Here is a 113437-nt window from a genome sequence, read left to right on the forward strand (position 1 = left end):
TATCTCCAAAACCAACTCCTTCGCGCCATGCCCACCCGCGGAGAATGGACCGATCAGATCAGCAGCGGCAGGAGGAGAGCGCCGTGGCGCTTACAGATGAAGTTGTGCTTCTATTTGATCAACTGTGCGGCGCTCGTCTGCATGAGCACTCTCGCATGGGAAGGATAATTGGCGCAACCTCCTCATTCAACGTGAAGATAGATTTGGCCACTGAAGCAGCAGAGTCGTTCTTGGAAAATGAGCGGCAGAGAGCAGCTGTTATTGGCTGGATACGGCTCTGTAAGAAAGCAGCGGAGATCAGGAACAAGATCGCCCATGGCACGCCGACAAACCTACATCATGTTTCAGATGGCACAAGTAGACAGGGCTTTTTCCTTGCGCCGTCCATCTATGATACAAAGAAGAATCAGTTTCTCAGGACTGGTGAGTTTGGCGGCGACTCTCGGTATTGCTGGAATTCCTACCAGCTTCATGATTACGTGAGAGCATTTTTCATCCTCCGCTCAATGCTGCAGACCTTGCGAGAGGAACTGGCAGGCGCGAGCGAAGAACCCATGCCTCAAGTTCTTGACCCTGATGCCATGATCCGACGCAGGTAGGGCGATTACGTCATGGCCAGCTTAGCAGATCAGCTTTTTATGTCATTAATAATTCAGTTATTTTCGCCTGAGGCAAGATCGTTATGATCCGCTTTAATTTGGGCTGCCACTTCCTTAAGATTTAGTGTTTCTGAAAAGAATCGATCAAACGATCTATTAAGTTCGTTTACCCACCTTTCACTAGCCGGAGCGGTGATAAAATCCATCAGCTTGGGACTGAGGGGCTCCTCTTGAAAATGAAAGACCGCGTTTCTAAATCGACGAAAAGAACCAATCATATCATCGCTGGCAAGTAGCTCATCTATCTTTTTATCAGTCAGCTTTAGCTCTCTATATCCTTCGACGACAACCCAAAGCAGCCCATACCAGACACTCAGAACATGCATAGCAGAAATTGTTTGCGCCAACGCATTCAGATCATCCGTCATTCCTGATTCTACTTTGGGCCCGAGCCGCAGAGATCGTCGCAGATGGTAGTTAATGCTGTCTGCCTTTATCCAGTGATTATGGAGCACAGCCACTCCTAGAGAGCTGGCGCGTGGTGCATCAGTATTCTGCGTCATTGATTTTTCCATCAGCGTAGCTTGGGATAATATTATATTTTTTTCTTCCAGACAAGCGCCGCCCCCAAACACTATTGCCTAGCTAATGCCAGTTCTTTTGCGCTGACCGAGCAGGAATTGATGGTAGCTATCGACGAAGTCGCGAAGGGTCAGCCCTCCACCAATCCCAGGTCCGAGGATCGAGCTCGGGGGCTGCTAACTTCAAGAGAAACAAATGGCTTCGTGTGGGCACATGAAGGGTGCTGGGCTGGTCGGTCTCAGCTGTGACAGCGTTTGCTTCCCGTGATTGGGCAGGCCGTCATCATTTCTATCGGTCGGGGCCACCGGGGGAAGGTGCCCGTTTCCTCTATCTGATGTGGGCTTGCGAATTCGTGGCGGAAACATCCGGGGTGCATTGCAGGGATTGAGAACAAGCGCCCCAAAGTCATTTCGGCCACTCATACCGGGGCAGCTTGCAGATTTCCCGATACTTGGCGTTCACCTTCCGGTCACCGTAGCGCTCCGCTGCCCTCGGGTTCGCATGGCCTTGCAGGGCATCGGCCCACTCCTGTGCGATGTCGTGATCGTGGCAAAGCGTCTTGAACCTGTGCCGCCATGCGTGGTTCGGCTGCAAGTCCTCGTCGGAAACCTTCGCGTGTTCCTTGACCCACGTTCCAAGTCGTCCGCTGATACCTTGGGGGCCTGTGCCTGGCGCGTAGAAGATGGGGCCGGTGGGCAGGCCCTCGACCATTTCAAGCAGTCCTTCTTGGACAAGCTGGGGATGAAGGGGCACGGTGCGGAACTGCTTTGTCTTGACCGATCCGGCCTCAGGTGTGATCCGGATGCATGGGACGCCTTCAATGGTCTGGAAGTCCTCCCGTCTCAACTGGACGATCTCCGTCACCCTCGCCCCGGAATGGGCACATACCCATGGCACCCAGCGGATAGCCCGCTTGGTGTGGTCGGCCATCTTGTCCGAAATGCCTACACCCGCCTTGGCTGCTGCCAGAACCTGCTTGGCCTCTTGGTCGGAATAGCCCTTCTCCCGGTTCACCACGCGCTTGGCGGTCTCTATCACAATGCCCTCGGTCGGGTCGCTTAGGCCCATGGCGCGGGATTTGGCATAGCTGAACATGCGTTTGACTGCCGCCAGATACTTTTGCCCTATGGTCTTGCTGTTCAGCCCCCGCCCATCCCGCAGGTGGTCGGTCCATTTCACGATGGCCTCCGGGGTTATGTCCCCGATCCGGTCATGCTCGATGAAAGCGATCAGGTCATTCACCTTCTGCCGGAAGTCCCGAATGGTGCTGGCTGTAACGCCCTTGGTCTTGGCGTCCTTCTCCCACGCCTCGAACAGCCCTGTCAGGGTCGGCCCCGTGGCCTTGTCTGCGCTGGGCTTCTTGCTGGACTTGGTGCTGTCGCTGGTCGCCCCATTCTCGAAGGTCGGGAAACGGTCTGCCCGCAGATCGGGCCTGTAATCGCCGCCACCCCTGCGCTGCTGATACTTCCCGTGCTGTACAAGTGCCTCGTGCATCGCTGTGAGCAGGGCCGTGCGTGAAACCACGTCGATGTTCAGGCCACGGGATTGAAGGATGTGATCGGCTGACCTTCCGTGCAGCCCTTCCCGGCCCTCTGCCGTCTCGCCCAAATCATGAAGGGCAGACAGTTGATTTTCCCAGTCATCAGGATCGCCGGGGTTCTCGTGGGTATCACTGCACAGGTCGCGGTAGTATTCCCCTGCAAGGGCTTCCGTCTGCCTTTGGGTAAGCCGCACAGGTCCATCTTCGGCTGCTTGCTGGATCAGCCGCAGATGCTCTTGCAGGGCTGCTGTAGCCTCCCTGAAGCGTTCCTTTGCCGTGGCAATGTCCTTGGTCCGCAAGGATGCCTTGGCCCAAGCCCCCAGCTTAACCGTGGCGGTCAGGCCATTGAAGCTGAGCGTCACGACCCGGCCCTTCGCCTTGGTGACGAGTGCAGCCGGTACGCGTTCTCGCAGGTAGAACACGCCAGTGTCGGGATGCTTCCAAGGAGTCGCCATTCGTAAGCCCATGTGTACCCGCCCTGTGTACCAGTAAGGCAGGCCACAACCCTGATAAATCAGGAAGTTCTTGAAGATCAACGGGGAATCATGGTGCTGTGAGAGAGGATTGAACTCTCGACCTCTCCCTTACCAAGGGAGTGCTCTACCACTGAGCTACCACAGCGCCGGCCGGGCCGCTGGCCCGTGTGGGGGGCGATGTAGACAAAGGCGCAACGGGGCGCAAGGGGGAATTGGGCGCTTGCGGCGAAAGCTTTCGTTGTCCCGGCAGGGACTGCCGCCCCGGCGGGGTGCGGGCCGCGGATCGCGCCTTCATTCCCGCCCGAAAGCCGGGCTGCCGCAACAGCTTGCCAGGCTGCGCCGCCGGTGTCACAAACGGGCTGGACAACCGGGGACTGCGCATGAGCGACCTTTCGACCAGCGAACGCCGCCTGATTTCGGCTCTGGACCGGCTGGATTTCACCGTCGAGCGGGCAGGGGATGACCTGCAGCGGCTGCGGAGCCGTCCGGCGCCTGCCGCCCCGACCGTGACGACGGCGGGCGCTCAAGCGAGCCTTGCCGCGATGCAGGCCGAGAACCGCAAGCTTTCCGACGATCTTGCGGCGCTGCACGACCGGCAGGCGGCGACGCTCGACGCCATGCGGGCGCGGCTGGCCGAGACGCAGGAGCGGCTGGCGGGCGCGGGCGAACATGCGGCGCGGCTCGCGGCGGCCAATGACGGGCTCACGGCGGCCAACCGGGCGCTGATGGATGCCGCCGGCGACTGGCCGGGCAAGGGCGAGGCCGCCTTCCGCGCCGCGCTTGAGGCGGAGGTGGAATCGCTCCGCGGGGCGCGGGCGGCCGAGATCGCGCAGATGGGCGAGATCCTCGACGCGCTGGACCGGATGCTCGGCACACCCGCGCCGAAGCCGCGCAAGCCCGTCCGGGAAGGCGCGCAAGCGGCCGTCCCGGCGGCTGCTGCTGCCCGCGACGGCGCGGAGGGTGCGGCGGCGACCGATGCCCCCAGCCTCGCCACCGCCACGGAAGTTTCCGAGCCCGATGCCGTGATCGGCGACGCTGATCCCGCAGAAAAGGCCGGGGACCACGAGCTGACCGTCGAGCGCGAGGACATTCCCGATGACGACGTCTCGCTGTTCGGCGGGGTCTATGACGACGACGACGGCGACCCGGAGACGCAAGACGACGACCTGGAAGGAGAGCTGCGCTGATGCCCAATGTTGATTTCAGGATCGGCCACAAGGAATACACCCTCTCCTGCCAGGAGGGCGAGGAAAAGCTGCTGCGCCGCGCCGCCGGGATGCTGGATGCAGAAGCGCGGCAGATCCTCGATCAGACCGGCCGGATGCCCGAGCCGCGGCTGCTGCTGCTCGCGGGGCTGATGCTGGCCGACCGCACCTCTGCGCTGGAGGACCGGGCGGCGAGCGCCGAACGAGAGCTGGCGCGGCTGAAGTCCAACCCGCCGCGGGTCGAGGTCCCGGTGATCCCGGTCGAGATCGGCGAGGTCATGGCCGAGCTTGCCGCCCGCGCCGAGTCGCTGGCCGACAAGGCCGAGGAACTGCTTCAGGACGACGAAGCCACCGGAACCGCCCGTTAACACGCAGATTTCCTGCCCCGTCCCGCAACCCCGGCCCGTTCCCGCGCGTTCCCTGCCCAGCAGGGGGATAATGCGATGGCGTCTCGGGCGATCTGGAAAGGGCAGTTGCGGCTGTCGCTGGTGGCGATACCGGTCGAAATTCACAGCGCGACCAAGACCGCGCGCCGCGTCAGCTTCCGCCAGATCCACGGCCCCTCGGGCAAGCCGGTCCGCTATGAAAAGACCGTCGCCGGGATCGGGCCGGTGGACAAGGACGAGATCATGAAGGGCTATGCCCTTGGTGACAACGAATACCTGCTGATCGAGCCGGAAGAGATCGAGGCGATCAAGCTGGAGACTAAGAAGACCTTCGAACTGGTGCAGTTCGTCGGTCAGGACGAGATCTCCCCGCTCTATTACGACCAGCCCTATTACATCGTGCCCACGGATGAGCTGGCCGAGGATGCTTACCGCGTGCTGCGCGATGCGATGCGGCAATCGGGCAAGGTCGGGCTGGGGCAACTGACGATCTATGGCAGCGAGAAGCTGTGCGCCGTGCGCCCCTGCGGCGACGGGCTGCTGATGGAGACGCTGTTCTACGCCGACGAGATCAAGGACGCCGAGCCGCTGTTCGCGTCCATCGAGGACGAGGAGGCCGACGAGGACCTGCTGGCCGTCGCCGAGCAACTGATCGAGAAGAAGACCGCCCCCTTCGACGCTGCCGTCTTCACCGACCACTACGACAAGGCCTTGCGCTCGCTGATCGAGGACAAGCGCAAGGGCCGCGCGCCCCGCGTGACGACCGAGGGCGAGTCGCGCCCGTCCGGCGACAACGTGGTGGACCTGATGCAGGCGCTGCGGGAAAGCCTCAAAGCCTCGGGCGGCGGGGGCAAGACCGCGGCGAAGGCGACGAAATCCCGCTCCGGCACGCGCAAGACCGCCGCCAAGGCCGAGGAGGGGGAGGAGCCCGCGGAAAAGCCCGCACCGAAGCGCGGCACGGCGAGCCGTCGCGGGACGACCCGCAAGGCGGGCTGATTGGCGCGGCTCGACACCTACCGCGCCAAGCGCGACCCCGGCCGCACCGCCGAGCCGTTCGACGCGGGCACCCCCTCGGCCGGGGCGCTGCGCTATTCGATGCAGAACCACGACGCGACGCGGCTGCACTGGGATCTGCGGCTGGAATGGGATGGCGTGCTGCTGAGCTGGGCCGTAACGCGCGGCCCGTCCTTCGATCCGGCGGACAAGCGCCTCGCCGTCAGGACCGAGGATCACCCGCTGCCCTATCTGACCTTCGAGGGCACGATCCCCAGGGGCGAATACGGCGCGGGCACGGTGATGCTGTGGGATATCGGCGCGTGGCGGCCCGATGCGGATGTGGAGCATGGGCTATCCAAGGGCCATCTGCGCTTGCAGCTTTACGGGCGACGGCTGACCGGCGCGTGGGATCTGGTGCGGATCAAGGGCAAGCCGGGCGAAAAGCGCGAGAACTGGCTGCTCATCAAGCAGGAAGATGGCGCGGCCCATCAGCCGGATCCCGTGGAACGTTACCGCACCAGCATTTCCACCAACCGGGATTTCGCGGCGATCGCCTCGGATGGCCCGCCCGTGCCGTTCGGCCCGGATCGCCTGGCGCGGCCGAAGCCGGTGGAACCGATGCTCGCGAAGCTCGTGGACGGCCCGCCGGTGGGCGAAGGCTGGCAGCACGAGATCAAGATCGACGGCTATCGCGGCCTCGTCGAGATCGGCAAGGGCGGCGCGATCATCCGCACCCGCAACGGGCTGGACTGGTCGGACCGCTTCGCCCCGCTGCTGCCCGCCTTCGAGGAGCTGCCCGTCCGCTCCGCCCTGATCGACGGAGAGATCACCGCAGGCGCAGGGCAGGTGGGGTTCACGGCGCTTCAGCAGGCGATCAAGGCGGGCGGGCCCTTCGCCTTCGTCGCCTTCGATCTGCTGCATCTGGACGGCACGGATCTGAAGCGCCAGCCGCTGAAGGACCGGCAGGCGGCGCTCGCGAAGCTGCTGGCCGATGTCCCTCCGATGGGGCTGATCGAGCAGTCGCTGGCCGTTCAGGGCGACGGGCTCGCTGCGCTTCAGGCGATCTGCGATGCGCGGGGCGAGGGGATCGTGTCCAAGCGGATCGATTCGCATTACCGTTCCGGGCGCGGGGACAGCTGGCGCAAGGCCAAGTGCGAAAAGCGCGACGACTACCTGATCGTCGGCTGGCTGCCCTCGGACTCGCCGGGGCGGCCCTTTTCCTCGCTGCTGCTGGCCGACCGTGCCGAGGATGGTACGCTGTTCTATCGCGGCAAGGTGGGGACCGGATTCGATGCCTCGGCGCTGGACGAGGTGGCGGCCGCGCTCGCCCCCCACGCACGCCCCAAACCCGCGCTGGAGGTGCCCAAGCCCGAGGCGCGCGGCGCGAAATGGGTCGAGCCGGTGGTCAGCGCCGAGATCCGCTATGCCGACATCACTGGCGACGGGCGGCTGCGTCATGCAAGCTTTCAGGGATTGCGCGAGGACAAGATGCCGGAACCTGCCCGAAAACCCACCCCGGTCGTCCGCGTGGCCCCAAGCAAGGGCGACACGCTGCGCATCGCCGGTATCGCCATCTCGAACCCCGCGCGGCTGGTCTATCCGAAGAACAAGGTGAGCAAGGCCGACGTCGCCGCCTATTACGAGGCCGCCGCGCCGTTGATGCTGCCGCATGTGAAGGATCGCCCGCTCTCGCTGGTGCGGCTGCCAGAGGGGCTGGAGGGCGAGTCATTCTTTCAGAAACACGCGGGCAAGGGCTTTCCGGCTCAGATCCGGCAGACCGAGATCGAGGGCGAGGACGAGCCCGCGCTTTATATCCGCGATGCCGCCGGGCTGGTCGCCGGGGCGCAGATGGGCGTGATCGAATACCACATGCGCGGCGTCCACCGCGACCGGCCCGACCGCCCCGACCGGCTGGTCTTCGATCTCGACCCCGACGAGGGGCTGGGCTGGGCCGAGGTGAAGCGGGCGGCGTTCGATCTGCGCGACCGGCTGGAGACTCTGGGCCTTCCGAGTTGGGCGATGGTGACGGGGGGCAAGGGCGTCCACATCGTCTGCGACATCAAGCGCACCGTGCCGTGGGAAACCGCGACGCTGTTCGCCCGGACCCTGACCACCGTGCTGGCCGACGAGGAGCCCGAGCGGTTCGTCGCCGTCATGTCCAAGGCAAAGCGGCGCGGCCGGATCTTCATAGACTGGCTGAGGAATCAGCCGCAATCGACTGCCGTATCTCCGTTTTCCCTGCGCGCGCGTCCGGGCGCCACGGTCGCGGTGCCGGTGTCGTGGGACGTGCTGGAAGGGTTGAAATCGGCGGGCGCGTTCGACATCCGCTCGGCCCTGGATCGGGCGGAGGAGGTTGCGCCCGACTACCCGGACCCCGTTCCGCTCACCCCCGCGATCCGGGCGCTGACCGCATGAGCGATCCGCTGCTCTCGCGCCGCCCGCTGCGGCTGCGGCTCTATCTCGATGACAAGCGCTGGATGGGGCCGGGCAAGGCCGACCTGCTGGCGCTGATCGCCGCAACCGGCTCGATCTCGGCCGCTGGGCGGCGCATGGGGATGAGCTACAAGCGCGCCTGGACGCTGGTCGAGGCCCTGAACGCCATGTTCCGCGAGCCGCTGGTGGAAAGCGCGCGGGGCGGGGCGCAGGGCGGCGGCGCGGCGCTGACGCCGCTGGGGCAGGAGGTGCTGGCCCGGTTCCGCGCCATTCAGGACGCGGCGGAGCGGGCCGGTGCGGGTGATATCGCGGCGCTTGCCGCTGCCGATATGTCCGAACGGAAATAGCGCTTGCCGCAGAAGGCGCGGTCTGTCTAACTGCCTGCGACCGCCACTCCAGAGGTTCCCGATGCGCCTTCCCGCCGCCGCCCTGACGGCCGCCATCCTCGCCGCAACGCCGGCCGCCGCCGGGGAGATCACGATTTTCGCCGCCGCCAGCCTCCAGACCGCGCTGGACGCGATCGTCGCGGACTGGCAGGCGGGCACGGGCAACACTGCCGTGGTGTCCTATGCCGGCAGCCCGCAACTCGCCCGCCAGATCGAGCAGGGCGCCCCCGCCGACATCTTCATCTCCGCTTCGGTCGAGTGGATGGACAGGCTGGAAGAGAGTGCCGCGATCGATCCGGCGACCCGGCTGGACCTGCTGGGCAACAGGCTGGTGCTGGTCGCGCCGGGCGAGGGCGCGGGCGAGGCTGGGGAAATCGGCCCTGATCATGACTTCGGCAGCGGCCTGAACGGCGGCAAGCTGGCGATCGCGCTGGTCGATTCCGTGCCGGCGGGCGTCTATGGCAAGCAGGCGCTGACCTCGCTGGACCTGTGGGACGATGTGGAGGGTGATGTCGCGCAGGCCGACAACGTCCGCGCGGCGTTGGCGCTGGTCGCCGCGCAGGAAGCGCCGCTCGGGATCGTTTACGCCACCGACGCCAAAGCCGAGCCGGGCGTCCATGTCGTCGGCGTCTTTCCGGGTGGCAGCCACGACCCGATCACCTATCCCGCCGCCCTCGTCGCAGACTCGGAAAGCGCCGCCGCCCGCGAGTTTCTGGACCTGCTGCAAGGCGAGGCGGCGACCGCCATCTTCGCCGCCGAAGGCTTCAGCCAGCCGCCAGCACGGCAATGACGGGCATTGCTTGAAGCGGCGGCAGACTGGCTGGGGCCGAACGGGGCGACGGCGCTTGCGCTGTCGCTGAAGGTGTCGTTCTGGGCGACCTTGTGCAGCCTGCCGCCGGGCATCCTCTGCGCGGTCGCGCTCGCGCGCGGACGGTTTCCGGGGCGGGGGCTGCTGAACGGGCTGGTTCACATGCCGCTGATCCTGCCGCCGGTGGTGACGGGCTACCTGCTGCTCATCATCTTCGGGCGGCGCGGCTGGGCCGGGGCGTGGCTGGAGGAAAACCTCGGCATCGTCTTCGCCTTCGACTGGACCGGCGCGGCGCTGGCGGCCGCCGTCATGGGGTTTCCGCTGATGGTCCGGGCGATCCGGCTGGCGGTCGAGGCGGTGGACCCGCGGCTGGAAGCGGCGGCGGCGACGCTGGGCGCCTCGCGGCTGGCGGTCTTCGCCACGGTCACGCTGCCGCTGATCCTGCCCGGCATCATCGCGGGCGCGGTGCTGGCCTTCGCCAAGGCGATGGGAGAGTTCGGCGCGACGATCACCTTCGTCTCGAACATCCCCGGCCAGACCCAGACCCTGCCCACGGCCATCTATACCGCTCTTCAGGTGCCGGGGCGCGAGGGGGCGGTGGCGCGGCTCGTCCTCGTGTCCTTCGCCGTCGCCATGCTGGCGCTCGCGCTGTCGGAATGGCTGTCGCGGCTAGTCGCGCGCCGGATCGCGGGGCGCTGATGCTGTCGGTCTCGCTGCGGCACGGCTTTCCCGGCTTCACGCTCGATGCCGCGTTCGAGGCGCCGGGCGGCGTCACGGCGCTGTTCGGACGCTCTGGGTCGGGCAAGACGACGATCGTCAACGCCGTCGCCGGGCTGCTCAGGCCCGACCGGGGTCGGATCGTTATCGGGGGGCGGGTGCTGATGGACAGCGCCACGGGCGCGTTCCTGCCGCCCCACAAGCGCCGGATCGGCTATGTCTTTCAGGAGGCGCGGCTGTTCCCGCATCTGACGGTGCGGCAGAACCTGACCTACGGCGCCCGTTTCGCGCCGCGCGGCGCGCAGGGCCCGACGCTGGACCATGTCGTCGATCTGCTTGGCATCGGCAGGCTGCTCGACCGCCGCCCGGCGCTGCTGTCCGGCGGCGAGAAGGCCCGCGTCGCCATCGGCCGGGCGCTGCTGTCGCGGCCCGAACTGCTGATCCTCGACGAGCCGCTGGCGGCGCTCGACGACCGCCGCCGCGCGGCGATCCTGCCCTATCTGGAGCGGTTGCAGGGCGAGACGGCGATCCCGATCCTCTATATCAGCCACGTCATCGCCGAGGTCGCGCGGCTCGCCAACACGCTGGTCCTGATCGACGCGGGCCGCGTCACCCGCACCGGACCGCTGGAGGACCTGCTGTCCGATCCCGCCACCGCCGCGCTGCTGGACAGCGACGAGGTGGGCGCGGTCCTGCCGGGCCGCGTCGCGGGCCATGAGGGCGACGGGCTGACGCGCATCGCCTCACCGGCGGGCGACCTGCTGGTGCCGGGTCTTGCCGCGCCCGTCGGCTACCCGGTGCGGGTGCGCATCCGCGCGGCGGAGGTGATCGTCTCGCTGGTGCCGCCGCAGGACAGCTCGGCCCTGAACGTGCTGCCAGCGACCGTTTCCCGGATCGAGGGCGATGGGCCGATGGTGCTGGTGCAGCTGCGCCTGCCGGGCGGGGCGGCGCTGCTGGCGCGGATCACCCGCCGCTCGGTCGCGGCGCTGGGGCTTGCGCCGGGAACGGCCTGCCACGCCACGATCAAGAGCGCGGGGCTGGTTCAGGGCGGCACAGAAGGGCAGGGCGAGAGCCCCTGACGCCGGATGCGGCCGCATCCGGCCTTCTTACGCCGCGCGGTGGGACCGCACGATGCCGAGGATCTCTCGCGCCGCCACGGGGATGTTGGTTCCCGGCCCGAAGATCGCGGCCACCCCGGCCTGCTTCAGGAAATCGTAATCCTGCTGCGGGATCACGCCGCCGCAGATCACGATGATGTCCCCGGCGCCGCGCGTCTTCAGCGCCTCGATCAGTTGCGGAGCCAGCGTCTTGTGCCCGGCCGCCTGCGACGAAATGCCGACCACATGAACGTCGTTGTCCACGGCGTCCTGCGCGGCCTCGTCCGGGGTCTGGAACAGCGGCCCCACGTCCACGTCGAAGCCGATATCGGCGAAGGCCGTGGCGATCACCTTGGCGCCGCGATCATGGCCGTCCTGCCCCATCTTGACGACCAGCATCCGCGGGCGGCGGCCTTCCTCCTCGGCGAAGCTTTCCACGTCCTTCTGGATGCGCGCGAAGTCCTCGTCGCCCTCGTAGGCCGCGCCATAGACGCCGGCCAAGGTCTTCACTTCGGCGCGGTGGCGGCCGAACTCGTCCTCCATCGCCATGCTGATCTCCCCCACGGTTGCACGGGCGCGGGCGGCCTCGACCGCCGCTTCCAGCAGGTTGCCACCCTCGCGGGCGCGGCGCGAGACCTCGGCCAGCGCGGCATCGCAGGCCCCCTGATCGCGGGTGGCGCGGATGCGCTCGAGCCGGGCGATCTGGCTTGCGCGCACCGCCACGTTGTCGATGTCGAGGATGTCGATCGGGTCTTCCTTGTCCTTACGATACTTGTTGACGCCGACGATCACCTCCTCGCTGCGGTCGATCATGGCCTGACGCCGCGCCGCCGTTTCCTCGATCCGCAGCTTGGGCTGTCCGGTCGCGACGGCCTTGGTCATGCCGCCCATTTCCTCGACTTCCTCGATGATCGTCCATGCCTTCTCGGCCAGTTCGGCGGTCAGGCTTTCGACGTAATAGGACCCGGCCAGCGGATCGACGACGTGGGCGATCCCCGTCTCTTCCTGCAGGATCAGCTGCGTGTTCCGGGCGATCCGGGCCGAGAAGTCCGTCGGCAGCGCGATCGCCTCGTCCAGCGCGTTGGTGTGCAGCGACTGCGTGCCGCCAAGGGCCGCGCTCATCGCCTCATAAGCGGTGCGGATCACGTTGTTGTAGGGGTCCTGCTCCTGCAACGACACGCCCGAGGTCTGGCAATGTGTCCGCAGCATCAGCGAGGATTCCTTCTTCGCGCCGAACCCGGACATGATGCGATGCCACAGCAGGCGGGCGGCGCGCAGCTTGGCGGCCTCCATGAAGAAGTTCATGCCGATGGCGAAGAAGAACGACAGCCGCCCGGCGAATTCGTCCACGTCCATGCCGGCGGCCATCGCCGCGCGGACATATTCGCGCCCGTCGGCCAGCGTGTAGGCCAGTTCCTGCACAAGGTTCGCCCCGGCCTCCTGCATGTGATAGCCGGAGATCGAGATCGAGTTGAAGCGCGGCATCTCGCGCGAGGTATAGCCGATGATGTCCGCGATGATCCGCATCGAGGGTTCGGGCGGATAGATATAGGTGTTCCGCACCATGAACTCCTTGAGGATGTCGTTCTGGATGGTGCCGGAAAGCTGGGCGCGGGACACGCCCTGTTCCTCGCCCGCGACGATGAAGTTCGCGAGGATCGGGATGACGGCGCCGTTCATGGTCATCGAGACGCTGACCTTGTCCAGCGGGATGCCGTCAAAGAGGATCTTCATGTCCTCGACCGAGTCGATGGCGACGCCCGCCTTGCCCACGTCGCCTTCCACGCGCGGATGGTCGCTGTCATAGCCGCGATGGGTCGCCAGATCGAAGGCGACCGACACGCCCTGCTGCCCCGCGGCGAGGTTGCGGCGGTAGAAGGCGTTGGATTCCTCGGCCGTGGAAAAGCCCGCATATTGGCGGATGGTCCACGGGCGGCCCGCATACATCGTGGCGCGGGGGCCGCGGGTGAAGGGCGCAAGACCTGGCAGGCTGCCCATGTGGTCCAGCCCCTCAGTGTCCGCCTCGGTATAAAGAGGCTTGACGGGGATACCCTCGAGCGTGTCCCACGTCAGGCTTTCGGGGTCCTTGCCCTTGAGTTCCTTCCGGGCGAGCGCCTGCCACTGGTCGAGCGTGGGTTTGGGGTCGGTCATGGCATAGTCCTTTCAGATGGCGGGCGCATCGCTATATCTGTGCAAACAACGCGAGGCGGCAATGGTAAACAAGCGGTGGGCAATTCTGGCGGCGGCGATAGCGGTCGCCGGCATGGGGGCGGGTACGCCGCCTCCTCCTCCGGTGTCCATTCCGCGCGCCACGGACCCTCCGGCGGTGGTGGCCGAACCCGAACCGGCGCCCGCGCGGCCGCAGCTGGAGATACACGCCGCAGCCGATGTCAGCCCCGAGGAACTGCTGTTCAACGCCCGCCCGGTGATTGTCTTCGCGCCCAGCCCCGACGATCCGGCCTTCGTCACCCAGATCGACCTTCTGCGCCGCGATCCGCAGGCGCTGGCGCAGCGCGACGTGGTGGTGCTGGTCGATGCCGACCCCGCAGCGCAATCGGCATGGCGAAGCAGGCTGCGGCCGGTCAACTTTTCGCTGGTTGTGCTGGACAAGCAGGGCATGGTGATCGAGCGCAAGCCTTTCCCCTGGACCCCGCGCGAGATCGGCCGGGCCATCGACAAGACCCCCGAGGCGCGGTCCGAACGGGTGCGCGCCCCCTCGGACGGCTGAACGGCGGCGTTGAAATCGCCGCGCATCGTGCCTATCTTGCGCTTGCAGGAACAGGAGCCTTGCGATGAGCACCACATCCTACAACCCGCCCCCGATCACCGGCCGGACCGGCCCGCGGCCGGGTTACTGACGGACCGGCGGCGCTTCTGGCGCCCGTCCATGTTGTTGCGGATGGAAACCAGCGCCGTCTGCGCCATTTCCGCGGCCTCCACCTTCATCGAGATGTAATCGCGATACATCGCCGCCGCGCGTTCCGGCCCGATCTTCTGCACGTCCAGCGCCCGCAGATCGTCGATCATCGCGACGATGGCATTCAGCTGGCTGTAATACAGCACCACCGGATCGACCGTATCGCGCGGCAGGACGTGGATATCGCCCACGATGGCGCGGAAGATCGCGTCGTTCCGCTCGGTCGGGATGACCGGGAAATAGCCCGGCTCCGACAGGATGCGTTCGGATATCATGGCGCCGTAATGTCCCACATCGTCGCGCTGCAGCACGGCCAGGTAGGCGCGGATTTCCGCGAACAGTGCGCGCTGCACGTCGCGCACCCGCTCGGCCCGCAGCATCGCATCGCGCCTGCGGCTCTGCCACGCGATGACCAGCCAGCCGAGCGCCACGAACAGCCCCGCGATGACCGCCTGCTGCGCCTGCGGCGACAGGATCTGGTCGAGCGGCGGGTTCATCCTTGCCGCCTTGCGAAGCGGTGGGCTTCCGCGTCAGGATGGGATCGGCAGGGCAATGACCCGCCCGACCAGTCAGGAGTGTCAGACGTGGAACGTATCGTCACCATCCCCGTGGCCGAGGCCGAAAACGACAATCTGCTGGGCCGCGCCCGGCCGATCGTGATCACCGCCCCCGATGAAAGCGACCCGCAGTTCACCGAGCAGCTGCGGATGCTGCAGGCCCATGCCCCCGGTCTGGGCGAGCGCGACATGCCCGTGCTGACCGATTTCGGCAGCGACGCCCCGTTCGAGGTGCGGCTCATCGGCAAGGACGGCACCGAGCGGCGGCGGTTCACCAGCCCCGTTCCGGCCGAGACGCTGTTCGAGATCGTGGACGCCACGCCGGCCCCGAAGACCCGGACGTGACGGCCCCTTCCGCGACGGCGCGGGCCGGCTGCGGAAAGGGCGGGGCTCACCTCACTCGAACTCCATGATGACGTCGTCCACCCTGAGGCTTTCGCCCGGCGCGGCGTTCACGGTCTTGACCACGCCCTTGCGCTCGGCCCGCAGGATGTTCTCCATCTTCATCGCCTCGACGGTGGCGAGCGCCTGACCTTCCTGCACCTCGTCGCCTTCGCCGACATTGATGCGGACGATCAGGCCCGGCATCGGGCACAGCAGGAATTTCGAGGTGTCGGGCGGCAGCTTTTCGGGCATCAGCCGTGCCAGCTCCGCACCGCGGGGACGGCGGACCTGCACCTTCAGGTCGGCCCCGCGCGTGCGCAGGCGATAGCCGGCGGGAATCCGGTCCACCTTCAGCACCAGCGGCTCGCCCCCGACGGTCAGCCGGGCCAGCGACATGCCGGGCTTCCAGTCGGATTCGACGCGCAGATCCTGCCCGCCGATGGCGACGGTCGAGCCCTCGCGGTCGGCGTTGACGCGCACCGGGAACTCGCGCCGGTCGATGGTGACGACCCAGTTCTCGCCCACCCGGCGCTCGTGGTTGTTCAGCCGCCCGGTGATCTGCGTGCGCCGGATTTCCGCCACGCGGTGCATCGCGGCGCTCGCGGCGGCGATGCGCGCCAGTTCCTCGTCGGGCAGGGTCACGCCCTGAAACCCCTCGGGATACTCATCGGCGATGAAGGCGGTCGAGATGTCGCCCGAGACGAAGCGCGGATGGTCCATCACCGCCGACAGGAACGGCAGGTTGTGGCCAATCCCCTCGACCTCGAAACCGTCCAGCGCGCCGCGCATCGCCTCGATCGCCTGCGCGCGATCCGGCGCCCAGGTGCAGAGCTTGGCGATCATCGGGTCATAGAACATGCTGATCTCGCCGCCCTCATAGACGCCGGTGTCGTTGCGCACGGCGACATCGCCCTCCGCGGGCTCGACATCGGGGTTCGACGGGACCCAACGGTCGGCTTCGACCAGCGGCCCGGCGGCGGTTTCCACCGGCGGGCGATAGCGGGTCAGCCGGCCGATCGAGGGCAGGAAGTTGCGATAGGGGTCTTCGGCGTAAAGGCGGCTTTCGATGGCCCAGCCGGTGATCTTGAGGTCATCCTGCGTGAAGGGCAGCTTCTCGCCGCCCGCCACGCGGATCATCTGCTCGACCAGATCGATGCCGGTGATGAGTTCCGTCACCGGATGCTCGACCTGCAAACGCGTGTTCATTTCAAGGAAATAGAAGTTCTTGTTCGCGTCAACGATGAACTCCACCGTGCCGGCGCTGGCATAGCCCACCGCCTTGGCCAGCGCGACCGCCTGCTCGCCCATCGCGCGGCGGGTTTCCGGGTCGAGGAAGGGCGAGGGCGCCTCTTCGATGACCTTCTGGTTCCGGCGCTGGATGGAACATTCGCGTTCATGCAGATAGACGCAGTTGCCGTGCTGGTCGGCGAGCACCTGAATCTCGATATGGCGCGGCTCGGTCACGAACTTCTCGATGAAGATACGGTCGTCGCCGAAGCTGTTCGCCGCTTCGTTTTTCGAGGATTCGAAGCCTTCGCGCGCCTCCTGATCGTTCCAGGCAATCCGCATCCCCTTGCCGCCGCCGCCCGCGCTGGCCTTGATCATCACCGGATAGCCGATCTGGGCGCTGATCCGCGCCGCCTCGTCGGCGTCCGCGACCAGCCCCATGTAACCGGGGACGGTGGATACCCCGGCCTCCTGCGCGAGCTTCTTCGAGGTGATCTTGTCGCCCATCGCCTCGATCGCGGGCGAGGGCGGGCCGACAAAAACCACACCCTCTTTCTCAAGAACGGCTGCGAAGTTCATGTTCTCGCTGAGGAACCCGTAGCCAGGATGAACGGCTTCCGCGCCCGAGCGGCGGACCGCGTCCATGATTTTGTCGATCACGATATAGGACTGGTTCGCCGGGGCTGGACCGATATGGATCGCCTCGTCCGCCATCCTGACGTGCAGCGCATTGCGGTCGGCGTCGGAATAGACGGCGACGGTCGCGATCCCCATCTTCTTCGCGGTCTTGATGACACGACAGGCGATTTCACCGCGGTTGGCGATCAGGATCTTCTTGAACATGGGCTGCCCTGTGGAATGGATACGGAAAGGCCGCCCCGCGCGGATGCGTCGGGGCGGCCATGATGAAGCGTCAGGTCCGGCCGCGCGACGGCGGCGGGAAAGATCAGCTCGTTACTGGCACAGACGGACGTCGTCGCACAGCGCGCCGCCCACGGCGCCGACGGCGGCACCCTTGAGACGGTCGCTTCCGCTTTTGCCGCGCACGTCCTGCACGACATAGCCGGCGCCCGCGCCGATGATGGCCCGGTCAAGGTCGGTCGGCTGGATGTTCTGGGTGCAGCCAGCCATGAGTGCGGCGCCGAGACCGGCGACGAGCAGCAGTTTCTTGGACATTTCGTATCTTTCTCGCAAGTGGACGCGTCGTTCCTGGAACGCTGTCCGGTAGCCAGAGGTTTCCGGTGATGCCGCGCCCGTGAAGGGGGCGCGGCATGAACGAGAGGATTACTGGCAGACGCCCACGTCGTCGCAGAGCGCACCGCCGGCAGCCCCGATGAGCGCACCGGTTGCGACTTTTTCGTCCAGCGCCTTGGCCACGACAGCGCCCGCGAGCGCGCCGCCCGCAGCGCGCTGCGCGTCGGGCGAGAGGCCGGTGCCGCCGTAATAGCCGGTCTGGGCGCAGGCCGAGAGGCCGCCGGCCAGCAGCAGGGCGCCAGCGATGCGGACGAAGGATTTGGTTTGCATTTCAGTCTGCCTGTATTCGGGGCCCGGTTCCGGACCGTTTGGATTAAACACCACGGGAGTATGTCATCTGAACGGGTTAGGTCAAACTGACAAGCCGGTGAGGGGGACGGAATCGGCATAGTCACGCCCATCCGGGCGGCGGCGAAGCCGGCGCCGACGAATCGCTTGACAGGGGTCGGTCGGGACGGCGCGCGCGCGCGTGCGGCGGTCATCTCCGGTCGTCACCGTCGTCGGAATCCTCGTCGTCCCAATCGTCCTCGTCAGCTTCCCACCCGAAGTCGGGCGGTGCGTCCGTGGCGAACAATTCGGGAAACGACGCCTCGGCGCGCTTGAGATCGACCTTCAGCAACTGTTCGTAGCTGGTCGGATCGAACTTGCCCACGGCGACGACCTCGCGCCCCAGCAGCCAGGACAGCCGGCCCGCGTCGAGATTGCCGCGCTGGAACGGCTCGTCCCCGAAATGCTGGATCAGTGCCGCGAGAAAGCCGGCATCGGCGCGGCGGTCGGCGGGCTGGCGGTCGCGATAACGTTCACGCGCGACCAGCTTCGTCGCGCCCTTCTTGGTGTTGGCGCGGCGGATGGTGAACTGGAAATCGCTCGAGGGCAGACGCCCCGGAAATCCGCGATGCTTCAGCATGAGATGCCCCCGGTGACGATGGTTGCCGGGCGCATCGCGGAAGGCGGGCTGGCCTTGCCGGCCGGCCCGCAGGTGTCAGGCTCAGTTGCCGTATTTGCCGGTGTAGACGGGCTCGACGGTGACCGGCTGAACGACGACCGGATCGGGCTGCTGCTGGGCGCAGCCAGCGACGACACCGGCGAGGACCAGGGCGAGGGCGATTTTCTTGGACATGGATGTAAGCTCCTGTAAGGCGAGGGTTTCAGACCCCGACTGCTCGAATTGCGACCCGCGACGTGCGGGGCGTGCCCGATCATACAGAGCCGGCTTGCCGCGTCACGGGGCCGGGCCACCGCGTTGATGCCGCGGCGATGCGGATGTGGCAGGACTGCATCACAGGCGGCGTGAAAACGGCGGATATGCGGCATCACCAGGGCTCCCACAGGCAGGCGTCGCGGTCGGGAGGGATGCGGAACCCCTCGAACAGCTGGGCGATTCCCGGATCGAAGGTGCCGAACTCGCTTTCCGCCGAGGCGAGCGAGATGACGACCTGGCGCGGGCGCTCGGGCAGTTCCTTGATGCGGGGCAGGGCGACGTTCTCGCAGAGCCAGACCACATCCGCGTGGTTGGGGTCCTGCATGAGGATGTCCGGCGCGGCGGGGACCGGGATGTCGCCGCCATCCGTGCCCTCCATGCCCTGCATCGGCGCCACCGGCAGGTCGAACGCCTCTTCGGGGATCATCTCGCCGCTGCCGGCGATGATGCCGGCGATTTCGTCGGCGGGGGCCGTCTCGCCGCTCAGATCCAGGGCCGGGGTGTCCGGCGGCAGCACCTCGAAAACCGGCGCTCCCTCGTCCGAGGGGGTGCCGGTCAGCGAGCCGTCGTTGAGCGCCGCCATGTCCTCGTCGCTGAGGGGTTCGGCCTCGTAGTCCTGCTGCGCGTAAAGCTCGGCCGGCGGGACCTGATCCGCCAGTGCCGGCATGACGAAGCGGAACCGCGCGACCAGTCCGACGCCGGTCACGCGGTCGGTCAGCACCTCCTGCAACCAGACCTGCGCGCCTGACGGCACCGCCACCGGCACGAGCGTGTCGGCGCTTGCCGCGAGCGCGGCGGTGAACAGCAGGAGGTCGGGCGCGTGGATCACAGCGGGATGTTGTCGTGCTTCTTCCAGGGGTTGGTCAGTTGCTTGCCGCGCAGGCTGGCGAGGGCGCGGGCGACGCGGCGGCGGGTCGAGCGGGGCTGGATCACCTCGTCGATGAAACCTTTTTCGGCGGCGACGAAGGGGTTGGCGAAGCGGTCCTCATAATCCCTGGTCCGCGCCGCGATCTTCTCGGGGTCGCCCAGCTCGCTGCGGTAAAGGATCTCGACCGCGCCCTTGGCGCCCATCACCGCGATCTCGGCGGTGGGCCAGGCATAGTTGAAATCGCCGCGCAGGTGCTTCGACGACATGACGTCATAAGCTCCGCCATAGGCCTTGCGGGTGATGACCGTGACCTTCGGCACCGTCGCCTCGCCATAGGCGAAGAGCAGCTTGGCGCCGTGCTTGATGACGCCGCCATATTCCTGCGTGGTGCCGGGCAGGAAGCCGGGCACGTCCACCAGCGTCAGGATCGGGATGTTGAAGGCGTCGCAGAACCGCACGAACCGCGCGGCCTTGCGGCTGGAATCGATGTCCAGCACCCCGGCCAGCACCATCGGCTGGTTGGCGACGACGCCGACCGTCTGCCCCTCGATGCGGATGAAGCCGGTGATGATGTTGCCCGCGAAGTCGCGCTGGATCTCGTAGAAGTCGCCCTCATCCGCGACTTTCAGGATCAGCTCCTTCATGTCGTAGGGCTGGTTCGGGTTGTCGGGGATCAGCGTGTCGAGCGACTCCTCGATCCGCAGCGGATCGTCGAAGAACGGCCGCGTCGGCGCCTTGTCGCGGTTGGACAGCGGCAGGAAGTCGAACAGCCGCCGCATCTCGGTCATCATCTCGACGTCGTTGTCGAAGGCGCCGTCCGCGACCGAGGACTTCCTGGTGTGAGTCGAAGCCCCGCCCAACTGCTCGGCCGTCACGACCTCGTTCGTCACCGTCTTCACGACGTCCGGGCCGGTCACGAACATGTAGGAGGTGTCGCGGACCATGAAGATGAAATCGGTCATGGCGGGCGAATAGACCGCCCCGCCCGCGCAGGGCCCCATGATGAGCGAGATCTGCGGGATCACGCCCGAGGCCATCACGTTGCGCTGGAACACGTCGGCATAGCCTGCCAGCGACGCCACGCCTTCCTGAATGCGGGCCCCGCCGGAATCGTTGATGCCGATCACAGGCGCGCCGTTCTGCATCGCCATGTCCATGATCTTGCAGATTTTCTGCGCGTGGGTTTCCGACAGCGAGCCGCCGAACACGGTGAAGTCCTGCGAAAACACATAGACCATGCGGCCGTTGATCGTGCCCCAGCCGGTCACGACGCCGTCGCCATAGGGGCGGTCCGCCTCGATCCCGAAATCGGTCGAGCGGTGGCGCACGAACATGTCGAACTCCTCGAAGCTGCCCTCGTCCAGCAGCAGCTCGATCCGTTCGCGGGCGGTCAGCTTGCCGCGGGCGTGCTGGGCGTCGATGCGCCGCTGGCCGCCGCCGAGCTTGGCTTCGGCCCTGCGCTGGTCGAGCTCTTCCAGGATGTCCTTCATCGCGTCCCCCACTGTTGCTTGCCGCGCAACCTACTTGCTGCAGCGCGGCGCGCAATAAACAAACCGTAGCGTCGCCCGCCCGGCAAATAATCCAACTCTGGCCATGCCGGCAAGGTGCGCCGCAACCTTGACGAAAACGGCGGGCGGGTTCATGCCCCTTTGCATGGGACTCCAGATCAGCCTTTCCGCCATCACCGACAACTGGCGCAGCCTCGCCGCGCTGGCCCCGGACGCCCGGCCCGGCGCCGTGGTCAAGGCCGATGCCTATGGCCTTGGCGCCGCGCAGATCGCGCCCGCGCTTTATGCCGCGGGGGCGCGGGATTTCTTCGTGGCGCTGGCCGGCGAGGGGCGGGCGATCCGGCCCCTGTTGGGCGACGACGCCCGGATATTCGTGCTGTCGGGGCCGCTGCCGGGGAACGACCTGACCGGCCTCATTCCGGTGCTGAACAGCGCCGAGCAGTTCTTCCGCGACCGTGTGACCCGGCCGAAGGGGGCCTTTGCCATCCAGCTCGACACCGGCATGAACCGTTTGGGGATGGAGCGGGCCGAATGGGCCGCCGTCCGGTCCGAGGCGCTGTCGGCCGTCACCGAAGCGGGCGAGGGGCCCGCGCTGGTGATGTCCCATCTCGCCAATGCGGACGAGCCGGAGCATCCCTCGAACGCCGCGCAACTGGCCGAGTTCCGGGCGATGACCGAAGGTGTCAGCGCCCCGCGCAGCCTCGCGGCCACGGGCGGCATCCTGCTGGGCGCCGACTACCATTTCGATCTGATCCGTCCCGGCATCGGGCTTTACGGCGGGCTGCCCTTTGCCGAGGCGCGGGCGGCCGTGCGACTGTCGCTGCCGGTGATCCAGACGCGGACGGTCGCGGCCGGCGAATCCGTGGGCTACGGTTTCCACTGGACGGCCGAGCGCCCGAGCCGCGTGGCCACGGTCGCCGCCGGATATGCCGACGGCATCCTGCGGGCGCTGTCGGGGAAGGCGCTGCGGCTCTGGGCGGGCGAGCGGGCCTGCCCGGTGATCGGGCGTGTTTCCATGGATCTGCTGACTGTGGACGTGACCGATCTGCCCGATATCCCCAAGTCCCTGACGCTGCTGGACGAGCGGCAGGGCGTGGACGCCGTGGCGGAGCTTGCGGGGACGATCGGCTACGAGATCCTGACCTCGCTCGGCCCGCGCTATCCGCGCGAGTGGGTCTGAACGGACGCTACGGCGGAGCTTTCGCCGATCGCCCGCAGCTTGCCCTTGCGCCGGCCCGCCCGGCTTGCGACCATGAAGGCAGCTATGCTGCCGCCACTCCTGTTTGATGAGGATCGCTCTTGGGTCTTGCCCCGACCAATCCAGCCGCCACCGAAACGCTGATCGAATTTCCCGACAACAGGCTGCTGATCGACCTGTGCGGCCCGCATGACCGGCATCTGGCCCGGATCGAGCAGGCGCTCGGCGTGCATATCCTGCGCCGCGGCAACCTGCTGGAACTGGTCGGCCCCGCCGCATCGCAGGCCGAGGCCGCGCAGGTGCTGCGCGCGCTTTACGCCCGGCTGGAACAGGGCCGCGCGGTCGAGGCGGCGGATGTCGAGGCCGCCCTGCGGATGGAGACGGGGGGCGACACGCCGGCCCTGACCCCCGCCGAGCAGCTGGAGATGTTCGCCCACGGCCCGATCGAGCTGCGCACCCGCAAGAAGGTCGTCGAGCCGCGCACCGACGCGCAGAAGGATTACGTCCGGGCGCTGTTCGGCAACGAGCTGGCCTTCGGGATCGGCCCGGCGGGCACCGGCAAGACCTATCTCGCCGTCGCCGTGGGCGTCACCATGCTGATGGGCGGGCAGGTGGACCGGATCGTCCTGTCGCGCCCCGCGGTCGAGGCGGGTGAGCGGCTGGGCTTCCTGCCCGGCGACATGAAGGAGAAGGTCGATCCCTACATGCAGCCGCTCTACGACGCGCTGAACGATTTCCTGCCGGCCAAGCAGATGCAGAAGTTGATGGAGGAGAAGCGCATCGAGATCGCGCCGCTGGCCTTCATGCGCGGGCGCACGCTGGCCAGCAGCTTCGTGGTGCTGGACGAGGCGCAGAACGCGACCTCCATGCAGATGAAGATGTTCCTGACCCGCCTGGGCGAGGGCTCGCGCATGGTCATCACCGGCGACCGGACTCAGGTGGACCTGCCGCGCGGCGTCGCCTCGGGGCTGTCGGACGCCGAGCGCATCCTGAAGGGCGTGCCGGGAATCTCCTTCAGCTATTTCACCGCCAAGGACGTGGTCCGCCATCCGCTCGTCGCCCGCGTGATCCAGGCCTATGACGCCGACGACGAAGCCGCGCGGGCGCGGGGCGAGCCGTCCGATTCGCGCGGGCAATACCCGTCGCGCCGAAATCCGTTCGCCGGCGGCGTCCGGGAAGGCGGGGGCGAGGCATGAACGGCCCCGAACCCCAGCCCCCCGTCGATATCGTCATCGAGGACGAGCGATGGATCGACGCAAAGCTTGAGGAGCTGGCGATCCGGGCCGTCTCGGCCACGGCACATTATCTGGGGATGGATCATGTCGAGGTCGTCGTTCTCGGCTGCGACGACGATCGGATCGCGGGGCTGAACGAGCATTTCCGCGGCAAGCCCAAACCGACCAACGTGCTGAGCTGGCCCACGGTCCAGGCGGCGGCCCGCGAACCCGGCGCCCGCCCGCACCCGCCCGCCGACCCCGAAGGACCGGTCGAGCTGGGCGACATCGCCATCAGCTTCGACACCTGCCAGCGCGAAGCGGAACAGCAGCGCAAGCCGATGGCCGATCACGTGGTCCATCTGCTGGTCCACGCGACCCTGCACCTGATCGGCTACGACCACGAAATCGACGCGGATGCCGAAACCATGGAACAATCCGAGCGTTCCATCCTCGCGCATCTGGGTATTCCCGATCCTTATCAGTAAGACTGGACCGATGAACGAACCCCGAAGTCCCGCCTCCCCCCCTCATGACGAGCCGGCCGAATGGTCCGGCGAAACGGGGGACGAGGAGCCCGAGCCACCTGAACCACGAGGATTTCTGGGCCGCATCCTCGATCGGCTGACGCCTTCGGGCGATTCCGACGACGGGCCCGGCTCGATGATGGAGGCGGCGGTGGCCGGCACCGCGCCCAGCATCCTGAACCTGCGCCGCAAGTCGGTGGATGATGTGGCGGTGACGCGGGCGGATATCGTGGCCGTTCCCGTCACCATAGGCCTGCCGGAACTGGTCGAGGAGTTCCGCGAACACGGCTATTCCCGCGTTCCGGTCTATCGCGGCGATCTGGACCAGCCGCTGGGGCTGATCCACCTCAAGGATCTCGCGCTCAAGCACGGATTCGGCGCACGGACCCCTGCGACCCGCTTTGCGGTGCGGCCGCTGCTGCGCCCGCTGCTCTATGTTCCGGGCACGATGCCGATCGGCGCGCTGCTTCAGCAGATGCAGCAGAAGCGCATCCACATGGCGCTGGTGATCGACGAATATGGCGGCGTGGACGGGCTGGTCACGATCGAGGACCTGATCGAGCAGGTCATCGGTCAGATCGAGGACGAGCACGACGACAGCGACGACGCGATGTGGGTTCAGGAAGGCCCCGGCCAATGGATGATCCTCGCCCGCGCCCCGCTGGAGGATGTCGAGCGCGAAGCCGGCATCCGCCTCGCCGAGGGCGAGTATGAGGAAGAGATCGACACCCTCGGCGGGCTGATCTTCATGCTGGCCGGACGGGTGCCGGCGCAGGGCACAGTGATCGTCCATGACAGCGGCGCCGAGTTCGAGATCGTGGACGCCGACGCCCGCCGCATCAAGCGCGTGCGGCTGCGGGTGCCGCAGACGCAGCCGGGCGAACCGGTCGATCCGCGCTGACGTTAGGGGCCGAGGTTCGTGGCTGACGCTCAGGACAGGGCGGCGAAGGCGGGCGCATGGGCGATGCGGGCGCGTTCGGGCAGATGCGGCCCGCGCGCCTGAAGGTAAGGCCCGGCATAGGGGCTGTCCCACCCCACGGGAACGAACCCGAAGCGGCTGTAATAGGCCGGATCGCCCAGAACGACGAGCGTGTGGCCCGGCCGCGCGGCAATGGCGGCCCGGACCAGCGCCGAGCCGATTCCCTGCCTCTGCCGCTCGGGGCTGACCGCAAGCGGCGCCAGCGCGAGGGCGGGGAAGGGCGCGTCGAGCGGCGACAGGGCGAGATGACCGGCGATCCTGCCGTTGTCCTCGGCCACAAGCGACAGATCCAGGTCGCCGTCGTGGCGCAAGGCATCGACGAGAGCCGCTTCGGCGGGACCGTCGAAGGCCGCGCGCAGAAGCTGCGCGACGACGGCGCGATCCTCGGATCGTTCGGGCCGGATCGGCACATTCACGACTCGAGCCGCGCCATCAATGCTTTTGCGGCGGCGGGGTTCATCACCTTGTAGCCCGAGATGACGAACAGGAACACGTCCCGCGCGCGGCCGTCGCCCAGCGGCCGGGTGATCGCCGGCAGGTCGCCCGGCTGCCTGCCGCCTGCCAGAACCCGCGCCCGCCCGGCCCAGCGATCCAGATCAGCCGGGGCGTAGCCGGCTTCCGGTCCTTCCGCCGTGCCCATGATCCGCAGATAGCTGAAGTCGGCGGTCTGGTCCGCGATCAGCGGATGCTCGCTGTCGCCCGCCAGGACGATGGCGACGTTGCGGGCGCGGCAGGCGTCAACGGCCTCGGCGCAGGCGAAGGAGGGGTGGCGGAGCTCGACCGCGTGGCGCAGCGGCAGGTCGCCCGCGCGGGCGGGCAGCAGGTCGAGGAAGGCGGCGAAGTCCTCGGGGTCGTATTTCTTCGTCGGCGCGAGCTGCCACAGGATCGGCCCCAGCCTGTCCCCCAGCCGCTCAAGCCCGCTCTCGGCAAAGCGGGAGATCGATTCGCCCGCCTCCGCCAGAACCCGTTTCTGCACCGCATAGCGCGGCGCCTTGACGGCGAAGACGAAGCCTTCCGGCGCTGCGTCGTGCCAGTTCTGGAACGTCTCGGGCTTCTGGGTGCGGTAAAAGGTGCCATTGATCTCGATGGCGTCAAGCTGGTTCGCCGCGTAGGACAGCTGGTCCTTCTTGCGCAGCCCGGCGGGATAGAAGCTTTCGTCCCACGGCTCATAGGTCCAGCCGCCGACGCCGACGCGGATTCTTGGGACTTGGGGCACGGCGGTCTCTCCTTCGGTGGCATGGGGGACGCCGTCTCGCGGTCAATCGACGCCCTGCCGGACGAAGTTCCGCCGCTCGATCCCCGCGGTCAATGGTCCCCAAACGCTCGCGCGGTTGCGCGCCTGATGGGCGCGGTAGGCGGCGAGGTCGGCAAAACGCTCGGCCACCCGGAATACCAGCGGATCCTCGGTCTGCCACAGGTCGAACTGAAGGCAGCCCGGCTCTGCCCGCGAAGCGTCCACGTGGTCCTGCGCATGGGCCAGAACCAGCGCAAGTTCGTCCGGGCCGGCGCAGACCAGTTCGCCGGTCAGCGACACCTGCCCCGGCTCACGCGCGGCGTGCGGATCGGCGGGGCGGTCGCTCACTCCCATTCGATCGTGCCCGGCGGTTTCGATGTGATGTCGTAGGTCACGCGGTTGATGCCCTTCACCTCGTTGATGATCCGCGTCGCGGTCTCGCCCAGGAACTGGTGGGTGAAGGGATAGTAATCCGCCGTCATCCCGTCGACCGAGGTCACGGCGCGAAGCGCGCAGGCGAAGTCATAGGTGCGGCCGTCGCCCATGACACCGACCGTGCGGACCGGCAGGATCGCAACGAAAGCCTGCCAGATCTCGTCGTAAAGCCCGTGCTTGCGGATCTGGTCGATATAGACCGCGTCGGCTTTCCGCAGAATCTCCAGTTTCTCGCGGGTGATTTCGCCGGGGCAGCGGATGGCGAGGCCGGGGCCGGGGAACGGGTGGCGGCCGATGAACTGCTCGGGCAGGCCGAGCTCGCGGCCGAGGGCGCGGACCTCGTCCTTGAACAGTTCGCGCAGCGGCTCGACCAGTTCCAGGCCCATCTTCTCGGGCAGGCCGCCGACATTGTGGTGGCTCTTGATCGTGACCGAGGGGCCGCCGCTGAAGCTGACCGATTCGATCACGTCGGGGTAAAGCGTGCCCTGCGCAAGGAACTCGGCCCCGCCGATCTCGGCCGCGTGTTTCTGGAACACGTCGATGAACAGGCGGCCGATGGTCTTGCGCTTGACCTCGGGGTCGCTGACGCCGTCCAGCTCGCCCAGGAACAGCTCGGATTCGTCGGCGTGGATCAGCGGGATGTTGTAGTGGTCGCGGAACATGGTCAGGACCTCGTCGGCCTCGCCCTGCCGCAGCAGGCCGTGGTCCACGAAGACGCAGGTCAGCTGGTCGCCGATCGCCTCGTGGATCAGCACGGCGGCGACCGAGGAATCGACCCCGCCCGAGAGGCCGCAGATGACCTTGCCGTCGCCCACCTGCTCGCGGATGCGGCGGACTGCCTCGGCGCGATAGCCGGCCATGGTCCAGTCGCCGGTGAAGCCCGCAAGGCGGACGAAGTTCTCCAGCATGATCCGGCCGTTCGGGGTGTGATGCACCTCGGGGTGGAACTGCACGGCATAGAACCGGCGCGATTCGTCGGCGATCATGGCGTAGGGGGCGTTCGGGGACACCCCGATCACCTCGAAGCCCGGCGCGAGCGCGGTCACGCGGTCGCCGTGGCTCATCCAGACCTCCTCGCGCCCGTCCGAGAACAGGCCCGCGAAGATGCCGTCGCCCTTGTGGCCGGGTGCGGGGGCGATGAAGGCCCGGCCGTATTCGGCGTGGTGCCCGGCCTCCACCCTGCCGCCAAGTTGCTCCATCATCGCCTGCTGGCCGTAGCAGATGCCGAAGACCGGCACGCCAAGCTCGAACACCGCCTGCGGGACGCGGGGGCTGCCCTCGCGCGTGACGCTGTCTGGGCCGCCGGACAGGATCACTGCCTGCGGCGGATCGGCCCGAAGCGCTGCGTCGGTGACGGCCTGGTAGGGCATGATTTCGCAGAAGACGTTCAGCTCGCGCAGGCGGCGCGCGATCAGCTGCGTCACCTGGCTGCCGAAGTCGATGATGAGAAGGCGCTGATGCTGGGTCATACCCGCGCTTTAGGGCGGCGCGCGGCCCGCGACAAGACTGCGATCGGGCGGCCCCAAATATCCCGGGGGTGAATGGCGCGGCACGCGCCAGAGGGGGCAGCGCCCCCTTACTTCGGCCACAGCGCCGCAAGCGCCGCTGCGGGGTCGTCGGCGGACCAGATCTCGGGCCCGATGGCGATGAAATCCGCGAGCGGCCACAAGGCGCGGATCAGACCCGCGTCCAGCGCGCCCTCGGCCACCACGGGCACCTCGATCATCTCGGACCACCATTGGAACAGGTCCAGGGGCGCCGGCTCGCCATGCCCCAGCGCGGTCGGCCCGCACGGCCCGAAGGCGACGTAATCGGCCCCGGTCTCGCCCGCGTTCAGCCCGTCATGGCGCGAGGCGCCGCAGAAGACGCCCACGATGGCATCCGCGCCCAGTTCCTTGCGGGCGTAGCGCACCGCGCGCGGGCCGTCGGTCAGGTGGACCCCGTCCAGCCCGTGCCGCTGCGCCAGCGCGACGTGATTGTCGATCACCACGGCCACGTCCCGCGCGTGGGCGATGTCGCGGGCAAGGTCGGCCATGCGGCCCAGTTCGGATTCGTCCCCCGCGCCGGGCAGGCGCAGGCAGGCGACCGGATGGGCGTCCAGCACCGCCGAAAGCCGCGGCGCCAGTTCCGAGGCCAGGGCCAGCGCGGGCGCGATCAGGTAAAGCTGCGGCGCGTCGGGCCCCATTTGTTCGGGCCCCGTTTGTTCGGGCGCGGTCTGGTCGGTCATGGCGGTCCCCTTCGTGATCGGATGCAGATAACCCAGTGCCGCGCGTCTTGAAAGCCGTTGCGCGGGCGGCCGTTGCGGCGGGCGGAAGGTTAACGCGCCGTTAACGCGGCATTGCGACCTTGCGCCTCATATCCGCGCAGGGTCCGCCCCCGCGCTTGGCAATCGGGGAGACCACGCATGAACATCGCCATCACCGCCGGGCTGCAACTGAACCCTCCGGGTTTCGGGGCGGGGCTGGCCGCCTGGTCGCGCGAGAACGGCCGTTCGGGCGAGGCGACATGGGCGGGCGCGCCCAACGCCGCCATCGTGCCCGCAGATCAGGATTTCGGCAGTTGCATGGAGATCGTGAAGCTCGACGACGTGACGCGGCTGCGTTTCACCGGGGAAACCCCGATCCTGCCGGGAACGTATCTGCGGGTCTCGGCGCGGGTGAAGGCGGTCGCGGGGAACCTGCCGCAGGTCCGCATCGCGGCCTGGGCGGGCACCGCGCAGCGGACGCAGGTGCCCGGCGTGGTGCAGGCCGGACCGGCGACGGCGCTGCGGGGTTATGGCGAGATCGTCGAGGTTTCGGCCATCGTCGGCACCGGCCAGCGCGGCGGGGTGACGATGCCGTGGGGCATCTCGGCCGCCTTCGGCCATTTCGGGCTGGACCTGATCGGCGTCAACGGCGGCGCCGTGCGGATCGAGAGCATCCGCATCGAGGACGTGACGGGCGCCTTCCTGCCCACGGGCATCGATTGGGTGGACGTGCGCGACTTCGGGGCGGTGGGCGACGGGATCGCGAACGACCGCGCCGCCTTCCTCGCGGCCGACGCCGCCGCGAATGGCGGCGAGATTCTGGTGCCCGAGGGGACCTATTACCTCGCCACCGACACCGCGCTGAAGGCGCCGGTGCGGTTCAAGGGCAGGCTGGCGATGCCGCGGACGGCGCGGCTGTCGCTGCAGGGCCGGTTCGACCTGCCGACCTATGCCGACGCCTTCGGCGACGAGACAGAGGGGCTGAAGCGCGCATTGCAGGCCCTGTTCGGCTATACCGATCACGTCGCGCTGGATCTTTGCGGCCGCCGCGTGGACCTGACCGAGCCGCTGGACGTCGCCGCCGCCTGTCCGGGCCTCGCCTCGTTCTCCAACCGCCGGGTCATCACCAACGGGCAGATCGCCTCGGTTCCCGGTCCGGCCTGGAATCCGGCGACGGTCGCATCGGCCGGCACTTACGACCCCGCCCGTCCCGAGGAGCTGCGCGCCGTGGCGCAGGTCGCGCAGATCGCCATCGGCTCGCGCGTCAGCGGCCCCGGCGTGGGGCGCGAGGTCTATGTGCGCGACCGCAACGTCGCCACCGGCACGCTGACGCTGTCGCAGCCGCTTTACGGCGGGGCGGGAACGCGCAGCTACAGCTTCGTGCGTGATCGCTACGCGCTGGATTTCTCCGGCGTGGCGCAGGTGGACCGGCTGACCTTCGCGGATATCGAGTTCCTGCTGGACGGGGTCGGCAACGCCGTCATGCTGCCCGCGGCGGGCCAGCTCTTCACCTTCCGCGACTGCTTCTTCACCCGGCCGCAGACCCGCGCCATCACCTCGATCGGGCGGGCCTGTCAGGACATGGTGGTCGAGCAATGCCAATTCCTGTCGGACGAGATGGGGGATCTGGCGCAGAACCGCAGCAGCGTCGCCATCAACGTCAACGCCAATGACTGCAAGATCCGCAACAGCCGCTTCGTGCGATTCGGGCATTTCATGGTGGCGAACGGCAACGGCCACATGATTTCCGGCAACCACTGGTTCCAAGGAGACAACGCGGCGCAAGGCGTGCGCTTTGCCGGGTTGGTGCTGACCGCGCCCAACCTGCAGGTCAACGTCACCGGCAACTACATCGACAACGCCAGCATCGAATGGACCAACGAGCACAGCCCCAACCCGAATTACAGCCCCTCGATCTACAGCTTCGGGGGGCTGACGATCACCGGGAACACCTTCCTCTGCTCGCAGGTGGTGCCGGGATTTTCGTGGCTGGTCATCAAGCCCTTTGGCTCGGGCCAGTTCCTGCAGGGGCTGACGGTCATGGGGAACGTCTTCAAGTGCTCGGTCGGGCGGATCACGCGGGTTGACCGGGTGGATACGTCGATTGCCGATCTCAACCACGCCGGGGCGCGGAATGTCGTGTTCTCGGGGAACAGCTTCACCGGCGTCGATACCTTTGTCGCCAACCCGGTGACGATCACGCACAACCAGAACACTGCGAGCGCGAAGTGGCTGGTGAACGCGGGCGCCGCGCTGCCGTTCAACGGCTATGCGCTGAAGGTGGATTCGGTCACGGCCGAAAGCGCGGTGAAGGTCGCGGGCGGGGCCTGGGTCAGCGGTCTGCCCTTCGTCTCTGCGCGCGAGGGCGCGGCCCAGGCGATGATCGGGCTGAACTGGCCGTCGGCGGTGACGGGCAAGGTCGCGGTGCAGGTGCGGATGGACAACCCGGCGTAACGCGCCGGCAGCAGGCAGGCAGGCGTCCCGCCGGTGAACTCCGGCGGGGCTTTTCCCGCGTCTTATCGTCGCATCAGCTCTGCCGCGGTCAGGCGGTAGGCGCGGCCGAAGCCCGCGTTCAGCAGGCCCGAGCGCGGCTCCAGACGCCAGAACCGGAAGTCTGGCAAGTCGAGATAGACGGCCGATTTCGGGTCGCGTTCGCGCCAGCGTACGCGCCGCGCCTCATCGCCCGGCGGCAGCATGCGCGCCACCACCTGAAGCGACAGCCGGGGCCGCGTCAGAGGGCTGCCCTTGGCCGCCGCGTCCGGTTCGGACAGCAGCAGCCCTGCGCGAGGATCGGCCGCCAGGGCACGGCTATGCGCGGCCAATCCTGACAGCAGGGCCAGCGGCGCGCCATCTTCGTCCGTCTGCAATCCGATGCGGCTGAGATGGGGAAAGCCCTCGCCGTCCAGCGTGCCGAGCACGGCGTGGCGCGCACCGTCCAGCAGCGCGCGGGCGAGCGCGATGGCAGCGTCGTCGGTGGGGCGGATGGGGTCGATCATCGGCCGATCCTCGCCCGAAAAGGGCCCATCCGGCAAGTCTGCCGCCGAAAGCCATGCATCACCTGCAACACCTGAGCCGGCGCCGATCAAAGACGCTTTACCGGATGTGACCGGTAGTCATAATCTGGCCGTGATGGGTGCCGTTCGTCGCACCGCCCGTCAGGGCCCGGTCGATTGCCGCGCCCCGCGCTTGGAGGGGGAAATTTTCATGTCGCAAGCTGCTGTTGCCAAACACCCGATTCCGCCCGGATTCGAGAAAGCCCACGTCACGCCGGAGAGCTATCGCAGTCTCTATGCGGAATCGATCGACGACCCCGAGACGTTCTGGGGGCGCGAGGGCAAGCGGCTCGACTGGATCAAGCCCTATACGCGGGTGAAGGACACCGACTTCACGCTGGGCCAGGTCTCGATCAAGTGGTTCGAGGACGGGGTGCTTAACGCCTCGGTCAACTGCATCGACCGCCATCTCGAAAAGCGGGGCGAACAGACCGCCATCATCTGGGAACCCGACGACCCCGATACGCCCGCCCGCCACATCACCTTCCGCGAGTTGTCGGAAAAGGTGAACCGGATGGCGAACGTCCTGTTGAGCCAGGGGGTGATGCGCGGCGACCGGGTGGTGATCTATCTGCCGATGATCCCCGAGGCGGCCTACGCGATGCTCGCCTGCGCGCGGATCGGGGCGATCCACTCGGTCGTCTTCGCGGGTTTCTCGCCCGACGCGCTGGCGAACCGGGTCAACGACTGCGGCGCGAAGCTCGTCATCACCTCGGACACGGCGCCGCGGGGCGGCAAACGCACGGCGCTGAAGTCGAACGCCGACGCGGCGCTGCTGCATTGCTCGGACAAGGTGCGCTGCCTCGTCGTCAAGCACACCGGCGACCAGACGACCTGGATCAACGGGCGCGACGTGGACGTGCTGGCGCTGATGGAGCAGGTCAGCCCCGATTGCCCGCCCCGGCCGATGAACGCCGAAGACCCGCTGTTCATCCTGTATACCTCCGGCTCGACCGGGCGGCCGAAAGGGGTGGTGCATTCCACCGGCGGCTATCTCGCCTTTGCGGCGATGACGCAGGAGATGGTGTTCGATTGTCGGCCCGGCGACATCTTCTGGTGCACCGCCGATGTCGGCTGGGTCACGGGCCACAGCTATATCGTCTACGGACCGCTGGCGAACGGCGTCACCACGCTGATGTTCGAGGGCGTGCCCACCTATCCCGACGCCGGGCGGTTCTGGGAGACCGTGGACAAGCACAAGGTCACGCATTTCTACACCGCGCCGACGGCGATCCGCTCGCTCATCGGGCAGGGGGCCGAGTGGGTGGACAAATACGACCTGTCCAGCTTGCGGGTGCTCGGCTCGGTCGGCGAGCCGATCAACCCCGAGGCGTGGACGTGGTATGACAAGCATGTCGGTAAGGGCCGCTGCCCGATCGTCGATACCTGGTGGCAGACCGAGACCGGCGGCCACATGATCACCGCCCTTCCCGGCGCGATCGAGACGAAGCCCGGCGCCGCCACGCTGCCCTTCTTCGGCGTCTGCGCCGAGGTGCTGGACCCGACGGACGGGCATCAGCTCGACGGCAACGCGGTCGAGGGGGTGCTGGCGATCCGCGACAGCTGGCCGGGGCAGATGCGCACGCTCTGGGGCGATCACCAGCGCTTCGAGGAGGCGTATTTCCAGCAATATCCCGGCTATTACTTCAGCGGCGACGGCTGCCGCCGCGACGAGGACGGGTATTACTGGATCACCGGCCGCGTCGATGACGTCATCAACGTCAGCGGCCACCGGATGGGCACGGCCGAGATCGAATCGGCGCTGGTCGCCCACCCGAAGGTCGCCGAGGCGGCGGTGGTCGGCTATCCGCACGACCTGAAGGGGCAGGGCATCTATGCCTATGTCACCGTGATGAACGACGCCGAGCCTTCGGACGCTTTGCGCAAGGAGCTGGAGGCGTGGGTCCGGTCCGAGATCGGTCCGATCGCCAAGCCGGACCTGATCCAGTGGGCGCCGGGCCTACCCAAGACGCGCTCGGGCAAGATCATGCGCCGCATCCTGCGCAAGATCGCCGAGGACGATTACGGCAGCCTTGGCGACATCTCGACCCTGGCCGACCCGTCTGTGGTGGAGGACCTGATCGGGAACCGGATGAACCGCGACTGAGGCTGCGGCGCTGGTCCGGCGGACAAAAACGGTGCGGCGCGGTCAGCGCCGCATCGTGGGACAGGATTGGGGCTCGTCGGGGCGGACCGGCCCCGCGAGGTTCCGGGCCTGAATATCGGGCCGGGACGAACAATGGGCACCAGCGCAGCCTTTGGGTGAACGGCTCCGATCACAGCGCACATCGCACGGGCTATCCCGACCCGGCATAGCGACGGGATAGAAGCGGAACGCGGAAAAGCCGGGCGTTCCCCGGCCCATTCTCACGCGCGCCGATTCGTTTAAAGCGCGATCTCGGGGCCCGGCGGGATTTCCGGCACACGCGGCGCTGTGCGCGGCGTGTCGGGCGGGGCGTCGGGGACCAGCCGCTCGATCTCGGCCGTCGGCGGCGGCGGCGGGGCGTCGGGGCGGCGGCGGATGACGATGTCGCCGTTGGGCAGCCGCTCTGGGCGCTGATAGTTGCCGATGTCGTCGATCAGATCGCCCACCTCGCTCAGGGCGGGGGCGAGTTCCTGGGCGGTGCCCTCCAACGCGCCGAACAGCCCCTCGATATGCGGTGCGGCCTCGCGGAAGAAATTCTCGAACAGCGAGGTGATCGAGTCGTCCTCGCCGGCTTCGGGGGCTTCGGGCGCGGGCTCGGCCTGCGGCATCTCGAACGGCGTCGTCTGGGCCATCGCGGGGGTGGAGAGCAGGATTACGGCCGCGATGAGGGGGAGGGAGCGGGACAGGATCATCGCGACGCCTTTTCGTGATGGGTGCGGGCGAGCCGCCGGGCTGAGGCCAACGCGCGGCATGGCTGCTGCGTTCCGGGATCGGTAGGCGGCGCGGGCAATCGCCGGCAGGTCGAGAGCAGCCGCGGATCGCCGGGGCGGAAGGCCGTCGGGGCGGAGGACCGACGCTGCGTCAGCCCCCTTCGGCCGCAGGCCAGTGTCCGGCGCGATAGGCCTGCCAAGCCGCGTTGATCGCGCGGGTGCGGGTTTCGGCCAGCCGCACCGCCTCGGGCGGCAGGCCGTGGGCCTGCGCGCGGTCGGGGTGGTTTTCGCGGATGAGCTGGCGCCAGCGCTCGCGCGCTTCGGGCAGCGGCGTGCCGGGGGCGATGCCCAGCACGTCGCAGGGCGGGCAGGCGTGTTCCGGGTCATGGCGGGCGCGGATCGAGGCCACGGTCATCCGGTCCACGCCGAAGATGCGGGCCACCTCGTCGAGGAAGGCGATCTCGGGTCCGTCGAGGCTGTGATCGGCCATGGCGATCAGGTGCAGCCCTTCCAGCACGTCCACCAGCACCGAATCGCCGGGCGGGAACATCGCGGCGATGCGCTGCGACCACAGCTCGAACCCGGCCACGTCCTGCCGGGCGAGGTCGAAGACGCGGGCGGCGTGGCGTTCCTCGGACCTCGGGATCTTGAAGATGCGGCGGAAGGCGGCGACCTCCTCGCGGGCGACGCGGCCGTCGGCCTTCGCGATCTTGGCCCCAAGGGCGATGATGGCGATGGTGAAGGCGACCGAGCGTTCCGGCGGCACGGAGCTGCGCCGCCCGGACATGAGCGCGGACAGCCGGTCGCCGATGCGCTGCCAGAAGCCGCGCGGCGGAGGCAGTTCGGGGGCCGGTCGGGGCGGAGAGGGGGCGATCGCGTCCATGACCGCCACGGTAGCGCCAACACGCGGCAGGGGAAAGCGTCAGCGAGGCTGCCGTTGCGACTCAGCCGTCAGGCAGCAGGCGTCCCATCAGCACGAGATCGTGGTAGCGCCCGAACTTCCAGCCCGCCTCGGGGATGCGGCCCCATTCCGAAAAGCCGAGCCGCTGGTGGAACGCCAGCGAGGGCAGGTTCGATGCCGTGATCGCGCCGATCAGCAGCCGCGCGCCGGCCGCTTCGGCGTGGCTGGCAACGCCTGCCATCAGTGCCCGCCCGACGCCCGTGCCGCGCTGGCCGGGCGCGACATGGACGGTATGCTCCAGCGACCGGGCATAGCCGCCGCCCGCGCGGAACTGCGAGGTGGCAGCGAAGCCGGTCACGCCGCGCTCATCGGTGCTGACGAGGAAGGCGAAGCCCTGCGCCTGTCGCTGCGCGATCATCTCCGCGAGGTCGGACGGGCTGCGCTCGGTCGGCCAGAAGGTGATCGCGGTGTCGCGGATGATGGGATTCCAGATCGCCGCCACGGCCTCTGCATCGGCGGGCGTCGCGGCGCGGATCACCGCTTACCCCCGATGCGCGCCGTCCGACAGCGAGCGGACGAAATCCAGCACCTCGGGGGCCAGTTTGCCTTCGCCGATCTGCTTGACGATGGCGCTGCCGACGACGCAGCCATCCGCCACCGACGCGACGGCCTGCGCGGCCTCGGGCGTCGAGATGCCGAAGCCCACCACCACCGGAAGCTGCGCCGCCGCGCGGATCCGCGCGACCTCGGGCGCGACGGCGGAGGCGTCAGCCGCCTGGCTGCCGGTGATCCCGGTGACCGAGACGTAATAGACGAAGCCCGAGGTGTTCGAGACCACCGCCGGCAGGCGCCTGTCGTCAGTCGTCGGCGTGGCCAGACGGATGAAGTTCAGCCCGGCATTGCGGGCGGGGATGCAGAGTTCGGCGTCTTCCTCGGGCGGCAGGTCCACCACGATCAGGCCGTCGATCCCCGCCTCCACCGCTTCCTTCAGGAACGCATCGACGCCGCCCGGATGGGCATAGATCGGGTTGTAGTAGCCCATCAGGACGATGGGCGTCTCGTCATCCTCGCGCCGGAATTCGGCCACCAGCGACAGCACGCCCGAGACGGTCGCCCCGGCGGCCAGCGCCCGCTGCCCCGCCGCCTGGATCGTCGGGCCGTCCGCCATCGGATCGGTGAAGGGCATGCCCAGCTCGATGATGTCCACCCCGGCGCCGGGCAGGCCGCGGATGATCTCCAGCGAGGCGTCGCGGTCGGGGTCGAAGGCCATGATGTAGCTGACGAAAGCCTTGCGGTCTGCTGCCGCGAGGGCTGCGAACTTGCGGTCGATACGGGTCATGGCGCGCCTTCCGGGTGGTGTCGGCCCGTATTAGGCCGCGCGGGCGGGCAGGGGAAGGGGGCGCGGGCGAACTGGACGGGCCGCGCCGCCTGACCTAGAAGGCCGCAGCACGCAGGAAAGGGAACGCGCATGGGCTTTCGCATGGGGATCGTCGGGCTGCCGAACGTGGGCAAGTCCACGCTGTTCAACGCGCTGACGCGCACCGCGGCGGCGCAGGCCGCGAACTTCCCCTTCTGCACGATCGAGCCGAATGTGGGCGAGGTCGCGGTGCCCGATCCCCGGCTGGACACGCTGGCGCAGATCGCCGGGTCGAAGCAGATCATCCCGACCCGGATCACCTTCGTGGACATCGCCGGGCTGGTGAAGGGCGCGAGCAAGGGCGAGGGCCTCGGCAACCAGTTCCTTGCGAATATCCGCGAGGTGGACGCCATCGCCCATGTGCTGCGCTGCTTCGAGGATGGCGACATCACCCATGTCGAGGGTCGCGTGGACCCGGTGGCCGACGCCGAGACCATCGAGACCGAACTGATGATCGCCGATCTGGAATCCATCGAGCGGCGGATGACCAACCTTCAGCGCAAGCTGAAGGGCGGCGACAAGGAAGCGGTGGAGCAGGAGCGGCTGCTGAAGGCCGCCCGCGCCGCACTGGACGAGGGGCGCCCAGCCCGCACCGTCACCGTTTCGGACGACGACCGCCGCGCCTGGGACATACTGCAACTGCTGACGGCCAAGCCGGTGCTTTACGTCTGCAACGTGGCCGAGGAGGACGCCGCCGCCGGCAACGCCTATTCTCGGGCGGTGGCCGAGATGGCGAAGGCGCAGGGCGCGGGCCATGTGGTGATCTCGGCCCGGATCGAGGAAGAGATCAGCCAGCTTGCCGACGACGAGGCGCAGATGTTCCTGTCCGAGATGGGGCTGGACGAGGCGGGGCTGGACCGCCTGATCCGCGCCGCCTACCAGCTTCTGGGGCTGCAGACCTATTTCACCGTCGGCCCCAAGGAGGCCCGCGCCTGGACGATCACGCGCGGCACGCTGGCTCCGCAGGCGGCGGGCGTGATCCACGGCGATTTCGAGAAGGGCTTCATCCGCGCCGAGACGGTCGCCTACGACGACTACGTCGCCGGAAAGGGCGAGGCGGGCGCGCGGGAGGCCGGAAAGTTCCGCGTCGAGGGCAAGACCTACGAGGTGAAGGACGGCGACGTGCTGCACTTCCTGTTCAATACCTGAGGGCGGCGGGTTCTTGCCGGCCGGGTGATGCGGGGGGGACCACGCACTACGAGGGGCTGAGCCATGGGGCTTGGGCGCGGGTGCGAAGGCGGAGGTTTCGCAGTCCGTCGCCGCCTACTCCGGCACGGGGTGGGGCAAGAGGTGAGTGCGGTTTTCCTACTTTGGGGTATGCGGCCGGCGTCCGCCGTGCCGCCGACAGGTGAGCTATGCCCCCCGGTCCGCCAAAGCGGACCGGGACGCGCCCGCCCGCCCCTTGGCGGGCGCGTTCGCGCCCACCCGTGCGGGCGCGTCCCTCTGGAGTGCTGGCGTCAACGGATCGCACGGAAACGGGCTCGTGGCCCGTTTCCTTCAGCACGACCGTTAAGGGTGCTCGATGAGCGAGCTTGCTTGCGCGCGGGGTAAGCAGCCTCTCTCGCGGCTTCTTTGTGAACACGTGAAAGCTGACATTGCGGAAGCAATGAGAGTGCGAGCGGTCGCTTCTGCGTGCGTTCTGCTTCGGACGCAGCGGAGAAGCCCGCCCGATTGCGCCACTCGGATTACCCCACCGCCGATTCCCACGGCACCCCGCCCGCGATCTCCACCACCAGATGGTCGATGATCGCCCGCAGCTTCGCCGGCATCGGCGAGACCGGAGGCCACACCGCGAGGATCGGCAGCGGGCGCGTCGCGATCTCGGGCAGCACCTGCACCAGCGCGCCGCGGCGGAGAGCCTCGGCCACGATGAAGCCCGGCAGCATCGCCAGCCCCAGCCCCGCGACGGCCATGTCGCGGATCGCCTCGCCGTTGTTCACCGTCAGCCGCCCGGAGATCCGCGGCGAGACCATGCGCCCGCCCTGCCGGAACTGCCATACCCCCAGATCCGAGACATGGGTGTAGCTGATGACCTGATGGCCGCTCAGATCGGCCAGCGCCTCGGGCGTTCCGTTACGGGCGAGATACTCGGGGCTGGCGGCGACGATCATCCGGTCCTCGGCCAGCTTGCGCGACATCAACGCCCCGTCGCGCCCGCCGCCGATGCGGATGCCGATGTCGAACCCGTCCCGCGCGAGATCGCGGGCGCGGTCGTCATAATCCAGCCGCAACTGAAGCTCGGGATGGAGGGCGGCGAAGCGGGCGAGGACCGGGGAGAGATAGATCATCCCGAAGCTCGTCGGCGCGGCGATCGCCAGCGATCCGCGCAGCGGGGCGCCGCCGTCCATCCCCCATGCGGCGCTTTCCGCGGCGGCGACCAGCTCGGACAGCGCCGGGCGCAGGCGGTCCGCAAGCCGCAGCGCCGCCTCGGTCGGGGTGATGCGGCCGGCGTTGCGGCGGAAGAGGGCCGCGCCCAGCGTCGCCTCGAAATCCGAGACGCGCTTGCTGATGACGGACTTCGACAGGTTCAGCCGCGCCGCCGCCGCCGAGACGGTGCCAAGCTCCATCACGGTCAGGAACGTCTCGATCTCGTCCAGCGTATAGCGCACGATGGCACCATATCAGCTGCCCGAGCGTTCGCAATCGTCGAACGCCGGCTTTGCGCCGGGGCGGCTGGCGGGAAGGCGGGCGCGCGCCGATATTGGCTGCAACGAAAGGAGTTCCACATGCAACTCACCGGCATTCACCATCTGACGGCCATCACCGCCGACGCCCCCGGCAACAACCGCTTCTATACCGAAACGCTGGGGATGCGGCGGGTCAAGAAGACCGTCAACCAGGACGACACCTCGGCCTATCACCTGTTCTTCGCGGACGGGGCGGGCAGCCCCGGCACCGACATCACCTTCTTCGACTGGCCCGCCGCCCGCGAACGGCGCGGAACGCACGCGATCAGCGGCACCGGCCTGCGGGTGAACGAGGACAGCCTCGACTACTGGGCCGCGCGGCTGCGGGCCGAGAACCTGACCGTGGGCGAGATCGCGGCGGTGGACGGCCGCGCCAGCCTCGCCTTCGAGGACCCCGAAGGGCAGCGCCTGCGGCTGGTCGCGGATGTTCCGGGCACGGCGCATCCGTGGGACCGCAGCCCGGTTCCGGCCGGGCATCAGATCCGCGGGCTGGGACCGATCACCATGTCCGTTCCCGACCTCGCCCCGACCGAGGCGGTGCTGACGCAGGTGATGAACATGCGCCGGGTGCGCGACTATGCCAGCCCGGACGGGGAAGGTCAGGTCCATGTGTTCGAGATGAGCGAGGGCGGCCCCTCGGCCGAGCTGCACGTCGCCGTGCAGCCGAACCTGCCCGCCGCGCGGCAGGGCGCGGGCGGCGTCCACCACGTTGCCTTCCGCGTGCCCACCACGGCCGATATCGGCGAATGGGCGCGGCATGTGAGCGGCTTCCGCGTCCCCTCCTCGGGCGAGGTCGAGCGCTACTACTTCCGTTCGCTCTATTTCCGCGAGCCGAACGGCATCCTGTTCGAGATCGCCAGCGACGAGCCGGGCTTCGACGTGGACGAGCCGTTCGAGACGATGGGCGAGACGCTGTCCCTGCCGCCCTTCCTGGAGCCGCAGCGCGCCCGGATCGAGGCGGGGCTGAAGCCGCTGGATTGATGCGGGAGCTGCGGAGAGAGGCGGTTCTGTTCGGTGCAATGGCCGCAAGCCCCCGCCCGAACGGTTCGCATGAAAGGCGGCGGGACACTCCCGCCGCCTTTTTACTGATCCGGTTTGCCACGGCGAGTTGAGCGCAGGGAACGAGGATCTTGCGATGGGCCGGTCGGGACCCACGGTTCCGAAAAAGCAGGCGCTTTCCTGCCGCCTGGACCGAGTGCCCGGCCTCATACTTGCGAGCGCCGGTGATCTCGGCAGTTCCGTGAAGACATATGGCTGGCGCCGGAGGCCTCCGGGAGAAAGCGCGGTTCCGGGCCGCGCAGGACCTGCTGGCCGGAGCGGCACCCGCACGACGACACTTTCGGCCTTGGTTTCACCGACTCCGCAACTTGGGCGAAACCGGGCAGCGCAACGGCCCCCGCGCACCTCTGGCAGGTCGCTGGACTTCGCGGCGCTCTCCGGGTGATCCTGCGACCGACGTGGACCCAAGGATGCGGCGGGGCAGGGTGGCGGCATGGATGTTCTTCCCCTCGGGCTGTGGCTGGATCTGGCGGGCACCTTCGTCTTCGCGCTCAGCGGGGCGATGCTGGCGGTCCAGCGGCGGCTGGACCTGTTCGGGATCACCGTGCTGGCGGTCTCGGCCGGGCTGTTCGGGGGGATGCTGCGCGACGTGGCCCTTGGCGCGACGCCCCCCGCCGCGCTCGAAGACACGCGCTATCTGCTCGCCACATTCGCCGCGGCGGCCGTGATCTTCTTCGGCCACCGGCTGATGGACAGGCTCCTGCGGCCCGTCATGGTGCTGGACGCGCTCGGGCTGGGGCTGTTCGCGGTCAGCGGTTGCCGCAAGGCGCTGCTGGCAGGGCTGGACCCGCTGGCGGCGATCATCCTTGGGATATTGACCGCCGTGGGCGGCGGCGCCCTGCGCGACATGCTCGTCGCCGAGGTGCCGCATGTTCTGCGGGACGAGGTCTATGCCCTCGCCGCGCTGGTCGGCGCCGGGATCGTGGCCGCGGGTTACGCATGGGGCTGGAGCGACGCATGGGCCGCAGGGGCCGGCGTGGTGATCGCGGCCGCGCTCCGCATCGTGAGCGTCTGGCGCGGCTGGCGCGCGCCGAGGGCGCCGGGGTCGTGAGGGGACAGGTGTTCTCTGTCCCGGCCGCACTTGCTCGGCGCGAGAGGTGCTGAGGATCTGCCGAACGAACCCTTGGGAACCGCCGGGAAACGCTCGTGCCTGTGGCATCTATGGCCCGCGCGTTCAAATCGCCGCGTAAGGCGTTCAATGCAGCCTTTGATCGCCGAAGTGGCGAATTTTCTGATCCGCCTCTTTACATACATACCAGAATGTTTGTATAGGCGCGTCTCACCTACAGGAACCCTCCGGGATGCGCCGAAGCAAGGAAGATTCAGAGCAGACGCGCTCCGCGATTCTGGACGCCGCCGAACGTGCGTTCTGCGGGAAGGGGTTCGCCTCGACCTCGCTGGAGGCGATCTCGCGTGCGGCTGGTGTCACACGCGGGGCGTTCTACTGGCACTTCAAGGACAAGACCGATCTTCTCGCCGCGCTGCATGAACGCTCGTTCGTGCCGCAGCAGGAGATCATCGCGGCCATGACCGCAGCGGGAGAGGGCGATCCGCTGGCGCGGCTCGAATCCGCCGGACCCGCGATCCTGCGCTCGTTCGAGGCCGACGCGCGGCAGCAGCGCATGTTCCTCATCATGTCCGACCTCACGACCGGTCGGGAGGGCGCGGCCTGGGTCGCCCGGATCGACGCCGAGATGCGGGACATGCTGCGCCAGATGGCCAGCGACGCCCGCGACTGCGGCGCCTTGAACCCCGCCTTCACCCCCGAGGAGGCGGCGGTGTTCCTGATGGTGACGTTCCACGGCATTCTCAGCGAGTGGATGCGCTCGGACAAGGGGTTCCCGCTCAGCGGGCTCGGGACGAAGATGCTGTCGCACCAGATCGCCTCGCTCCGGGCCGGTGCGCCCGGACATGCGCCCGATGGCCTGCCGCGTGGCGGGCCGGGTGCGCCGGCGCTGGATCACACGGAAAAAATCGCGCCCGACGGGTGACGCGGCGGACCTGCCGTCATACACCCTGAGTCAAATTGCCGCACGGGACCCCGCTGCCGTGCCGCCCCTCATTCATGCCCACGCTCATCCGGAAAGTTCACATGTCCCGCAAGATCATTCCAGACGCCACCTTCGGTCTTGTCTGCGCGGCGCTGATCGGCCTCGCGCCGATCGCGGCCGCGGCCCAGCAGGCGCCCGACGCGCCCACGCCGACCGTCACCGCCATCACCGCCGAGCCCATCGATTTCACCATGACGGCGCGTCTGCCGGGGCGGATCAAGGCCTCGACCGTTTCCGAGGTGCGCCCGCAGGTGTCGGGCATCATCCGCGAGCGGCTGTTCGAGGAAGGCAGCCGGGTCGAGGCGGGTCAGGCCCTCTACAAGATCGAGGATGAAACCTATATTGCCGTGGCCGCCGGGGCGCGGGCGGCCGTCGCGCAGGCGCAGGCGAATTACGACCTCGCCGTGCGCGAGGCTCGGCGGGCCGAGGAACTGCTGGCCACCAGCGCCGGGTCCGAGCAGCGGCGCGACAGCGCCGTCGCTGCGCGCGAAGCGGCCGACGCGGCGCTGCAACTGGCGCAGGCGCAGCTTCAGACCGCCGAGATCGATCTGGAGCGGACGACCATCCGCGCGCCGATCGCCGGGGTGATCGGGTTCTCGCAGGCGACGCCCGGCTCGCTGGTCGCGGCCCAGCAGCCCGCCGCGCTGACCACGATCCGCACGCTCGACCCGGTCTATGTGGACGTGACGCAGTCGGCCAACGACCTGCTGAACTGGCATGCCGCCGAGGGCGAGACGGTCCGCACAACGGGCGAGGCGACGATGATCCTGCCCACGGGCGAGACCTTCCCGGTCACCGGCGAGCTGCGCGCCGCCGAGCCGCAGGTCGAGCCGACCACCGGCATGATCACCCTGCGGATCGGCTTTCCCAACCCCGACCATGTCCTGCTTCCCGGCCTCTATGTCGAGGTGATCCTGCCGCAGGCCGAGGAGGAGGGGGTGTTCATGGTCCCGCAATCGTCCGTCATGCGGGACGCCAGCGGGGTGCCCCATGTGTGGCTGGTCGAGAACGGCGCCGTGGTCGAGCGGCAGCTGTCCGTCCTGACCTCGCACGAGAACAACTGGGTCGTCACCGAGGGGCTCGAACCCGGCGACCAGATCATCACGACCGGCTTCCAGAAAGTCGCGCCGGGCGGACCAGCGGAGATCGTGCCAGTCGAACCGGCGGGCCAGCCGGCCGCACCGGAAGGAAACTGATTCATGCCCCGGTTCTTCATCAACCGGCCCATCTTCGCGTGGGTCATCGCCATCATCATCATGGGTCTGGGAACGCTGTCCGTCATGCGGCTGCCGATTTCCCAGTATCCGACCATCGCCGGTCCCTCGGTCGTCATCGGCGCCGCCTATCCCGGCGCCTCCGCCGAGACGGTGGCGGACACGGTCGTCCAGCTCATCGAGCGCGAGATGACCGGCCTCGACGGGCTGCGCTACATCAACTCGTCCACCACATCGACGGGCGGGGCCAGCATCACGCTGACCTTCGATCTGGGAACCGACGCCGACATCGCGCAGGTGCAGGTGCAGAACAAGCTTGCGCAGGCCGAGGCTGGGCTGCCCGAGGCTGTCGCCCGGCAGGGGGTCACGGTGGAGAAATCCGCCACCGGCTTCCTGATGGTCATCGCGCTGGTGTCCGAGGACGGCGCGCGTTCGGCCATCGACCTCGCCGACTACCTGAACTCCTACATGGTCGAGCCGATCTCGCGTCTTGACGGCGTCGGCAAGGTGCAGGTGTTCGGGTCGGAATACGCCATGCGGATCTGGCTGGACCCGACCAAGCTGCAGTCCTACGACCTGTCGCCGAACGATGTCGTGGGCGCGATCCGGGCGCAGAACGCCCAGATTTCGGCCGGTTCCTTCGGGGCCATGCCCGCGCCGGAAGGCCAGCTTCTGAACGCCACGATCACGGCGCAGTCGCTGTTGCGCACGCCCGAGGACTTCGAACGCATCGTCCTGCGCGCCGACACCGATGGCGGGCTGGTCCTGCTGCGCGACGTGGCGCGCGCCGAACTGGGCACCGAGAACTACGAGATCACCGGCTATTACAACGGCATGCCCTCGTCGGGGATGGCGATTCAGCTGGCGTCCGGCGCGAACGCGCTGGAAACGGCCGAGCTGGTGAAGGCCAGGGTCGATGAGCTGGCCCAGTTCCTGCCGGCGGGGGTGAGCTATGTCGTCCCCTATGACACGACGCCCTTCGTGCTGATCTCGATCGAGGCGGTGGTCCACACGCTGATCGAGGCCATCATCCTCGTCTTCTTCGTGATGCTGATCTTCCTGCACAACTTCCGCGCGACGCTGATCCCCACGCTTGCCGTGCCGGTGGTGCTGCTGGGAACCTTCGGCGTCATGGCGGTGCTGGGCTTCAGCATCAACACGCTGACGATGCTCGCCATGGTGCTGGCCATCGGCCTTCTGGTCGATGACGCCATCGTCGTGGTCGAGAACGTCGAGCGGATCATGCACGACGAGGGGCTCGGCCCGGTTGAGGCCACGCGCAAGTCGATGGACGAGATCTCGGGCGCGCTGGTCGGCATCGGCATCGTCGTCTCGGCGGTGTTCCTGCCGATGGCGTTCTTCGGCGGCTCGACGGGCGAGATGTACAAGCAGTTCGCCGTCACCATCGTCACCGCCATGATGCTGTCGGTGTTCATCGCGCTGACCTTCACGCCGGCGCTCTGCGCCACCATGCTCAAGCCCCATGCCCACAACAAGCGGCAGGGCTGGCTGGGCCGGCTCGGCACCGCCTTCAGCAACTGGTTCGAGCGGAACTTCTCGCGCGTGACCGCCGGTTACAGCGCGATCGTCCGGGTGGCCACGCGCCGGCCGCTGCAGATGCTGGTGATCTATGCCGTGCTCGTCGGCGGCATGGTCGTCATGTATCAGCGCACCCCCACGTCGTTCCTTCCCGACGAGGATCAGGGCGCGCTGATGACCATCGTGCAGGGGCCCACGGGCAGCACGGCCGAGCAGACCGAGGCCGTGATGGACAAGGTGTCGGACTACTACATGACCGCCGAGGCGGATAACGTGAAGTCCGTCTTTGCCGTGCGCGGCTTCTCGTTCGCGGGGCAGGGGCAGAACATGGGCATGGTCTTCGTCCTGCTGAACGACTGGTCCGAACGCACCGATCCCGAGGATTCGGTGGGTGCGATCGCCGCCCGCGCTTTCGGCCCGCTGATGGGCGGCATCCGCGAGGCGGTGGTGATCCCGATCGTGCCCCCCGCGGTGATGGAGCTTGGCAACTCGACCGGGTTCTCGGCCCAGCTGACGGCGAATGCCGGCCAGACGCACGAGCAACTGGTCGAGGCTCGCGACATGCTGCTGGGGCTGGCCACGGAAAGTCCCGTGCTGACGGCTGTCCGCCCCAACGGGGTCGAGGACGCCTCGCAGTTCCAGCTCAACATCGACTGGGCGAAGGCCGGGGCGGTGGGCGTGACGGCGGCGGATGTCGGCTCGTTCCTCGCGACGGTCTGGTCGGGGGCCTATGTCAACGACTTCCTGTATGAGGGCCGCGTGAAGCGGGTCTATGTGCAGGGCGAGCCCTCGGCCCGGACCGCGCCGGCCGATCTGGACCTGTGGCGGGTGAAGAACACGAACGGCGAATACGTGGACTTCTCGACCTTCGCGCGGCAGGAGTGGGTTTTCGGCGCGCAGCAGGTGAACCGCTACAACGCGCTGCCCGCCATGTCGATCGAAGGCATGCCCGCCGACGGCTATTCGACCGGCGAGGCGCTGGCCGAGATGGAGGCGCTGGCCCAGCAACTGCCCGCCGGCTTCAGCCTGCAATGGACCGGCCTGTCGCTGGAGGAAAAGGAAGCGGGCGCGGGCGCGATGGTGCTTTACGCGCTGGCGCTGGCGACGGTGTTCCTGTGCCTCGCGGCGCTCTATGAAAGCTGGACCATCCCGATCGCGGTGCTGCTGGCCATGCCGGTCGGCGTGCTCGGCGCGCTGATCGGCGCCTGGGTCGGCGGTCAGTCGAACGGCGTCTATTTCCAGGTTGGTCTGCTCACGGTGGTCGGTCTGACCGGCAAGAACGGCATCATGATCGTCGAGTTCGCGCGGGAGCGGATGGAAACGCTCGGCGAGAACGCTGTCGAGGCGGTGCGCGAGGCGGCGAAGCTGCGCTTCCGGCCGATCCTGATGACCTCGCTCGCCTTCGGGCTGGGGGTTCTGCCGCTGGTGCTGTCCAGCGGGGCCGGGGCGGGCGCCCGCCACGCGATCGGCTTCGCGGCGTTCTTCGGCACCTTCACCGGCACGGCGCTGGCGGTGATCTTCGTGCCGGTGTTCTTCGTGCTGGTCTGGCGGCTGTTCTCGGGCCGCTCGAAGCAGCCGGACATGACCACCGCCGCCTGACGCCGGACAAGCGCGCCATGAGAAGGCCCCCGCCAGACGGTCGGGGGCCTTCCTGCATTTTCAGGCGCGGGTTGGACCTTTCCGGCCCACCCGCATAACCTGCGGCCCGACGTGACAGCGAGAGGACCGCAATGACCCATCCCGCCCCGATCCACCGCCGCCACCTTATTGTCGGCGCCGCCGCGACGCTGGGCCTCTATGTCCTCGGCGGGCTTGCCTATGCGGCCTCCTCGGACAACCCCATGCCGCCGGAGCTGCGCCGGGCGCTGGAGCGTGACCCGCTCGCCCCCGTCCTCGGCAACCCCGACGGCGACGTCACCCTGACCGAGTTCTTCGACTACAACTGCCCCCATTGCCGCCCGATGGCCGCGCGGGTGGAAACGCTGATCGGCGCTGACCCGAATCTGCGGGTGGTCTTCCGCGAATTGCCGGTGTTCGGCGAGGGGTCGGTCTTTGCCGCCCGCGCCTCGCTCGCCTCGCGCGAGCAGCGGCTTTACTGGCCGTTCCACCGCCACCTCATGAACATGCGCGGCCGCGCCGAGGAGGCGTCGGTGCTGGCGGCCGCCCGCCGCGTCGGGCTGGACGAGGGGAAGCTGCGCGCCGACATGGAGGCCGACTGGATCTCGGATCACCTGAGCACCTCGCTGGACCTTGCCGACCACATGGGCCTGCTGGGCACCCCGACCTTCATCGCCGGCGACGAGGCCCTGTTCGGCCGGCAGGAGGTCAGCGACCTCCAGCGCCTGATCGCCACGGCGCGGGCGAGGTAGAAGGGGGCAGGCGCTGGGGTGGGGATCGCCGGTCTCCACCCGGAAATGATCCGCGGTGATCAAGGTGTTCTCTTCCGTTGATGGCCTTTTCGGCATTCCGCCACGCTACGGTGCGGCAGGTTCTTTTGTCGCAGGAGCCTTTCGGCGCTTCTGTGGACGAGCAACGGGGACCGCTGCGGCCCATCCGGCCAGCATGCCGACCGGCTGCGCAAGCTGGAGCATGATCTTGGGGCCAGCCCCGCGGCTTCGTTTCCACGGTAGCCTGGCCGCCTGCGCCATTTTGCCCACGTCACCGGCAAAGGAACGAACCCGCGCGTCCTTCGTTGGCCCGCAGGGGCTTGGTCCCGAGTTCGATCTCGCACTCGATCCCCCGAACAACCGGAGCGAATGACATGGCGACCACCCGCACCTATCGAGTCGACGACCCGCATCCCGAACTGACGCGGAACCGCGGCTGGTTCATCGCACTGGGGATCATATTGCTGATCCTGGGGGTCTTCGCCTTCGCCAACCTGCTGCTGGCGACGGTGGCATCGGTCTATTTCATCGGCATCATGATGATCCTGGGCGGGATCGCGCAGATGGTGCTGGCCATGCGCGTCAGAGGCTGGGGCCGCACCTTGCTGCTGCTGATCGCCGGGGTGCTCTACATCCTGGCGGGGTTCTTTGCCTTCGTGAACCCGGTCCTCGCCTCGACGCTGCTGACGCTCGTGCTTGCGGCTTCGCTGCTGGTGGCGGGTGTCCTGCGCTTCGTCGTGGCGCTGCAGGAACGGCCCCGCAAAGGGTGGGGCTGGGTGCTGGCGGGCGGCATCGTCAGCTTCATCGTGGCGCTGATCATCTTCGCCGGCTGGCCGGTCAACAGCCTCTGGGTGCTGGGCCTGTTCCTGTCGGCCGACCTGATCGTGCAGGGCGTCGCCTGGCTGTTCTTCGGTATCGCCCTCGGCAGCGCCCGCTGAGGGGGGCGCCCCGATGGCGCGAAATCCGTTCTATCAGGGCCCGCTGTCCGACCATTTCGACGGGGTGCGCTTCCATTCCCCGTGGGAGCCGCCGACCCACAACCTGCTGGAAATCGCCTGGATGAACGCCGTCAAGGCGACGAAGTTCTGGCCGGTCCAGATCGCCGAGCAGCGGCGCGACGTCCCGCCGGAACGGACGCGCCATCTGCGGATCAGCCTGATCGGCCATGCGAGCTTCCTGCTGCAACTGGACGGGATCAACCTGCTGATCGACCCCGTCTATGCCGACACGATGGGTCCCGTCCCCTATGCGGGGCCCAAACGCGCCCAGCCGCCGGGCGTCGCCTTCGAGGATCTGCCGCGCATCGACGCGATCCTGATTACCCACAACCACTACGACCACATGGACCTGCCCGCCATCGAGCGGCTGTTCCGCCGCTTTCATCCGCGCATCATCGCACCGCTCGGCAACGACGCCGTGATCCATCGCCGCGACCCCCATATCCCCGTGGAAACTTACGACTGGGGCGAACACGCTCTGCTGACCGAGCGGCTGGTCGTGCATCTGGTGCCCTCCTTCCACTGGTCCGGGCGCGGGGTTGCCGACCGGCGGATGACGCTGTGGGCGTCCCTTGTCCTGACTGGCGAAAGGGGCGTTCTCTATCACGTCGGCGACACGGGCTATGGCGACGGCAGCATCTTCCGGCAGGTGCGCGAGCGGTTCGGCCCGCCCGATGTCGCGCTGCTGCCGATCGGCGCCTATGAGCCGCGCTGGTTCATGCAGCACCAGCATGTCGATCCCGACGAGGCGATCCGCATCATGCTGGACACTGGCGCTGCCCGCGCCTTCGGTCATCACTGGGGAACGTTCCAGATGACCTACGAGCCGCAGGAAGCCCCACCGCAGGAGCTTGCCCGCGCGCTGGCCGCGCGGGGCCTGCCGTCCGAGCGGTTTCAGCCGCTCAGCCCCGGCCAGCCGGTGGAGCTGGACTGGCGCTGACTACATCAGGGGCGAGAGCAGCCGGCAGACGGAATCGCGGAAGCGCAGCAGCCGTCCCCTCGCGCGATAACCTTCGACCGTGAACTCCACGCAGTCGGCGATGTCGCGGTGGAAGTCGGCCTCGACCTGTCCGGCGGCATCCCTGTCATAGATCACCGCGTTCAGCTCGTAATTGATCGAGAAGCTGCGGATGTCGATGTTGGCGGAGCCGATGGAGACGATCTCGCCGTCGATGCTGAGGATCTTGGCGTGAAGATAGCCGCTGCGATACAGCAGCACCTGCGCGCCGGACGCGGCGATATCCTCCATGTAGGTATGGGCGGCCCAGTAGGGGATGTATTGGCCGGTGCCGCGCTCGCTGATCATGATCCGCACGTCGATCCCGGCCAGCGCCGCCGCTTTCAGCGCCTCGGCGATGCTGACGTCGAGGATGAAGAACGGCGATTGCAGATAGACATGGCTGCGGGCCGAGGTGATGAGCGCGAAATAAAGCTGCCGGATCGCCCGCCATTCCGAATCCGGCCCCGACACCGACATCTGCACCGGCACCCCGGCCTCGCTGTCGATCACCCCGCTGGGCTGTTCCGGGGCGGGATCGGGTTCCTCGGCAGGGGCCGGGGGGAAATACTGCGGCGTCAGCAGGTCCTCGCCGGTCGCGTTGTGCCAGTCGATGGCGAACACCACCTGCAGCAGCGAGGCGGCCGAGCCCACGACGCGGATGTTCGTGTCGCGCCACAGGTCGAACCCCTTTGGCGGCTCGATATGCTCACCGCCGATGTTCAACCCGCCCGTGTGGCCGATCAGCCCGTCGAAGACCGCGATCTTGCGGTGGTTGCGGTAGCTGATCGTGTGCAGCCGCCACAGTTTGGAAAACGGCTCCATCCGCACCCCGCCGGCCCGCATCTCGCGGATGTAGCGCCGCTTGAGCATCAGCAGCGAGCCGATGGGGTCGTAGAGGATGCGGACCTCGACCCCCTCTGCGACCTTCTGGTGCAGGATGCGCTTGAGCTCCCCGCCCAGCTCGTCCGCGTTCCAGCTGTAGAACTGCAGGTGGATCGAGTGGCGCGCGTGCCGCATGTCGCGCAGCAGCGGCGGATAGGCCTCGTCGGCGTTGCGCAGGATCTGCAGGCTGTTGCGCGTCGTCACCGGCGAATGGCTCGTGCTGCGGACCAGCTCGGCCAGTTCGCGCGAGGCGCCGGGGTCGTTCGCCATACGCCGCAGCGCATCCTGATGCTGCGGCTCGATTCCGCCCAGCAGCGGCGCCAACCGCCCGGCGAGGTCCTGCTGCATCAGCGTGCGGCTATGCCCGAAGGACAGATCGCGGCCGAACAGGAAATAGATCAGCACGCCGACGCCCGGCAGCGCGGTGAACAGCAGCATCCAGGAAAAGGTTTTGCTGGGCTGCCGGTTCTCGGAAATGATGTAGATGCCCGTGGCGACGAGATAGGCCGCGAAAGCCCAGTAGAGGATGTTCTGGATCGTCACCGGCGGCGGCTCTCTCGTCTGGGGCGGTTCGGTGCGTGTCACCGGACCGCCGGGCTGCATCGCTCTCAACGCCGCCCGGCCGCCTGGGTTGCGCCGCCCCCGCTCAGCGTTTCGCGCGCTGGCGCATCAGCAGCGGGCCGTAAAGCGCGGCATAGCCAGCATAACCGCCGATCCATGCAATGCCCGCCAGCGTGTAAAGCGCCGGGGCCTGATCCACCCAAACGGCGGCCGCCAAGCGCGCCAGAACGGCGGTCAGCAGCGCGAGATAGATCGCCGCCGTTCCTTTTCCCGCAGTCAGCGGCTGCCCGGTATGGCCCAGCGTCGCGCGGGTCATCACGGCGATGGTCATCAGCCCGATCGCCCCCGCCATCCACAGATGCTGCCCGCCCGCCGCGCCCAGGATACCCGGCCACAGGATCTCGGCGGCCATCGCCAGCGCGCCCAGCGGGACGAAGGCGTAGCCCAGATGCAGCACCCACAGCAGCGGTTCGGGCAGCGACCGCTCACCCGCCCAGCGGGACAGGCGGACGGTGTGCAGCAGGGCGGCGGCCAGCAGCAGGATCGCGGTCAACGCCCAGCCGGGCGCGGCGACCCACAGCAGCAGGGCGGCGAGCAGCGCCAGCAGCGACAGCTTGTCGAAACGCTGCATCGGAGGAGTAGGCAGGCGGCCCGGCCCCTGCCGCACCAGCCAGTTGCGGGTGAAGGACGGGATGATCCGCCCGCCGATCACGCCGATCATCATCATCGTCGCGCCAAGCCCGATCCGAAGGCCGAAACCCTGTGCCGCGTAGCCGTCGCGGGCGGCTTCCCAGTGAAAGACGGCGTTGCCCAGCGTGAACACCACCAGCATCACCAGCACGATCAGGTTGCGCCAGTTCCTGCCGGCGACGATCTCGCGTCCCAGCACGGCGGCGAGCGCCACCGGCATCGCCAGATCCGCGACCGCCACCAGCAGCGGCGGAAGTCCGGCCGAGACCAGCACCGCGATCCGCCCCAGCACCCACAGCGCGAACAGCCCGCCCAGCGGCCAGCCGAGGATCGGCAGGCGTCCGGTCCAGTTGGGAACCGCCGTCAGCAGGAATCCGGCGATGACGGCGGCGAGATAGCCGAACAGGAACTCATGCGCGTGCCACGTCACCGGGTCGAACGCGCTCGGCAGGGTCAGCGCGCCGGACAGGGACAGCACCCACAGCGCCATCGCCAGCGCCGCCCAGACCGCCGCGCCGAGGAAGAAGGGACGGAACCCGAAGGACAGGATCGCCGGGCCCTGCCAAGCCCGCATCTGTTCGGCTGTGCTGGTCATGGAAACCCTCTTTCGTGCAACGCCCGGCGCCCGTGCCGGCCCCTCCATGACTAAGCCTGCCAGCCGGGCTGCAGTTTGCGCAACCGCAAACAGCAAGGAAAATGGTCAGGTTTCCGGGTCCGCGATCTGCCGCAGCGCCTCGGCGTCGAGGACCGTCAGCCGCTGGCGTCCGCCCTTGACGTGGCCCTGCCCCTCCCAGCTCGACAGGATGCGCGAGACGGTGTGCAGCGTGGTGCCGGTCATCTCGGCGATGTCCTGGCGCGAGATCGGGAAGTCGATCCTTGTGCCGCCATCCTCGGCCCGCCCGGCCTTTTCGGTCAGCCGCAGGACGGTATGGGCGACGCGCCGCTCGACCTCCTGGGTGGACATCTCGCGCAGGCGGGTGTGAGCCTCGTCGAGGCGCTGGCCGATGGTCTGCATGGCGTTCACGGCAAGACGCGGGTTGGTCTCGACCACGGCGTCCCAGTCGGTCATCGGCCAGCCGATGACGACGCTTTCCACCGCCGCCCGCGCGGTGCCCGGATAATCCTCGCGCGAGAGGGCGCGGGCGAAGCCGAAGAGATCGCCGGGATGGACGACGCGCACCATGACCTGCTGCCCGTCGGCAGTGACCTGCGACACCTTCAACCGCCCCGAAATCAGCAGGTAGAAGCTGCGGGCCGGGGCGCCCTGCTCGAACACCGCCTCGCCCGCCGGAACGCGCCGGGTGGCGGCGCGCTGGACCAGCCGGGTCAGGTCCGACGGCTCCAGCTGCCGGAACAGGTGCAGATCCCGCAGGATGGAGATGTCGATGGCCATCCGGCGCCCTCGTTCGTGTCCGCAGGCCGCTGCATGACAGATCGGAGTTGCGCTTGGAAGGGCGGGCTTCGGAACGACGGCGTGTGCGGCGGGCTGTCGGCGAAAGGCTCTCGGCCTCATGTTCGACACGGGCACCGACACGGGCGCTTCCGGCGAACGAAGGCCCGAGAGCGGCGCAGCGTTATCGGGAACAGATTGCCCGCGCCGGGAAGGCGGTCGCCTAGGCCCACACCCCGCCACCGATCCGGTCGGGGGTCCAGGGCGGCTCCCATTCCAGCGTCACCTCGGCATCGGTGATGCCGGGGACCGAGGCGACAGCGGCCTCGGCGCCCAGCCGCAGCATCTCGGCCATGGGGCAGCCGCGGATGGTGGTGGTCATGGTGACGCGGGCGCGGGCGCCCTCGATCTCCACGCTGCGGATCAGGCCCATCGCCACGAGGTCGTGGCCGGTTTCCGGGTCGATGATCCCGGACAGCGCGTCGATGACGGGCTGGCGCAGGGGATCGCCGGTCATTCCCCGTGCCCGCGCCGGATCAGGATGCGGTAGCTGGCCCTGTCGGCGGCGTGGTTGCCCGCCCATTCATGGCCGCGGGCCGAGAGTTCGGGGAACAGGAACATCGGCTCGCGTTCCAGCAGCGCGAACAGCACCGCACCGGGGACCATTTCCTCCAGCGCGCCGAGGATGCGGACCATCGGCTCGGGCGGGGCAAGGCCGGTCAGGTCGAGCGATTGCGCCGGCTCGGGCCAGAACATCGCTTCGGGGTTGCTGCCGGGGGCGAGCCCCGCCTCTGGCGGTGGGTGCGCCTTGGGCGTGAACAGCACCTCCCAGTCGCCGTCGCCGCGCTGGCTGGTCCGGTGATCGAAGCCCTTGCGCGCCAGCACGTTGTAAAGGGGCGCGGGCTCGAACGGGGCGATCAGCCGCAGGGCGGCGCCGGGGGGAAGGGCCGAGACGGTCTCCAGGATGCGGTCGAAGGGCTGCTCGCCCGCGGCCAGCAGGGGGCGGACGTCGAGATCGTGCGTTGGCGGCTGGCTCATGTCGGGTCCATTCGCAGTTGAGGAAGGAAGAGCGGCGGCAGGACCGGCGGCCGCGCCGCAAAGGAAAGATGCGCAAGGCGGCGGATGGCCCGGACCTCGCGGGCGATGCCGAGGGCCGCGACGAGCAGCACCGCGAAGGCGAGCCGCAGCCCCTGGGCATGTTCGGCCAGAAGCGCCGCCGTGCCAAGGGCCGCGCCGGCGAACCACAGGCCGAGCCAGCGGCGGCAGGCGGCATCGTCCACCAGCTCATGCACCTGCGGCAGTTTCTGCTTGCCGATCCGGGGCGAGAAGACCTGAATCCAGGTCAGGAAGCTGGTGATCTTGACCATCTGCGCCAGCGTCAGCCCGGAAAGCCAGCCGACCAGCGCTGCGAAGACCGCCGCCTCGGCGAACCGGCCGTCGATGGCTGCGACCGGCGCCAGCAGCGCCGCCAACGCGAGGAAGGCGAGGGCAGGGCGGGTCATCCGCATGTTCACCTCGGGCCGCGCGCGCCTGCGGCTGCGCCAGACCTGCGCGATGTCGGCGATATAAAGACCCGCCGTCACCGAAGCGCAGATCATCGCGGCGGGAAGCAGCCATCCCGGCGCGGGCCAATGGCCGGCGAGGCCCAGGCCGAGCGTCAGCAGCCCGGTCAGGCAGAGCGCCGCCCCGGCGGTGATCCGGCGCAGCCTGCCGCCGCCGTCCGGCGCGATCAGGAACATGGCGAACAGCCGATAGCTGACCCCCGCCGTGGCCAGGCCGAGCCATCCCGCGACGCCCAGCCCCACATGAAACGGCAGCGCCTCGGGCGAGATGGCCACCGGGCCGCCGGTTCCCGCCAGCGCCATCCCGCCGCCGCTGGCGAAGGTCAGGATCAGCGCGGCAAGGGCCAGCAGCACCGGCCGCCCGGCGTCGTCGCGCCAGCCGCCCGCAGGCAGCAGCGTTCCGCCGGCCATCAGCAGGAACAGCCCCAGTCCGGCGCCCAGCGGCAGCGGCGCCAGGGCCAGCAGCCCCGTGCCGCCCCCCTCCAGCCCGATAAAGCCGAGCGCCAGAAGGATCGTCCCGACGCCGGTCAGGGCGAGGCTGAGCGGCGACAGCCAAGGCCACGGCAGCGGGCGGGCCAGCAGGACCGGCAGGAATTGCAGCGAAGCGCCGATCATCATCTGGCTGAGCCAGCCGAGGGCGAGCAGATGCACCAGGGCAAGGCCGCGCCCCTCCAGCCATGCGCCGGGCGCGGGGGCGAACGGCACGGCCAGCGCCAGCGCCGCCAGCAGGAAGCTCAGGGCGCTGGCGAACCAGCTCAGGGTCCAGCGGGCAAGGTGTTTTCCGGGCATGTTGCGCCTTGCGACGGTTGGGGTGCGACGAAATGACCTGCCGATGCTGCCGAGCGCCGGGGCGGCCGTCTTTGCGGTTGGTCAAACAGACCGGCGGGAACCCCCGGAATGTTTCGGGCTTGTTTGATCAGCCTCAAAGAACGACCGCCGAGCGCGGCCTAGACCTCGACCCATGATCAAGACCGCCCGACCCGAACCGATCCGCAGCTGCACGACCATGATGTCGGCGGCTGTCGGGGGGATCGCCGGGGGAATGCGGCGGCAAGTCGGCGAGGCGTGCGCGCAAGGAAATGAAGCGGTTGCCGGTGATATCTGTGAAGCTTTTGCGGATCACAACCTCCGCGCGTTGACCCCCATCCGGGGTCCGGGCATCCTCAACGGGTCGAATCGGATCCCGTCCCGTTCCAATGGCCGCGCCGGCTGCGGAGCCGGGCGGCCGCCCTGCAAACGCCGCCCGCTGGCTCGGGGCGGCTCAGCCACGCCCGTCCCGGACGCCGCCACGGTTCCGGCTTGCGGAAGCAGCAATCACCATCCCCCGGCGATCCGGCAGGGGACCACATCCGGGAACGATCGCGCATGAAAATCCTTGGCCTCCTGCTCAGCCTGATCGTCACGCTCGCCTTCGCCGGCCCCGGCTCCGCCCAGTCGCTGCTGGAGGAGTTCCTGCCCCAGCAGACGGCGAGCGAGCTGATGCCCGGCGCCGACGGCTTCGGCGCGATCCGCCCGGACCTGCCCGTGGCGCCCGTGCTGGACGGGGGCGAGACGGTGGCCTGGGCCTTCGTCACCTCGGATTTCGTGGGCACGACCGGCTATTCGGGCAAGCCGATCCACTCGATGGTCGTCGTGGACAACGACGCCAAGGTGGTCAGCGTCCGTCTGCTGAAACACTCCGAACCGATCGTTCTGATCGGCATTCCCGAAGCGAAGGTCCGGGCGCTGGTCGAGGGTTATGCCGGGCTGGACCTCGTCGCGGCGGCCCGCTCGGGCGGCACCTCCCACGAGCTGGACATCATTTCCGGCGCGACGGTCACGGTGATGGTGATCGACGATTCCATCGTCCGCTCGGGCCTGAGGGTGGCGCGCGATCTGGGGCTGGGCGGCCTTGCGCCGGACGTCGAGGCCGGGCCGCAATTCGTGCTGAACCCCGACGCCGAGCCCGCGACGAGCTGGACCGAGATGGAGGGCGACGGCACCGTCCGCCGGCTGGTGCTGAGCGTGGGCGAGGTCAACGAGGCATTCGCGACCCATCCCGACGACCGCGCCGCGACGCGCCCGCTGGCCGAGCCGCCCGAGACGACTTTCATCGACATGGCGGCCACGCTGGTCTCGGTTCCGCAGATCGGCAGCGCGCTTCTGAACGAGGGCGACTTCCGCAACCTTCAGGCGCAGCTTGGCGAGGGCCAGCACGCCATCGCGGTGATGGGGCAGGGGCTCTACAGCTTCAAGGGCTCGGGCTATGTGCGCGGCGGCATCTTCGACCGGATCGTGCTGATCCAGGACGACATCTCGGTGCGCTTCCGCGACCGCGACCATGTCCGGCTGAACGGCATCGCCCCCGAGGACGCGCCGGACTACAACGAGACCGACCTGTTCCGCATTCCCGCCGATTCCGGCTTCGACCCGACCAGGCCGTTCCGCATCCAGCTTCTGGTGCAGCGGGCGGTGGGGCCGGTGGAACGCGTCTATCAGGCGTTCGATCTGGGCTATCAGGTTCCCAACCGCTACCTGACGCAGGTCGAGCAGCCCGCCCCGCCGCCCGAGGCCGCCGCGCCCGCCGACACCGCCGCGCCGGTCGCAGCGGCCGTCGCCGACCGCACCGAGGCCCAGGGTCAGGCCGCCCTGTGGCAGCGCATCTGGGATGCGAAGCAGGTGGAGATCGCCATCCTGATCGGGATGCTCGCGGTCCTGACCGGCGCCTTCTTCTTCATGGGCCAGGTGACCAGGAACGAGCGGCACTTCTACATCTTCCGCATGGCGTTCCTGACGGTGACGCTGGTCTGGCTGGGATGGTATGCGCAGGCGCAGCTCAGCGTCCTCAACGTCCTCGCGCTGTTCAACTCGCTGATGACGGGGTTCAGCTGGCAGGCCTTCCTGCTCGATCCGCTGGTCTTCATCCTGTGGTTCGCGGTCGCGGCGGCGCTGATCTTCTGGGGCCGCGGGGCCTATTGCGGCTGGCTGTGCCCCTTCGGCGCGCTGCAGGAGCTGACCAACCAGATCGGCCGCAAGCTGGGCATCCCGCAATGGACCGTGCCGTGGGCGCTGCACGAGCGGCTGTGGCCGGTGAAATACATCATCTTCCTCGGCCTCTTCGGCGTCTCGCTGGCCGGGGTCGAGCAGGCCGAGCGTCTGGCCGAGGTCGAGCCGTTCAAGACCGCGATCATCCTCAACTTCGTCCGCGCCTGGCCGTTCGTGGCCTATGCGGTGGCGCTGCTGGTCGCGGGCCTGTTCGTGGAGCGGTTCTTCTGCCGCTACATGTGCCCGCTGGGTGCGGCGCTGGCGATCCCGGCCCGGATCCGCATGTTCGACTGGCTCAAGCGCTACAAGGAATGCGGGAACCCCTGCCAGACCTGCGCGAATGAATGCCCCGTCCAGTCGATCCACCCCACGGGCGAGATCAACCCGAACGAGTGCATCGACTGCCTGCACTGCCAGGTGCTCTATCGCTCGGAAACCAAGTGCCCGGTCGTCATCAAGAAGATCAAGCGGCGCGACGCGCTGGCCGCCAGCACGCCGCCGATCCTGGGCAAACCTCCGGCCGGCCATCCGAATGCCGCCCGGACCAGCAACGCTTAACCAAAGGGAGTTCCGTGATGGAAACCAAAGAAAAGAAGGGTCTGAGCCGGAGGGCCGTGCTCGCCGCTTCCGCGGGCACCGCGGCGGCAGGGGCGTTCGGCGGCCGGCTGGCGCTGGGACCGGCGGCGATCGGCGCGGGCGCGGCCGGCGTCACCGCCGCCACCGCCACGGGTGCGGCGGCCCAGACGGGCGGGCACGCTTCCATCGCCGTCGATCCCGGCCAGCTGGACAGCTATTACGGCTTCTGGTCCTCGGGCCAGTCCGGCGAGGCGCGGATCATCGGCGTGCCCTCGATGCGCGAGCTGATGCGGATTCCGGTGTTCAACCGCTGCTCGGCCACCGGCTGGGGCCAGACCAACGAATCCATCCGCATCCACCAGCGGACGATGACCGAGGATACCAAGGCCTATCTCGCCGCCAACGGCAAGAAGATCCACGACAACGGCGACCTTCACCACCTGCACATGTCCTTCACCGAAGGGCGCTATGATGGCCGCTACCTCTACACGCAGGACAAGGCGAACAACCGCGTCGCCCGGATCCGCTGCGACGTGATGAAATGCGACGCGATCCTGGAAATCCCGAACGCGAAGGCCATGCACGGCTTCCGCCCGCAGAAGTTCCCGCGCACGAACTACCTGTTCGCCAATGGCGAGGAAGAATCGCCGCTGGTCAACGACGGCACGACGATGGACGATCCGACGACCTACGTGAACATCTTCACGGCCGTCAACGCCGACGAGATGCAGGTCGCGTGGCAGGTCATGGTGTCGGGCAACCTCGACAACACCGATGCCGATTACGAAGGAAAATGGGCGTTCTCGACCTCGTACAACTCGGAGATGGGGATGACCCTGGCCGAGATGACCGAGTCGGAAATGGACCATGTCGTCGTCTTCAACATCGCCGAGATCGAGCGCGCCATCGAGGCGGGCGAATATCAGGAGCTGAACGGCTGCAAGATCGTGGACGGGCGGAAAGAGGCGAACAGCAACTTCACCCGCTACATCCCCATCGCCAACAACCCGCATGGCTGCAACATGGCGCCGGACCGGAAGCACCTCGTCATCGCCGGCAAGCTGTCGCCGACCGTGACGGTGCTGGACGTGACCAGGTTCGACGCCCTGTTCACCGAGAATGCCGACCCGCGCAGCGCCGTGGTGGCAGAGCCGGAAGTCGGCCTCGGCCCGCTGCACACCGCCTTCGACGGGCGCGGCAACGCCTATACCTCGCTGTTCCTCGACAGCCAGGTCGCCAAGTGGAACATCGAGGACGCGATCCGCGCCTATAACGGCGAGGAGGTCGATCCGATCAAGGACAAGATCGACGTCCACTACCAGCCCGGCCACCTGAAGACGGTGATGGGCGAGACGCTGGACGCGCGGAACGACTGGATGGTGTGCCTGTCCAAGTTCTCCAAGGACCGCTTCCTGAACGTCGGCCCGCTGAAGCCGGAAAACGACCAGCTGATCGACATCTCGGGCGACCGGATGGTGCTGGTCCATGACGGCCCCAATTTCGCCGAACCCCACGATGCGATCGCGGTCGATCCGGCGATCATGGCGCCGATCATCAAGTCGGTGTGGGAGCGCGACGACCCGATGTGGGCCGAGACCCGCGCCCAGGCCGAGGCGGACGGCGTCGATATCGACGAATGGGCCGACACGGTGATCCGCGACGGCAACAAGGTCCGCGTCTACATGTCCAGCGTGGCGCCCAGCTTCTCGCTGGAGGAGTTCCGGGTGACAGAGGGCGATGAGGTCACGGTGGTCGTCACCAACCTCGACGAGATCGACGACCTCACCCACGGCTTCACCATGAGCGGCCACGGCATCGCGATGGAGGTCGCCCCGCGGGCGACGACGTCGGTGACCTTTATTGCCGCAAAGCCCGGCGTCTACTGGTATTACTGCCAGTGGTTCTGCCACGCGCTGCACATGGAGATGCGCGGCCGCATGTTCGTCGAGCCGAAGGCGGCCTGACCCATGCGCCGACTGATCCTGCTTCTGTGCCTCGCCTTCGCCCAGCCGCTCGCCGCGGCCGAGCGCGACGTCGCGCCGGGGCAGGGCAGTCTGGCGGCGGCCATCGCCTCGGCCGCGCCGGGCGATGTGCTGAAACTGACCGGCGGGGCCTACCTGGGCCCCGTCATCATCGACCGGCCGCTGACCATCACCGGCCCGCGCGGCGCGGTGGTGGATGGCGGCGGCGACGGCACCGTCATCACCATCGACGCGCCGGACGTGACGCTGAGCGGCTTCGCCGTCACCGGATCGGGGCACAAGAACGAGGATCTCGACGCCGGGGTGAAGATCCTGAAAGGCGCCGACCGGGCGCGGATCGAAGGGCTGCTGCTGACCGAAAACATGCACGGCATCGACGTGCATGGCGGGCGCGACTCGCAGGTGATCGGGAACGAGATCATCGGCACCCGCCATCCGCACATGAACCAGCGCGGCAACGGCATCTATGCCTGGAACAGCCCCGGCACGCTGCTGCAGGGCAACTCGATCCGCTACGGCCGCGACGGCATCTTTTCCAACGCGAGCGCCGACAGCTTCTACCGCGACAACGTCTTCCGCGACCTGCGCTTCGGCGTGCACTTCATGTATACCCGCAACACGGAGGTGTCGGGCAACATCTCGATCGGGAACCATCTGGGCTTCGCGATCATGTTCTCGGACCGGCCAAAGATCCTGAACAACCGCAGTCTCGGCGACCGCGAGCACGGTTTGATGCTGAACTATTCCAACAACGGCGACATCTCGGGCAACCTGATCCGGGGCGGTACCAAGAAATGCCTGTTCATCTATAACGCCCACAAGAACCTGATGTTCGACAACCGCTTCGAGGGCTGCGGCATCGGCATCCACTTCACCGCCGGGTCCGAGCGTAACGTGCTGACCAACAACGCCTTCATCGGCAACCGCGAGCAGGTGAAATATGTCGGCACCCGCCACATGGAATGGAGCCATGAGGGGCGCGGCAACTTCTGGTCCGACCATCCCGCGTTCGACCTGAACGGCGACGGCGTGGCGGACAGCGCCTATCGCCCGAACGACCTGATGGACCAGATCCTGTGGTCGCAGCCCGCCGCCGCGCTTCTGACCGGCTCGCCCGCCGTGCAACTGGTTCGCTGGAGCCAGCAGAGCTTTCCCGCCACGCTGCCCGGAGGCGTGCGCGACTCGGCGCCGCTGATGCGCCCCCTGACGATCGACGTCCCGCCCGAGGTGCTGCCCTACGAGGCAGAGGCCACCGGACGCTGGGCCAAAGGAAATTATGATGACCTCGACCCTGACGATATCTCAACCCACTGAGCATTTCCGCGCGCGGCAGGCCGCCGCGGCCCCGGTGGCCGTGGCGCGGAACACCGCGCCCGAGGCCGGCGCGACGCTGAGGATCGCGGGTCTCAGCAAGCGTTATCAGGCCGTGCAGGCGCTGGACGACGTGTCGCTGACGCTGCTGCCGGGAATGCGCGTCGCGCTGCTGGGCCACAACGGCGCGGGCAAGTCCACGATGATGAAGATCATCCTCGGGCTGATCCCCTATGACGGCGGCACGATCGAGGTCTGCGGCGAGGCGCCGGGCTCCGCCGGGGCGCGGGCGCAGGTCGCCTATCTGCCGGAAAACGCCGCCTTCCACCCCGCGCTGACCGGGCAGGAGCAGATCCGCCACTACCTCGCCCTGCGCGGCGAGGACCCGAAACAGGCGCTGGAGCTGCTGGAGCGGGTCGGCCTCGGCCATGCTGCCAGACGCCGGATCGGCACCTATTCCAAGGGGATGCGCCAGCGCGTCGGACTGGCGCAGACGCTGATCGGCAAGCCGCGGCTTCTGGTGCTGGACGAGCCGACCTCGGGCCTCGATCCCGTTTCCCGGCGGGACTTCTATGCGCTGCTGGACCAACTGGCCGCCGAGGGCGCGTCGATCCTGCTGTCCTCGCACGCGCTGACCGAGGTGGAGGCGCGGACCGACCGCATCCTGATCCTGTCGGGCGGGCGGCTGGTCGCGCAGGGCACGCTGCCCGAACTGCGGCACGAGGCGGCGCTGCCCGTGGCGATGCACGTCACCCCGGCCCCCGGCCAGACCCGCGCGCTGGCCGAGGCGATCCCTGAAGCCGGCATCGGCAATGACGGCCTGCTGCACCTGACCTGCCAGCAATCAGAAAAGCTGGCGCTGCTGGCCCGCATCTCCGCGCTCGGCGGGCGGGTTGCCGATCTCGACGTGATCCCGCCCAGCCTCGAAGACATCTACAGCCATTTCAGCCGGAGGGACGGCCAATGATCGCGCCCGTTCTCGCCACCGCCGCCACCGAATACCGCATCGCCCTGCGCAACCGCTGGGTGCTGATCGCCACACTGCTGATGCTGCTGTTCTCGCTGGTGCTGGCCGCCGCCGGGGCCGCGCCGACCGGCGACGTGGGCGTGGACCGCCTGTCGATCACCGTCGCCTCGCTGACTTCGCTCGCCGTCTATCTGGTCCCGCTGCTGGCGCTGCTGATGAGCTTCGACGCAATCGCCGGCGAGACCGAGCGGGGGACGTTGCCCCTGCTGCTGACCTATCCCGTCTCGCGCCTGCAGATCCTGCTGGGCAAGCTGGTCGCGCATCTGGGGGTGCTGACGCTGGCGGTCGCGCTCGGCTACGGCGCGGCGGCGCTGGCCGCGTTCCTGTTCGATTCGTCCGCGATGGAGGGGCTGCCCGCGCTGTGGCGCCTGCTGTGGAGCTCGGCCCTGCTGGGCGCGACTTTCCTTGGTGCGGGCTATGCGCTGTCCTCGCTGTCGCGCCGCCCGTCCGGTGCGGCGGGGCTGGCGATCGGGCTGTGGCTGGGACTGGTGGTGCTGTATGACCTCGGGCTGCTGGCGATGATCGTCTCGGACGGGGGCGGGCAGTTCACGACCGAGTTCCTGCCTGTGGCGCTGCTGGCGAACCCCGCCGACGCCTTCCGCCTGTTCAACCTGACCGCCTCGGAAGCCGCGGCTGCGGCCGGCGGCGTCGGCGGGGCCGCCGGGTCGATCCCGCTGTGGCAGTCGCTGACCTCCGTCGCGCTCTGGCCGCTGCTGGCGCTGGCGCTGGCCTGGGCCGCATTCCGCAAGGTGACGCCATGACCGCCCTGAGACTGACCGTCGCGGCCGCCCTGATGCTCGGCCTCGCCGGCTGCAAGGAGGAGATGGCGCAGGACATCTCGCCGGTCGAGATATCGGCGCAGACGCTCGGCCATTTCTGCCAGATGAACCTGGTGGAGCATCCCGGCCCCAAGGCGCAGGTCCATCTTGAGGCGGTGCCCGGCTCGCCGCTGTTCTTCAGCCAGGTCCGCGACGCCATCGCCTTCGCCCGCGCGCCGGAACAGATCGCCCCGATCCTCGCCATCTACGTCAACGACATGGGCGCCGATGCCGCGACATGGGACGTGCCGGGCGAGGGGAACTGGATCGACGCCGAGGGCGCGTTCTACGTCGTCGGCTCGGCCCGCGAGGGCGGCATGGGCGCGCCGGAAACCGTGCCCTTCGGCACCCGCCCCGAGGCGGAGGCATTCGCCAGCGCCGACGGCGGCCGGGTGCTGACGCTGGACGAGATCACCGACGATATGGTGCTGGCCCCGGTCGAGATGACCGGCGAGGCCGGCGACGGGGCGGATGGTCCGGCCGCCGACGATTTCGAGGATCGCCTGCGCGCCCTGTCGCGCCAGGCAGAGGGGTAAGCCATGCTGACACGCCGCCGCTTCATCGCGATTTCCGCCGCCGTCGCCGCGCTGCCGCAGATGGGCCGCGCCGCTCCGGCGCCGACCCCGCGCCTGCGCGCCGGGCAGGCGCTTGGCGCGCAGGTGTCGATCCGCATCGCCCATCCCGATGGCGACGCCATCGCCGCCCGCGTCCTGTCCGAGATCGACCGGCTGGAGGGCATCCTCAGCCTCTACCGCCCCGACAGCGCCCTCGCGCGACTGAACCGCGACGGAGAACTGACCGCGCCGCCATTCGAGTTGCTGGAATGCCTGTCGCTCGCCGGGGCCGTCCATCGCGAAAGCGGCGGCCGGTTCGATCCGACGGTGCAGCCGCTCTGGTCGCTGTGGGCCGAGGCGGCGGTGGCCGGAGGGCGCCCCGACGATGCCGCGATCCGCGGCGCGCTGGCCCGCACCGGTTGGGAAGGCGTGCGGATGGACAGCACCCGCATCACCCTGCGCCCCGGCATGGCGCTGACCCTGAACGGCATCGGGCAGGGCTATGTGGCCGACCGCGTGGCCGCGCTGCTGAAGGCCGAGGGGTTGAGTGAGGTGCTGATCGACACCGGCGAACTTCGCGCGCTCGGTGGCCAGCCGGGCGGCGGCGCCTGGCAGGTGAAGCTGGAGGCGGGGGGCCGCGTCGCGCTGCAGGACCGCGCGCTGGCGACCTCGGCCCCGCTGGGAACCACGTTCGATCAGGCAGGAACCGACGGCCACATCATGGATCCCGCCACGGGGCGGCCCACACCGGCGACCTGGCGCGAGATCACGATCTCGGCCCAGACTGCCGCCCTCGCCGATGCGCTTTCCACGGCCGGCTGCCTGACGCCCGACGAGGCGCGGCTGCAGGCGCTGGTGTCCGGCTTCCCCGGCGCGAAGATCGAAGCGGCGACGCGGGCGTAGGCTTCCGGCGGCGGGCAGAGGTCGCGGGCTTCCGATCCGGCGTCTCTGTTGCAGCCCGACCGGGATGCGGCTTGCGTGTCGTTGTCCGTCTCACGAGACACGTTGTGCGGCGCTCGTCCGGGACTTCGCTTGTACATCCATGCAAGTGAATCCTGCCCTGCTTTGCCGGTCCTTGCCCTACAGGCACCGGCCGGCGCCGGGATAGGCTAGCAGGGGCCGTGCGGCAGGCGGGGGACGAGGCCCGTCCCATGGTCGCCAGCCGTCACCTCACCTCGACCGCGATCGGCACCGTCAGCGACTTCGCGCGGCCGTCCGGCGGCGCGGGCAGGCTGGGCATCCGCGCGGCCTGCCGCGCGAGCGCCGAATCGATCCGGGGATCGCCCGTCCCCGCCGCCAGCGCGCCCGAGGCGCTGCCGTTCGGCGAAACCGACAGCTGCACCGTCGCCCGCAGCGTTCCCCGCCCGCCGGTAATGCGGGCGCGGCGCATATGCGAGGCGACGCGGCTCTGGATCTGGCTCTGCCAGTTGGCGACGGCCTGCGGACTCGCGCCCCGCGCCGGCTGGTTCTGCGTGCTGGCCGCGGCCGCAGGCGCCCCGCCCGAGCGGCGCTCCTGCCGGGGCTCCTCGCGGGGCGGTTGCGGCTCGCGCCGCTCGGCCTGACGGGGCTGCTCCCGCTGGCGGGGCTCCTCCGGCGGCTGCTCGCGCGGCTCCGGCCCCTGCCGGACCAGCCGCTCGGGCTTTCGCGGCGGCGGCGGCACGATGGCCGGGGCGAGGCTGGCGAAATCCGGCGGCGGCAGCGGCACCACGGGCGGCGGCACGAAGTCCGGCACCGGCTCGGGCTCGGGGAGCGGCTCCACAACCGGCTCCGGCGGAGGCTCCGGCAGGGGATCGGGTTCCGGCAGAGGCTCGGGAAGGGGTTCCGGCTCAGGTTCAGGCTCGGGCTCCGGCTCAGGCACAGGCTCGGGTTCCGGCTCCACCTCTTCCGCCGGCTCCTCGGCGGTCGCCATATCGGATGTCGCCGGCTGCAGCGGCGCTTCGGTCGCATCCGGGGCGGGCGCAGGAACGGGGGCGAGTTCGATCATGATCGCGTCAGGGGCCGCCGCGAGAGTCGGGCCCTCCCGCCGCATCGCCCACATCCCCGCCGTGATATGCGCCGATGCGACGAGAACCCCCACCGAGGTCCAGAGCGCCGCCCGGCCGATGCCGCCGCCGCTCATTGGCCCGCCGCTGCCGGCGCCATTCCCGGCGCCGCATCGATCGCAACGGGCGGCGCGCTCACGCGGTCCAGCCCCACCAGCGCGATCTTCAGATAACCCGCGTCGCGCAGCCGGTTCATCACCCCCATCAACTCGCCATAGGCGACCGACTGATCGGCGCGCAGGAAGATGCGGGCTTCGGGATCGCCCCCCGTCGCCGCATCCAGCGCCCCCCGCAGAGCGTCGGCCGCAACCGGATCGTTCCCCAGCGACAGCCCGCCATCGGCCCCGACCGTCAGCCACAGCGGCGTGTCGGGTCGCCCGGAGGACGGCGCGTTCGATACCGGCAGGTCCACGTTCACGTCCACCGTCGCCAGCGGCGCCGCCACCATGAAGATGATAAGCAGCACCAGCATCACGTCGATGAAGGGGGTGACGTTGATCTCGTGGTTCTCGGCGAGATCGTCGTCGTCGCCGCCTCGGATGCCGCCCGCCATGTCAGACCACCATGCCGGCCGCGCGCCGGTCCAGATCGCGGGACACCAGCCGCTCGACCCCCGAAGCGGCCTCGCCCAGCCGCAGGCGATAGCCGCCCGAGGCGCGGGCGAAGACGTTGTAGATCACCACCGCAGGGATCGCCGCGACGAGACCGAGCGCGGTCGCCAGCAGCGCCTCGGCGATGCCGGGGGCGACCACGGCGAGGTTGGTCGTCTGCGCCTCGGAAATGCCGATGAAGCTGTTCATGATCCCCCAGACGGTCCCGAACAGCCCCACGAACGGCGCGGTGGAGCCGATCGTCGCCAGCACCCCGGTTCCCCGGTTCATCTGCCGCGCCGCGCGGGCCTGGATCTGCGACAGCTTCGAACTGACCCGCTCCTGCACGCCCTGCGCGGACAACTCGGGCCCCGAGCGGTTCAGCTCGCGCGCCGCGGCCCGCAGCATCCGGGCATCGGGGCCGCGCCCGTCCGCACGGACCAGCGCGCTGCGCAGGCTCTCGGCCGCCTCGATCCGCGCTGCGCCCCGGCCGATGCCCGACATGCTGGCGGCGAACTCGATCAGCTTCACGACCAGAATGGTCCAGGTGACGACCGAGGCGAAGATCAGCCCCAGCATGACCGATTTCACCACGGCATCCGCCTGCCGATACATGCCCATGGGCGAAAGATCATGCGGCAGCGTCTCGGCCGGAATCGGCAGCGGGCCGGGCTGGGCAGGTGCTGCGCTGGAAGCACCGGCGTCAGGGACCGGCGCCGCAGATGCCGGCGCCGGTTCAGACCCGGCGGCAGGCGCCGGAGACGATGGTGGCTGGCCCGCGTCCACGGCGGGCAGGTTCGATTCAACCGCCGCGGCAGGCTCTGGACTGTCCTGCGCCGGCGCGGGGCCGCCCGTTCCCACGAGAACGGCAAGGCCGAAAGCAGCAGGGGCAACGAAGCGAAGCGACCGGCGCAATGCGTGGAAGCGGGGGTTGGGCTGGTTCATGTATCTCGCCTTGCTGGACAATCGGGCAGGTCGCTCGCCCCGGTCGGCTCCGGGTCTGGCTGGAATCCATATTCCTAGCGTAATTGTCAACTATCGGCTCGGGTTTTTCGTCGCGCCCGGCGTCGTGGTCCCAGGCGAAAACCTATCCCGACTTGGTCCCGTCTTTGGTGCCCAAATATCCCGCGGGGGCGCGGGGGTGCGAAACCCCCGCTGCGGCGTGGCACCCGCCGCAACCTACGCATGGCAGCCGGGGCCACGCCATCAGGACCTGCTTGCCCTTCCCCCGCTGTCAGCCCAGTGTCACACTTCCGTTGTAGAGACGCCCGCATGACCGACATCCGCTTTCACCAGATCACCCGCCGCTTCGGCGCGACCCGCGCTGTGGACGACCTCAGCGCCCGGTTCGGATCGGGCCGCTTCGTCGCGCTGCTCGGGCCATCCGGCTGCGGCAAGACCACGCTCCTGCGGCTGATCGCGGGGCTGGAGCGCCCGGATGCCGGGCAGATCTGGCTCGGCGGCGACGAGGTCGCCGGTCCCTCGCGCTTCACCCCGCCCGAGGCGCGGCGGCTCGGCATGGTCTTCCAGTCCTACGCCCTCTGGCCGCATATGACGGTGGCGGGGAATGTCGGCTTCGGCCTCTACCGGATGCCGCGGGCCGAGCGCGAGCGCCGCGTGGCAGAGGCGCTGCACATGGTGGGGCTGGACCATCTCGCCGCCCGCAGGCCGCATGAGCTTTCCGGCGGCCAGCGCCAGCGCGTCGCGCTTGCCCGCAGCCTTGCCGCCCGCCCGCGCATCCTGCTGCTGGACGAGCCGCTGGCCAATCTCGACGCGCATCTGCGCCAGTCGATGCTGGCCGAGTTCCGGCGCATCCACGGCTCGACCGGCTGCACGATGGTCTTCGTGACCCACGACCAGAACGAGGCGATGGCGGTTGCCGATACCGTCGGCGTGATGGATGGCGGCCGGCTGGAGCAGATCGGCTCGCCCGCCGAGTTGTTCGACCGGCCGCTGACCCCGATGGTCGCGCGGTTCATCGGGCAGGGCCGGACGCTGCCGGTCGAGGTGACGGGCGAGGCGGGCGGGCTTTCCCGCGTCCGCATCGGCCGGGTGGAACTGGCGCTGCCGGGAAAGGCCGAGCGCGGCCCCGCCTGGCTCTGCCTTCATGCGCGCGACCTTGCCGCGGACCCGGCGGGCCTGCCCGCGCGGGTCAGCAGCACCCGGTTCGAGGACGGCTATCACGTCGCCGAGGTTCTGCTGGACGATCTGCCGGACGCCGGTGCGATCTTGCTGCGGCTCGACCGGCCGGCTGCTGTCGGCGAGCCGATCGGCGTCGCCATCCGTGGCGGATGGCTGCTGCCGCGCGAAGCCGCGAGTTCGTCTGACGTCACGCGCCCTTCTCCTGCCGTGCGGGACGCCCGTCACCCCGTCGCCGCCGCATGAGGCTGCGGGCGCTGAGCGGCTTCGACGCCAAGGGCCCGGCGTGCTTCCTTCTGGAAATCGGCGGTCGCCGCCTGTTGCTGGACCTCGGCGAAGGACCCGATGCGGGCCGCCGGCCCGACCTCGGCGGGATCGGAAGGGTGGATGCGGTGCTGATCTCGCACGGCCACGCCGATCATGTCGGCGCGCTGGACATGCTTGCCGGGCTGGGTGATCCGCCGATCCACGCGACGGAGCCCGTGCGTGCGCTCGGGACCGATGCGCGGCTGTCCGGCGCCCGTGACCTGCCCGCGCAGGGCGAGATTCTCGGAATCCAGATCGAATCCGGCCCTTCCGGCCATGCGCCCGGCGGCGTGTGGATGCGGATCGGCGGCGCGGCGGGGCTGCTCTATTCCGGCGACCTCGCGAGCGGCTCGCAGGTGTTTCCGGCGGCGCCCCTGCCGAAGGCGCGGGCCGCCGTGCTGGACTGCTCCTACGGGATCGAGCCGCAGGGGCTGGACGCGCAGCGCCAGGCGCTGCTGGCCGCGATCGGGCAGGGGCCGTGCCTTCTGCCGGCGCCGCCGGCGGGCAGGGGGCTGGACCTGGCGCTCGCCTGTGCTGCGGCTGGGCACGCGGTGCGGATGTGCCCGCGCATCCGCGAGGTGGCACGGGCGCTGCTGGAGCGGTCGGACTGGCTGCTGCCGGACGCGGCGGACCCATTGCAGCGGCTGCTGCAGACCGCCGAGCCGCTGGCGGCAGGCAGCACGCTTTCCGGCGTGATGATCGCCGCGGGGGCGAATTGCGGCAGCGGGCTGAGCCGGACCCTCGGTCCGCGTGCGCTTCGCGAAGGGGTGCAGATCGTCTTCACCGGCCATCTGGCGCAGGAGGCGCCCTCGGCGGGGTGGGTAGCAGAGGGCCGCGCCCGGCATCTGCGTTGGAACGTCCACCCGGATCGCGAGACGCTGTCCGCCATGCTCGCGCAGGCGCAGCCCGAGGTTGCGCTCGCCGCCTTCGCGCCGCCCCGCAGGCGGGCCGAGGTGGAGGCCGCCTTTCCCGGCTCCCGCTGGACACAGGACGGGGCGCTGGAATGGTAGAATCGTTCCTGTTCATGCGGCACGGCCAGACCCATGCGAATGCCGGCGACGTCATCTGCGGCCATACCGACCTGCCGCTGGACGCGGCGGGGCTGACGCAGGCGCGGGCGGCGGGGCAGCGGCTGACAGGGGCAGGGGTCGCGCGGATCATCGCCTCGCCGCTCGCCCGCGCGCGGCAGACGGCGCATGTGGTCTCGCGCGCGCTCGGCGTGCCGGTGCTGGTGGTCGAGGGCCTGTCGGAACGCAACTGGGGCGCGTGGGAAGGGATGCCCCGCGCCACCCTGCGCCGGGACGAGACGCCGCCGGGCGGCGAATCCCCAGGCGATTTCCGCGCCCGCATCCGGGCGGCGTTCCGCGGGCTGGACCTGTCAGTGCCGACGCTGATCGTCGCCCATTCCGGCACCGACCGCGAGATCCACGCGGTCCTGACCGACGCCCCGCATGCACGGCTCGTCAACGGGCAGGTCGTCCGCTGGGCGCAGGAAGAAGCGACATGGAACTGTCACGATTTCTTCACGCCAGCAGGCTAGAAGCGCGGCAATCCGACGAAAGGAATCGATAGATGAAGCCTCTCCGCACCGCCGCGATCGCCGCGACCCTGTTCTCCGTTCCCGGCCTCGGGCTTGCCGCGCCGTCGGGGCAGATCACCGTCTATACCTCGCAGCCGCAGGAGCAGATGGCGACCGTCGTCGCGGCCTTCAACGAGGATCACCCGGACGTTCAGGTGGAAGTCTTCCGCACCGGCACGACCGAGCTGATGTCGAAGCTGCAGGCAGAGTTCGCCGCCGGTTCGACCCCCGCCGACGTGCTGCTGATCGCCGACGCGGTGGCGATGACCCAGCTCAAGCAGGACGACCGCCTGCTGGCCTACGCCGATGCCCCGACCGAAAGCATCCCTGACTCGGTGATCGACCCCGACAGGACCTTCTTCGGCACCAAGCTCATCACCACCGGCATCGTGTACAACACCAACCTGGTCGAGACCGCCCCCGCCTCGTGGGACGACCTGACGGCCGAGGACGTGGCCGGCTCGCTCATCATGCCGAGCCCGCTCTATTCCGGCGCGGCGGTGATCCACGTCGGCACGATGGTCCAGCAGCCCGCCTTCGGCTGGGACTGGTACGAGGCGCTGGCCGACGCGGGCGCCGTCGCCGGTCAGGGCAACGGCACCGTGATCGAGGCCGTGGCGCGCGGCGAGAAGGCTTACGGCATCATCATCGAATATATGGCGATGAACGCCGCCAGGGACGGATCGCCGGTCGGGTTCGTGTGGCCCGAGCAGGGCGTCAGCTCGATCACCCAGCCGGTTGCGATCCTGAAGGGGACCGACAACGAGGAAGCCGCCAAGGCCTTTGTGGACTGGCAGCTGTCGCGGACCGCGCAGGAGCAGTCGGTGGAGCAGGGCTATTTCCCCGTCATCGAGGGCGTCGCCGCGCCGGAAGGCTATCCGGCGCTCGACGCGCTCACCATCCTGCCGCTGGACGCCGCGCAGCTGATGGCGGACGATCAGGCCAACAAGGAGCAGTTCGCTGACCTCTTCGGCGGCTGACCGCATGTCCCTTATGGGGCTTCGGGGCGGCGATCTGCTGATCGTCGCCCTTCTTGCCGTCTATGTGCTGGCGACCGGCCTCTGGCCGCTGCTGCGGCTGTTCGCCGAGGCGCTCGGCCCCGGCGAGACGGGTGAGCCGCTGGGGCTGCTGCGCGAGACGGTCGAGGGGCGGGCGTTCCGGCGGGCGTTCTGGAATACGCTGGCCTCGTCCGCCGGTTCGGTGGTGGTGTCCACCGTGCTCGGCGTCGCGCTGGCGCTGGTCACGGGGCTGGTGCGCCTGCCGGGTCGCGCGGTGATGAGCTTCCTCGCCCTCTCGCCGCTGCTGATCCCGTCGCAGATCATGGCGCTGGCGTGGATCGAGCTGCTGGGCAGCGGCTCGGCGGTGCTGAACCTGCTGGGGATCGCGCCTGCGCCGGGGCGGCCCAACCCGCTCTATTCCGGCGCGGGCGTCGCCTGGCTGATGGGGATCGAGCATATGCCGCTGGTCTTCATCGCCGTCCGGGCGCGGCTGGCGACGGTGCCGCTGGATCTGGTCGAGGCAGCGCGGATTTCTGGCGCGGGGGCGCGGCGGATCGCGGCACGGGTGATCCTGCCGCTGACGCTGCCCGCCGCCGCCGCCGGGGCGGTGCTGGCCTTCGCCGCCGCCGTGGGCAATTTCGGCGTGCCGGCGCTGCTGGGGATTCCGGGGCGGTTCCCGGTGCTGACGACGCTGATCTATCAGCGGCTCAATGGCTTCGGCCCGCAGGTGATCGGGCGGGTGGCGGCGATGGCGCTGGTGCTGGTGCTTCTGGCCGCCGCCGCGCTGGCGCTGCGGCAGGTGGTGCTGCGGCTGACTTCGGTTCCCGTGGGGGCAGGGCGGCCCTTTGCGGGTTTTGCGCCGGGCCGCTGGGGCTGGGCGCTGCTGGCGCTGGCCTGGCTCGCGCTGATCTGGCTGTCGATCCTGCCCATCGCGGCACTGGTCACGACCGCTCTGGTGCCGGCGCTGGGGGTGCCGTTCGGGCCGGAGACCGCCAGCCTGCGCAACTTCGCGGACGCGCTCGCCAACCCGGCCGTGCACCGCGCCTTCGTCAACTCCTTCTCGCTCGCCGCTGCTGCCGGGGTGATCTCGGCCGCCGTCGCGATCCCGCTGGCGTGGATGGCGCTGACCGCGCGGAACCGTGCGGCGCGGGGGCTGAGCTGGCTGGCGGATGCCGCCTATGTCGTGCCGGGGACCGTGCTGGCGCTGGCGATGATCCTCGTCTATCTGCCGCCGCTGCCGGTCCTCGGCGTGTCAATCTACGGCACCGCGCTGATCCTGCTGGTGCCCTATCTCGGCCGCTTCCTGCCGCTGGCCCTGCGCCCGGTCGAGGCGGCGCTGTCCGCAACCGACCCCGCGCTGGACGAGGCCGCGCGCATTCACGGCGTCGGCCCGCTGCGGCGGATGCTGCGGATCGCGGCCCCCGTTGCCCTGCCAGCGGCGAGCGCCGGGGCGCTGGTGATCTTCATGACCGCGATCAACGAGGTGACGCTGTCGGCGCTGCTGTGGTCGGCGGGGAACGAGACGATCGGGGTGATGATCTTCTCGATGCAATATGAGGGGAACTCCACCGATGCCGCGGCCCTGTCGGTCATGGCGCTGGCGCTGGTGGCCGTGATGGTGATCGCCGCCGACCTGTTGGGGCGGCGCCTGCCGTCCGGCACGCTGCCGTGGCGGGTCGCGTGATTCCGCCTCAATTTTCAGGTGGACATGGGACCGGTTTCACCTAGGCTCCGTCGCAAAATCACCAACGGGAGGAACGACATTGAAAGCCGCATTCATCGCCGCCGCCGCGATGGCCGTCGCCGCAACGGCCGCGCAGGCGGAAAGCTGGGATCTGCCGACCGCCTATCCGGCGACCAACTTCCATGTCGAGAACCTGAGCGAGTTCGGCGCCTGCGTGGCCGACAGGTCGGGCGGGGCGCTGACGATCAACATCCATCCCAACGGGGCGCTGTTCGCCGGCAACGACATCAAGCGCGCCGTGCAGACGGGGCAGGCGTCCATCGGGGAACGGCTTCTGTCCGCCCACGAGAACGAGAACAAGCTGTTCGGCGTGGACGCGATCCCGTTCCTCGCCACCTCGTTCGACGACAGCGACCGCCTGTGGGAGGCCGCGCAGGAGCCGCTGACCGCGGCGCTGGACGGCCAGAACCTCGTGCTGCTCTATGCGGTGCCGTGGCCGGCGCAGGGGCTTTTCACCAAGAAGGACATCAACTCGGCCGCCGATCTTCGGGGGCTGAAGTTCCGCGCCTACAACACCGCGACCTCGCGCATCGCGGAGCTTGCGGGCATGGTGCCGGTGCAGATCGAAAGCCCGGAGCTTGCGCAGGCGCTGGCGACCGGCGTCGCGGACAGCTTCATCAGCTCGGGCGCGACCGGTGTCGATTCGAAGGTGTGGGAACAGCTGACCCATTTCTACGACGTGCAGGCGTGGATTCCGCGCAACTCGGTGCTGGTGAACAAGGGCGCCTACGAGGGGCTGCCGGACGAGGCCCGCACGGCGCTGAACGATTGCGGCGCCGAGGCGCAGACCCGCGGCTCGGAACGGGCGCGGGTGCTGGCGGGGGAGTATCTGCAGACGCTGGCTGATAACGGGATGACCGTGCAGCCGCCCTCGGACCAGCTTCGCGCCGACCTGCAGGGCTTCGGCGAGACGATGACCGAGGAATGGATCGCCGCCGCCGGGGATGACGGGCAGGCGATCATCGACGCCTATCGCGGCAACTGACGCAGGAAGGCGGCCCGGACGCGCCGGGCCGCCACGCCGCCGCAAGGCAGGATGACCGACCGGATGAACGAACCCCACACGACCGCGCCGCGCGGCGCCCTGCGCCGGACGCTGGACGGGCTCTACGATCTCGGCGGCGTGTCGTCGGCGGTGTGCCTCGTCGCCATGCTGGCCGTCATCGCCGCGCAGATGGTCGCCCGCTGGACCGGAACCATCTTTCACGGCAGTGCGGAATATGCGGGCTATCTGATGGCCGCCGCGTCATTCCTCGCCTTCGCCCACACGCTGAACCGCGGCGCGCATATCCGCGTCGGCCTTGGCCTGACGGCGCTGGGGCGGCACCGCTACTGGGGTGAGCTGTTCTGCCTGATCGTGGGCTGCGCGATCACGTGTTACGTCGCGTGGTTCGCGGGGCGGCTGGTCTATTGGTCGTGGAAGCTGGGCGATATCAGCCAGGGGCAGGACATGACCCGGATGTGGATCGTCCAGATGCCCGTCGCCATCGGCGCCGCGCTGCTGGCGCTGGCCGTCATCGACAACCTGATCGCCCTTCTGCGCACCGGGCGCGACAACATCGTCCCCGAGGACCTGGCGGAACAGAGCCATGCGGAGTGAAGGTGCCCCATGACGGCTGAACTGATCCCGATCGCCGTCTTCCTGCTGGTCCTGTTCGCGCTGCTGGGCGCGGGCGTCTGGGTGGGCCTCGCGCTCGCCGCGGTCGCCTGGGTCGGGATGGAGATGTTCACCACCCGTCCGGTGGGCGACGCGATGATGACCATCATGTGGCGCTCATCCTCGTCCTGGACGCTGACGGCGCTGCCGCTGTTCATCTGGATGGGCGAGATCCTCTACCGGACCCGGCTGAGCGAGGACATGTTCCGCGGCCTCGCGCCGTGGATGTCGCGCCTGCCGGGGGGCTTGCTGCACACCAACGTCGTCGGCTGCACGGTGTTCGCCGCCGTCTCGGGCTCGTCCGCCGCGACGCTGACCACGGTCGGCAAGATGTCGATCCCCGAACTGCGCCGCCGCAACTACCCCGAGCGGGAGGTCATCGGCACGCTGGCCGGCGCGGCGACGCTGGGGCTGATGATCCCGCCCTCGCTGACGCTGATCGTTTATGGCGTCACGATTAACGAATCCATAACCCGGCTGTTCATCGCCGGGATCATCCCCGGCCTCGTTCTGGCGGCGATGTTCATGGGCTATATCGTCGTCATCTCGCGGCTGAACCCGGACTACCGGCCCGACCCCGAGCCGCCGATGTCCTTCGGGGAGAAACTGAAGAACTCGCGCTATCTCATTCCGGTGCTGCTGTTGATCGGGCTTGTGATCGGGTCGATGTATACCGGCATCGCCACCGCCACCGAGGCGGCGGCGTTCGGCGTCCTCGGCTCGATGCTGCTGGCGGGGGTTCAGGGCTCGCTCAACTGGCAGTCCTTCCGGGCGAGCCTGATGGGCGCGGTGCGGACCTCGGCGATGATCGCGCTGATCCTTGCCGGGGCGGCGTTCCTGTCGCTGGCGATGGGATTCACCGGGCTGCCGCGCGCGCTGGCCGAATGGATCGGCGCGATGGAGCTGAGCCGGATGCAGCTGCTGCTGGCGCTGCTGGTGTTCTATATCGTGATCGGCTGCTTCCTCGACGGGATCTCGGCCGTGGTGCTGACCATCGCCGTGGTCGAGCCGATGGTCCGGCAGGCCGGTATCGACCTGATCTGGTTCGGTATCTTCATCGTCGTCGTGGTCGAGATGGCCCAGATCACCCCGCCGATCGGTTTCAACCTGTTCGTGCTGCAGGGCATGACCAATCACGGCATGGGCTACATCGCCCGCGCGGCGCTGCCGATGTTCTTCATCATGTTGCTGATGGTGTTCATCCTGATGGCGTTCCCCGGCCTTGCCACCTGGCTGCCCGAGAACATGCGGCAGGTCCGCACCTGACACATTCGGGTGAGGCGCGTCCGATCCCGCCGAGAATGCGGTTCGTTGCGTCGCCGTTTGGTGTTGTCATGGGATAGGCTTGTGGCCAGTTACTCCCCAGCCAGAAGCGGCGCGGCACCGCATGAGCGAGGCATCTATGACCCGACCAGCACGATTCACCCTCGTCATGGCCGTCGGCGTGGCGCTCGCGTCAGCCGGTGCGGCGCTGGCGCAGGGCGCGCCGGGCGGGCCGCGCGAGGTGGGCGTGATGGCGGTGGCGCGCGATCAGGTGCCGGTCACGGTGACGCTGCCGGGCCGCGCGGTCGCCTATGAACAGGCGGCGATCACCCCCAAGGTCGGCGGCGAAGTGACCGAGGTCGCCTATGAGCCCGGCACCAAGGTGACGGCGGGAACGGTGCTGTTCCGGCTGGAGGATGAAACCCTCGCCGCCGAACTCGACGCAAATCTTGCCGCCGTGGAATCCGCCGAGGTCGCGATCCAGAGCGCGCAATCGACCGTGGACCGCTACCAGCGGCTGGAAGGCTCGGCCGTCAGCCGCGTCGATCTGGAGAACGCGCAGGTCGCGCTGGCCAGTGCCCGCGCCAACCTGATCGGCGCCGAGGCGCAGCGGAACCTGACCGAGCTTGCGCTGGAGCGGACGGTGATCCGCAGCCCCATAGACGGGGTCGTGGACATCGCCCAGGTGAGCGTCGGCGATATCGTCTCGGCCGGGCCGCAGACGGAGCTGACGACGGTGACGCAACTCGATCCCATCCATGTGGATGTGGCCGAATCCCGCGCCCGCATCCTGCGCAATCTCGCCCGCGTGGACGAAGGGACGCTGCAGCGCGTGACCGGTCCCACGGCCGAGCTGATCCTGGAAACTGGCCGCGTCTATGAACATGGCGGTTATCCCGTCAGCGGCGGGCTCCAGGTCTCGCCCACGACCGGCACGGTTCCGGCGCGGTTCCGCTTTGCCAATCCCGACCGGCTGATCCTGCCGGGGCAGTTCGTGCGGGTGGATCTGCAGATCGGCATGGTTGACGGCGTGCTGGTCCCTCAGCGCGCCACCAGCCGCTCGGCCGACGGCACGCTGACCGCCTTCATCGTCCGCGACGGCCGCGCCGACGAGATCGGACTGACCGAGGTCGGCACCAGCCGCAACGCCTGGATCGTGACCGAGGGGATCGCCGAGGGCGACCTGCTGATCCTCGACGGCCTCGACAACCTGCGCGACGGCGCCGAGGTCGTCCACGTCCCGGTGACGATCGACGACGAGGGCGTCGTCCGCGATGTCGAGGTGGCCGGTGCGGCCCAGCCCGGCCCGCCCGAAACCGATCAGGCCGCCGCCCCCGCCGCGGCGGAGCCTGCGCCCGCGCAGCCGGCCCGGACGCCATCAGAGGCGCCCGCCACCGAGCCGCCGGCCGCGCCCGATCGGCCGACGCAGCTTGCAACCGACGGTCCCACCCCGGCGGCCGTGATCGTGGCCCGTCCTCCCGTTCGGACGAACTGAGCCATGGCGCAGTTCTTCATCCACCGCCCCGTCTTCGCCTGGGTTCTGGCGATCGTGACTATGCTCGCGGGCGGCTTCGGCCTTCTGGGCCTGCCCGTCTCGCAATATCCCGAGATCGCACCGACCACGATCCGCATCACCGCCTCGTATCCCGGCGCGACCGCCGACGCGGTGCAGAACTCGGTCACGACCCAGATCGAGGATACGCTGACCGGGCTCGACGGGCTGATGTATTTCGAATCCACCTCGTCGCAGGGCCGGTCCTCGCTGACATTGACCTTCGACGACAGCGTGGAGCCGACCGACGCCCTGAACGACGTGCAGTCGAGGGTCCGCAGCGTGGAATCGCGCCTGCCGACACCGGTGCAGAACGACGGCGTGTCGGTCACGCGTTCCACCTCGTCGATCCTGATGGTCGGCTCGCTCGTCTCTCTGGACAACAGTTACAGCACGGTCGAACTGGGCAACCTGCTGGAAGAGGTGGTCGAAGGCCCGGTGAAGCGGGTGGACGGGGTCGGCGGGCTCAACATCTTCGGCTCGGGCTACGCGATGCGGATCTGGCTCGATCCGCTGCGGCTGGCGCAGTATCAGCTGACGCCGACCGACATCGTCGGCGCGGTGGCCGAGCAGAACTCCACCGTTTCGGTCGGCTCGCTGGGAACCCAGCCGGTGGTGCCGGGCCAGCAGTTCACCGCGACGATCACGGCGCAGAGTCAGCTGACCAGCGAGCAGGATTTCCGCCAGATCCTGCTGCGGACCGGCGCGGACGGGGCGACCGTCTGGCTGGGCGACGTGGCCGATGTGGAGATCGGGCGAGAAAACTACGGCAGCGACAGCCGCTTCAACGGGCTGAACGCGGCGGGCTTCGGCGTGAACCTTGAAACTGGGGCGAACGCCGTGGAGACCGCCGCAGGCGTGCGCGCGGTGCTGGACCAACTGCAATCGGCCCTGCCGGACGGGATGGAGCTGCGGATCGCCTATGACACCTCGCCCTTCGTCGAGGCGTCGATCAACAAGGTCTATCACACGCTGATCGAGGCGGTCATCCTCGTCGTCGCCGTCATCCTCGTCTTCCTGCAAAGCTGGCGGGCGACGTTCATCCCGGTGATCGTCGTGCCGGTCGTGCTGCTGGGCACGTTCGGGGTGCTGTCGGTCCTCGGCTATTCCATCAACACGCTGACCATGTTCGCGATGGTGCTGGCGATCGGCCTGCTGGTCGATGACGCCATCGTCGTGGTGGAGAACGTCGAGCGCGTGATGCGCGAGGATCACGTCGGGCCGGTCGAGGCGACCGAGCGCAGCATGCGCCAGATCACCGGCGCGCTGATCGGGATCGTCGTGGTGCTGTCGGCGGTGTTCCTGCCGATGGCCTTCATGGCGGGGGCGACGGGGGTCGTCTATCGCCAGTTCTCGGTCACGATCATCACCGCGATGGGGCTGTCGCTGGCCGCCGCGCTGATCCTGACTCCGGCGCAGACGGCGGCCATGCTGAAGCCGCATACCGGCGAGCTCGGCTTCGCCCCGGCCCGCTGGTTCAACCGCGGCTTCGACCGGGTGACGGACTGGTATGGCCGCAGCGTCGCGCGGATCGTCCGGCGTCCGTTCCTCACCCTGCTGGTGCTGGCGCTGATCTCCGCCGCGACCGCGCTGCTGTTCACGCGCATGAACTCGACCTTCCTGCCGACCGAGGATCAGGGCGTGCTGATGGTGCAGGTCAGCCTGTCCGAAGGCTCGACCATCCAGCAGACCCGCGCCGTGGTCGAGGATCTCGAGGCCTGGCTGCTGGAGGAGGAACCGGCGGTGCAGTCCACCTTCGGCGCGCTCGGCTTCGGCTTTTCGGCCACCGGGCAGGGCAGGGCGACGCTGTTCGTGCGCCTGAAGGACTTCTCGGAACGTCCCGACGCCGAGGATTCCGCCTCGGCGATCGTGGCGCGCGGCAACGACCTCTTCGGCTCGCACCGGGCCGGGCGGATCACCTTCCTGCAACCGCCGGCCATTCAGGGCCTCGGCACCAGCGCCGGGTTCAGCATGTTCCTGATCGACCAGGCGGGGGGCGGCATCCCGGCGCTACGCGAGGCGGCGAGCGCGCTGGAAACCGCATCGGAAACCGACCCGCGGCTGGAGAACGTGCAGGGCCGGGGGGATGAGGATGACGCCGCGCTGCGCCTCAACATCGACCCGCAGCGGGCCGAGGCGGCGGGGCTGAGCCTCAGCGACGTCAACGGGATGCTGGCGACGATCTTCGCGGGGCGCGAGGTCAACGATTTCGCGATGGGCACGTCGCTCCGGCCCGTCATCGTTCAGGGCGCCGCGCCCTTCCGCATGCAGCCCGACGATCTGGAGGCATGGTATGCCCGCAACAATCAGGGCGAGATGGTGCCGTTCAGCTCGTTCTCGTCCACCAGTTGGGAGCCGGTCTCGCCCCGTCTCGCCCGGTTCGAGGGGACGGACGCGATCTCGGTCTCCGGCAACGAGGCGCCGGGGGTGAGTTCGGGCGAGGCGATGGAGGCGATGGAGGTGCTGGTCGCCCAGCTTCCCGGCTACGGCGTGGCCTGGACGGGGCTGTCCTATCAGGAACAGCAGGCCGGCAATCAGGCGCCGTTCCTATACGCGCTGTCGGCGCTGGTCGTGTTCCTGTCGCTGGCGGCGCTTTACGAAAGCTGGACGGTGCCGTTCTCGGTCATGCTGTCGGTGCCGGTGGGGGTGCTGGGCGCAGTGCTGGCGGCGCTGATCTTCGGGCAGTCCAATGACGTCTATTTCAAGGTCGGCATCCTGACGACCATCGGACTTGCGGCCAAGAACGCCATCCTCATCATCGAGTTCGCCGTGGCGCTGGAACGCGAGGGCCGCAGCGCCGCCGACGCCGCGATCGAGGCCGCCAAGCTGCGGCTGCGGCCCATCCTGATGACCTCGCTGGCGTTCATCCTCGGGGTGACGCCGCTGGCGATCGCCACCGGGGCAGGGGCGGCGGCGCAGAACTCGATCGGGATCGGGGTGATGGGCGGGATGATGTCGGCGACGTTCATCGGCATCTTCATGGTGCCGGGCTTCTATGTCGCGGTGCGCCGCCTGACCGGGAACCGCCCGGTGAAGGCGCTGCCGCAGACCTAGGGCGCAAGGCCCCCCGCGCGGCGTTCCTTCAGCGCATCGATCAGCTGCCGGGCAAGGCGGGTCAGCGGCTCGCCCCGGCGGAACACCACGGCGCGGTCGCGCACGGCCCAGGGCTCGTTCAGGGTGACCAGCGCGATCCGCATGCAGGTCGTTCAGGTCGAATGCATGTTCCCTCGCGTGTTGCTGTGCCAAACGCAGCTTTACCAGAATGCGAATTTTCCGAAGACGCAAGCTCTGGCATAGGAGGCCGCAGGAGGACCGCATGACCGACGACATCAACCTGCAGGACTGGATCGGCCGCAGCGAAACGGCGATCGAGGTGCTGCGCCCCTTTCCCGCCGACGCGCTCGCCGCGACGCTCGACCGGGACGAAACCTATCCCACCGGCGCGGCGCTGCCGCCGCTGTGGCACTGGCTCTATTTCCTGCCGCTGCACAAGTTCTCGGAGAGCGGCCGCGACGGGCACGCCGCCAAGGGCGGGTTCCTGCCGCCGGTCCCGCTGCCGCGCCGCATGTGGGCGGGCAGCCGCTTCATCTTCCACGCGCCGCTGAAGATCGGGGCCGAAATCCGCAAGCGCTCCACCGTGGCCAAGGTCGATCCCAAGCAGGGCCGCAGCGGGCCGCTGTGCTTCGTGACCGTGGCGCATGGCCTCTACGACGGCGAGACGCTGTGCATCGCCGAGGAGCATGACATCGTCTATCGCGAGGAGGCCGCCCCCGGCGCACCCGCGCCCGAGCCGAAAGCGGCGCCGGACGCGTCGGATTTCAGCCGCGAGATCCATCCGGGTCCGGTTCTGCTGTTCCGCTATTCGGCGCTGACCTTCAACGGCCACCGCATCCACTACGACCGCCCCTACACGACCGAGGTCGAAGGCTATGGCGGCCTCGTCGTCCACGGCCCGCTGCTGGCGACGCTGCTGATGGACCTGCTGCGCCGCGAGATGCCCGACGCGACCGTGCGGCGCTTCGAGTTCCGGGCGCTGGCCACGATCCTCGACACCGACGACTTCTCCGTCCACGGCGCGCGCCGTAATGATGGCTCCATCCGCCTGTGGGTGCGCCGCCATGATGGCGCGCTGGCGATGGACGCGACCACGACGCTGGCCTGAAAGGAAAGACCATGAAACCGCTGATCCAGGACGACCCCTATCAGGACCTGCGCGACGCCGTTCGCGCCCTGTGCGCGACCTTCCCGCCCGAATACCACCGCCGCATCGACGCGGAGCGGGGCTACCCCGAAGAATTCGTCGACGCGCTGACCCGCGCCGGCTGGCTGGCCGCGCTGATCCCGGAAGAATACGGCGGCTCGGGGCTGGGCCTCACCGAAGCGTCCATCATCATGGAAGAGATCAACCGCTCGGGCGGCAACTCGGGCGCCTGCCACGGCCAGATGTACAACATGGGCACGCTGCTGCGGCACGGCTCGGACGCGCAGAAGGCGGAATATCTGCCCAAGATCGCCTCGGGCGACCTGCGGCTCCAGTCGATGGGCGTGACCGAGCCGACCACCGGCACCGACACGACGAAGATCAAGACCACCGCCGTGAAGAAGGGCGACCGCTATGTCGTCAACGGCCAGAAGGTCTGGATCAGCCGCATCCAGCATTCCGACCTGATGATCCTGCTGGCGCGGACCACGCCGCTGGATCAGGTGGCGAAGAAATCCGAGGGCATGTCGATCTTCATCGTCGATCTGCGCGACGCGATCGGCCAGGGGATGGAAGTCCGCCCGATCCCGAACATGGTCAACCACGAGACCAACGAGCTGTTCTTCGACAACCTCGAAATCCCCGCCGAGAACCTAATCGGCGAGGAGGGGCAGGGCTTCAAATACATCCTCACCGGACTGAACGCCGAGCGCACGCTGATCGCGGCGGAGTGCATCGGCGACGGCTACTGGTTCATCGACAAGGTGACCGCCTACGCCAAGGAGCGGGTCGTCTTCGGCCGTCCCATCGGCCAGAACCAGGGCGTGCAGTTCCCGATCGCGGAAAGCCTGATCGAGGTCGAGGCGGCGAACCTGATGCGGTTCGAGGCGGCCCGGTTGTTCGACGAGGGCAAGCCCATGGGCGCACAGGCGAACATGGCCAAGTATCTCGCGGCGAAGGCCAGTTGGGAGGCCGCGAACGCCTGCATCCAGTTCCACGGCGGCTTCGGCTTCGCCAACGAATACGACGTGGAGCGCAAGTTCCGGGAAACCCGGCTCTATCAGGTCGCGCCGATCTCGACGAACCTGATCCTGAGCTACGTCGCCGAACATATTCTCGGACTGCCGAGGTCCTTCTGATGCGGCCGCTGGAAGGGATCACGGTCGTCACGCTGGAACACGCCATCGCCGCGCCCTTTGCCACGCGGCAACTCGCGGATCTGGGCGCGCGGGTCATCAAGATCGAGCGGCCGGGCACGGGCGACTTCGCCCGCGCCTATGACCACCGCGTCAACGGGCTCGCCTCGCATTTCGTCTGGACGAACCGCAGCAAGGAAAGCCTGACGCTGGATCTGAAACACCCCTCGGCGGCGCGAGTGCTGGCGGCGCTGACGGAAAAGGCGGATGTGGTGGTGCAGAACCTCGCGCCCGGCGCGGCTGCGCGGCTGGGGCTTTCCTATACGGCCTTGGCCGAGAGGAATCCGGGAATCATCGTCTGCAATATCTCGGGTTATGGCGCCGATGGGCCGGACCGCGACCGCAAGGCCTATGACCTGCTGATCCAGGCCGAGGCGGGGTTCCTGTCCGTCACCGGCAGCCCTGGCCAGCCCGCGAAGGCTGGCGTCAGCGTGGCCGATATCGCCGCCGGGATGTATGCCTATTCCTCGATCCTCGGGGCGCTGATCGGGCGCGGGCAGACCGGGCAGGGGGCCGAGATCGACGTCTCCATGCTGGAGGCGATGGCCGAGTGGATGTCGTTCCCCATGTATTACGCCTTCGACGGCGCCGAGCCGCCGCAGCGTTCGGGGGCGAGCCACGCGACGATCTATCCCTACGGCCCGTTTCCGACCGCCGATGGCTCGGTGATGATGGGGCTTCAGAACGAGCGGGAATGGGCGCTGTTCTGCGACCGGGTCATCCGGCAGCCGGAGCTGAAGGCCGACGCCCGCTTCACCGGGAACGCCGCGCGGGTGGCGCACAAGCCGGAACTCGCGGCGATCATCACGGCCGCCTTTGCCGAACTGACCTCGGATCAGCTGCGTGAGCGGCTGGACGCGGCGGGGATCGCCAATGCCCGGCAGTCCACGATGGCGGATCTCTGGGCGCATCCGCAGTTGAAGGCACGAGACCGCTGGCGCGAGGTCGGCACCTCCGAGGGGCCGATCCCGGCGCTGCTGCCGCCGGGACGCTCGACGGCGTTCGAGCCGCGCATGGACGCGGTGCCCGCGCTCGGGGCAGATACCCGTGCGATCCTGTCGGAGATCGGGTTGACCGAGGCCGAGATCGACGCGATGGCGGAAGCCGGCGCGATCTGAGCCCCGCCCGGCCCCGCTGCCGCGCCGTTCGGCTGTCCGGCGCGCTTTTCGGTCAGCGCCGGAGCTGGCGCAGCGCAAGCTCCAGCTCGTCCTTCAATGCGCGACGTTCCTCGGGGGAAAGGAACGCACCCAGCTCGATCGGCCGCCCGCCGTCGGTGAGGGTGAGGTAGTCCTCGACCGGTTCGTCATGCAACTCCAGCCGCACCCAGTAGGGGTTGCCCTGCCAGATCCGGTCGCTGCGGCCCGGATCGCAGCGGGTGACGGTCATCGCGCCGGATGACAGTTCCACCACCTCGTGCATCTGCCCTTGGCGGTTGCTTGCGCGAATCGCGGCCCACAGGCCCGCGACGGCCAGGATGGCGAAGGGCAGCAGGCCCCACAGGACCGCCCGTCCCAGCATCGCGAGCAGCGGCAGGGCGAGTCCGGCAGCGGACAGCCCGATCACCCAGACAAACCCGACCGGCGGCAGCGAGCGATGCGGCCAGATCATCAACCGGCGGCGTTCCGGCGCGTCGTCGTGCCATTGATAGGGCATCCGGCGGGGCGTTCCCTTGTGCAGGGCCTTCATGAAAAAGGCCCCGGATCGCTCCGGGGCCTCTGTCTCGTCAGGTTGCCCGGATCAGTGGGCGTGGGTCTTGTCCCAGTCGGACCGCTTCGGCAGCGTCTCGAACGTGTGTTCGGGCGGCGGCGAGGGCACGGTCCATTCCAGCGTGTCGGCGTATTCGTTCCAGTAGTTCGGAACATTGACGCGCTTGCCGGCGAACAGCGTGTAGAACACGATCCCGATGAAGAAGATGAACGAGGCGAAGGCAATGTAGGCGCCGATCGAGCTGATGTTGTTCCAGTACGCGAACTCCGACGGGTAGTCGATGTAGCGGCGCGGCATGCCCTGGCGGCCCAGGAAGTGCTGCGGGAAGAAGATCATGTTCGAGCCGATGAACATCGCGAAGAAGTGGACCTTGCCCGCCCATTCCGGGTACTGGCGGCCGCTCATCTTGCCGATCCAGAAATAGACCCCGGCGAAGATCGCGAAGATCGCGCCCAGGCTCATCACGTAATGGAAGTGGGCCACGATGTAGTAGGTGTCGTGATAGACCCGGTCCAGCGGCGCCTGCGCGATGACGACGCCGGTGACGCCCCCCACGGTGAACAGGAACAGGAAGCCGAACGCCCAGAGCATCGGCGTCTTGAACTCGATGGAGCCGCCCCACATCGTCGCGATCCACGAGAACACCTTGATGCCGGTGGGCACCGCAATGGTCATGGTGGCGAGCATGAAATAGGCCTGCTGCGTCACGCTCATCCCGGCGGTGTACATGTGGTGCGCCCACACGACGAAGCCCAGGATCGCGATCGCGATCAGCGCCAGCACCATCGGCAGATAGCCGAAGATCGGTTTCTTGGCGAAGGTGGCGATGACGTGGCTGATGATCCCGAAGCCCGGCAGGATGATCATGTAGACCTCGGGATGGCCGAAGAACCACAGGATATGCTGATAGAGCACCGGGTCGCCGCCGCCGGCGGGGTTGAAGAAGTGGGTGCCGAAATTGCGGTCCATCAGCAGCATGGTGATGGCGCCCGCGAGAACCGGCAGCGACAGCAGGATCATCCAGGCGGTGACGAAGACCGACCAGGCGAACAGCGGCACCTTGAACAGCGTCATGCCGGGCGCGCGCATGTTCAGGAAGGTGGTGATGATGTTGATCGCGCCGACGATGGACGAGGCGCCCGAGACGTGGACCGCGAAGATCGCGAGATCGGTCGAATAGCCCGACTCGGTCGTCGAGAGCGGCGGATACAGCACCCAGCCGATGCCCGAACCCATCTGGCTGTTGCCGCCCGGCGCCAGCAGCGAGGCGATGCCGAGGCAGACGCCGCAGACATACAGCCAGTAGGAAAGGTTGTTCAGACGCGGGAACGCCATGTCCGGCGCGCCGATCTGAAGCGGCAGGAAGTAGTTGCCGAACCCGCCGAACAGCGCCGGGATGACGACGAAGAACATCATCAGGATGCCGTGATAGGTAATCAGCACGTTCCAGAGATGGCCGTTCGGGGTGCAGACATCGCCTTCGCCAGCGGCGAAGAAGCGGGCGCCTTCGAGGCACATGTACTGCACACCGGGGTGCTGCAGTTCCATGCGCATATAGACGGTGAAGGCAACCGCGATCAGGCCGACGAGGCCTGCGGTGAACAGATACAGGACACCGATGTCCTTGTGGTTGGTGGACATGAACCAGCGGGTGAAGAACCCGCGGGAGTCATGGTGCTCACCATGGCCGTGAATCGCGGCGTCAGCCATGCGCGATCTCCCTCGTGAATTCGCAGATGCCCGGCCGGACGCTGCTCCGGCGGGCGGTGTCACAAGTTCTAGCGAAGCCGTGACGATAGGGCAATGCGTCGCAGGGCGGTTCGGGGAAGATCGGCCGATGCCGGGACGGCAGAAGAGCCACGCCGAGGAACGGCGCGGCTCGGAAGCTGAGATGGATCAGTTGCTGGCCGGGGCGGCAGCGGCATCCGCCGGTGCGGCAGCGGCATCCGCCGGTGCGGCGGCGGCGTCGGCGGCGGCGTCGGCCGGAGCCGCGGCCGCGCCTGCGTCGGGCGAGTGCTGCGCCAGGAACGCGATCACGTCCGCCTGGTTGCGGGCCATCTTGAAGGTCATCTTGGTCTTGGCGGCGGAATCGCCGGTCTCTTCCTTCAGGAACGCCGCCGGATCGGTGATGTAGTCGATCAGCAGTTCCTCGGTCCAGACCATGTCCGGCTTCATCTCGGCCAGTTCAAGGATGCCGTCGCCATACTTGAAGTCCTCCTGCGAAGCCGGCTTGTCGCCGACGATGCCGTAGAGGTTGGGGCCCGTGCGCCCGCCCTTGACGATGTCCTCGCCCTCGGGCGTCTGGATCATGTGGCAGGCCTTGCACTTGTTGAATTCACGCTCGCCCTTGGCGGCGTCGCCTTCCTGCGCCGCGGCCGGAAGGGCCAGGGCGATCGCGGCGATCGTGGCTGAGATGCGGATCATGTCGTTTTCCTTTCTTGCGCGCTGAGGCCGGTCACGCGCCATCGGCTCACCGGCCAGTCGGAGGGAGTAACGGCTTAACTAACGCAAAGGTCCATGGTTTTTGCAAGCGCGACCAAAAGTTGATCGGTTCAGCCGCCGAACCGCCGGTCGAACGTGACGCGCAGGGCGGCGTCCAGATCACCCATCGTCACCGGCAGCCCCAGATCGACGAGGCTGGTGACGCCGTGCCCCACGATTCCGCAGGGCACGATCCCGTCGTAATGGGACAGATCGGGTTCGACGTTGATCGCAAGCCCATGAAAGCTGACCCAGCGGCGCAGCTTGACGCCGATCGCCGCGATCTTGTCCTCGCGCATCGACCCGTCGGGCAGGGGCGGCTTGTCGGGCCGGGCGATCCAGACGCCGACCCGCCCCGCGCGGATTTCGCCGCTCAGGCCGAACTCGGCCAGCGCGTCGATGACCCATCCTTCAAGCCCCGCGACAAAGGAGCGCACGTCCCGCCCCCGGCGGTTAAGGTCCAGCATCGCATAGACGACCCGCTGCCCCGGCCCGTGATAGGTGAACTGCCCGCCGCGTCCGGTGGCGAAGACCGGGAAGCGGCCGGGATCGGTCAGGTCGGCTTCGCGGGCGCTGGTGCCGGCGGTGTAGATCGGCGGATGCTCGACCAGCCAGACGGCCTCGGGGGCGCGACCGGCGTGGATGTCGGCGACCCGCGCCTCCATCGCGCCGACCGCGTCGGGATAGGGGGTGAGGCCGGGCAGGGTGGTCCATTCGGTCATGGCGCCGCCATGCGGGATGCGGAGCGTCCGTGCAAGACAGCATGAGTTCGGTTCATGTTGCCTGTGACGAACATGAATTTTCCTTGTGTTAAGGTTTGTCCTATAAGACGGCACGCCTGAAAGGACCAAGACCATGACCAGACTGCCCCAGACTGCCGCCGCCCAGGCGATCCTGACCGCCGCGCGCGAGCGTATCCTGATCCTCGACGGCGCGATGGGCACGCAGATCCAGCAGTTGCGGCTGGCCGAAGGGGATTTCACCGGCGCGTCGAATCACGGCGGCGGCTGCGCCTGCCACATCCACACCGACCACCCGCAGCAGGGCAACAACGACCTGCTGAACCTGACCCAGCCGCAAGCGATCGAGGACATCCATTTCCGCTACGCCCTCGCGGGTGCGGATATCGTGGAGACGAACACCTTCTCCTCCACCTCCATCGCGCAGGCCGATTACGGGATGCAGGACCGGGCTTTCGACCTGAACCGAGAAGGCGCGCGGCTGGCGCGGCGGGCGCTGGACCGGGCGACGGCGCAGGACGGGCGTCCGCGCTGGGTCGCCGGGGCGCTGGGGCCGACGAACCGCACGGCCTCGCTCAGCCCGGACGTGAACAACCCCGGTTTCCGCGCGATCACCTTCGACCAGTTGCGGGTGGCTTATGCCGAGCAGATCAAGGGGCTGATCGAGGGCGGGGCGGACCTGATCCTGATCGAGACGATCTTCGACACGCTGAACGCCAAGGCCGCGATCTTTGCCGCCGACGAGGTGTTCGCGGAAACCGGGCAGGTGCTGCCGCTGATGATCTCGGGCACCATCACCGACCTGTCGGGGCGCACGCTGTCGGGGCAGACGCCGACCGCCTTCTGGCACTCGATCCGCCACGCGCGGCCGCTGACGGTGGGGCTGAACTGCGCGCTCGGGGCCAGCGCCATGCGGCCGCATCTGGCGGAACTGTCGGACGTGGCGGACACGCTGATCTGCGCCTATCCGAACGCCGGGCTGCCCAACGAGATGGGCGAATATGATGAGACCGCGTCGAAGATGGCCGCGCAGATCGCTGATTTCGCTGCGGAAGGACTGGTCAACGTCGTCGGCGGCTGCTGCGGATCGACCCCCGAGCACATTGCAGCGATCGCCGAGGCCGTCGCCGGCGCGTCGCCGCGCAAGCTGCCCCAGATCGCGCCGCAACTGCGGCTTTCCGGGCTGGAACCCTTCGTGAAGATCGACGAAATCCCCTTCGTCAACGTGGGCGAGCGCACGAACATCACCGGCTCGGCCCGCTTCCGCAAGCTCATCACCGCCGGCGACTATCCCGCCGCGCTGGAGGTCGCGCGGGATCAGGTGGAGAACGGCGCCCAGATCCTCGACGTGAACATGGACGAGGGGCTGATCGATTCCGCCGCCGCCATGACCACCTTCCTCAACCTGATCGCCGCCGAGCCCGACATCGCCCGCGTGCCGCTGATGATCGACAGCTCCAAGTGGGAGGTGATCGAGGCGGGGCTGAAATGCACCCAGGGCAAGCCGGTCGTGAACTCGATCAGCCTCAAGGAAGGCGAGGAGGCGTTCCTGCACCACGCCCGGCTCTGCCTGCGCTACGGCGCGGCGGTCGTGGTCATGGCCTTCGACGAGACAGGACAGGCCGACACCGAGAACCGCAAGGTGGAGATCTGCACCCGCGCCTATGACCTGCTGACCGGTATCGGTTTCCTCCCCGAGGACATCATCTTCGACCCCAACATCTTCGCCATTGCGACGGGGATGGAGGAGCACAACAACTACGGCGTCGATTTCATCAACGCCACGCGCCGCATCCGGCAGGGACTGCCGCACGCCCATGTCTCGGGCGGGGTGTCGAATCTCAGCTTCAGCTTCCGCGGCAACGAGCCGGTGCGCGAGGCGATGCACGCCGTGTTCCTGTATCACGCCATCCAGGCGGGCATGGACATGGGGATCGTCAACGCCGGGCAACTGGCCGTCTATGACCAGATCGACGAGACGCTGCGCGAGGCCTGCGAGGACGTGGTGCTGAACCGCCGCGCAGATTCGACCGAGCGGCTGCTGGATCTGGCCCAACGCTACAAGGGCGAAGGCGGCGCCAAGGGGCGCGAGAAGGATCTGGCGTGGCGCGAGTGGCCGGTGGACAAGCGGCTGGAACACGCGCTGGTCAACGGCATCACCGAATTCATCATCGACGACACCGAGGAGGCGCGGCTTGCCGCCTCGCGTCCGCTGCATGTCATCGAAGGGCCGCTGATGGCGGGGATGAACGTGGTGGGCGATCTCTTCGGCGCGGGCAAGATGTTCCTGCCGCAGGTGGTGAAATCGGCCCGCGTGATGAAGCAGGCGGTCGCCCATCTGCTGCCCTACATGGAGGCGGAGAAGTCCGAAGGCGGATCAAGTTCCGCCGGCAAGATATTGATGGCAACTGTGAAAGGCGACGTGCACGATATCGGCAAGAACATCGTCGGCGTGGTCCTCGCCTGCAACAACTACGAGATCATCGACCTCGGCGTGATGGTTCCGGTGCAGAAGATCCTCGAAACCGCGCGCGCCGAGAACGTGGATATCATCGGCCTGTCGGGCCTCATCACCCCGTCGCTGGACGAGATGGCGCATGTCGCGTCCGAGATGGAGCGCGAGGGTCTCGATCTTCCGCTGCTGATCGGCGGCGCCACAACGAGCAAGGTTCATACCGCCGTCAAGATCAACCCGCGCTATCACCGGGGGCAGACCGTCTATGTCACCGACGCGAGCCGCGCCGTGGGCGTGGTGTCGAATCTGCTTTCGGACGAGAAGATCAGCTATATCAAGGAAGTGCGCGCGGAATATCAGCAGATGGCTGAACGCTACAATCGCGGCAGCTCCGACCGGGCGCGTCTGCCCCTCGGCGCCGCGCGCGCCAATGCGGTGCAGGTGGACTGGTCCGCCTATGACGCGCCGCGCCCGACGATGACCGGCACGAAGGTGCTGGACGACTGGGACCTGGCCGAAATCGCCCGCTACATCGACTGGACCCCGTTCTTCCAGACCTGGGAGATGAAAGGGGTCTATCCCAAGCTGCTGGACGATCCGAGGCAGGGCGAGGCCGCGCGGGCGCTGTTCGCGGACGCAAAGGCGATGCTGGCGCGGATCATCGATGAGAAATGGTTCTCGCCCCGCGCGGTGGTCGGCATCTGGCCGGCGAACCGCGACGGGGACGACATCCGCCTGTGGACCGGCGAGGACCGGGTGGAGACCCGCGCCGTGCTGCACACGCTGCGCCAGCAGGTGACCAAGCGCGACGGGCGGCCGAACGTGGCGCTGGCCGATTTCGTCGCGCCCGAGGGGCGGCCCGAATGGGTCGGAGGTTTCGTGGTCACGGCCGGGGACGAAACGGCGCGCGCGCAGGCGTTCCGCGACGCGCATGACGACTTCTCGGCGATTCTCGTGCAGGCGCTGGCGGACCGCTTCGCCGAGGCGCTGGCCGAACTGCTGCACGAACGGGTCCGGCGCGAGTTCTGGGGCTATGGCGCGGAGGAAAGCTTCACCCCCGAGGAGCTGATCGCCGAACCCTATCGCGGGATCCGCCCCGCGCCGGGCTATCCGGCCCAGCCCGATCACACCGAAAAGCGGACGCTGTTCGACCTGCTCGACGCAACGGCCGCCACGGGGGTCGAGCTGACCGAATCGATGGCGATGTGGCCGGGCTCGTCAGTCAGCGGGCTCTATATCGCGCATCCCGACGCCTATTATTTCGGCGTCGCGAAGGTCGAGGCGGATCAGGCTGCGGACTATGCCGCCCGCAAGGGAATGACGGTGGCCGAGGCCGAGCGCTGGCTCGCCCCGGTCCTCAACTACGACCCCGCGGCGCGTGTCGCGGCGGAATGAGGTCGCAGCGTCAGCGCCGCGAAAAGCCCTTTTCAACGGCGCGGCGTATCGCTATGTGAGGCGCACCACGGGAATGCGGTCGTGGCGGAATTGGTAGACGCGCAGCGTTGAGGTCGCTGTTCCTTAACCGGAGTGAAAGTTCGAGTCTTTTCGACCGCACCATGGAAACGGCGCCCCTTCGCGGGCGCCTTTTTCACATCCGCACCTGCGTTGCGCCGTCGCATCCTGTCCGCTTGCCGGGCAGCCCGCCAGGGCGCCGCATGGGCCCCTACAAGCCCGTTGCCAAGTCGGGGGCGGGCTGCATAGTCTGACCTAACACGAACAAGAAACGGCCAGGGGGAACGCGATTGACTGCCAGCGCCGGCAAGGACGGGTTCGTCCTGTTCGACCATGTCCAGAAGAGCTACGACGGGCAGACGCTGGTCGTGAAGGACCTGAATCTTTCCATCGCGCAGGGCGAGTTCCTGACCATGCTCGGCCCCTCGGGTTCGGGCAAGACCACCTGCCTGATGATGCTCGCGGGGTTCGAGACGGCGACCCACGGGCAGATCCTGCTGGACGGGCGCAACATCAACGACGTGCCGCCCCACAAGCGCGGTATCGGCATGGTGTTCCAGAACTACGCGCTGTTCCCGCACATGACGGTGGGCGAGAACCTGTCCTTTCCGCTGGAGGTGCGCGGCCTCGGCAAGGCCGAGCGCGAGGCGCGGATCATGCGGGCGCTGGACATGGTGCAGATGGCGCGGTTCCGCGACCGCCGCCCGGCGCAGCTTTCGGGCGGTCAGCAGCAGCGGATCGCGCTGGCGCGGGCGCTGGTCTTCGATCCCAAGCTGGTGCTGATGGACGAGCCGCTCGGCGCGCTCGACAAGCAGCTGCGCGAGCATATGCAGTATGAAATCAAGGCGCTGCACGAAAGACTTGGCGTGACGGTGGTCTATGTCACCCACGACCAGGGCGAGGCGCTGACCATGTCCGACCGGATCGCCGTCTTCAACGATGGGCGCATCCAGCAACTCGCCACGCCCTCGCAGCTTTACGAGCAGCCGGAGAACAGCTTCGTCGCCGGGTTCATCGGCGAAAACAACGCGCTTGCCGGCACGATCGAGCGGCTGGACGGGCAGACCGCGCTGGTGCGGCTGGCCAATGGCGAGCTGATCGACGCCGCCCCGGTGAACATCCGCGAAGTCGGGCAGCAGACGCTCGTGTCGATCCGTCCCGAGCGGATCGAGTTCAAGCCCGAGAACATGCCCCCGGACGTCCACACCGTCGAGGCCGAGGTGATCGAGGTCATCTACATGGGCGACATCTTCCGTGCGCGGATGAAGGTCGCCGGGTCGGATGACTTCGTGATGAAGTTCCGCAACACGATGGGCCAGACCCGCCTGTCGCCCGGCCAGAAGATCCGCGTCGGCTGGCATCCGCAGGACGCGCGCGCGCTCGACCCTGTATAATAATCAACATCCTTGGGAGGATAAGGGATGAAACTGAGAGCCACCTTCATTGCCAGCACCGCGCTCGTGGCGCTTGCCGGCCCCGCGCTGGCGCAGGACCGGACGCTGAACCTGCTCGACTGGGGCGGCGCCTACGGCGAATCGCACCAGGTCGCTTATAACCGGCCCTTCGAGCAGGAAACCGGCATCCGCATCGTCGTCAGCGACGCCGACAACCCGGCGACCCCGATCAAGGCGATGGTCGAGGCGGGCAACGTCACCGCCGACGTCGCCTCGGTCGAATATGCCGACGCTGTGCGGATGTGCGACGAGGGGCTGCTGGAGGAAATCGACCCCTCGATCCTGCGTCCCGGCGCGAATGGCGAGACGCCCGAGGAGGACTTCATCGACGGCGCCCTGACCGAGTGCTTCGTGGGCACGGATGTCTATTCGATGGTGCTCGCCTATGACGACACCAAGTTTCCCGACGCCAAGCCCGCCGGCCCGGCCGATTTCTTCGATCTCGCCGCCTTCCCCGGCAAGCGCACCATGCGCAAGGGCGCGAAGTTCAATCTCGAACTCGCGCTGATGGCCGATGGCGTCGCGCCGGATCAGGTCTATGAGGTGCTTTCCACCCCCGAGGGCGTCGATCAGGCCTTCGCCAAGCTCGTCACCATCAAGAACGACGTGATCTGGTGGGAAGCGGGCGCGCAGCCGCCGCAGCTTCTGGCGGATGGCGAGGTGACGATGGCCTTCGCCTTCAACGGCCGGATCTTCAACGCCGCGATGTCCGAGAACAAGCCGTTCAACATCGTCTGGAACGGCCAGATCTACGAGATGGAAGGCTGGGTGATGCCGAAGGGCGCCCCGAACCGGGAAGCGGCGCTGGAATACATCGCCTTTTCGACCGCGCCCGAGCAGCTGGCGAAGGCCGCCGAGCAGATCAGCTACGGCCCGCCGCGCCTGTCCTCGGCCAGCCTCGTCGGCAATGTCGCGGGCACCGAGACGCCGATGCTGCCGCATCTGCCGACCGCGCCCGAGAACCTCGAACTCGGGATCGCCTCGAATCTCGATTTCTGGGTGGACCATGACGGCGAGCTGAGCGAGCGGTTCAACGCTTGGCTGGCCGGCTGACGCGCCCTCTGAACTTCGCGCCTGCCGCAGCCCCGTGGCAGGCGCGACCCTCGCAAGGAACATGATGCCCGCCCTTCGTCACCATCTTTGCGCCGCTTTGGCCGCCTTGCCCCTGACCGCAGGTGCCTCGCATGCCGAGCCGCTGAACGTGCTGACATGGGGAGGCGAGTTCACCGCCGCGCAGCAGGTGGCCTTCGCCAACCCGTTCACCGAAGCGACGGGTCAGCCCGTGCGGCTGATCGACGTGGACAGCCCGACCGCGCTCATCAAGGCGCAGGTGCTGTCGGGCAACGTGACGGCGGATGTGGTCAGCATCGGACAGGCCGACGCCGAGCGGCTGTGCGAGGAAGGGCTGGCCGAGCCGATCGACCCCGCGCTGATCGCGCCCGCGCCGGACGGAACGCCGGCTGCGCAGGATTTCCTGCCGGGCGGGATCAGTGAATGCTTCGTCGCGACGGACGTCTATTCCGCCGTGATCGGCTTTGACGCGGCAAGGATCGGGCCTGAAGCGCCGGCAACGATCATGGATTTCTTCGACCTTCAGAAATTCCCCGGCCGCCGGGGCGTCCTGAAGGAGCCGCGCTTCACCCTGGAAATGGCGCTGATGGGCGACGGCGTGCCGCCCGGTCAGGTCTATGACCTGCTGGACACCCCCGAGGGGCTGGACCGCGCCTTCGCGAAGCTTGACAGCATCAAGGACCAGATCGTCTGGTGGGAGGCGGGGGCGCAGCCGGTCCAGCTTCTCGCCGACGCGGAAGTTGCGATGACGATGAGCTATAACGGCCGCCTGTTCGCCGCGAAGGCCCGCGACGGGATGCCGTTCGAGGTTCTCTGGCACGGGCAGGTCTATGAGATCGAGGGCTGGATGATCCCGCAGGGTGCCCCGCAACTGCAAACGGCGCTGGAGTTCGTCGCCTTCACCACCGCGCCCGAGCCGCTGGCCCGAGCGGCCGAGCAGCTGAGCTACGGCCCGCCCCGCGCCTCGTCGCAGGCGCTGGTCGGCAACTGGCAGGACAGCGGCATCCCCATGGCGCCGCATCTGCCCACCGTGCCGCAGAACCTCGCCCATGCGCTTGCGATCGATGTGGATTTCTGGGCCGACAACGACGTGGCGCTGACCGAGCGTTTCAACACCTGGCTTGCGGCCGGGTGAGCAGCGGCGCAGCATAGGACTGACGATGGCGACCCCTCTCGACCCCCATGCGGCAATTGTGGCCGAAGCCTCGGGCCTGCCGCCCGCCGCGCCGCTGACCACGGCGGACGGCCAGCCGCTGGCCCGCGCGCTGAACCGCTCGCGGCGCAAGGCGCGGCGTCAGGCGCTGCTGCTGGTGCTGCCGCTGCTGGCCTTCGTAGTCATCACCTTCATCCTGCCGATCGGGCAGATGCTGCACCGCTCGGTCTACAACCCCGGCTTTGCGGACAACATGCCCCGGATCAGCGCCTGGTTCGCCGAGAACCCGCGCGGCACCGACCCGGACGAGGCCGCCTGGGCCGCGCTGGCCGCCGACCTGACCGAAGCAGCCGAGGCCCGCACCATAGGCATCGTCGGCACCCGCATGAACTACGACGTGCCGGGCACCCGGTCGCTGTTCACCTCGACCGGGCGGCAGGTGCGGGGCGGGCTGGAGCCGCCCTACCGCGAGGCGCTGCTGGAGATCGACGGCAAATGGGCATCGCCCGAGCTCTGGGCGGCGATGCGGACCGGCGCGACCGCCTATACGGCCAACTTCTATCTCGCCTCGATGGACCTCACCCGCGACAATGACGGCAACATCACCGAGGCCCCGAAAGAGCGGCAGGTCTATGGCATGCTGTTCATGCGGACCTTCTGGCTGTCGGCGCTCATCACCGGGATGACCTTCCTGCTGGGCTTTCCCGTCGCGCATCTGCTGGCAACGCTGCCGACGCGGAAATCCAACCTGCTGATGATCCTGGTCCTGCTGCCGTTCTGGACCTCGCTGCTGGTCCGCACGACGGCGTGGATCGTGCTGCTGCAACAGCAGGGGGTGGTGAACGACATCATGGTCTGGCTGGGGATCATCGGCGACGGCCAGCGATTGCAGATGATCTACAACCAGACCGGCACGATCATCGCCATGACCCACATCCTGCTGCCGTTCATGATCCTGCCGCTGTATTCGGTCATGCGGACGATCAATCCCAGCTATGTCCGGGCCGCCCGCAGCCTCGGCGCGACAAGCTGGACGGCGTTCCGCCGCATCTACTTTCCGCAGACGCTGCCGGGGCTGGGGGCAGGGGCGCTGCTCGTCTTCATCCTCGCGGTCGGCTACTACATCACCCCCGCGCTGGTCGGCGGCTCGTCCGGGCAGCTGATTTCCAACATGATCGCCATGCACATGACGGAAACGCTGAACTGGTCGATGGCGGCGGCGCTGGCGGCGCTGCTGCTGGCGGGGGTGCTGATCCTCTACTGGGTCTACGACCGGCTGGTCGGGATCGACAACCTCAAGCTGGGATAGAGCGATGGCGCTTCCGACCTATGCATCGAAGCTGGAGCGGGTGTGGCACTGGGCCTATCTCGCGATCTGCACGGCGATCTTCGTCTTCCTGATCGCCCCGATCCTCGTCGTGATCCCGCTGTCCTTCAACGCCGAGCCCTACTTCACCTTCACCGAGGAAATGCTCTCGCTCGACCCCGACGGCTATTCGCTTCGCTGGTATGACAGCCTGCTGACCTTCGGCATGGTCGCCCCGGACGCGCCGCGCAATGCCGCCTGGTGGGCGGACATGTGGACGAATGCCCGCTGGGTGAACGCGGCGAAGAACTCGATCATCATCGGGGTGTTCGCGACCCTGCTGGCGACGGTGCTGGGAACACTGGCGGCGCTGGGGCTGTCGCAGCGCGAGATGCCTGCGCGGCGGGCGATCATGGCGATCCTGATCTCGCCCATGATCGTGCCTATCATCATATCGGCGACGGGGCTGTTCTTCTTCTACTCGAACCCCTGCGAGGCGCTGACATGGATCGGGCTGAACGTCCAGTGCGGGCGGCTGGCGGGGACGTATCCGGGCGTGATCCTCGCCCATGCGATGCTGGGGATTCCGTTCGTCATCATCACCGTGACGGCCACGCTGGTGGGTTTCGATCAGTCGCTGTCGCGGGCGGCGGCGTCGCTGGGGGCGAATCCGCGCACGACCTTCTTCCGCGTCGTCATGCCGCTGATCCTGCCCGGCGTGATCTCGGGCGCGCTGTTCGCCTTCGTCACGTCCTTCGACGAGGTAGTGGCGGTGCTGTTCATCGCCGGCCCCGAGCAGCAGACCATCCCCCGCCAGATGTGGAGCGGCATCCGCGACCAGATCAGCCCCGCGATCCTCGCCGTGGCGACGCTGCTGGTGGTGTTCTCCATCGCGCTGCTGACCACGGTCGAGATGCTGCGGCGGCGGGGCGAGCGGCTGCGCGGCCTCGCGCCCTGAGCGTCAGGGCAGCAGCCCCAGCCACAGCCAGGCGGTGACGATCGAGGCGATAGTGCCGATCAGCACCGACGAGGCCGCCACCCGCTGAGCGTTGCCATACATCTGCGCGAACAGATAGGCGTTGACCCCGGGCGGCATGGCGGCGGTCACGACCGCCGAGCGCAGCCCGGTCGTGTCCAGCCCGCCGAAATGGCCGAAGGCATAGGTCAGCGCCGGGTGCAGCAGCAGGCTGCAGGCGCAGCACATGGCGATCACCCCCATGTCGCCGCGCGGACGATAGCGCCAGATCACCGCGCCCAGCCCGAACAGCGCCGTCGGCAGCGCGGCGTTGCGGATCATGGTGACGGCGGACCAGAAGCCCTCCGGCAGGACCAGCCCCGCCGATGTGGCGAAGTTCACCGCGAAGCCGCACAGGATGCCGATTACCAGCGGCGTCCGCAGCACCCCGCTCAGCGCCCGGCCCGAGACCCTGGCGACCGACAGCCCCTTGCCATGCGCCCGCGTGAACTCCATCGCCGTGATGCCGAAGGTATAGATCACCGGGGAATGCAGCGCGATGATGGCGAAGTTGCCCGCCAGCGCCGCCTCGCCATAGGCCCGCTGCATGATCGGCACGCCCAGCAGAAGCGAGTTCGAGAAGAGGCACACGAAGCCGATCGCCACCGCGTCCTCGGGCGTGCGGCCGAAGCCGAAGCGCGCGCCGGCCCAGCCGACCAGGAACGAGGTGAACGCCGCGGCATAGAACGCGCCGAGCAGCAGCGGGTTGAAGTTCGCGCCGAGATCCATCCCGGCGATGGAGTGGAACAGCAGCACCGGCACCGCGAAGTTCTGGGCGAAGCGCATCACCCCGTCCACGGCGGCGGGCGACATCCAGCCGCGCCATGCGACCGCGTAGCCGTAGCCCATCACCAGGAAGACCGGCAGGATGACGGTGAAAAGCGCGCTCACAGCGTCAGGACCAGCCCGTCATGGGCCGGGATGACGTGATCCGGCGTTTCCGCCATCACCGCGTCGTAATCCAGATCGATATGCATGTTGGTGATGACCGCGCGTGGGGCGCGCGAGCGTTCGATCCATTCCAGCGCAAGGTCGAGATGGGCATGCGAGGGATGTGGCCGGCGGCGCAGGGCGTCGCAGATGAAGACTTCGGCCCCCATGATCGCGGGCCAGGCATCTTCGGGGATCGCCTTCACGTCCGGCAGATAGACCAGCGCCGGACCCGCGCCCTCGATCCGCAGCCCCAGCGCGGTGATCGAGCCGTGATCGACCCGGAACGGCGTGACCAGCAGATCGCCCCCCGCGCCGGGAACGGTGAACGGCCCCTCGATCAGGTTCAGCGCGACGATGGGCGGGTAGGGAGAGCCGGGAGGGGTGCGGAAGATATAGCCGAACCGCGTCTGCAGCGCCGCCGAGGTGGGATCGTCCGCCCAGCCCGTCAGGACCGAGTTGGTGTTGTGGGTGATCTGCCGCAGGTCGTCGATGCCGTGGATATGGTCGGCATGGGCATGCGTCCACACCACCGCGTCCAGCCTGCCCACCCCCGCGTCGGTCAGCTGCGGCACGAGGTCGGGCCCGGTATCGACCAGCAGCCGCGTGACGCCGCGCGGCCCCCCGCGCTCGACCAGAAGCGAGCAGCGGCGGCGGCGGTTGCGCGGGTTCGACGGATCGCATTCTCCCCAGTGCCCGCCCAGACGCGGCACCCCGCCCGACGAGCCGCAGCCGAGGATGGTCGCGCGGATCATCCCCTGTTTCCTGCGGCCTTCGGGAACAGCCGGTCGAAATTGGCGCTGGTGAGGGCGGCGAACTCCGCCTCGGTCATGCCGTAAAGCTCGGCCCCGACGCGCGCGGTATGGGCGACATAGGCCGGCTCGTTCCGCTTGCCCCGGAACGGGGGCGGGGCGAGGAACGGGGCGTCGGTTTCCACCAGCACCCGGTCGCGGGGCGCGCGCGCGAAGATGTCGCGGATTTCGGTCGAGCGCGGGAAGGCGGCGATGCCCGACATCGACAGGTAGAAGCCCAGCCTCAGCGCGGTTTCCGCCAGCGCCGGACCCGAGGTGTAGCAGTGCATCACGCAGGAGAACGGGCCGGCCGCATGTTCCTCGGACAGGATGCGGGCCATGTCGTCGTCGGCGTCGCGCGAATGGATGATGAGCGGCAGCCCGGTGCGCCGCGCCGCCTCGATATGGATGCGCAGGCTGTCGGCCTGAACGCTCGCGCTTTCCGCGGTGTAGTGGTAGTCGAGGCCGGTTTCCCCGATCCCGACCATCTTCGGATGGGCGGTCAGCGCGACCAGTTCCTCCACCGTCGCCAGCGGCTCCTCGGCCACCTGCATCGGGTGGGTTCCGGCGGCGTAGAAGACGCCGTCATGCGCCTCGGCGATGGCGCGGACCTGCGGCTCCAGCCGCAGGCGGGTGCAGATCGTGACCATGCGGGTGACGCCGGCGGCGCGGGCGCGGGCGATCAGCGCGTCCCGCTCGCCGTCGAAATCAGGAAAATCGAGGTGGCAATGGCTGTCGACCAGCGCCGGCGGGGCGGGGTTCGGATCGGTCATGGCGGCTTTCAGCGTAGCGGCGGAATGTCATGCCTCGGCTGCGCCGGGCGCCTGCGCGAGCGTCACGAGCATATCCATCACCAGCGCGCCGGGGTCAAGGTTGACCGCCCGGCCCCGGCGCGCCCGCGCCGACAGCTCGGCCTGCGCCGCCGCCCAGATCCGCGCCGCGCGGTCGTCGGGCGAAATGCGGGTCAGCGCCTCGGCCTCGCCCCTTGCCGCCTCGGGCAGGGGCGCGCCCATCAACCCGGTGCGGGCGGCGCGGGTGAGAAAGCGGTCGAGCAGCGTCACGACCAGATCGAAGGGATCGCCGTCGGCGCCGGGCCGGGCCGAGGCGCGGTCCGCCAGCGCCGCCGCGCGGCCGCGATCCATCCGGGGAAGGGCGCCGAACAGGTCCACGATCGCCTGATAGACGGCGAGTCCGTCCTGCCCGGCTAGCCGCAGCGCCTCGCCGACCGAACCGTCCGCAAGCGCGGCCAGCCGCACCGGATCGCCCTCGACGTCCAGCGGCGCCATCGCCTCGGCCATTGCCTCGGGCGTCAGCGGGTTCAGCCGCAGGGTGCGGCAGCGCGAGCGGATCGTGGGCAGCAGCCGCGCGGGCTGGTGGGCGATCAGCAGCAGCATGGCACCCTGCGGCGGCTCCTCCAGCATCTTCAGCAGGGCGTTGGCGGCGTTGGTGTTCAGCTCGTCGGCGGCGTCGATGATGGCGATCCGGCGCCCCCCCTCGGTCGCGCTCATGTGGTAGAAGGCGAGGAGCTTGCGGATCTCCTCGACCGTGATCTCGGCCCGGAGGCGTCCGGTCTTGTCGTCGGCGCCGCGGCGGACGGAATGCAGCCCCTGTTCGGATTGCGCGAGGATGCGGCGGGCGACGGAATCGTCATTCGGCACCGAGAGGTCGTCGCTTTCCGCGCCCGAGAGCAGCCAGCGGGCCATCGACCAGGCGAGCGTCGCCTTGCCGGTCCCGCGCGGGCCGGTCAGCAGCCAGGCATGGTGCAGCCGCTGCGAGCGGGCGCTGGCCACGAACTCGGCCATCGCCTCGTCCTGCCCGACGACGCGCGGCGTCTCGCGCGGGTGGGGAAAGCCGGGGACGCGGTCCGGCTCGGGCGCTGGGGCGTCGCTCACGCCGTCGCCTTCGCGCTCAGGACGAGGGCGAGGGCGGCGCGGACGCGGGCGGCGACGTCCTCAAGCGAGCCTGCGGCGTCGATCAGCCGCACGCGCTGCGGAGCTTCGATCGCGAGGGCGCGGAAACCGTCGCGCAGGCGCTGCTGGAAGCCGGGGCCGAAGCGCTCGAAACGGTCCTCGTTTCCGCCGCGATCGGTGAGGCGGGTCATCGCCACGGCCGGATCGGCATCAATGACCAGCGTCAGGTCGGGTTCGATCCCGATCATCAGATCGTGCAGCCGGTCCACGGTCGCGCGCAGATCGGCGCGGACTGTGCCCTGATAAACCCGCGTGGAATCGGCGAAGCGGTCCGAGATGACGACCGCCCCCGCCGCAAGCGCGGGGCGGATGGTGCGTTCCAGATGATCGCGGCGGGCGGCGGTGAACAGCAGAAGCTCGGTCTCCGGCGACCAGCGGTCGCCCGCGCCTTCGACCAGCAGGCGGCGGATCTCCTCGGCCCCCGGCGCGCCGCCCGGCTCGCGCGTCAGCACGACCTCATGTCCCGCGGCGCGCAGGTGCTCGGCCAGCAGCCGCGCCTGGGTGGTCTTGCCGGACCCGTCGATCCCCTCGAAGCTGATGAACATCGCGCGGCCGGTCAGCTGCCGGCGGCGTCGATGGCGCGGCGGCCCAGCCGCATCGCGGCGCTTTGCAGGCGGCCCATCACGCCCGCGCGGGCAACGTCGGTGGCGGCGAGCAGCGGCAGCTTCGCCCCGGCGGTCCCCGGAATGGTCACGACCAGATCGCCGAGCTTCTGCCCCGCCTTGACCGGCGCCTCGATGGGGCCGTGGAACACCGCCTCGGCGGTGATGCCATCTTCGGCTCCGGCGGGGATCAGGACGTTGACGCCGTCGGGGGTGGTCAGGCCGACCCGCGAGACCTCGCCCAGCCAGACGGGGGCGTGGGCGACCATCTCGCCCTTGGGCACCAGCGCCTTCATGGTGAACTGGCGGAAGGCCCAGTTGACGATCCGCTCGGCCTCTTCCGCGCGGGCGGTGTCGTTCTCCAGCCCGCCGATGGCGAAGACGATCCGCCGCCCGTCCTGCACCGCCGAGCCGACCAGCCCGTAGCCCGCCTCCTCGGTGTGGCCGGTCTTCAGCCCGTCGGCGCCGATATCCAGTTTTAGCAGCGGGTTCCGGTTGTAGCGGTTCGAGGGCACGCGGCCGTCATAGGGAAACTCGGTCTCCGCGAAGCCCTTGTAGAGTTCGGGAAAGTCCTCGATCAGGTGCAGCGCCAGCTCGCCCAGATCCTCGGCCGACATCTCGTGCCCCGCCGCGGGCCAGCCCGAGGAATTCACGAAATGCGAGTTCTCCAGCCCCAACTGCGCCGCGCGCTCGTTCATGAGCCGGGCAAAGGCCTGTTCGGTTCCCGCCAGCCCTTCGGCCACGACCACGCAGGCGTCGTTGCCGGACAGGACGATGATGCCCCTGATCAGCTCCTCGACCGTGGGGCGGTCGCGTTCGTTCAGGAACATGCTCGATCCCTGCATTTCGCGCGCCTTGGTCGAGACCGGGAACCGCGTGTCCATGGTCACGCGGCCGTCCTGAACGGCCTCGAACAGCATGTAGATGGTCATCAGCTTCGACATCGACGCGGGCGGGCGGGCGATGTCCGAGTCCTTCTCCATCAGGACGGTGCCGGTGGCGATGTCGTAGACCCAGGCTTCACGCGCATTGGTGTCGAAGGCGCGGGCCGCGGGCGCCAGCGCAAGCGTCAGCACGACGGCGACGAGGGTGCGGGACAGCAGCGCGCGCATGGAAAGCTCCTTTGCCTGTTTGATCCGGGTTAACCCAGCGCGGGAAAAGCCGCAATCTGGGGGCGAGCCTGTCACGGCAATCGTGAAAATTTCCTGAACGGAATCGAGAAAGCCGCTCACATCCCCATCTCGTCGCGCCAGTGGCGGCGGCAGAGCGAGTCGTAGGTCTCGTTCCCGCCGATCTGGATCTGCGCGCCCTCGCGGATCGCCCGCCCGTCATCGCCGCGCCGCACCACCATCGTCGCCTTGCGGCCGCAATGGCAGATGGTGCGGATCTCGCGCAGATCGTCGGCAAGGGCGAGAAGCGCGGCCGATCCGGCGAACAGCTCGCCGCGGAAATCGACCCGCAGCCCGTAGGCCATCACCGGGATGTGCAGATCGTCCGCGACATGCGCCAGTTGCCAGACCTGGCCGGGCGTCAGGAACTGCGCCTCGTCCACGAAGATGCAGGCGCAACCGGCGCCCTCGCGCGAGATCAGCGCGTAGAGGTCGGTCTCGCAGGTGAAGGGTATCGCCGCGGCGCCGATGCCGATGCGGCTGCCGATCCGGCCTGCGCCGGCGCGGGTATCCACGGCGGCGGTCAGCAGCAGCGTGGCCATGCCCCGCTCGCGGTAGTTGTGGGACGCCTGGAGCAGCAGCGTGCTCTTGCCCGCGTTCATGGTCGAGTAGTGGAAATAGAGCTTGGCCATGCAGGCGGGTTATTGCCGCCGCCGCGTCCGTGCAAGCGGCGGACGGCCGGCTTCCCTAATCGGGGCCGGGGCGCAAGCGGGAACGGAGACGCCGCACGAATATTGCCCGAGGGCAAAGGACGGCGCGATTCCGCGCCACCGCGCCTTTCCCCTTGATAGACAACCTCCGACCCCGCCCCTATAAACCGCGCAAACCCGCCATTGCCGCTGAAAGGGCTTCCATGATCCAGGTGTTCGGCCACAAGGCCCCCGATACCGACTCCACCGGCTCGCCGCTCATCTGGGCGTGGTATCTGACCGAGGTCCGCAAGACCCCGGCCAAGGCGGTCTTGCAGGGCGTGCCCAACACTGAGGCCGTATGGATGCTGGGCCGCTGGGGCGTGGACATGCCCGAGATCATCACCGACGTCGCCCCCGGCGACCAGTGCGTGATCGTGGACACCAACAACCTCGCCGAGCTTCCCGCCTCGATCAACGAGGCCGAGGTGATGGAGGTGATCGACCACCATCTGCTCGCCGGCGGCCTCAAGACCCGGCTGCCGATCAACATCACCATCCGCCCGCTGGCCTGCACCGCGACGATCATGCACGACCTGATCGGCGACGAGGACATGGCCCGCGCGCCGCACTGGGTGAAGGGGCTGATGCTGACCTGCATCCTGTCCGACACGCTGGAATTCCGCAGCCCGACCACAACGCCGCATGACCGGTTCGTGGCCGAGAAGCTGGGGAAGGAGCTGGACCTCTCGATCCCCGAATTCGCGTCCGAGATGTTCGCCGCGAAATCCGACGTCTCGGCCTTCGACGACGCCGCGCTGCTGCGGATGGACAGCAAGGAATACGAGCTGGACGGCGTGATGCTGCGGGTCTCGGTGCTGGAAACCACCGCGCCGCAGGTGCTGCTGGACCGCAAGGCCTCGCTGATGGCCTCGATGCCCGCCGTCGCCGCCGAGGATGGCGCGAACGAGGTGCTGCTGTTCGTCGTGGACATCCTGAACGAACAGGCGACGCTGCTGGTCCCGAACGACTATGTGCGCCGCGTGGCCGAACGGTCGTTCGAGGTGCCGGTGGCGGGCGATACCGTCCTGCTGCCGGGCGTCGTCAGCCGCAAGAAACAGATCATCCCCGTCCTCAAGGTCTGATCCCGCCCGCAGGGCCGACCGGGGGCTGTCTGCCCCCGGACCCCCGAGGATATTTGAAGCCGCCCGAAGGAGCTTTCGCTTGACCCGTATCATTCAGGCGCTGTCCGAAATCTCGGGCGGCTATGACGTGCTGTTCTGCGATCTGTGGGGGTGCGTCCATAACGGGCGCGAGGCCTATCCGGCAGCGATCGCCGCCCTGCAGGACTTCCGCAGGCAGGGCGGGCGGGTGGCGCTGATGACCAATGCGCCGCGTCCGCGCCATCTGGTGGCCGAGCAGATCGCCCGGCTGCGCGTGCCGGACGATGCCTGGGACGACATCGTGACCTCCGGCGATGCCGCGCAGGAGGCGATGCTGGCGGGCGATGTCGGGCGCGACGTCTGGCATATCGGGACGGGCAAGGATGCCGGGTTCTTCGAGATGCCCGATCCGCGGGCGTCCTCGATCCGCCGGGTGGCGTTCGAGGATGCCGAGGGGATTGTCGCCACCGGCCCTTTCGACGAGTTTAACGAGACGCCCGAACATTACCGCGAGGTGCTGGAGCAGGCGCAGGCGCGCGGGCTGAAGATGCTGTGCGCCAACCCCGATATCGTCGTGGACGTGGGCGAGACGCGCATCTACTGCGCCGGTGCCCTGGCGCAGCTTTACGAGGAGCTGGGCGGAGAGGCGCTGTATTTCGGCAAGCCCCACGCGCCGATCTATGACCTGGCCCGCAAGCATCTGGGACTGAACGGGAGCGAGCGCATCCTCTGCATCGGGGATGGCGTGGTCACGGATGTCGAAGGCGGCCGGCAGCAGGGCCTCGACACGCTGTTCATCACCGGCGGGCTCGCGGCGGCCGATCTGGGCACCGATGTCGAGAATCCCGACGAGGGGTTGCTGACTGGATGGCTGGCCGAGCAGGGGCAGGCCCCCGCCTATGCGATGGGGCGGCTGCGCTGAACGGCTGGGCCCGGAAGGACTGAGCGGCGTTTCGATTCCGTCCGGCCGCCGCGCCCGGACGCAATATTCTTGCGCGCCCGTTCCGAAGCTGCTATGCCGCAAGCCAGCACCGGGGAGATGCGCCGATGATCACCGACAACCTGCCCCGTGGCACGATCGTCATCGAGGATCTGGAAGTGGGCATGTCCCGCTACCTGCAGAAGCAGGTGACGGACGCCGATATCCGCCGGTTCGCGGAGCTCTCGACCGACCACAACCCGGTGCATCTGGATGACGCCTACGCGCAGGACAGCATCTTCGAGGGGCGGATCGCCCACGGAATGCTGACGGCGGGGCTGATCTCGGCCGTGATCGGCGAGCAGTTGCCGGGGCATGGCACCGTCTATCTGGGTCAGACGCTGAAGTTCATGGCGCCGGTGCGGCCGGGCGACACGGTCCGGGCCGAGGTGACGGTGGACAGCATCGACCGCGCGAAGCGCCGCGTCACCCTTGTCACCAGTTGCCGGGTCGGCGATACGGTCGTGTTGAAGGGCGAGGCGGTGGTGCTGGCGCCCTGCCGCAAGATCGACTGACGCCGGGCCTGTCCGGCCGCCCCATTCGCAAGACCCGGACCGACCCGCTCATGCAGAACCCGCCCATGCACATCCACCGCGACTGGACCGGTCTGCCGGCTTCCGCGCGGGGCGCAACCGTGGCGATGGGCAATTTCGACGGCGTGCATCTGGGCCACCGCGCGGTGCTGGACGCGGCCCGCGCCGCGCGCCCGGATGCGCCGCTGGGCGTCATCACCTTCGAGCCGCATCCGCGCGAGTTCTTCGCCCCGGTCGCGCCCGCCTTCCGGCTGATGGACGCGACCGCGCGGGCGAACCGGCTTGCCCGGCTGGGAGTCTCGCATCTGTTCGAGCTGCCTTTCGGACCCGTTCTGGCGGGGCTGACGCCCGAGGCGTTCGCGCGCGACGTTCTTTGCGACGGGCTGGGCGTCGTCCATGTCGCGGTGGGTGCGGATTTCCGCTTCGGCCACAAGCGGCTCGGCGATGCGGCCATGTTGGCGGAACTGGGCGAACGCTTCGGCTTCGGCGTGACCGCCGTCCCGATGACGGGTCTGGGCGACGAGCCGACCAGTTCCACCGCGATCCGCGCCGCTCTGGCCGAGGGGCGCGCGCGCGAGGCCGAGCGGATGCTCGGCCACTGGCACCGGATCGAAGGGCCGGTGCTGCACGGCGCAAAGCGCGGGCGCGATCTGGGCTATCCCACCGCCAACATGGCGGTCGGCGGGCGGATGCTGCCGAAGCTGGGCGTCTATGCGGTGCTCGCGGACGTGTTGACCGGACCGCATCGGGGCAGCTATCGCGGGGTCGCCAGCCTCGGCGTGCGGCCGATGTTCGGGGACAACGCGCCGAACCTTGAAACCCACCTCTTCGACTTCGCGGGCGATCTTTACGGCCAGCAGCTTTCCGTCGCGCTGGTCGAGTATCTGCGGCCCGAGGCGAAGTTCGACACTCTCGACGCGCTGATCGCCCAGATGCGCGGGGACGAGGCGGCCGCGCGGGCGGCGCTGTCCTGATGCGGAACCGCTTCTGGGAACTGCCGCTGACCGAACTGTCCTCGGCCGAGTGGGAGGCGCTTTGCGACGGCTGCGGCAAGTGCTGTCTCAACAAGATCGAATACGAGGATGACGGTGGGCTGGAGTTCACCTGCGTCGCCTGCCGGCTGCTGGATGGCGAGAGCTGCCGCTGCTCCAGCTATTCCAACCGCCACGACTTCGTGCCCGATTGCATCGTGCTGACCCCGGCCATGCTGGACGAGATTTCGTGGTGGCTGCCTGCCACCTGCGCCTATCGCCTGCGGGCCGAGGGCAAGCCGCTTTACGACTGGCACCATCTGATTACCGGCGATCCCGAATCGATCCACCGGGCCGGCATGTCGGTGCGCGGCCGAACGGTGAGCGAGCTGGAAGTCAGCGAAGAAGACTGGGACAAATATGTGATCGAGGATCTTGCATGAATTTCGGCTCGGACAACGCCTCGGGCGTGCACCCCAAGGTCATGGCGGCGATGGCGGCGGCCAATGATGGGGCCGTCTCGTCATATGGGCGCGACGCGCTGACCCGCGCCGCCGCCGACCGGGTGCGCGAGGCGCTCGATGCGCCCGAGGCCGAGGTTTTCCTGCTGGGCACCGGCACGGCGGCGAACGCGCTGGCATTGGCGCAGCTTTGCCCGCCTTGGGGCCGGATATTCTGTCACCGCACCGCCCATATCGAGACGAGCGAATCCGGCGCCCCCTCCTTCATGGCGGGCGGCGCGCAGCTGGCGCTGATCGACGGCCCGGACGGGCGGGTTTCCCCCGATGCGCTGCGGGCGCGGCTGTTCGACTATCCGCAAGTGGACGAACATGACGGCCGCAACGCCGCCCTGTCGCTGACCAATGCGAGCGAGTGGGGGACTGTCTATTCGCCTGCCGTCGTCGCGGAGCTTGCGGGGATCGCGCATGAAGCGGGGATGGCAGTCCATATCGACGGCGCGCGCTTCGCCAATGCCGTGGCGGCGACGGGCGCGGCGCCTGCCGACCTGACCCACCGCGCGGGCGTCGATGCGATGTCGCTGGGCGGGACCAAGAACGGCTGCATGGCGCTGGAGGCGGTAGTGTTCTTCGACCCTGCCCGCGCCCGTGACTTCGATTTCCGCCGGATGCGGGCGGGGCATCTGTGGTCCAAGCACCGCTTCCTCGCCGCGCAGGCCATCGCCTGGCTGGAGGACGGGCTGTGGCTGAGGCTCGCCCGGCACGGCAACGACGCGGCGGCCGAGCTGGCGGCGCGGGTGCGGGCCGCGGGGCTGGAGATCCTGCAACCCGTCGAGGCGAACGAGGTCTTCGTCCGCGCGCCGCGCGAAGCGATCGCCCGGCTGCGGCAGGCGGGGCTGCGGGCCGCCGACTGGCCGACCGTGGGAGACGACGAGGAACGGGCGACGATCCGCCTTGTCACGAGCTGGGCGACGACTGACGAGGAGATCGAGGCGCTGTCCGCGCAGCTTTAGGGGGCTGCCAACGGCGGTCCAACGCGCGACCACCTTGTGCGGTGAGGGCGGGCCTCGTCATCCTGCCCGACGCGCGGCGCCCCGCGTTGTCACGAGTGGCGCACGCCACAGGCGAGAAAGGCGAAGCGTCAGCGCAGCGCGGCGAGCAGCAGACCCAGCGCATGGTCCACGGTCGCGCGGCGCACCTGTGTCCGGCCGATTGCGCCGAACTCCACGGTTTCCGTCCGCACGCCGACTTTATCGGCAATGCCGAAGCAGACCCGACCCTCGGGCTTGTGCTCGGAGCCGCCCGGTCCGGCGATGCCGGTGACGGAGACGGCAAGCCGGGCGCCCGAGCGGTCCAGCGCACCCTGCGCCATTTCCGCCGCGACCTCTTCGCTGACTGCGCCATGCGCTTCCAGCGTCGCGGCGCTAACGCCCAGCATCTCCTGCTTGGCGGCGTTCGAGTAGGTGACGAAGCCGCGATCGACGACTTTGGACGACCCCGCGATCTCGGTCAGCGCGGCGGCGATCAGCCCGCCGGTGCAGCTTTCGGCGGTGGCGATCATCACGCGCGCCGCTTCTGCCGCCTCCAGCACCTTTGCCGCCCGGCCGGTCACATCAGCCAGTGGCTGATGCCCGCCGCGGCGATCGAGGCCAAGGCGGCGAAGATGCCTGCCCATACGTCGTCCAGCATCACCCCGGCAACGTCGCGGCGGCGGTCGGCGCGGCCGACGAGCCAGGGCTTCCAGATGTCGAACAGGCGGAAGAACAGGAACGGCGCGACGAGGCCCGGCCAGGGGAACACGTCCTTCGGCAGCCCGGCGAAGAAGAACCCGCCCGAGGTCGCGCAGAGCGCGATGAGCTGCCCCGCCATCTCGTCGATGACGATCTCGGGCCGGTCCTTGTCGGTCATCGCGGCGGTGTGGCGGCCGACGGCCCAGAAGCCGACCGCCAGCACGGCAAGCGTCGCCGCCGCGACCAGCGGAAAATGCCCGATCCGGTGGAGGGCGTAGCCTACGATGATCGTCACCAGCGACGCCCATGTCCCCGGCGCGGGCCGCAGTCGGCCGATGCCGAACAGCGTCGCGATCTGCCCTTCGATGCCCAGCCTTTCCGCTCGGTCCATGTCAGCCCCCGATCAGCGTCGCGGTGGCGAGCGCGGCGATGCCTTCCTTGCGGCCGGTGAAGCCAAGCCGTTCGGAGGTGGTGGCCTTGACGCTGACGCGGCACGGCTCGACCTGCATGATCTCGGCCAGCCGCTGCTGCATCGCCGGCGCATGGGGGCCGATCTTGGGATACTCGCAGACCAGCGTCACGTCGCAATTGCCGAGGCGGTAGCCCCGCTCGCGGGCCAACTGCGCGGCGTGGCGCAGGAAGATGTCGCTCGCCGCGCCCTTCCATTGCGGATCGCTGGGGGGGAAGTGGCGGCCGATGTCGCCCATCGCCAGCGCGCCGTAGATGGCGTCGGTCAGGGCGTGCATTCCCACATCGGCGTCGGAATGGCCGACCAGCCCCGCGTCATGCGCGACCTGCACGCCGCAAAGCCAGACGTGGTCGCCCGGCCCGAAGGCGTGGACGTCGTAACCGTTCCCCAGCCGCACATCCATGTCCGTCCCCCGCTGCGCGATGATCCGTTCCGCCCGCGCGAAGTCGCCGGGGAACGTCACCTTGATGTTGTCTTCGTCGCCCGTCGTGATCGCCACCGGCAGTCCCGCGCGATGCGCCAGTTCCACATCGTCGGCAGCGCCCTGCGGCGCGGCGCGATGGGCGGCAAGGATCGCGTCCAGCCGGAAGCCCTGCGGGGTCTGGGCGCGAAACAGCCCGTCGCGCGGCTGGAAGCCGGTGACTCGACCCTCGGCGCCGGTCCACAGCGCGTCCGTAACCGGCAGGGCAGGGGCGGCGGCGACCGCGCCGCCCTTCAGCGCGTCCACCACACCCGAGATGACGGCTTTCGAAACGAGCGGCCTGGCCCCGTCATGGATCAGCACATGGGTGATGCCCGACCCCTCCAGCAGCTCCAGCCCGGCGCGGACGCTGTCCGAACGGGTCTCGCCGCCCTCGACCAGCGTCACCCGCCCGCCGAGTTCGCCGATGGCGCGGTCCATGTCGCCCGGATGCACCGCCACGACGATACGCTCGGCACCGGCGAAAGCCTCCACGCTGCGCGACAGGACCGGGCGGCCCGCCAGATCGCGCCACTGCTTCGGCGGGCCGTCGCCCGCGCGGGTGCCGCGCCCGGCGGCGGTGATGAGAACGGCGATATGGCTCGGGATATTCATGCGCCGATGGTTAGGCCAAGCGCCGCCCCCGCGCAATCGGCTCACCGGCAGGCCCGCCCCATCGCCCGCGCCCGGCAGGCGACGGGCAAAACAACTCGCACCCTCCGCCGCTTCGGCCTATACCCCCTTCGACCCGCCATTTCCCGCGACAGGAGCGCGCCATGTCCGAGCTTTCACCCGCCGACCTTGCCAAGGATGCCTCGGCGCGCGCCGCCGTGGCGCTGGTGCAGGATGGAATGCGGCTGGGGCTGGGCACGGGTTCAACGGCGGTGTTCATGGTCGAGCGGCTTGCCGAGCGGGTCCGGGCCGAAGGGCTGCGCCTGCGCCTTGCCGCCACCTCGCGGGCGACGGCCGACCATGCCGGGCGGCTGGGGCTGAAGGTGGAGGAACTGGATGAGATCGGCTGGCTCGACCTGACCATCGACGGCGCGGACGAGATCGACCCCGACCTCAACCTCATCAAGGGGGGCGGCGGCGCGCTGCTGCGCGAGAAGATCACGGCGGCCGCATCAGACCGGATGGTGGTGATCGCCGATCCCGGCAAGGTGGTGGAAACGCTGGGCGCCTTTCACCTGCCGGTCGAGGTGATCGGCTTCGGGCTGGAAACCACCCGCATCCATATCCAGCGCCTGCTGGATGCGCAGGGTCTGAGCCACCGCCCGATGCTGCTGCGCCAGCGTGACGACAAGGTGTTCTGCACCGACGAGGGACACGTCATTCTCGATCTGTCGCTGGAAAACATCCACGATCCGGCGCGGCTTGCCGCGGGGCTCGCGGCCATTCCCGGCGTGGTGGAACACGGGCTATTCCTCGGCATGGCGGAACTGGCGCTGATCGGCAGCCCGGACGGCTCCGTGATCGAACTGCGGCGCGAGGTGAGTGAATGAGCTTCGATTTCGACCTTTTGGTGATCGGCGGCGGCTCGGGCGGGGTGCGCGCGGCGCGGATCGCCGCCAGCCAGCACGGCGCCCGCGTGGCGCTGGCCGAGGAAAGCCGGATGGGCGGCACCTGCGTCATCCGGGGCTGCGTGCCCAAGAAGCTGATGATCTTCGCCTCGGAAGCCCCGGCAGCCGCCGCCGAGGCGCGGGAATATGGCTGGCAGGCCGAAACCGGCGCCTTCGACTGGCCCATGTTCAGGGGCAAGCTGCACACGGAACTGTCGCGGCTGGAGGGCATCTACACCTCCGGCCTGCTGGCCGCCGGGGTCGAGGTGTTTCACCAGCGCGCCCGCATCGTCGATCCGCACATGGTGGAGCTGGCCGACGGCACCCGCCGGACCGCGGCGCATATCCTCGTCGCGGTGGGCGGGCGGCCGTCGCGTCCCGGCATCCCCGGCGACGATCTGGCGATGATCT

The 113437-nt window shown here is 68.5% G+C and carries 106 protein-coding genes and 2 tRNA genes (1 of these 108 cut by a window edge); 61 read left to right on the forward strand and 47 right to left on the reverse strand.

What is annotated here, in order from left to right; genetic code table 11:
- Positions 1-599 (forward strand): hypothetical protein (locus KTN05_RS10660; RefSeq protein ID WP_217329390.1); only part of this gene is annotated, 599 nt, incomplete at its 5' end.
- Positions 600-652: 53 nt separating this feature from the next.
- Here KTN05_RS10660 and KTN05_RS10665 read toward each other — a convergent pair.
- The 3 genes from KTN05_RS10665 to KTN05_RS10675 form a co-directional block, all read right to left on the reverse strand.
- Positions 653-1162, reverse strand: a complete 510-nt coding sequence (locus KTN05_RS10665) for a hypothetical protein (protein WP_217329391.1) — start codon at positions 1160-1162, stop codon at positions 653-655.
- A 424-nt stretch (positions 1163-1586) separates the two neighbouring features.
- Entirely contained in the window at positions 1587-3257 is a 1671-nt protein-coding gene (locus tag KTN05_RS10670; RefSeq protein WP_217329392.1) for a site-specific integrase, read from the reverse strand.
- Positions 3258-3267: 10 nt separating this feature from the next.
- Positions 3268-3342: transfer RNA gene (locus KTN05_RS10675), tRNA-Thr, on the reverse strand.
- 235 nt (positions 3343-3577) lie between these two features.
- On the opposite strand from KTN05_RS10675, the gene KTN05_RS10680 reads away from it, so the two are divergent.
- The 8 genes from KTN05_RS10680 to modC all read left to right on the forward strand — a co-directional run bounded on the left by KTN05_RS10680 (position 3578) and on the right by modC (position 11207).
- Positions 3578-4384 (forward strand): hypothetical protein, encoded by an 807-nt coding sequence (locus KTN05_RS10680; RefSeq protein WP_217329393.1) that lies wholly within the window; start codon positions 3578-3580, stop codon positions 4382-4384.
- Positions 4384-4770 (forward strand): cell division protein ZapA, encoded by a 387-nt coding sequence (locus KTN05_RS10685; protein ID WP_217329394.1) that lies wholly within the window; start codon positions 4384-4386, stop codon positions 4768-4770. The genes KTN05_RS10680 and KTN05_RS10685 overlap by 1 nt, the downstream gene beginning before the upstream one ends.
- A 75-nt stretch (positions 4771-4845) precedes the next feature.
- Positions 4846-5784 (forward strand): Ku protein, encoded by a 939-nt coding sequence (locus tag KTN05_RS10690; protein WP_217329395.1) that lies wholly within the window; start codon positions 4846-4848, stop codon positions 5782-5784.
- Complete coding sequence (ligD, locus tag KTN05_RS10695) at positions 5785-8199, forward strand: DNA ligase D (RefSeq protein ID WP_217329396.1); 2415 nt, start codon at positions 5785-5787, stop codon at positions 8197-8199.
- Positions 8196-8564, forward strand: coding sequence for a winged helix-turn-helix domain-containing protein (locus tag KTN05_RS10700; protein ID WP_217329397.1), 369 nt, complete (start codon positions 8196-8198; stop codon positions 8562-8564). The genes ligD and KTN05_RS10700 overlap by 4 nt, the downstream gene beginning before the upstream one ends.
- A gap of 61 nt (positions 8565-8625) precedes the next feature.
- A complete protein-coding gene (modA, locus tag KTN05_RS10705; protein ID WP_217329398.1) occupies positions 8626-9393 on the forward strand; it encodes a molybdate ABC transporter substrate-binding protein in 768 nt (255 codons plus the stop codon).
- 6 nt (positions 9394-9399) lie between these two features.
- Positions 9400-10110, forward strand: a complete 711-nt coding sequence (gene modB / locus KTN05_RS10710) for a molybdate ABC transporter permease subunit (protein WP_217329399.1) — start codon at positions 9400-9402, stop codon at positions 10108-10110.
- Entirely contained in the window at positions 10068-11207 is a 1140-nt protein-coding gene (gene modC / locus KTN05_RS10715) for a molybdenum ABC transporter ATP-binding protein (RefSeq protein WP_254368133.1), read from the forward strand. Before modB ends, modC begins: the two co-directional genes overlap by 43 nt.
- Before the next feature lie 27 nt (positions 11208-11234).
- Here the strand turns inward: modC and scpA are convergent, their stop codons facing one another.
- Entirely contained in the window at positions 11235-13376 is a 2142-nt protein-coding gene (scpA, locus tag KTN05_RS10720; protein WP_217329400.1) for a methylmalonyl-CoA mutase, read from the reverse strand.
- Between the two features lie 142 nt (positions 13377-13518).
- Between scpA and KTN05_RS10725 the strand changes: the two genes are divergently transcribed.
- Complete coding sequence (locus KTN05_RS10725; RefSeq protein ID WP_371823336.1) at positions 13519-13953, forward strand: DUF4174 domain-containing protein; 435 nt, start codon at positions 13519-13521, stop codon at positions 13951-13953.
- Between the two features lie 95 nt (positions 13954-14048).
- Here KTN05_RS10725 and KTN05_RS10730 read toward each other — a convergent pair whose 3' ends face one another.
- The gene (locus tag KTN05_RS10730) at positions 14049-14639 is read right to left on the reverse strand and encodes a hypothetical protein (protein WP_217329401.1); all 591 of its coding nucleotides are present in this window, start codon (positions 14637-14639) and stop codon (positions 14049-14051) included.
- An 87-nt stretch (positions 14640-14726) separates the two neighbouring features.
- Between KTN05_RS10730 and KTN05_RS10735 the strand changes: the two genes are divergently transcribed.
- Positions 14727-15044, forward strand: coding sequence for a DUF4174 domain-containing protein (locus KTN05_RS10735; protein WP_217329402.1), 318 nt, complete (start codon positions 14727-14729; stop codon positions 15042-15044).
- Between the two features lie 51 nt (positions 15045-15095).
- Here KTN05_RS10735 and KTN05_RS10740 read toward each other — a convergent pair whose 3' ends face one another.
- The 7 genes from KTN05_RS10740 to KTN05_RS10765 all read right to left on the reverse strand — a co-directional run bounded on the left by KTN05_RS10740 (position 15096) and on the right by KTN05_RS10765 (position 21123).
- Positions 15096-17153: an acetyl/propionyl/methylcrotonyl-CoA carboxylase subunit alpha gene (locus KTN05_RS10740; RefSeq protein ID WP_217329403.1), complete on the reverse strand. Its 2058-nt coding sequence runs from the start codon at positions 17151-17153 to the stop codon at positions 15096-15098.
- Positions 17154-17264: 111 nt separating this feature from the next.
- Entirely contained in the window at positions 17265-17486 is a 222-nt protein-coding gene (locus tag KTN05_RS10745; protein WP_217329404.1) for a hypothetical protein, read from the reverse strand.
- A gap of 108 nt (positions 17487-17594) precedes the next feature.
- Positions 17595-17834, reverse strand: a complete 240-nt coding sequence (locus KTN05_RS10750; RefSeq protein ID WP_217329405.1) for a hypothetical protein — start codon at positions 17832-17834, stop codon at positions 17595-17597.
- A gap of 208 nt (positions 17835-18042) precedes the next feature.
- Positions 18043-18471 carry a hypothetical protein gene (locus KTN05_RS10755; protein WP_217329406.1) on the reverse strand — a complete coding sequence of 143 codons (429 nt, stop codon included), beginning with the start codon at positions 18469-18471 and terminating at the stop codon, positions 18043-18045.
- Positions 18472-18552: 81 nt separating this feature from the next.
- Positions 18553-18684, reverse strand: a complete 132-nt coding sequence (locus KTN05_RS18455) for a hypothetical protein (RefSeq protein ID WP_256449504.1) — start codon at positions 18682-18684, stop codon at positions 18553-18555.
- Positions 18685-18877: 193 nt separating this feature from the next.
- A complete protein-coding gene (locus tag KTN05_RS10760; RefSeq protein ID WP_217329407.1) occupies positions 18878-19594 on the reverse strand; it encodes a DUF6497 family protein in 717 nt (238 codons plus the stop codon).
- Positions 19591-21123 carry an acyl-CoA carboxylase subunit beta gene (locus KTN05_RS10765; protein WP_217329408.1) on the reverse strand — a complete coding sequence of 511 codons (1533 nt, stop codon included), beginning with the start codon at positions 21121-21123 and terminating at the stop codon, positions 19591-19593. Before KTN05_RS10765 ends, KTN05_RS10760 begins: the two co-directional genes overlap by 4 nt.
- A gap of 163 nt (positions 21124-21286) precedes the next feature.
- Here KTN05_RS10765 and alr point away from each other — a divergent pair, with 163 nt between their 5' ends.
- The 4 genes from alr (at position 21287) to KTN05_RS10785 (ending at position 24981) form a co-directional block, all read left to right on the forward strand.
- Positions 21287-22321 carry an alanine racemase gene (gene alr / locus KTN05_RS10770; protein ID WP_217329409.1) on the forward strand — a complete coding sequence of 345 codons (1035 nt, stop codon included), beginning with the start codon at positions 21287-21289 and terminating at the stop codon, positions 22319-22321.
- Positions 22322-22440: 119 nt separating this feature from the next.
- The gene (locus KTN05_RS10775) at positions 22441-23535 is read left to right on the forward strand and encodes a PhoH family protein (RefSeq protein ID WP_217329410.1); all 1095 of its coding nucleotides are present in this window, start codon (positions 22441-22443) and stop codon (positions 23533-23535) included.
- Positions 23532-24041, forward strand: coding sequence for an rRNA maturation RNase YbeY (gene ybeY, locus KTN05_RS10780; protein WP_217329411.1), 510 nt, complete (start codon positions 23532-23534; stop codon positions 24039-24041). Before KTN05_RS10775 ends, ybeY begins: the two co-directional genes overlap by 4 nt.
- A gap of 10 nt (positions 24042-24051) precedes the next feature.
- Positions 24052-24981 carry a hemolysin family protein gene (locus KTN05_RS10785; RefSeq protein WP_217329412.1) on the forward strand — a complete coding sequence of 310 codons (930 nt, stop codon included), beginning with the start codon at positions 24052-24054 and terminating at the stop codon, positions 24979-24981.
- 29 nt (positions 24982-25010) lie between these two features.
- Here KTN05_RS10785 and KTN05_RS10790 read toward each other — a convergent pair whose 3' ends face one another.
- The 5 genes from KTN05_RS10790 to KTN05_RS10810 all read right to left on the reverse strand — a co-directional run bounded on the left by KTN05_RS10790 (position 25011) and on the right by KTN05_RS10810 (position 28955).
- Positions 25011-25475 (reverse strand): GNAT family N-acetyltransferase, encoded by a 465-nt coding sequence (locus KTN05_RS10790; RefSeq protein WP_371823337.1) that lies wholly within the window; start codon positions 25473-25475, stop codon positions 25011-25013.
- Complete coding sequence (locus tag KTN05_RS10795; protein WP_217329413.1) at positions 25472-26275, reverse strand: DUF72 domain-containing protein; 804 nt, start codon at positions 26273-26275, stop codon at positions 25472-25474. Before KTN05_RS10795 ends, KTN05_RS10790 begins: the two co-directional genes overlap by 4 nt.
- Positions 26276-26317: 42 nt before the next feature.
- Positions 26318-26641 carry a putative quinol monooxygenase gene (locus tag KTN05_RS10800; RefSeq protein WP_371823338.1) on the reverse strand — a complete coding sequence of 108 codons (324 nt, stop codon included), beginning with the start codon at positions 26639-26641 and terminating at the stop codon, positions 26318-26320.
- Complete coding sequence (gene guaA / locus KTN05_RS10805) at positions 26638-28197, reverse strand: glutamine-hydrolyzing GMP synthase (RefSeq protein ID WP_217329415.1); 1560 nt, start codon at positions 28195-28197, stop codon at positions 26638-26640. The genes KTN05_RS10800 and guaA overlap by 4 nt, the downstream gene beginning before the upstream one ends.
- Before the next feature lie 107 nt (positions 28198-28304).
- On the reverse strand, positions 28305-28955 hold the full coding sequence (locus tag KTN05_RS10810) for a thiamine phosphate synthase (protein WP_254368134.1): 651 nt from the start codon (positions 28953-28955) through the stop codon (positions 28305-28307).
- Between the two features lie 177 nt (positions 28956-29132).
- On the opposite strand from KTN05_RS10810, the gene KTN05_RS10815 reads away from it, so the two are divergent.
- Complete coding sequence (locus tag KTN05_RS10815) at positions 29133-31427, forward strand: glycosyl hydrolase family 28-related protein (protein WP_217329416.1); 2295 nt, start codon at positions 29133-29135, stop codon at positions 31425-31427.
- Between the two features lie 62 nt (positions 31428-31489).
- Here KTN05_RS10815 and KTN05_RS10820 read toward each other — a convergent pair whose 3' ends face one another.
- Positions 31490-31969, reverse strand: a complete 480-nt coding sequence (locus tag KTN05_RS10820) for a HugZ family protein (RefSeq protein WP_217329417.1) — start codon at positions 31967-31969, stop codon at positions 31490-31492.
- Positions 31970-32177: 208 nt separating this feature from the next.
- On the opposite strand from KTN05_RS10820, the gene acs reads away from it, so the two are divergent.
- Positions 32178-34133 carry an acetate--CoA ligase gene (gene acs / locus KTN05_RS10825; protein WP_217329418.1) on the forward strand — a complete coding sequence of 652 codons (1956 nt, stop codon included), beginning with the start codon at positions 32178-32180 and terminating at the stop codon, positions 34131-34133.
- A 278-nt stretch (positions 34134-34411) separates the two neighbouring features.
- On the opposite strand, the gene KTN05_RS10830 is transcribed toward acs, so the two are convergent.
- The 4 genes from KTN05_RS10830 to trpA form a co-directional block, all read right to left on the reverse strand.
- The gene (locus KTN05_RS10830; protein ID WP_217329419.1) at positions 34412-34864 is read right to left on the reverse strand and encodes a hypothetical protein; all 453 of its coding nucleotides are present in this window, start codon (positions 34862-34864) and stop codon (positions 34412-34414) included.
- A gap of 169 nt (positions 34865-35033) precedes the next feature.
- Complete coding sequence (locus KTN05_RS10835; protein WP_217329420.1) at positions 35034-35765, reverse strand: molecular chaperone DjiA; 732 nt, start codon at positions 35763-35765, stop codon at positions 35034-35036.
- 61 nt (positions 35766-35826) lie between these two features.
- On the reverse strand, positions 35827-36321 hold the full coding sequence (locus tag KTN05_RS10840) for a GNAT family N-acetyltransferase (protein WP_217329421.1): 495 nt from the start codon (positions 36319-36321) through the stop codon (positions 35827-35829).
- A 3-nt stretch (positions 36322-36324) separates the two neighbouring features.
- Positions 36325-37122, reverse strand: a complete 798-nt coding sequence (trpA, locus tag KTN05_RS10845; RefSeq protein WP_217329422.1) for a tryptophan synthase subunit alpha — start codon at positions 37120-37122, stop codon at positions 36325-36327.
- Positions 37123-37251: 129 nt separating this feature from the next.
- Between trpA and ychF the strand changes: the two genes are divergently transcribed.
- Complete coding sequence (gene ychF, locus KTN05_RS10850; RefSeq protein ID WP_217329423.1) at positions 37252-38349, forward strand: redox-regulated ATPase YchF; 1098 nt, start codon at positions 37252-37254, stop codon at positions 38347-38349.
- A 536-nt stretch (positions 38350-38885) separates the two neighbouring features.
- Here ychF and KTN05_RS10855 read toward each other — a convergent pair.
- Entirely contained in the window at positions 38886-39809 is a 924-nt protein-coding gene (locus KTN05_RS10855; protein WP_217329424.1) for a LysR family transcriptional regulator, read from the reverse strand.
- A 117-nt stretch (positions 39810-39926) separates the two neighbouring features.
- Here KTN05_RS10855 and KTN05_RS10860 point away from each other — a divergent pair, with 117 nt between their 5' ends.
- The 8 genes from KTN05_RS10860 (at position 39927) to KTN05_RS10895 (ending at position 50075) form a co-directional block, all read left to right on the forward strand.
- Positions 39927-40868, forward strand: coding sequence for a ring-cleaving dioxygenase (locus KTN05_RS10860; protein ID WP_217329425.1), 942 nt, complete (start codon positions 39927-39929; stop codon positions 40866-40868).
- Positions 40869-41379: 511 nt separating this feature from the next.
- Positions 41380-41997, forward strand: coding sequence for a trimeric intracellular cation channel family protein (locus tag KTN05_RS10865; protein WP_217329426.1), 618 nt, complete (start codon positions 41380-41382; stop codon positions 41995-41997).
- 250 nt (positions 41998-42247) lie between these two features.
- Positions 42248-42937 carry a TetR/AcrR family transcriptional regulator gene (locus KTN05_RS10870; RefSeq protein ID WP_217329427.1) on the forward strand — a complete coding sequence of 230 codons (690 nt, stop codon included), beginning with the start codon at positions 42248-42250 and terminating at the stop codon, positions 42935-42937.
- 101 nt (positions 42938-43038) lie between these two features.
- Positions 43039-44193, forward strand: coding sequence for an efflux RND transporter periplasmic adaptor subunit (locus KTN05_RS10875; RefSeq protein WP_217329428.1), 1155 nt, complete (start codon positions 43039-43041; stop codon positions 44191-44193).
- Between the two features lie 3 nt (positions 44194-44196).
- The gene (locus KTN05_RS10880; RefSeq protein WP_217329429.1) at positions 44197-47349 is read left to right on the forward strand and encodes an efflux RND transporter permease subunit; all 3153 of its coding nucleotides are present in this window, start codon (positions 44197-44199) and stop codon (positions 47347-47349) included.
- A gap of 131 nt (positions 47350-47480) precedes the next feature.
- The gene (locus KTN05_RS10885) at positions 47481-48119 is read left to right on the forward strand and encodes a DsbA family protein (protein WP_254368135.1); all 639 of its coding nucleotides are present in this window, start codon (positions 47481-47483) and stop codon (positions 48117-48119) included.
- A gap of 392 nt (positions 48120-48511) precedes the next feature.
- On the forward strand, positions 48512-49075 hold the full coding sequence (locus KTN05_RS10890; RefSeq protein ID WP_217329430.1) for an HdeD family acid-resistance protein: 564 nt from the start codon (positions 48512-48514) through the stop codon (positions 49073-49075).
- 13 nt (positions 49076-49088) lie between these two features.
- Complete coding sequence (locus KTN05_RS10895) at positions 49089-50075, forward strand: MBL fold metallo-hydrolase (protein ID WP_217329431.1); 987 nt, start codon at positions 49089-49091, stop codon at positions 50073-50075.
- Here KTN05_RS10895 and cls read toward each other — a convergent pair whose 3' ends face one another.
- From cls to KTN05_RS10925, 6 genes are all read right to left on the reverse strand, one after another.
- A complete protein-coding gene (cls, locus tag KTN05_RS10900; RefSeq protein ID WP_217329432.1) occupies positions 50076-51602 on the reverse strand; it encodes a cardiolipin synthase in 1527 nt (508 codons plus the stop codon).
- Between the two features lie 61 nt (positions 51603-51663).
- A complete protein-coding gene (locus KTN05_RS10905; protein ID WP_217329433.1) occupies positions 51664-52863 on the reverse strand; it encodes an NnrS family protein in 1200 nt (399 codons plus the stop codon).
- Positions 52864-52968: 105 nt separating this feature from the next.
- Complete coding sequence (locus KTN05_RS10910; protein WP_217329434.1) at positions 52969-53661, reverse strand: Crp/Fnr family transcriptional regulator; 693 nt, start codon at positions 53659-53661, stop codon at positions 52969-52971.
- 220 nt (positions 53662-53881) lie between these two features.
- On the reverse strand, positions 53882-54175 hold the full coding sequence (locus KTN05_RS10915) for a metal-sulfur cluster assembly factor (protein WP_217329435.1): 294 nt from the start codon (positions 54173-54175) through the stop codon (positions 53882-53884).
- Positions 54172-54696 (reverse strand): DUF2249 domain-containing protein, encoded by a 525-nt coding sequence (locus KTN05_RS10920; RefSeq protein ID WP_217329436.1) that lies wholly within the window; start codon positions 54694-54696, stop codon positions 54172-54174. The genes KTN05_RS10915 and KTN05_RS10920 overlap by 4 nt, the downstream gene beginning before the upstream one ends.
- Positions 54693-56009, reverse strand: coding sequence for a hypothetical protein (locus tag KTN05_RS10925; protein WP_217329437.1), 1317 nt, complete (start codon positions 56007-56009; stop codon positions 54693-54695). Before KTN05_RS10925 ends, KTN05_RS10920 begins: the two co-directional genes overlap by 4 nt.
- Positions 56010-56585: 576 nt before the next feature.
- Here KTN05_RS10925 and KTN05_RS10930 point away from each other — a divergent pair.
- From KTN05_RS10930 to KTN05_RS10960, 7 genes are all read left to right on the forward strand, one after another.
- Positions 56586-58802: a NosR/NirI family protein gene (locus KTN05_RS10930; protein ID WP_217329438.1), complete on the forward strand. Its 2217-nt coding sequence runs from the start codon at positions 56586-56588 to the stop codon at positions 58800-58802.
- A 17-nt stretch (positions 58803-58819) separates the two neighbouring features.
- Complete coding sequence (gene nosZ / locus KTN05_RS10935; RefSeq protein WP_217329439.1) at positions 58820-60784, forward strand: TAT-dependent nitrous-oxide reductase; 1965 nt, start codon at positions 58820-58822, stop codon at positions 60782-60784.
- 3 nt (positions 60785-60787) lie between these two features.
- Complete coding sequence (locus KTN05_RS10940) at positions 60788-62116, forward strand: nitrous oxide reductase family maturation protein NosD (protein WP_217329440.1); 1329 nt, start codon at positions 60788-60790, stop codon at positions 62114-62116.
- 154 nt (positions 62117-62270) lie between these two features.
- On the forward strand, positions 62271-63080 hold the full coding sequence (locus KTN05_RS10945) for an ABC transporter ATP-binding protein (protein WP_371823341.1): 810 nt from the start codon (positions 62271-62273) through the stop codon (positions 63078-63080).
- Complete coding sequence (locus KTN05_RS10950; protein WP_217329442.1) at positions 63077-63901, forward strand: ABC transporter permease; 825 nt, start codon at positions 63077-63079, stop codon at positions 63899-63901. Before KTN05_RS10945 ends, KTN05_RS10950 begins: the two co-directional genes overlap by 4 nt.
- On the forward strand, positions 63898-64494 hold the full coding sequence (locus tag KTN05_RS10955) for a nitrous oxide reductase accessory protein NosL (protein ID WP_217329443.1): 597 nt from the start codon (positions 63898-63900) through the stop codon (positions 64492-64494). The genes KTN05_RS10950 and KTN05_RS10955 overlap by 4 nt, the downstream gene beginning before the upstream one ends.
- Before the next feature lie 3 nt (positions 64495-64497).
- Entirely contained in the window at positions 64498-65415 is a 918-nt protein-coding gene (locus tag KTN05_RS10960) for an FAD:protein FMN transferase (RefSeq protein WP_217329444.1), read from the forward strand.
- 262 nt (positions 65416-65677) lie between these two features.
- Here KTN05_RS10960 and KTN05_RS10965 read toward each other — a convergent pair whose 3' ends face one another.
- Genes KTN05_RS10965 through exbB form a run of 3 tightly spaced genes read right to left on the reverse strand, consistent with a single transcriptional unit; the run spans position 65678 to position 68089 of the window.
- Positions 65678-66631 (reverse strand): TonB C-terminal domain-containing protein, encoded by a 954-nt coding sequence (locus KTN05_RS10965; RefSeq protein WP_217329445.1) that lies wholly within the window; start codon positions 66629-66631, stop codon positions 65678-65680.
- On the reverse strand, positions 66628-67107 hold the full coding sequence (gene exbD / locus KTN05_RS10970) for a TonB system transport protein ExbD (protein WP_217329446.1): 480 nt from the start codon (positions 67105-67107) through the stop codon (positions 66628-66630). Before exbD ends, KTN05_RS10965 begins: the two co-directional genes overlap by 4 nt.
- A 1-nt stretch (position 67108) precedes the next feature.
- Positions 67109-68089, reverse strand: coding sequence for a tonB-system energizer ExbB (exbB, locus tag KTN05_RS10975; protein WP_217329447.1), 981 nt, complete (start codon positions 68087-68089; stop codon positions 67109-67111).
- Between the two features lie 327 nt (positions 68090-68416).
- Here exbB and KTN05_RS10980 point away from each other — a divergent pair, with 327 nt between their 5' ends.
- The 10 genes from KTN05_RS10980 (at position 68417) to KTN05_RS11025 (ending at position 81436) form a co-directional block, all read left to right on the forward strand.
- Positions 68417-69529 carry an ABC transporter ATP-binding protein gene (locus tag KTN05_RS10980; RefSeq protein ID WP_217329448.1) on the forward strand — a complete coding sequence of 371 codons (1113 nt, stop codon included), beginning with the start codon at positions 68417-68419 and terminating at the stop codon, positions 69527-69529.
- Positions 69526-70599: an MBL fold metallo-hydrolase gene (locus tag KTN05_RS10985; protein ID WP_217329449.1), complete on the forward strand. Its 1074-nt coding sequence runs from the start codon at positions 69526-69528 to the stop codon at positions 70597-70599. Before KTN05_RS10980 ends, KTN05_RS10985 begins: the two co-directional genes overlap by 4 nt.
- Positions 70593-71129 (forward strand): histidine phosphatase family protein, encoded by a 537-nt coding sequence (locus KTN05_RS10990; RefSeq protein ID WP_217329450.1) that lies wholly within the window; start codon positions 70593-70595, stop codon positions 71127-71129. The genes KTN05_RS10985 and KTN05_RS10990 overlap by 7 nt, the downstream gene beginning before the upstream one ends.
- A 32-nt stretch (positions 71130-71161) precedes the next feature.
- The gene (locus KTN05_RS10995) at positions 71162-72148 is read left to right on the forward strand and encodes an ABC transporter substrate-binding protein (RefSeq protein ID WP_217329451.1); all 987 of its coding nucleotides are present in this window, start codon (positions 71162-71164) and stop codon (positions 72146-72148) included.
- Positions 72149-72152: 4 nt separating this feature from the next.
- Positions 72153-73850 carry an iron ABC transporter permease gene (locus KTN05_RS11000; RefSeq protein ID WP_217329452.1) on the forward strand — a complete coding sequence of 566 codons (1698 nt, stop codon included), beginning with the start codon at positions 72153-72155 and terminating at the stop codon, positions 73848-73850.
- A 79-nt stretch (positions 73851-73929) separates the two neighbouring features.
- Positions 73930-74895 carry a TRAP transporter substrate-binding protein gene (locus KTN05_RS11005; RefSeq protein ID WP_371823339.1) on the forward strand — a complete coding sequence of 322 codons (966 nt, stop codon included), beginning with the start codon at positions 73930-73932 and terminating at the stop codon, positions 74893-74895.
- A 63-nt stretch (positions 74896-74958) separates the two neighbouring features.
- A complete protein-coding gene (locus KTN05_RS11010) occupies positions 74959-75510 on the forward strand; it encodes a TRAP transporter small permease (RefSeq protein ID WP_217329453.1) in 552 nt (183 codons plus the stop codon).
- 9 nt (positions 75511-75519) lie between these two features.
- Positions 75520-76833, forward strand: a complete 1314-nt coding sequence (locus tag KTN05_RS11015) for a TRAP transporter large permease (protein WP_217329454.1) — start codon at positions 75520-75522, stop codon at positions 76831-76833.
- A 121-nt stretch (positions 76834-76954) separates the two neighbouring features.
- The gene (locus tag KTN05_RS11020; protein ID WP_254368136.1) at positions 76955-78325 is read left to right on the forward strand and encodes an efflux RND transporter periplasmic adaptor subunit; all 1371 of its coding nucleotides are present in this window, start codon (positions 76955-76957) and stop codon (positions 78323-78325) included.
- 3 nt (positions 78326-78328) lie between these two features.
- Positions 78329-81436 (forward strand): multidrug efflux RND transporter permease subunit, encoded by a 3108-nt coding sequence (locus KTN05_RS11025; RefSeq protein WP_217329455.1) that lies wholly within the window; start codon positions 78329-78331, stop codon positions 81434-81436.
- On the opposite strand, the gene KTN05_RS11030 is transcribed toward KTN05_RS11025, so the two are convergent.
- Positions 81433-81579 (reverse strand): hypothetical protein, encoded by a 147-nt coding sequence (locus tag KTN05_RS11030; protein ID WP_217329456.1) that lies wholly within the window; start codon positions 81577-81579, stop codon positions 81433-81435. The genes KTN05_RS11025 and KTN05_RS11030 overlap by 4 nt on opposite strands.
- Before the next feature lie 119 nt (positions 81580-81698).
- Here KTN05_RS11030 and KTN05_RS11035 point away from each other — a divergent pair, with 119 nt between their 5' ends.
- Genes KTN05_RS11035 through KTN05_RS11045 form a run of 3 tightly spaced genes read left to right on the forward strand, consistent with a single transcriptional unit; the run spans position 81699 to position 84897 of the window.
- A complete protein-coding gene (locus KTN05_RS11035; RefSeq protein ID WP_217329457.1) occupies positions 81699-82544 on the forward strand; it encodes a MaoC family dehydratase N-terminal domain-containing protein in 846 nt (281 codons plus the stop codon).
- An 11-nt stretch (positions 82545-82555) separates the two neighbouring features.
- The gene (locus KTN05_RS11040) at positions 82556-83722 is read left to right on the forward strand and encodes an acyl-CoA dehydrogenase family protein (RefSeq protein ID WP_217329458.1); all 1167 of its coding nucleotides are present in this window, start codon (positions 82556-82558) and stop codon (positions 83720-83722) included.
- Positions 83722-84897 carry a CaiB/BaiF CoA-transferase family protein gene (locus KTN05_RS11045; RefSeq protein WP_217329459.1) on the forward strand — a complete coding sequence of 392 codons (1176 nt, stop codon included), beginning with the start codon at positions 83722-83724 and terminating at the stop codon, positions 84895-84897. The genes KTN05_RS11040 and KTN05_RS11045 overlap by 1 nt, the downstream gene beginning before the upstream one ends.
- A gap of 52 nt (positions 84898-84949) precedes the next feature.
- Here the strand turns inward: KTN05_RS11045 and KTN05_RS11050 are convergent, their stop codons facing one another.
- The 4 genes from KTN05_RS11050 to lipB form a co-directional block, all read right to left on the reverse strand.
- The gene (locus KTN05_RS11050; RefSeq protein WP_254368137.1) at positions 84950-85465 is read right to left on the reverse strand and encodes a DUF2244 domain-containing protein; all 516 of its coding nucleotides are present in this window, start codon (positions 85463-85465) and stop codon (positions 84950-84952) included.
- Positions 85466-85516: 51 nt separating this feature from the next.
- Positions 85517-87196, reverse strand: a complete 1680-nt coding sequence (locus tag KTN05_RS11055; protein ID WP_217329460.1) for a cytochrome c oxidase subunit 1 — start codon at positions 87194-87196, stop codon at positions 85517-85519.
- A gap of 186 nt (positions 87197-87382) precedes the next feature.
- Positions 87383-87910: a cytochrome c family protein gene (locus KTN05_RS11060; protein WP_217329461.1), complete on the reverse strand. Its 528-nt coding sequence runs from the start codon at positions 87908-87910 to the stop codon at positions 87383-87385.
- 128 nt (positions 87911-88038) lie between these two features.
- Complete coding sequence (gene lipB / locus KTN05_RS11065; RefSeq protein WP_217329462.1) at positions 88039-88689, reverse strand: lipoyl(octanoyl) transferase LipB; 651 nt, start codon at positions 88687-88689, stop codon at positions 88039-88041.
- A gap of 133 nt (positions 88690-88822) precedes the next feature.
- Here lipB and metH point away from each other — a divergent pair, with 133 nt between their 5' ends.
- The 7 genes from metH to KTN05_RS11100 all read left to right on the forward strand — a co-directional run bounded on the left by metH (position 88823) and on the right by KTN05_RS11100 (position 98556).
- Entirely contained in the window at positions 88823-92557 is a 3735-nt protein-coding gene (gene metH, locus KTN05_RS11070) for a methionine synthase (protein ID WP_217329463.1), read from the forward strand.
- A 75-nt stretch (positions 92558-92632) separates the two neighbouring features.
- A tRNA-Leu gene (locus tag KTN05_RS11075) sits at positions 92633-92719 on the forward strand.
- A gap of 185 nt (positions 92720-92904) precedes the next feature.
- The gene (locus tag KTN05_RS11080; protein WP_217329464.1) at positions 92905-94008 is read left to right on the forward strand and encodes an ABC transporter ATP-binding protein; all 1104 of its coding nucleotides are present in this window, start codon (positions 92905-92907) and stop codon (positions 94006-94008) included.
- A 27-nt stretch (positions 94009-94035) separates the two neighbouring features.
- Positions 94036-95121 (forward strand): ABC transporter substrate-binding protein, encoded by a 1086-nt coding sequence (locus tag KTN05_RS11085; protein WP_217329465.1) that lies wholly within the window; start codon positions 94036-94038, stop codon positions 95119-95121.
- A 64-nt stretch (positions 95122-95185) separates the two neighbouring features.
- The gene (locus KTN05_RS11090; protein ID WP_217329466.1) at positions 95186-96274 is read left to right on the forward strand and encodes an ABC transporter substrate-binding protein; all 1089 of its coding nucleotides are present in this window, start codon (positions 95186-95188) and stop codon (positions 96272-96274) included.
- A gap of 25 nt (positions 96275-96299) precedes the next feature.
- On the forward strand, positions 96300-97601 hold the full coding sequence (locus KTN05_RS11095) for an ABC transporter permease (protein ID WP_217329467.1): 1302 nt from the start codon (positions 96300-96302) through the stop codon (positions 97599-97601).
- A gap of 4 nt (positions 97602-97605) precedes the next feature.
- On the forward strand, positions 97606-98556 hold the full coding sequence (locus tag KTN05_RS11100; RefSeq protein ID WP_217329468.1) for an ABC transporter permease: 951 nt from the start codon (positions 97606-97608) through the stop codon (positions 98554-98556).
- Between the two features lie 3 nt (positions 98557-98559).
- On the opposite strand, the gene KTN05_RS11105 is transcribed toward KTN05_RS11100, so the two are convergent.
- From KTN05_RS11105 to KTN05_RS11135, 7 genes are all read right to left on the reverse strand, one after another.
- Positions 98560-99504, reverse strand: coding sequence for an AEC family transporter (locus KTN05_RS11105; RefSeq protein ID WP_217329469.1), 945 nt, complete (start codon positions 99502-99504; stop codon positions 98560-98562).
- Entirely contained in the window at positions 99501-100298 is a 798-nt protein-coding gene (locus KTN05_RS11110; RefSeq protein ID WP_217329470.1) for an MBL fold metallo-hydrolase, read from the reverse strand. Before KTN05_RS11110 ends, KTN05_RS11105 begins: the two co-directional genes overlap by 4 nt.
- Complete coding sequence (locus KTN05_RS11115) at positions 100295-101107, reverse strand: TatD family hydrolase (protein WP_217329471.1); 813 nt, start codon at positions 101105-101107, stop codon at positions 100295-100297. The genes KTN05_RS11110 and KTN05_RS11115 overlap by 4 nt, the downstream gene beginning before the upstream one ends.
- 27 nt (positions 101108-101134) lie before the next feature.
- Positions 101135-102226, reverse strand: a complete 1092-nt coding sequence (locus tag KTN05_RS11120) for a DNA polymerase III subunit delta' (protein ID WP_217329472.1) — start codon at positions 102224-102226, stop codon at positions 101135-101137.
- On the reverse strand, positions 102223-102849 hold the full coding sequence (tmk, locus tag KTN05_RS11125; protein ID WP_217329473.1) for a dTMP kinase: 627 nt from the start codon (positions 102847-102849) through the stop codon (positions 102223-102225). Before tmk ends, KTN05_RS11120 begins: the two co-directional genes overlap by 4 nt.
- A gap of 11 nt (positions 102850-102860) precedes the next feature.
- Complete coding sequence (locus tag KTN05_RS11130) at positions 102861-104018, reverse strand: D-alanyl-D-alanine carboxypeptidase family protein (RefSeq protein WP_217329474.1); 1158 nt, start codon at positions 104016-104018, stop codon at positions 102861-102863.
- Positions 104019-104134: 116 nt separating this feature from the next.
- The gene (locus tag KTN05_RS11135) at positions 104135-104707 is read right to left on the reverse strand and encodes a thymidine kinase (protein ID WP_217329475.1); all 573 of its coding nucleotides are present in this window, start codon (positions 104705-104707) and stop codon (positions 104135-104137) included.
- Between the two features lie 221 nt (positions 104708-104928).
- Between KTN05_RS11135 and KTN05_RS11140 the strand changes: the two genes are divergently transcribed.
- The 6 genes from KTN05_RS11140 to KTN05_RS11165 all read left to right on the forward strand — a co-directional run bounded on the left by KTN05_RS11140 (position 104929) and on the right by KTN05_RS11165 (position 109821).
- Positions 104929-105849 (forward strand): manganese-dependent inorganic pyrophosphatase, encoded by a 921-nt coding sequence (locus KTN05_RS11140; protein ID WP_217329476.1) that lies wholly within the window; start codon positions 104929-104931, stop codon positions 105847-105849.
- 79 nt (positions 105850-105928) lie between these two features.
- Entirely contained in the window at positions 105929-106789 is an 861-nt protein-coding gene (locus KTN05_RS11145; RefSeq protein ID WP_217329477.1) for a TIGR01459 family HAD-type hydrolase, read from the forward strand.
- A 128-nt stretch (positions 106790-106917) separates the two neighbouring features.
- Positions 106918-107361 (forward strand): MaoC family dehydratase, encoded by a 444-nt coding sequence (locus tag KTN05_RS11150; RefSeq protein ID WP_371823342.1) that lies wholly within the window; start codon positions 106918-106920, stop codon positions 107359-107361.
- A 65-nt stretch (positions 107362-107426) separates the two neighbouring features.
- The gene (locus tag KTN05_RS11155; protein WP_217329503.1) at positions 107427-108353 is read left to right on the forward strand and encodes a bifunctional riboflavin kinase/FAD synthetase; all 927 of its coding nucleotides are present in this window, start codon (positions 107427-107429) and stop codon (positions 108351-108353) included.
- On the forward strand, positions 108353-108793 hold the full coding sequence (locus KTN05_RS11160; RefSeq protein ID WP_217329479.1) for a YcgN family cysteine cluster protein: 441 nt from the start codon (positions 108353-108355) through the stop codon (positions 108791-108793). The genes KTN05_RS11155 and KTN05_RS11160 overlap by 1 nt, the downstream gene beginning before the upstream one ends.
- The gene (locus KTN05_RS11165; protein ID WP_217329480.1) at positions 108790-109821 is read left to right on the forward strand and encodes a low specificity L-threonine aldolase; all 1032 of its coding nucleotides are present in this window, start codon (positions 108790-108792) and stop codon (positions 109819-109821) included. Before KTN05_RS11160 ends, KTN05_RS11165 begins: the two co-directional genes overlap by 4 nt.
- A 128-nt stretch (positions 109822-109949) precedes the next feature.
- Here the strand turns inward: KTN05_RS11165 and KTN05_RS11170 are convergent, their stop codons facing one another.
- The 3 genes from KTN05_RS11170 to KTN05_RS11180 are packed head-to-tail and all read right to left on the reverse strand — an operon-like array spanning position 109950 to position 112082.
- Positions 109950-110483, reverse strand: a complete 534-nt coding sequence (locus tag KTN05_RS11170) for a CinA family protein (RefSeq protein WP_217329481.1) — start codon at positions 110481-110483, stop codon at positions 109950-109952.
- Complete coding sequence (locus tag KTN05_RS11175; protein WP_217329482.1) at positions 110417-110929, reverse strand: phosphatidylglycerophosphatase A; 513 nt, start codon at positions 110927-110929, stop codon at positions 110417-110419. Before KTN05_RS11175 ends, KTN05_RS11170 begins: the two co-directional genes overlap by 67 nt.
- Position 110930: 1 nt before the next feature.
- Positions 110931-112082 carry a bifunctional 2-C-methyl-D-erythritol 4-phosphate cytidylyltransferase/2-C-methyl-D-erythritol 2,4-cyclodiphosphate synthase gene (locus KTN05_RS11180; RefSeq protein ID WP_217329483.1) on the reverse strand — a complete coding sequence of 384 codons (1152 nt, stop codon included), beginning with the start codon at positions 112080-112082 and terminating at the stop codon, positions 110931-110933.
- A 161-nt stretch (positions 112083-112243) separates the two neighbouring features.
- On the opposite strand from KTN05_RS11180, the gene rpiA reads away from it, so the two are divergent.
- Together rpiA and gorA are read left to right on the forward strand one after the other, a co-directional pair.
- Positions 112244-112969 carry a ribose-5-phosphate isomerase RpiA gene (gene rpiA, locus KTN05_RS11185; protein ID WP_217329484.1) on the forward strand — a complete coding sequence of 242 codons (726 nt, stop codon included), beginning with the start codon at positions 112244-112246 and terminating at the stop codon, positions 112967-112969.
- Positions 112966-113437 carry the start of a glutathione-disulfide reductase gene (gorA, locus tag KTN05_RS11190; RefSeq protein ID WP_217329485.1) on the forward strand. Its footprint extends 941 nt past the window's final position, so only the first 472 of its 1413 coding nucleotides appear in the window; it begins with the start codon at positions 112966-112968; the stop codon falls past the right edge of the window. The genes rpiA and gorA overlap by 4 nt, the downstream gene beginning before the upstream one ends.

The sequence above is a fragment of the Paracoccus sp. Z118 genome, from assembly GCF_019061185.1.
In the GTDB taxonomy this organism is placed as follows: domain Bacteria; phylum Pseudomonadota; class Alphaproteobacteria; order Rhodobacterales; family Rhodobacteraceae; genus Paracoccus.

What these genes read in the sequence shown, in the direction of transcription:
- KTN05_RS11050 (WP_254368137.1), bottom strand. Translation starts at nt 85,465, where the DNA reads ATGAAGGCCCTGCACAAGGGAACGCCCCGCCGGATGCCCTATCAATGG.
- KTN05_RS10945 (WP_371823341.1), top strand. Translation starts at nt 62,271, where the DNA reads ATGCGCGTCGCGCTGCTGGGCCACAACGGCGCGGGCAAGTCCACGATG.
- KTN05_RS10750 (WP_217329405.1), bottom strand. Translation starts at nt 17,834, where the DNA reads ATGCAAACCAAATCCTTCGTCCGCATCGCTGGCGCCCTGCTGCTGGCC.
- KTN05_RS10860 (WP_217329425.1), top strand. Translation starts at nt 39,927, where the DNA reads ATGCAACTCACCGGCATTCACCATCTGACGGCCATCACCGCCGACGCC.
- KTN05_RS11040 (WP_217329458.1), top strand. Translation starts at nt 82,556, where the DNA reads ATGAAACCGCTGATCCAGGACGACCCCTATCAGGACCTGCGCGACGCC.
- KTN05_RS11110 (WP_217329470.1), bottom strand. Translation starts at nt 100,298, where the DNA reads ATGATCCGCGCGACCATCCTCGGCTGCGGCTCGTCGGGCGGGGTGCCG.
- KTN05_RS11175 (WP_217329482.1), bottom strand. Translation starts at nt 110,929, where the DNA reads ATGGACCGAGCGGAAAGGCTGGGCATCGAAGGGCAGATCGCGACGCTG.
- KTN05_RS11095 (WP_217329467.1), top strand. Translation starts at nt 96,300, where the DNA reads ATGGCGACCCCTCTCGACCCCCATGCGGCAATTGTGGCCGAAGCCTCG.
- exbB (WP_217329447.1), bottom strand. Translation starts at nt 68,089, where the DNA reads ATGAACCAGCCCAACCCCCGCTTCCACGCATTGCGCCGGTCGCTTCGC.
- KTN05_RS10820 (WP_217329417.1), bottom strand. Translation starts at nt 31,969, where the DNA reads ATGATCGACCCCATCCGCCCCACCGACGACGCTGCCATCGCGCTCGCC.
- nosZ (WP_217329439.1), top strand. Translation starts at nt 58,820, where the DNA reads ATGGAAACCAAAGAAAAGAAGGGTCTGAGCCGGAGGGCCGTGCTCGCC.
- ychF (WP_217329423.1), top strand. Translation starts at nt 37,252, where the DNA reads ATGGGCTTTCGCATGGGGATCGTCGGGCTGCCGAACGTGGGCAAGTCC.
- KTN05_RS11135 (WP_217329475.1), bottom strand. Translation starts at nt 104,707, where the DNA reads ATGGCCAAGCTCTATTTCCACTACTCGACCATGAACGCGGGCAAGAGC.
- KTN05_RS10995 (WP_217329451.1), top strand. Translation starts at nt 71,162, where the DNA reads ATGAAGCCTCTCCGCACCGCCGCGATCGCCGCGACCCTGTTCTCCGTT.
- KTN05_RS11030 (WP_217329456.1), bottom strand. Translation starts at nt 81,579, where the DNA reads ATGCGGATCGCGCTGGTCACCCTGAACGAGCCCTGGGCCGTGCGCGAC.
- KTN05_RS10830 (WP_217329419.1), bottom strand. Translation starts at nt 34,864, where the DNA reads ATGATCCTGTCCCGCTCCCTCCCCCTCATCGCGGCCGTAATCCTGCTC.
- KTN05_RS10810 (WP_254368134.1), bottom strand. Translation starts at nt 28,955, where the DNA reads ATGACCGACCAGACCGCGCCCGAACAAACGGGGCCCGAACAAATGGGG.
- KTN05_RS10865 (WP_217329426.1), top strand. Translation starts at nt 41,380, where the DNA reads ATGGATGTTCTTCCCCTCGGGCTGTGGCTGGATCTGGCGGGCACCTTC.
- KTN05_RS10690 (WP_217329395.1), top strand. Translation starts at nt 4,846, where the DNA reads ATGGCGTCTCGGGCGATCTGGAAAGGGCAGTTGCGGCTGTCGCTGGTG.
- KTN05_RS10755 (WP_217329406.1), bottom strand. Translation starts at nt 18,471, where the DNA reads ATGCTGAAGCATCGCGGATTTCCGGGGCGTCTGCCCTCGAGCGATTTC.
- rpiA (WP_217329484.1), top strand. Translation starts at nt 112,244, where the DNA reads ATGTCCGAGCTTTCACCCGCCGACCTTGCCAAGGATGCCTCGGCGCGC.
- KTN05_RS10870 (WP_217329427.1), top strand. Translation starts at nt 42,248, where the DNA reads ATGCGCCGAAGCAAGGAAGATTCAGAGCAGACGCGCTCCGCGATTCTG.
- KTN05_RS10915 (WP_217329435.1), bottom strand. Translation starts at nt 54,175, where the DNA reads ATGACCGGCGATCCCCTGCGCCAGCCCGTCATCGACGCGCTGTCCGGG.
- KTN05_RS11010 (WP_217329453.1), top strand. Translation starts at nt 74,959, where the DNA reads ATGAACGAACCCCACACGACCGCGCCGCGCGGCGCCCTGCGCCGGACG.
- KTN05_RS11140 (WP_217329476.1), top strand. Translation starts at nt 104,929, where the DNA reads ATGATCCAGGTGTTCGGCCACAAGGCCCCCGATACCGACTCCACCGGC.
- KTN05_RS10665 (WP_217329391.1), bottom strand. Translation starts at nt 1,162, where the DNA reads ATGACGCAGAATACTGATGCACCACGCGCCAGCTCTCTAGGAGTGGCT.
- KTN05_RS10685 (WP_217329394.1), top strand. Translation starts at nt 4,384, where the DNA reads ATGCCCAATGTTGATTTCAGGATCGGCCACAAGGAATACACCCTCTCC.
- KTN05_RS11055 (WP_217329460.1), bottom strand. Translation starts at nt 87,196, where the DNA reads ATGGCTGACGCCGCGATTCACGGCCATGGTGAGCACCATGACTCCCGC.
- KTN05_RS11035 (WP_217329457.1), top strand. Translation starts at nt 81,699, where the DNA reads ATGACCGACGACATCAACCTGCAGGACTGGATCGGCCGCAGCGAAACG.
- KTN05_RS10885 (WP_254368135.1), top strand. Translation starts at nt 47,481, where the DNA reads ATGACCCATCCCGCCCCGATCCACCGCCGCCACCTTATTGTCGGCGCC.
- tmk (WP_217329473.1), bottom strand. Translation starts at nt 102,849, where the DNA reads ATGTTCATCAGCTTCGAGGGGATCGACGGGTCCGGCAAGACCACCCAG.
- acs (WP_217329418.1), top strand. Translation starts at nt 32,178, where the DNA reads ATGTCGCAAGCTGCTGTTGCCAAACACCCGATTCCGCCCGGATTCGAG.
- KTN05_RS11170 (WP_217329481.1), bottom strand. Translation starts at nt 110,483, where the DNA reads ATGGGCAGGCATCTTCGCCGCCTTGGCCTCGATCGCCGCGGCGGGCAT.
- modC (WP_254368133.1), top strand. Translation starts at nt 10,068, where the DNA reads ATGGCTGTCGCGGCTAGTCGCGCGCCGGATCGCGGGGCGCTGATGCTG.
- alr (WP_217329409.1), top strand. Translation starts at nt 21,287, where the DNA reads ATGGGACTCCAGATCAGCCTTTCCGCCATCACCGACAACTGGCGCAGC.
- KTN05_RS11115 (WP_217329471.1), bottom strand. Translation starts at nt 101,107, where the DNA reads ATGACCGATCCGAACCCCGCCCCGCCGGCGCTGGTCGACAGCCATTGC.
- KTN05_RS10785 (WP_217329412.1), top strand. Translation starts at nt 24,052, where the DNA reads ATGAACGAACCCCGAAGTCCCGCCTCCCCCCCTCATGACGAGCCGGCC.
- KTN05_RS11015 (WP_217329454.1), top strand. Translation starts at nt 75,520, where the DNA reads ATGACGGCTGAACTGATCCCGATCGCCGTCTTCCTGCTGGTCCTGTTC.
- KTN05_RS11045 (WP_217329459.1), top strand. Translation starts at nt 83,722, where the DNA reads ATGCGGCCGCTGGAAGGGATCACGGTCGTCACGCTGGAACACGCCATC.
- KTN05_RS11000 (WP_217329452.1), top strand. Translation starts at nt 72,153, where the DNA reads ATGTCCCTTATGGGGCTTCGGGGCGGCGATCTGCTGATCGTCGCCCTT.
- KTN05_RS10700 (WP_217329397.1), top strand. Translation starts at nt 8,196, where the DNA reads ATGAGCGATCCGCTGCTCTCGCGCCGCCCGCTGCGGCTGCGGCTCTAT.
- KTN05_RS10765 (WP_217329408.1), bottom strand. Translation starts at nt 21,123, where the DNA reads ATGAAGGACATCCTGGAAGAGCTCGACCAGCGCAGGGCCGAAGCCAAG.
- KTN05_RS11155 (WP_217329503.1), top strand. Translation starts at nt 107,427, where the DNA reads ATGCACATCCACCGCGACTGGACCGGTCTGCCGGCTTCCGCGCGGGGC.
- KTN05_RS10920 (WP_217329436.1), bottom strand. Translation starts at nt 54,696, where the DNA reads ATGAGCCAGCCGCCAACGCACGATCTCGACGTCCGCCCCCTGCTGGCC.
- KTN05_RS11025 (WP_217329455.1), top strand. Translation starts at nt 78,329, where the DNA reads ATGGCGCAGTTCTTCATCCACCGCCCCGTCTTCGCCTGGGTTCTGGCG.
- KTN05_RS10835 (WP_217329420.1), bottom strand. Translation starts at nt 35,765, where the DNA reads ATGGACGCGATCGCCCCCTCTCCGCCCCGACCGGCCCCCGAACTGCCT.
- guaA (WP_217329415.1), bottom strand. Translation starts at nt 28,197, where the DNA reads ATGACCCAGCATCAGCGCCTTCTCATCATCGACTTCGGCAGCCAGGTG.
- KTN05_RS10895 (WP_217329431.1), top strand. Translation starts at nt 49,089, where the DNA reads ATGGCGCGAAATCCGTTCTATCAGGGCCCGCTGTCCGACCATTTCGAC.
- KTN05_RS10875 (WP_217329428.1), top strand. Translation starts at nt 43,039, where the DNA reads ATGTCCCGCAAGATCATTCCAGACGCCACCTTCGGTCTTGTCTGCGCG.
- KTN05_RS11130 (WP_217329474.1), bottom strand. Translation starts at nt 104,018, where the DNA reads ATGCGCGCGCTGCTGTCCCGCACCCTCGTCGCCGTCGTGCTGACGCTT.
- scpA (WP_217329400.1), bottom strand. Translation starts at nt 13,376, where the DNA reads ATGACCGACCCCAAACCCACGCTCGACCAGTGGCAGGCGCTCGCCCGG.
- KTN05_RS10680 (WP_217329393.1), top strand. Translation starts at nt 3,578, where the DNA reads ATGAGCGACCTTTCGACCAGCGAACGCCGCCTGATTTCGGCTCTGGAC.
- KTN05_RS10965 (WP_217329445.1), bottom strand. Translation starts at nt 66,631, where the DNA reads ATGAGCGGCGGCGGCATCGGCCGGGCGGCGCTCTGGACCTCGGTGGGG.
- KTN05_RS11085 (WP_217329465.1), top strand. Translation starts at nt 94,036, where the DNA reads ATGAAACTGAGAGCCACCTTCATTGCCAGCACCGCGCTCGTGGCGCTT.
- exbD (WP_217329446.1), bottom strand. Translation starts at nt 67,107, where the DNA reads ATGGCGGGCGGCATCCGAGGCGGCGACGACGACGATCTCGCCGAGAAC.
- KTN05_RS10980 (WP_217329448.1), top strand. Translation starts at nt 68,417, where the DNA reads ATGACCGACATCCGCTTTCACCAGATCACCCGCCGCTTCGGCGCGACC.
- KTN05_RS10730 (WP_217329401.1), bottom strand. Translation starts at nt 14,639, where the DNA reads ATGAACCCGCCGCTCGACCAGATCCTGTCGCCGCAGGCGCAGCAGGCG.
- trpA (WP_217329422.1), bottom strand. Translation starts at nt 37,122, where the DNA reads ATGACCCGTATCGACCGCAAGTTCGCAGCCCTCGCGGCAGCAGACCGC.
- KTN05_RS10910 (WP_217329434.1), bottom strand. Translation starts at nt 53,661, where the DNA reads ATGGCCATCGACATCTCCATCCTGCGGGATCTGCACCTGTTCCGGCAG.
- KTN05_RS10880 (WP_217329429.1), top strand. Translation starts at nt 44,197, where the DNA reads ATGCCCCGGTTCTTCATCAACCGGCCCATCTTCGCGTGGGTCATCGCC.
- KTN05_RS11160 (WP_217329479.1), top strand. Translation starts at nt 108,353, where the DNA reads ATGCGGAACCGCTTCTGGGAACTGCCGCTGACCGAACTGTCCTCGGCC.
- KTN05_RS10930 (WP_217329438.1), top strand. Translation starts at nt 56,586, where the DNA reads ATGAAAATCCTTGGCCTCCTGCTCAGCCTGATCGTCACGCTCGCCTTC.
- KTN05_RS10940 (WP_217329440.1), top strand. Translation starts at nt 60,788, where the DNA reads ATGCGCCGACTGATCCTGCTTCTGTGCCTCGCCTTCGCCCAGCCGCTC.
- KTN05_RS10960 (WP_217329444.1), top strand. Translation starts at nt 64,498, where the DNA reads ATGCTGACACGCCGCCGCTTCATCGCGATTTCCGCCGCCGTCGCCGCG.
- KTN05_RS18455 (WP_256449504.1), bottom strand. Translation starts at nt 18,684, where the DNA reads ATGTCCAAGAAAATCGCCCTCGCCCTGGTCCTCGCCGGTGTCGTCGCT.
- modA (WP_217329398.1), top strand. Translation starts at nt 8,626, where the DNA reads ATGCGCCTTCCCGCCGCCGCCCTGACGGCCGCCATCCTCGCCGCAACG.
- metH (WP_217329463.1), top strand. Translation starts at nt 88,823, where the DNA reads ATGACCAGACTGCCCCAGACTGCCGCCGCCCAGGCGATCCTGACCGCC.
- KTN05_RS10990 (WP_217329450.1), top strand. Translation starts at nt 70,593, where the DNA reads ATGGTAGAATCGTTCCTGTTCATGCGGCACGGCCAGACCCATGCGAAT.
- KTN05_RS10985 (WP_217329449.1), top strand. Translation starts at nt 69,526, where the DNA reads ATGAGGCTGCGGGCGCTGAGCGGCTTCGACGCCAAGGGCCCGGCGTGC.
- KTN05_RS11060 (WP_217329461.1), bottom strand. Translation starts at nt 87,910, where the DNA reads ATGATCCGCATCTCAGCCACGATCGCCGCGATCGCCCTGGCCCTTCCG.
- KTN05_RS11180 (WP_217329483.1), bottom strand. Translation starts at nt 112,082, where the DNA reads ATGAATATCCCGAGCCATATCGCCGTTCTCATCACCGCCGCCGGGCGC.
- KTN05_RS10955 (WP_217329443.1), top strand. Translation starts at nt 63,898, where the DNA reads ATGACCGCCCTGAGACTGACCGTCGCGGCCGCCCTGATGCTCGGCCTC.
- KTN05_RS10740 (WP_217329403.1), bottom strand. Translation starts at nt 17,153, where the DNA reads ATGTTCAAGAAGATCCTGATCGCCAACCGCGGTGAAATCGCCTGTCGT.
- KTN05_RS11090 (WP_217329466.1), top strand. Translation starts at nt 95,186, where the DNA reads ATGCCCGCCCTTCGTCACCATCTTTGCGCCGCTTTGGCCGCCTTGCCC.
- KTN05_RS10925 (WP_217329437.1), bottom strand. Translation starts at nt 56,009, where the DNA reads ATGCCCGGAAAACACCTTGCCCGCTGGACCCTGAGCTGGTTCGCCAGC.
- KTN05_RS10890 (WP_217329430.1), top strand. Translation starts at nt 48,512, where the DNA reads ATGGCGACCACCCGCACCTATCGAGTCGACGACCCGCATCCCGAACTG.
- KTN05_RS10950 (WP_217329442.1), top strand. Translation starts at nt 63,077, where the DNA reads ATGATCGCGCCCGTTCTCGCCACCGCCGCCACCGAATACCGCATCGCC.
- KTN05_RS10745 (WP_217329404.1), bottom strand. Translation starts at nt 17,486, where the DNA reads ATGTCCAAGAAACTGCTGCTCGTCGCCGGTCTCGGCGCCGCACTCATG.
- ybeY (WP_217329411.1), top strand. Translation starts at nt 23,532, where the DNA reads ATGAACGGCCCCGAACCCCAGCCCCCCGTCGATATCGTCATCGAGGAC.
- lipB (WP_217329462.1), bottom strand. Translation starts at nt 88,689, where the DNA reads ATGACCGAATGGACCACCCTGCCCGGCCTCACCCCCTATCCCGACGCG.
- KTN05_RS11100 (WP_217329468.1), top strand. Translation starts at nt 97,606, where the DNA reads ATGGCGCTTCCGACCTATGCATCGAAGCTGGAGCGGGTGTGGCACTGG.
- KTN05_RS10815 (WP_217329416.1), top strand. Translation starts at nt 29,133, where the DNA reads ATGAACATCGCCATCACCGCCGGGCTGCAACTGAACCCTCCGGGTTTC.
- KTN05_RS10905 (WP_217329433.1), bottom strand. Translation starts at nt 52,863, where the DNA reads ATGACCAGCACAGCCGAACAGATGCGGGCTTGGCAGGGCCCGGCGATC.
- KTN05_RS11020 (WP_254368136.1), top strand. Translation starts at nt 76,955, where the DNA reads ATGAGCGAGGCATCTATGACCCGACCAGCACGATTCACCCTCGTCATG.
- KTN05_RS11165 (WP_217329480.1), top strand. Translation starts at nt 108,790, where the DNA reads ATGAATTTCGGCTCGGACAACGCCTCGGGCGTGCACCCCAAGGTCATG.